105 protein-coding genes, 2 tRNA genes and 2 pseudogenes (1 of these 109 running past the window's edge) are annotated in these 114,095 nt (G+C 62.8%); 45 read left to right on the plus strand and 64 right to left on the minus strand.

The annotated features are described in order from the left end of the window. Positions 1–161: 161 nt before the first annotated feature. The 4 genes from VSR68_RS13060 to gatC all read right to left on the minus strand — a co-directional run bounded on the left by VSR68_RS13060 (position 162) and on the right by gatC (position 4,608). The gene (locus tag VSR68_RS13060; protein ID WP_342940259.1) at positions 162–998 is read right to left on the minus strand and encodes a PPK2 family polyphosphate kinase; all 837 of its coding nucleotides are present in this window, start codon (positions 996–998) and stop codon (positions 162–164) included. A 155-nt stretch (positions 999–1,153) separates the two neighbouring features. Next, on the minus strand, positions 1,154–2,647 hold the full coding sequence (gene gatB / locus VSR68_RS13065) for an Asp-tRNA(Asn)/Glu-tRNA(Gln) amidotransferase subunit GatB (RefSeq protein WP_342940260.1): 1,494 nt from the start codon (positions 2,645–2,647) through the stop codon (positions 1,154–1,156). Next, positions 2,644–4,152, minus strand: coding sequence for an Asp-tRNA(Asn)/Glu-tRNA(Gln) amidotransferase subunit GatA (gene gatA, locus VSR68_RS13070; protein ID WP_342940261.1), 1,509 nt, complete (start codon positions 4,150–4,152; stop codon positions 2,644–2,646). The genes gatB and gatA overlap by 4 nt, the downstream gene beginning before the upstream one ends. Positions 4,153–4,308: 156 nt before the next feature. Further along, on the minus strand, positions 4,309–4,608 hold the full coding sequence (gene gatC, locus VSR68_RS13075) for an Asp-tRNA(Asn)/Glu-tRNA(Gln) amidotransferase subunit GatC (RefSeq protein WP_087732226.1): 300 nt from the start codon (positions 4,606–4,608) through the stop codon (positions 4,309–4,311). A 377-nt stretch (positions 4,609–4,985) separates the two neighbouring features. Here gatC and VSR68_RS13080 point away from each other — a divergent pair, with 377 nt between their 5' ends. The 5 genes from VSR68_RS13080 (at position 4,986) to rodA (ending at position 11,563) form a co-directional block, all read left to right on the plus strand. Then, complete coding sequence (locus VSR68_RS13080; protein ID WP_004189550.1) at positions 4,986–6,029, plus strand: rod shape-determining protein; 1,044 nt, start codon at positions 4,986–4,988, stop codon at positions 6,027–6,029. A gap of 119 nt (positions 6,030–6,148) precedes the next feature. Continuing rightward, complete coding sequence (mreC, locus tag VSR68_RS13085; protein ID WP_342940262.1) at positions 6,149–7,243, plus strand: rod shape-determining protein MreC; 1,095 nt, start codon at positions 6,149–6,151, stop codon at positions 7,241–7,243. Next, entirely contained in the window at positions 7,240–7,752 is a 513-nt protein-coding gene (gene mreD / locus VSR68_RS13090; protein ID WP_152760463.1) for a rod shape-determining protein MreD, read from the plus strand. Before mreC ends, mreD begins: the two co-directional genes overlap by 4 nt. A gap of 200 nt (positions 7,753–7,952) precedes the next feature. Further along, the gene (gene mrdA, locus VSR68_RS13095; RefSeq protein ID WP_342940263.1) at positions 7,953–10,403 is read left to right on the plus strand and encodes a penicillin-binding protein 2; all 2,451 of its coding nucleotides are present in this window, start codon (positions 7,953–7,955) and stop codon (positions 10,401–10,403) included. Positions 10,404–10,414: 11 nt separating this feature from the next. Next, positions 10,415–11,563 (plus strand): rod shape-determining protein RodA, encoded by a 1,149-nt coding sequence (gene rodA, locus VSR68_RS13100; protein ID WP_342940264.1) that lies wholly within the window; start codon positions 10,415–10,417, stop codon positions 11,561–11,563. Positions 11,564–11,626: 63 nt separating this feature from the next. On the opposite strand, the gene VSR68_RS13105 is transcribed toward rodA, so the two are convergent. The 14 genes from VSR68_RS13105 to def form a co-directional block, all read right to left on the minus strand. Continuing rightward, entirely contained in the window at positions 11,627–12,346 is a 720-nt protein-coding gene (locus VSR68_RS13105; protein WP_342940265.1) for a tetratricopeptide repeat protein, read from the minus strand. Beyond that, positions 12,343–13,125: an HpcH/HpaI aldolase family protein gene (locus tag VSR68_RS13110; RefSeq protein WP_342940266.1), complete on the minus strand. Its 783-nt coding sequence runs from the start codon at positions 13,123–13,125 to the stop codon at positions 12,343–12,345. The genes VSR68_RS13105 and VSR68_RS13110 overlap by 4 nt, the downstream gene beginning before the upstream one ends. A 184-nt stretch (positions 13,126–13,309) precedes the next feature. Beyond that, positions 13,310–13,753, minus strand: a complete 444-nt coding sequence (gene queD, locus VSR68_RS13115; RefSeq protein WP_342940522.1) for a 6-carboxytetrahydropterin synthase QueD — start codon at positions 13,751–13,753, stop codon at positions 13,310–13,312. Between the two features lie 9 nt (positions 13,754–13,762). Beyond that, on the minus strand, positions 13,763–14,395 hold the full coding sequence (gene queE, locus VSR68_RS13120; RefSeq protein WP_087732233.1) for a 7-carboxy-7-deazaguanine synthase: 633 nt from the start codon (positions 14,393–14,395) through the stop codon (positions 13,763–13,765). A 48-nt stretch (positions 14,396–14,443) separates the two neighbouring features. Further along, entirely contained in the window at positions 14,444–15,175 is a 732-nt protein-coding gene (gene queC, locus VSR68_RS13125; RefSeq protein WP_342940267.1) for a 7-cyano-7-deazaguanine synthase QueC, read from the minus strand. A 354-nt stretch (positions 15,176–15,529) separates the two neighbouring features. Next, positions 15,530–15,605, minus strand: a tRNA-Phe gene (locus VSR68_RS13130). Positions 15,606–15,688: 83 nt separating this feature from the next. Beyond that, positions 15,689–16,378, minus strand: a complete 690-nt coding sequence (gene esaR / locus VSR68_RS13135; protein ID WP_342940268.1) for a response regulator transcription factor EsaR — start codon at positions 16,376–16,378, stop codon at positions 15,689–15,691. After that, positions 16,379–18,793: a PAS domain-containing sensor histidine kinase gene (locus tag VSR68_RS13140; RefSeq protein ID WP_342940269.1), complete on the minus strand. Its 2,415-nt coding sequence runs from the start codon at positions 18,791–18,793 to the stop codon at positions 16,379–16,381. Then, on the minus strand, positions 18,783–19,373 hold the full coding sequence (locus VSR68_RS13145) for a DUF4390 domain-containing protein (RefSeq protein WP_342940270.1): 591 nt from the start codon (positions 19,371–19,373) through the stop codon (positions 18,783–18,785). Before VSR68_RS13145 ends, VSR68_RS13140 begins: the two co-directional genes overlap by 11 nt. Continuing rightward, positions 19,370–20,791, minus strand: a complete 1,422-nt coding sequence (rsmB, locus tag VSR68_RS13150) for a 16S rRNA (cytosine(967)-C(5))-methyltransferase RsmB (protein ID WP_342940271.1) — start codon at positions 20,789–20,791, stop codon at positions 19,370–19,372. The genes VSR68_RS13145 and rsmB overlap by 4 nt, the downstream gene beginning before the upstream one ends. Before the next feature lie 241 nt (positions 20,792–21,032). Continuing rightward, complete coding sequence (gene htpX / locus VSR68_RS13155; protein WP_342940272.1) at positions 21,033–21,890, minus strand: zinc metalloprotease HtpX; 858 nt, start codon at positions 21,888–21,890, stop codon at positions 21,033–21,035. Positions 21,891–21,994: 104 nt separating this feature from the next. Continuing rightward, positions 21,995–22,636 carry a LysE family translocator gene (locus tag VSR68_RS13160; RefSeq protein ID WP_342940273.1) on the minus strand — a complete coding sequence of 214 codons (642 nt, stop codon included), beginning with the start codon at positions 22,634–22,636 and terminating at the stop codon, positions 21,995–21,997. A 101-nt stretch (positions 22,637–22,737) separates the two neighbouring features. Then, positions 22,738–23,721, minus strand: a complete 984-nt coding sequence (fmt, locus tag VSR68_RS13165) for a methionyl-tRNA formyltransferase (protein ID WP_342940274.1) — start codon at positions 23,719–23,721, stop codon at positions 22,738–22,740. Between the two features lie 4 nt (positions 23,722–23,725). Next, positions 23,726–24,229 carry a peptide deformylase gene (gene def, locus VSR68_RS13170; protein WP_342940275.1) on the minus strand — a complete coding sequence of 168 codons (504 nt, stop codon included), beginning with the start codon at positions 24,227–24,229 and terminating at the stop codon, positions 23,726–23,728. A gap of 95 nt (positions 24,230–24,324) precedes the next feature. Here def and VSR68_RS13175 point away from each other — a divergent pair, with 95 nt between their 5' ends. The 4 genes from VSR68_RS13175 to VSR68_RS13190 all read left to right on the plus strand — a co-directional run bounded on the left by VSR68_RS13175 (position 24,325) and on the right by VSR68_RS13190 (position 29,056). Then, complete coding sequence (locus VSR68_RS13175) at positions 24,325–24,495, plus strand: hypothetical protein (RefSeq protein WP_342940276.1); 171 nt, start codon at positions 24,325–24,327, stop codon at positions 24,493–24,495. Further along, positions 24,473–25,651, plus strand: a complete 1,179-nt coding sequence (gene dprA / locus VSR68_RS13180) for a DNA-processing protein DprA (RefSeq protein WP_342940277.1) — start codon at positions 24,473–24,475, stop codon at positions 25,649–25,651. The genes VSR68_RS13175 and dprA overlap by 23 nt, the downstream gene beginning before the upstream one ends. A gap of 52 nt (positions 25,652–25,703) precedes the next feature. Next, positions 25,704–26,081, plus strand: a complete 378-nt coding sequence (locus VSR68_RS13185; protein ID WP_342940278.1) for a thioredoxin family protein — start codon at positions 25,704–25,706, stop codon at positions 26,079–26,081. A 314-nt stretch (positions 26,082–26,395) separates the two neighbouring features. Then, complete coding sequence (locus VSR68_RS13190) at positions 26,396–29,056, plus strand: DNA topoisomerase III (protein ID WP_342940279.1); 2,661 nt, start codon at positions 26,396–26,398, stop codon at positions 29,054–29,056. Positions 29,057–29,204: 148 nt separating this feature from the next. Here the strand turns inward: VSR68_RS13190 and VSR68_RS13195 are convergent, their stop codons facing one another. After that, entirely contained in the window at positions 29,205–30,293 is a 1,089-nt protein-coding gene (locus tag VSR68_RS13195; RefSeq protein WP_342940280.1) for a LysR family transcriptional regulator, read from the minus strand. A gap of 46 nt (positions 30,294–30,339) precedes the next feature. Here VSR68_RS13195 and VSR68_RS13200 point away from each other — a divergent pair, with 46 nt between their 5' ends. Beyond that, the gene (locus VSR68_RS13200; protein ID WP_342940281.1) at positions 30,340–30,615 is read left to right on the plus strand and encodes a hypothetical protein; all 276 of its coding nucleotides are present in this window, start codon (positions 30,340–30,342) and stop codon (positions 30,613–30,615) included. Positions 30,616–30,627: 12 nt separating this feature from the next. Here VSR68_RS13200 and VSR68_RS13205 read toward each other — a convergent pair whose 3' ends face one another. Then, positions 30,628–32,484 carry a phosphoenolpyruvate carboxykinase (GTP) gene (locus VSR68_RS13205; RefSeq protein ID WP_342940282.1) on the minus strand — a complete coding sequence of 619 codons (1,857 nt, stop codon included), beginning with the start codon at positions 32,482–32,484 and terminating at the stop codon, positions 30,628–30,630. 349 nt (positions 32,485–32,833) lie between these two features. On the opposite strand from VSR68_RS13205, the gene VSR68_RS13210 reads away from it, so the two are divergent. Next, on the plus strand, positions 32,834–33,847 hold the full coding sequence (locus VSR68_RS13210; protein ID WP_342940283.1) for a D-2-hydroxyacid dehydrogenase family protein: 1,014 nt from the start codon (positions 32,834–32,836) through the stop codon (positions 33,845–33,847). 45 nt (positions 33,848–33,892) lie between these two features. On the opposite strand, the gene VSR68_RS13215 is transcribed toward VSR68_RS13210, so the two are convergent. Further along, complete coding sequence (locus VSR68_RS13215; protein ID WP_342940284.1) at positions 33,893–34,759, minus strand: patatin-like phospholipase family protein; 867 nt, start codon at positions 34,757–34,759, stop codon at positions 33,893–33,895. Between the two features lie 65 nt (positions 34,760–34,824). Beyond that, positions 34,825–35,229 (minus strand): PaaI family thioesterase, encoded by a 405-nt coding sequence (locus VSR68_RS13220; protein WP_342940523.1) that lies wholly within the window; start codon positions 35,227–35,229, stop codon positions 34,825–34,827. Between the two features lie 213 nt (positions 35,230–35,442). Here VSR68_RS13220 and VSR68_RS13225 point away from each other — a divergent pair. Next, positions 35,443–35,518: transfer RNA gene (locus VSR68_RS13225), tRNA-Lys, on the plus strand. Between the two features lie 99 nt (positions 35,519–35,617). On the opposite strand, the gene VSR68_RS13230 is transcribed toward VSR68_RS13225, so the two are convergent. From VSR68_RS13230 to VSR68_RS13275, 10 genes are all read right to left on the minus strand, one after another. Then, positions 35,618–35,887 (minus strand): DUF4148 domain-containing protein, encoded by a 270-nt coding sequence (locus tag VSR68_RS13230; RefSeq protein ID WP_342940285.1) that lies wholly within the window; start codon positions 35,885–35,887, stop codon positions 35,618–35,620. A 192-nt stretch (positions 35,888–36,079) separates the two neighbouring features. Beyond that, positions 36,080–36,913: an anti-sigma factor gene (locus VSR68_RS13235; protein WP_342940286.1), complete on the minus strand. Its 834-nt coding sequence runs from the start codon at positions 36,911–36,913 to the stop codon at positions 36,080–36,082. Next, positions 36,910–37,428 (minus strand): RNA polymerase sigma factor, encoded by a 519-nt coding sequence (locus tag VSR68_RS13240; RefSeq protein ID WP_342940287.1) that lies wholly within the window; start codon positions 37,426–37,428, stop codon positions 36,910–36,912. Before VSR68_RS13240 ends, VSR68_RS13235 begins: the two co-directional genes overlap by 4 nt. A 158-nt stretch (positions 37,429–37,586) precedes the next feature. Continuing rightward, positions 37,587–38,324 (minus strand): anti-sigma factor, encoded by a 738-nt coding sequence (locus tag VSR68_RS13245; protein ID WP_342940288.1) that lies wholly within the window; start codon positions 38,322–38,324, stop codon positions 37,587–37,589. Positions 38,325–38,496: 172 nt separating this feature from the next. Beyond that, complete coding sequence (locus VSR68_RS13250) at positions 38,497–39,288, minus strand: ABC transporter substrate-binding protein (RefSeq protein ID WP_342940289.1); 792 nt, start codon at positions 39,286–39,288, stop codon at positions 38,497–38,499. Positions 39,289–39,311: 23 nt separating this feature from the next. Then, entirely contained in the window at positions 39,312–40,154 is an 843-nt protein-coding gene (locus VSR68_RS13255) for a carbon-nitrogen hydrolase family protein (protein WP_342940290.1), read from the minus strand. A 20-nt stretch (positions 40,155–40,174) separates the two neighbouring features. Further along, positions 40,175–41,329, minus strand: coding sequence for a pyridoxal phosphate-dependent aminotransferase (locus tag VSR68_RS13260; RefSeq protein ID WP_342940291.1), 1,155 nt, complete (start codon positions 41,327–41,329; stop codon positions 40,175–40,177). Between the two features lie 324 nt (positions 41,330–41,653). After that, entirely contained in the window at positions 41,654–43,045 is a 1,392-nt protein-coding gene (gene dbpA, locus VSR68_RS13265) for an ATP-dependent RNA helicase DbpA (RefSeq protein WP_342940292.1), read from the minus strand. A gap of 15 nt (positions 43,046–43,060) precedes the next feature. Then, positions 43,061–43,246: a hypothetical protein gene (locus VSR68_RS13270; RefSeq protein ID WP_087732256.1), complete on the minus strand. Its 186-nt coding sequence runs from the start codon at positions 43,244–43,246 to the stop codon at positions 43,061–43,063. A 222-nt stretch (positions 43,247–43,468) separates the two neighbouring features. Next, complete coding sequence (locus VSR68_RS13275; RefSeq protein ID WP_342940293.1) at positions 43,469–44,485, minus strand: helix-turn-helix domain-containing protein; 1,017 nt, start codon at positions 44,483–44,485, stop codon at positions 43,469–43,471. 356 nt (positions 44,486–44,841) lie between these two features. Between VSR68_RS13275 and adh the strand changes: the two genes are divergently transcribed. Together adh and VSR68_RS13285 are read left to right on the plus strand one after the other, a co-directional pair. Next, entirely contained in the window at positions 44,842–46,362 is a 1,521-nt protein-coding gene (gene adh, locus VSR68_RS13280; RefSeq protein WP_342940294.1) for an aldehyde dehydrogenase, read from the plus strand. Between the two features lie 78 nt (positions 46,363–46,440). Beyond that, on the plus strand, positions 46,441–46,836 hold the full coding sequence (locus tag VSR68_RS13285) for a DUF779 domain-containing protein (protein WP_342940295.1): 396 nt from the start codon (positions 46,441–46,443) through the stop codon (positions 46,834–46,836). Between the two features lie 62 nt (positions 46,837–46,898). Here VSR68_RS13285 and eutC read toward each other — a convergent pair whose 3' ends face one another. The 3 genes from eutC to eat all read right to left on the minus strand — a co-directional run bounded on the left by eutC (position 46,899) and on the right by eat (position 50,568). Further along, on the minus strand, positions 46,899–47,690 hold the full coding sequence (eutC, locus tag VSR68_RS13290; RefSeq protein WP_342940296.1) for an ethanolamine ammonia-lyase subunit EutC: 792 nt from the start codon (positions 47,688–47,690) through the stop codon (positions 46,899–46,901). Continuing rightward, complete coding sequence (locus VSR68_RS13295; RefSeq protein WP_342940297.1) at positions 47,687–49,081, minus strand: ethanolamine ammonia-lyase subunit EutB; 1,395 nt, start codon at positions 49,079–49,081, stop codon at positions 47,687–47,689. The genes eutC and VSR68_RS13295 overlap by 4 nt, the downstream gene beginning before the upstream one ends. Positions 49,082–49,164: 83 nt before the next feature. Continuing rightward, complete coding sequence (gene eat, locus VSR68_RS13300) at positions 49,165–50,568, minus strand: ethanolamine permease (RefSeq protein WP_342940298.1); 1,404 nt, start codon at positions 50,566–50,568, stop codon at positions 49,165–49,167. Between the two features lie 401 nt (positions 50,569–50,969). Between eat and VSR68_RS13305 the strand changes: the two genes are divergently transcribed. Continuing rightward, positions 50,970–51,524, plus strand: a complete 555-nt coding sequence (locus VSR68_RS13305) for a GyrI-like domain-containing protein (protein WP_342940299.1) — start codon at positions 50,970–50,972, stop codon at positions 51,522–51,524. A gap of 386 nt (positions 51,525–51,910) precedes the next feature. Here the strand turns inward: VSR68_RS13305 and gyrB are convergent, their stop codons facing one another. The 3 genes from gyrB to dnaA form a co-directional block, all read right to left on the minus strand. Then, positions 51,911–54,382: a DNA topoisomerase (ATP-hydrolyzing) subunit B gene (gene gyrB, locus VSR68_RS13310; RefSeq protein ID WP_342940300.1), complete on the minus strand. Its 2,472-nt coding sequence runs from the start codon at positions 54,380–54,382 to the stop codon at positions 51,911–51,913. Positions 54,383–54,495: 113 nt separating this feature from the next. Beyond that, positions 54,496–55,599, minus strand: a complete 1,104-nt coding sequence (gene dnaN / locus VSR68_RS13315) for a DNA polymerase III subunit beta (protein WP_090873625.1) — start codon at positions 55,597–55,599, stop codon at positions 54,496–54,498. Between the two features lie 254 nt (positions 55,600–55,853). After that, positions 55,854–57,410 (minus strand): chromosomal replication initiator protein DnaA, encoded by a 1,557-nt coding sequence (gene dnaA, locus VSR68_RS13320; RefSeq protein ID WP_342940301.1) that lies wholly within the window; start codon positions 57,408–57,410, stop codon positions 55,854–55,856. A 385-nt stretch (positions 57,411–57,795) separates the two neighbouring features. On the opposite strand from dnaA, the gene rpmH reads away from it, so the two are divergent. From rpmH to yidC, 4 genes are all read left to right on the plus strand, one after another. Next, a complete protein-coding gene (gene rpmH, locus VSR68_RS13325; RefSeq protein WP_004198824.1) occupies positions 57,796–57,930 on the plus strand; it encodes a 50S ribosomal protein L34 in 135 nt (44 codons plus the stop codon). Between the two features lie 26 nt (positions 57,931–57,956). Next, on the plus strand, positions 57,957–58,469 hold the full coding sequence (gene rnpA / locus VSR68_RS13330) for a ribonuclease P protein component (RefSeq protein ID WP_428983501.1): 513 nt from the start codon (positions 57,957–57,959) through the stop codon (positions 58,467–58,469). 73 nt (positions 58,470–58,542) lie between these two features. Continuing rightward, positions 58,543–58,773 carry a membrane protein insertion efficiency factor YidD gene (yidD, locus tag VSR68_RS13335; protein ID WP_090873624.1) on the plus strand — a complete coding sequence of 77 codons (231 nt, stop codon included), beginning with the start codon at positions 58,543–58,545 and terminating at the stop codon, positions 58,771–58,773. Positions 58,774–58,803: 30 nt separating this feature from the next. Beyond that, a complete protein-coding gene (gene yidC, locus VSR68_RS13340) occupies positions 58,804–60,456 on the plus strand; it encodes a membrane protein insertase YidC (protein ID WP_342940303.1) in 1,653 nt (550 codons plus the stop codon). Between the two features lie 102 nt (positions 60,457–60,558). Here the strand turns inward: yidC and VSR68_RS13345 are convergent, their stop codons facing one another. Beyond that, positions 60,559–60,981, minus strand: coding sequence for a transcriptional regulator (locus tag VSR68_RS13345; protein WP_342940304.1), 423 nt, complete (start codon positions 60,979–60,981; stop codon positions 60,559–60,561). Positions 60,982–61,348: 367 nt separating this feature from the next. On the opposite strand from VSR68_RS13345, the gene mnmE reads away from it, so the two are divergent. Then, positions 61,349–62,749: a tRNA uridine-5-carboxymethylaminomethyl(34) synthesis GTPase MnmE gene (gene mnmE, locus VSR68_RS13350; protein ID WP_342940305.1), complete on the plus strand. Its 1,401-nt coding sequence runs from the start codon at positions 61,349–61,351 to the stop codon at positions 62,747–62,749. Positions 62,750–62,897: 148 nt separating this feature from the next. Continuing rightward, entirely contained in the window at positions 62,898–64,124 is a 1,227-nt protein-coding gene (locus VSR68_RS13355; RefSeq protein ID WP_342940306.1) for a tyrosine-type recombinase/integrase, read from the plus strand. 252 nt (positions 64,125–64,376) lie between these two features. On the opposite strand, the gene VSR68_RS13360 is transcribed toward VSR68_RS13355, so the two are convergent. The 4 genes from VSR68_RS13360 to VSR68_RS13375 form a co-directional block, all read right to left on the minus strand. Then, positions 64,377–64,670, minus strand: coding sequence for a hypothetical protein (locus VSR68_RS13360; protein WP_342940307.1), 294 nt, complete (start codon positions 64,668–64,670; stop codon positions 64,377–64,379). A gap of 312 nt (positions 64,671–64,982) precedes the next feature. Further along, positions 64,983–65,114, minus strand: a complete 132-nt coding sequence (locus VSR68_RS13365; RefSeq protein WP_342940308.1) for a hypothetical protein — start codon at positions 65,112–65,114, stop codon at positions 64,983–64,985. Positions 65,115–65,150: 36 nt separating this feature from the next. After that, positions 65,151–65,318, minus strand: coding sequence for a hypothetical protein (locus VSR68_RS13370; RefSeq protein WP_162849289.1), 168 nt, complete (start codon positions 65,316–65,318; stop codon positions 65,151–65,153). Between the two features lie 147 nt (positions 65,319–65,465). Further along, positions 65,466–66,092, minus strand: a complete 627-nt coding sequence (locus VSR68_RS13375) for a LysE family translocator (RefSeq protein WP_342940309.1) — start codon at positions 66,090–66,092, stop codon at positions 65,466–65,468. Between the two features lie 494 nt (positions 66,093–66,586). On the opposite strand from VSR68_RS13375, the gene sap1 reads away from it, so the two are divergent. Beyond that, positions 66,587–66,928, plus strand: coding sequence for a surface attachment protein Sap1 (gene sap1 / locus VSR68_RS13380; RefSeq protein ID WP_342935381.1), 342 nt, complete (start codon positions 66,587–66,589; stop codon positions 66,926–66,928). 533 nt (positions 66,929–67,461) lie between these two features. Further along, positions 67,462–68,040 (plus strand): YaeQ family protein, encoded by a 579-nt coding sequence (locus VSR68_RS13385; RefSeq protein ID WP_342940310.1) that lies wholly within the window; start codon positions 67,462–67,464, stop codon positions 68,038–68,040. A 42-nt stretch (positions 68,041–68,082) separates the two neighbouring features. On the opposite strand, the gene VSR68_RS13390 is transcribed toward VSR68_RS13385, so the two are convergent. Then, a complete protein-coding gene (locus VSR68_RS13390; RefSeq protein ID WP_342940311.1) occupies positions 68,083–68,496 on the minus strand; it encodes a VOC family protein in 414 nt (137 codons plus the stop codon). Between the two features lie 402 nt (positions 68,497–68,898). Between VSR68_RS13390 and ada the strand changes: the two genes are divergently transcribed. From ada to VSR68_RS13415, 5 genes are all read left to right on the plus strand, one after another. Further along, positions 68,899–70,047 carry a bifunctional DNA-binding transcriptional regulator/O6-methylguanine-DNA methyltransferase Ada gene (ada, locus tag VSR68_RS13395; RefSeq protein ID WP_342940312.1) on the plus strand — a complete coding sequence of 383 codons (1,149 nt, stop codon included), beginning with the start codon at positions 68,899–68,901 and terminating at the stop codon, positions 70,045–70,047. Then, the gene (locus tag VSR68_RS13400) at positions 70,044–70,991 is read left to right on the plus strand and encodes a DNA-3-methyladenine glycosylase (RefSeq protein ID WP_342940313.1); all 948 of its coding nucleotides are present in this window, start codon (positions 70,044–70,046) and stop codon (positions 70,989–70,991) included. The genes ada and VSR68_RS13400 overlap by 4 nt, the downstream gene beginning before the upstream one ends. Positions 70,992–71,276: 285 nt before the next feature. Next, the gene (gshA, locus tag VSR68_RS13405; protein WP_342940314.1) at positions 71,277–72,890 is read left to right on the plus strand and encodes a glutamate--cysteine ligase; all 1,614 of its coding nucleotides are present in this window, start codon (positions 71,277–71,279) and stop codon (positions 72,888–72,890) included. Between the two features lie 248 nt (positions 72,891–73,138). Then, positions 73,139–73,615, plus strand: a complete 477-nt coding sequence (locus tag VSR68_RS13410; protein ID WP_342940315.1) for a hypothetical protein — start codon at positions 73,139–73,141, stop codon at positions 73,613–73,615. A gap of 106 nt (positions 73,616–73,721) precedes the next feature. Continuing rightward, the gene (locus tag VSR68_RS13415) at positions 73,722–74,432 is read left to right on the plus strand and encodes an OmpA family protein (protein WP_342940316.1); all 711 of its coding nucleotides are present in this window, start codon (positions 73,722–73,724) and stop codon (positions 74,430–74,432) included. 57 nt (positions 74,433–74,489) lie between these two features. Here VSR68_RS13415 and VSR68_RS13420 read toward each other — a convergent pair whose 3' ends face one another. Continuing rightward, complete coding sequence (locus VSR68_RS13420; protein WP_342940317.1) at positions 74,490–76,133, minus strand: DHA2 family efflux MFS transporter permease subunit; 1,644 nt, start codon at positions 76,131–76,133, stop codon at positions 74,490–74,492. Positions 76,134–76,271: 138 nt separating this feature from the next. Next, positions 76,272–76,808, minus strand: a complete 537-nt coding sequence (locus VSR68_RS13425) for a MarR family transcriptional regulator (protein ID WP_342940318.1) — start codon at positions 76,806–76,808, stop codon at positions 76,272–76,274. A 292-nt stretch (positions 76,809–77,100) separates the two neighbouring features. Here VSR68_RS13425 and VSR68_RS13430 point away from each other — a divergent pair, with 292 nt between their 5' ends. Both VSR68_RS13430 and VSR68_RS13435 read left to right on the plus strand, forming a co-directional pair. Continuing rightward, positions 77,101–77,466: a hypothetical protein gene (locus VSR68_RS13430; protein WP_342940319.1), complete on the plus strand. Its 366-nt coding sequence runs from the start codon at positions 77,101–77,103 to the stop codon at positions 77,464–77,466. A gap of 294 nt (positions 77,467–77,760) precedes the next feature. Next, the gene (locus tag VSR68_RS13435; protein ID WP_342940320.1) at positions 77,761–79,377 is read left to right on the plus strand and encodes an efflux transporter outer membrane subunit; all 1,617 of its coding nucleotides are present in this window, start codon (positions 77,761–77,763) and stop codon (positions 79,375–79,377) included. A gap of 125 nt (positions 79,378–79,502) precedes the next feature. On the opposite strand, the gene VSR68_RS13440 is transcribed toward VSR68_RS13435, so the two are convergent. The 8 genes from VSR68_RS13440 to gspG are packed head-to-tail and all read right to left on the minus strand — an operon-like array spanning position 79,503 to position 85,561. Beyond that, entirely contained in the window at positions 79,503–80,282 is a 780-nt protein-coding gene (locus VSR68_RS13440; RefSeq protein WP_342940321.1) for a type II secretion system protein N, read from the minus strand. A 22-nt stretch (positions 80,283–80,304) separates the two neighbouring features. Continuing rightward, positions 80,305–80,808, minus strand: a complete 504-nt coding sequence (locus VSR68_RS13445) for a type II secretion system protein M (protein WP_342940322.1) — start codon at positions 80,806–80,808, stop codon at positions 80,305–80,307. Next, on the minus strand, positions 80,805–82,199 hold the full coding sequence (gene gspL, locus VSR68_RS13450) for a type II secretion system protein GspL (RefSeq protein WP_342940323.1): 1,395 nt from the start codon (positions 82,197–82,199) through the stop codon (positions 80,805–80,807). The genes VSR68_RS13445 and gspL overlap by 4 nt, the downstream gene beginning before the upstream one ends. A 28-nt stretch (positions 82,200–82,227) precedes the next feature. Beyond that, a complete protein-coding gene (gspK, locus tag VSR68_RS13455; RefSeq protein WP_342940324.1) occupies positions 82,228–83,343 on the minus strand; it encodes a type II secretion system minor pseudopilin GspK in 1,116 nt (371 codons plus the stop codon). 1 nt (position 83,344) lies between these two features. Then, the gene (locus tag VSR68_RS13460; protein WP_342940325.1) at positions 83,345–84,049 is read right to left on the minus strand and encodes a PulJ/GspJ family protein; all 705 of its coding nucleotides are present in this window, start codon (positions 84,047–84,049) and stop codon (positions 83,345–83,347) included. Then, complete coding sequence (gene gspI, locus VSR68_RS13465) at positions 84,027–84,449, minus strand: type II secretion system minor pseudopilin GspI (protein ID WP_342940326.1); 423 nt, start codon at positions 84,447–84,449, stop codon at positions 84,027–84,029. Before gspI ends, VSR68_RS13460 begins: the two co-directional genes overlap by 23 nt. Beyond that, positions 84,449–85,039 (minus strand): GspH/FimT family pseudopilin, encoded by a 591-nt coding sequence (locus tag VSR68_RS13470; RefSeq protein WP_428983502.1) that lies wholly within the window; start codon positions 85,037–85,039, stop codon positions 84,449–84,451. Before VSR68_RS13470 ends, gspI begins: the two co-directional genes overlap by 1 nt. A gap of 45 nt (positions 85,040–85,084) precedes the next feature. Beyond that, positions 85,085–85,561: a type II secretion system major pseudopilin GspG gene (gene gspG / locus VSR68_RS13475; protein ID WP_342940328.1), complete on the minus strand. Its 477-nt coding sequence runs from the start codon at positions 85,559–85,561 to the stop codon at positions 85,085–85,087. A 157-nt stretch (positions 85,562–85,718) separates the two neighbouring features. Here gspG and VSR68_RS13480 point away from each other — a divergent pair, with 157 nt between their 5' ends. After that, entirely contained in the window at positions 85,719–86,129 is a 411-nt protein-coding gene (locus VSR68_RS13480) for a type II secretion system protein N (protein ID WP_342940524.1), read from the plus strand. A 47-nt stretch (positions 86,130–86,176) separates the two neighbouring features. Here the strand turns inward: VSR68_RS13480 and gspF are convergent, their stop codons facing one another. From gspF to gspD, 3 genes are read right to left on the minus strand one after another with little or no spacing between them, the layout of a single operon-like run. Then, the gene (gspF, locus tag VSR68_RS13485; RefSeq protein WP_342940329.1) at positions 86,177–87,394 is read right to left on the minus strand and encodes a type II secretion system inner membrane protein GspF; all 1,218 of its coding nucleotides are present in this window, start codon (positions 87,392–87,394) and stop codon (positions 86,177–86,179) included. A gap of 4 nt (positions 87,395–87,398) precedes the next feature. Beyond that, positions 87,399–88,940: a type II secretion system ATPase GspE gene (gene gspE, locus VSR68_RS13490; protein ID WP_342940330.1), complete on the minus strand. Its 1,542-nt coding sequence runs from the start codon at positions 88,938–88,940 to the stop codon at positions 87,399–87,401. Further along, positions 88,937–91,429 (minus strand): type II secretion system secretin GspD, encoded by a 2,493-nt coding sequence (gene gspD, locus VSR68_RS13495; RefSeq protein WP_342940331.1) that lies wholly within the window; start codon positions 91,427–91,429, stop codon positions 88,937–88,939. Before gspD ends, gspE begins: the two co-directional genes overlap by 4 nt. 516 nt (positions 91,430–91,945) lie before the next feature. Here gspD and VSR68_RS13500 point away from each other — a divergent pair. Continuing rightward, positions 91,946–92,380 (plus strand): annotated as a pseudogene (locus tag VSR68_RS13500) (lytic transglycosylase domain-containing protein); the annotation flags it as partial. 187 nt (positions 92,381–92,567) lie between these two features. Then, positions 92,568–93,854, plus strand: coding sequence for a GTP-binding protein (locus VSR68_RS13505; RefSeq protein WP_342940332.1), 1,287 nt, complete (start codon positions 92,568–92,570; stop codon positions 93,852–93,854). 94 nt (positions 93,855–93,948) lie between these two features. On the opposite strand, the gene VSR68_RS13510 is transcribed toward VSR68_RS13505, so the two are convergent. Continuing rightward, positions 93,949–94,227 carry an HU family DNA-binding protein gene (locus tag VSR68_RS13510; RefSeq protein ID WP_007581741.1) on the minus strand — a complete coding sequence of 93 codons (279 nt, stop codon included), beginning with the start codon at positions 94,225–94,227 and terminating at the stop codon, positions 93,949–93,951. A gap of 490 nt (positions 94,228–94,717) precedes the next feature. On the opposite strand from VSR68_RS13510, the gene mnmC reads away from it, so the two are divergent. From mnmC to VSR68_RS13550, 8 genes and pseudogenes are all read left to right on the plus strand, one after another. Further along, positions 94,718–96,685 carry a bifunctional tRNA (5-methylaminomethyl-2-thiouridine)(34)-methyltransferase MnmD/FAD-dependent 5-carboxymethylaminomethyl-2-thiouridine(34) oxidoreductase MnmC gene (gene mnmC, locus VSR68_RS13515; RefSeq protein WP_342940333.1) on the plus strand — a complete coding sequence of 656 codons (1,968 nt, stop codon included), beginning with the start codon at positions 94,718–94,720 and terminating at the stop codon, positions 96,683–96,685. Between the two features lie 899 nt (positions 96,686–97,584). After that, positions 97,585–98,787, plus strand: coding sequence for a cation:proton antiporter (locus tag VSR68_RS13520; RefSeq protein ID WP_342940334.1), 1,203 nt, complete (start codon positions 97,585–97,587; stop codon positions 98,785–98,787). A gap of 171 nt (positions 98,788–98,958) precedes the next feature. After that, positions 98,959–100,074 (plus strand): YbdK family carboxylate-amine ligase, encoded by a 1,116-nt coding sequence (locus VSR68_RS13525; RefSeq protein WP_342940335.1) that lies wholly within the window; start codon positions 98,959–98,961, stop codon positions 100,072–100,074. Between the two features lie 672 nt (positions 100,075–100,746). After that, positions 100,747–101,391, plus strand: coding sequence for a MarR family winged helix-turn-helix transcriptional regulator (locus VSR68_RS13530; protein ID WP_342940336.1), 645 nt, complete (start codon positions 100,747–100,749; stop codon positions 101,389–101,391). Between the two features lie 133 nt (positions 101,392–101,524). Then, entirely contained in the window at positions 101,525–102,238 is a 714-nt protein-coding gene (locus tag VSR68_RS13535) for a glutamine amidotransferase (protein ID WP_342940337.1), read from the plus strand. 17 nt (positions 102,239–102,255) lie between these two features. After that, positions 102,256–102,971 (plus strand): annotated as a pseudogene (locus tag VSR68_RS13540) (MOSC domain-containing protein). A 118-nt stretch (positions 102,972–103,089) separates the two neighbouring features. After that, positions 103,090–104,202, plus strand: a complete 1,113-nt coding sequence (locus VSR68_RS13545) for an NADH:flavin oxidoreductase/NADH oxidase (protein ID WP_342940338.1) — start codon at positions 103,090–103,092, stop codon at positions 104,200–104,202. A gap of 264 nt (positions 104,203–104,466) precedes the next feature. After that, the gene (locus VSR68_RS13550; RefSeq protein WP_090870666.1) at positions 104,467–104,949 is read left to right on the plus strand and encodes an SET domain-containing protein; all 483 of its coding nucleotides are present in this window, start codon (positions 104,467–104,469) and stop codon (positions 104,947–104,949) included. A gap of 56 nt (positions 104,950–105,005) precedes the next feature. On the opposite strand, the gene VSR68_RS13555 is transcribed toward VSR68_RS13550, so the two are convergent. Together VSR68_RS13555 and VSR68_RS13560 are read right to left on the minus strand one after the other, a co-directional pair. Further along, positions 105,006–106,505 carry a sensor histidine kinase N-terminal domain-containing protein gene (locus VSR68_RS13555; RefSeq protein ID WP_342940339.1) on the minus strand — a complete coding sequence of 500 codons (1,500 nt, stop codon included), beginning with the start codon at positions 106,503–106,505 and terminating at the stop codon, positions 105,006–105,008. 251 nt (positions 106,506–106,756) lie between these two features. After that, on the minus strand, positions 106,757–107,443 hold the full coding sequence (locus tag VSR68_RS13560; RefSeq protein ID WP_007581727.1) for a response regulator transcription factor: 687 nt from the start codon (positions 107,441–107,443) through the stop codon (positions 106,757–106,759). Positions 107,444–107,559: 116 nt separating this feature from the next. On the opposite strand from VSR68_RS13560, the gene VSR68_RS13565 reads away from it, so the two are divergent. Further along, positions 107,560–107,790 (plus strand): DUF3717 domain-containing protein, encoded by a 231-nt coding sequence (locus VSR68_RS13565; RefSeq protein ID WP_342940340.1) that lies wholly within the window; start codon positions 107,560–107,562, stop codon positions 107,788–107,790. Positions 107,791–107,912: 122 nt separating this feature from the next. Here VSR68_RS13565 and VSR68_RS13570 read toward each other — a convergent pair whose 3' ends face one another. Continuing rightward, positions 107,913–108,212 (minus strand): 4a-hydroxytetrahydrobiopterin dehydratase, encoded by a 300-nt coding sequence (locus tag VSR68_RS13570; RefSeq protein ID WP_428983503.1) that lies wholly within the window; start codon positions 108,210–108,212, stop codon positions 107,913–107,915. 95 nt (positions 108,213–108,307) lie between these two features. Beyond that, positions 108,308–109,198 carry a phenylalanine 4-monooxygenase gene (gene phhA / locus VSR68_RS13575; protein WP_342940341.1) on the minus strand — a complete coding sequence of 297 codons (891 nt, stop codon included), beginning with the start codon at positions 109,196–109,198 and terminating at the stop codon, positions 108,308–108,310. A 144-nt stretch (positions 109,199–109,342) separates the two neighbouring features. Between phhA and VSR68_RS13580 the strand changes: the two genes are divergently transcribed. Next, a complete protein-coding gene (locus VSR68_RS13580; RefSeq protein ID WP_087738562.1) occupies positions 109,343–109,834 on the plus strand; it encodes an Lrp/AsnC family transcriptional regulator in 492 nt (163 codons plus the stop codon). 19 nt (positions 109,835–109,853) lie between these two features. On the opposite strand, the gene VSR68_RS13585 is transcribed toward VSR68_RS13580, so the two are convergent. Together VSR68_RS13585 and VSR68_RS13590 are read right to left on the minus strand one after the other, a co-directional pair. Next, complete coding sequence (locus tag VSR68_RS13585; protein ID WP_342940342.1) at positions 109,854–110,384, minus strand: class IV adenylate cyclase; 531 nt, start codon at positions 110,382–110,384, stop codon at positions 109,854–109,856. A 339-nt stretch (positions 110,385–110,723) separates the two neighbouring features. Next, on the minus strand, positions 110,724–111,623 hold the full coding sequence (locus VSR68_RS13590) for a LysR family transcriptional regulator (protein ID WP_342940343.1): 900 nt from the start codon (positions 111,621–111,623) through the stop codon (positions 110,724–110,726). 159 nt (positions 111,624–111,782) lie between these two features. Between VSR68_RS13590 and VSR68_RS13595 the strand changes: the two genes are divergently transcribed. After that, on the plus strand, positions 111,783–113,306 hold the full coding sequence (locus tag VSR68_RS13595; protein ID WP_342940344.1) for a CoA-acylating methylmalonate-semialdehyde dehydrogenase: 1,524 nt from the start codon (positions 111,783–111,785) through the stop codon (positions 113,304–113,306). Between the two features lie 149 nt (positions 113,307–113,455). Continuing rightward, positions 113,456–114,095 carry the 5' end (the start) of a choline dehydrogenase gene (locus VSR68_RS13600; protein ID WP_342940345.1) on the plus strand. 1,085 nt of this gene lie beyond the right edge of the window, so 640 of the gene's 1,725 nt are visible here — the first part of the coding sequence; its start codon is at positions 113,456–113,458; the stop codon falls past the right edge of the window.

The raw sequence follows: 114,095 nt of genomic DNA on the forward strand, positions 1-114,095 counted from the left end.
TGTTTCGCTACTTCCACTTTGGCACATCTGATGCCGTCGGCTGTGAGAACCCCCCTTCATCCTGGTTACTCCCCCAATCTGCACCTACTGTCAGCCCTTGCGGGGGGAGGCGTCCATTCCATTTCCTTCGTTATGTTTTCGTTTATTCGGCGACGTGACGATCATTCGACTATCACGCCTTTCAGCGATTCCTTGGCGGGCGGAAATTCGAGCTTCAGCGACTCGAACGTGCGCAGCAGCAGTTCGCCGACCATCACGTTGCGATGCGTCTTCGAGTCGGCGGGTATCACGTACCACGGCGCGTATTCCGTCGATGTCGCCGCGAGCGCTTCCTCGTACGCGACCTGATACTTGTCCCACAGCTTGCGCGCGTCGAGATCGGAGACATCGAATTTCCAGTGCTTCGTCGGATCGTCGATGCGCGCCTGCAAACGCTCGCGCTGTTCGTCCTTCGATATGTGCAGCATGCACTTGACGATCGTCGTGCCGTTTTCCACCAGCATCCGTTCGAAATCGCGAATGTGCCGGTAGCGGCGAATCCGTTCGTCCTTGTCCTGCGAGCCGAGAACATAAGGCACGAGCACGTCTTCGTAGTGGCTGCGATTGAAGATCGTCAGTTCGCCGGCTGCGGGCGCCTGCGAATGCACGCGCCACAGAAAGTCGTGCGCGAGTTCAATGGGCGTCGGCGCCTTGAACGGCACGATGCGCAAGCCGAGCGGATCGACTTCATGAAACACGGCGCGTATCGTGCCGTCCTTGCCGCTCGTGTCCATCCCTTGCAGCACGAGCAGCACGCGCTGAACGCGCTGCGCATGCAGACGCTCCTGCTGCGCGTCGAGCAGCGTGCCGATTTCGGCGAGACGCTCGCGGTCGGTCTCCTTCGATCCCGTTGAAAACGGCTTCGACGACGGATCGATGCCGGCAAGAGAAAATTTCGACTTGTTGCCGTCGTCGAAAAAGGGCACACGATATCCGTCGAGACCGTTCTTCTTTGCCATTGCTGTTTTCTCCTGTTTCTCCTTCGCGGCGACACGTCACGCCGATTGAAAAAGCAAACGGGCCGTTGCGCCACTTTCGATGCGACAACAGCCCGTCATGGCCCCGCGCGCGACACGCTGCGCGCAAGAGCCGATCCCGCTACCGATCCCACTACTCAGCTCAGTTTCTTCCTCAGCAACTCGTTGACCTGCTGCGGATTCGCCTTGCCCTTGGTCGCCTTCATCGCCTGACCGATCAGCGCGTTGAACGCTTTCTCCTTGCCCGCGCGGAATTCTTCAACCGACTTCTGGTTCGCGGCGAGCACCTCATCGATGATCGCTTCGAGCGCCCCCGTATCCGAAATCTGCTTGAGCCCCTTCGCTTCGATGATGCGGTCGGCGGCGGCTTCGTCGGTGGCCTTCTCTTCCCAGATCGAGAGGAAGATTTCCTTCGCGATCTTGTTCGAGATCGTGCCGTCGGCAATACGTTGCAGCACCAGCGCGAGTTGCGCGGCCGAAACGGGGCTGTCGGCGATGTCGAGGTCTTCGCGGTTCAGCTGAGCGGAAACTTCGCCCATGATCCAGTTGGCGACGCCTTTCGCTTGCATCACACCCGCATCCTTCACATCGCTGATGCGAGAAACGACCGTTTCGAAGTAGTTAGCCATCGCCTTGCTAGACGTCAGCACGCCTGCATCATAGGTCGTCAGACCATAGTCTCCGACGAAACGCTTCTGCATCGCCGCTGGCAGCTCCGGCAATTCGCCCTTCACCCGCTCGACCCACGACGTGTCGATCACGAGCGGCATCAGATCGGGATCGGGGAAATAGCGGTAGTCGTGCGCGTCTTCCTTGCTGCGCATCGAACGCGTTTCACGCTTGTCCGGATCGTACAGACGCGTTTCCTGCACCACCGTGCCGCCGTCTTCGATCAGCTCGATCTGACGGCGCACTTCGTACTGGATCGCTTCTTCGAGGAAGCGGAACGAGTTCAGGTTCTTGATCTCGGCGCGCGTGCCGAATTCCTTCTGGCCGAACGGACGCACCGACACATTCGCATCGCAGCGGAACGAGCCTTCCTGCATGTTGCCGTCGCAGATGCCGAGCCACACGACGAGACCATGCAACGCCTTCGCATATGCAACGGCTTCAGCGGCGCTGCGCATTTCCGGCTCGGTGACGATTTCGAGCAGCGGCGTGCCGGCGCGATTCAGGTCGATGCCCGTCATGCCCGCGAAGTCTTCGTGCAACGACTTGCCCGCGTCCTCTTCGAGGTGAGCACGCGTCAGGTTGACGGTCTTTTCGTAAGCCGGGACGCCCGCCTTTTCGTTCGCGGGCACCTGGATCGTGATCTGGCCGCCCTGCACGACGGGAATCTCGTACTGGCTGATCTGATAGCCCTTCGGCAGATCAGGGTAGAAGTAGTTCTTGCGCGCGAAGATGCTGCGCGGCGCGATCGTCGCGTCGATCGCGAGACCGAACTGGATCGCGCGCTCGACGGCGCCCTTGTTCATCACGGGCAGCACGCCCGGCAACGCCAGATCGACGGCGCAAGCCTGCGTGTTGGGCTCTGCGCCGAACTGCGTGGCCGCACCCGAGAAGATCTTCGAGACCGTCGACAGTTGCGCGTGCGTCTCGAGACCGATTACGACTTCCCATTGCGTTGTCATACCTGGACTCCTGCTGGCGCCTTGTGATGCCAGTCGGTGACGCGCTGGAACGCGTCCGCCACCTGGAGCATGCGTGCTTCGTTGAAATAGTTGCCGATGATCTGCAAGCCGACAGGACGCTGCGCATTCGCGCCCGCGCCGAAGCCGCACGGCACGCTCATGCCGGGCAGGCCAGCGAGGCTCACCGACAACGTGTAGATATCCGCGAGATACATCTGCACGGGATCGTCGCCCTTCGCGCCGATGTCCCACGCGACCGACGGCGCGACGGGCCCCATGATCACGTCACACTGCTTGAACGCTTCCTGGAAGTCCTGCGCGATGATGCGGCGGATTTTCTGCGCCTGCAGGTAGTACGCGTCGTAGTAGCCGTGCGACAGCACATACGTGCCGACCAGAATGCGGCGCTTCACTTCGGGACCGAAGCCTTCGGCGCGCGACTTCTTGTACATGTCGAGCAGATCGCGATACTCAGCCGCGCGATGGCCGTAACGCACGCCATCGAAACGCGACAGGTTCGACGACGCTTCCGCCGGCGCGATCACGTAGTAGACGGGAATCGACAGCTCCGTCTTCGGCAGCGACACTTCGACGAGCGTCGCGCCGAGCGCTTCGTATTGCTTCAATGCGGCGTCGATGGACGCGCGCACGTCTTCGGCGAGGCCCGCGCCGAAGTACTCCTTCGGCAAGCCGATGCGCAAGCCCGCGAGCGGCTTGCCGGCTGCATTGCCCGAATCGTTCGCGCCCGACCACGTCTGGCCGAGATAGCGCGTGTAGTCTTCGTGATCGTGCGTGAGGCTCGTCGAATCGCGCTCGTCGAAGCCCGCCATTGCGTTGAGCAGCAGCGCGCAGTCGGTGGCCGTCTGCGCCATCGGACCGCCCTGATCGAGCGACGAAGCAAACGCGATCATCCCGTAACGCGACACGCGTCCATAAGTGGGCTTGATGCCCGTGATGCCGGAGAACGAAGCGGGCTGACGGATCGAGCCGCCCGTATCCGTGCCCGTCGCGGCAGGCGCGAGGCGCGCGGCGACGGCCGCCGCCGATCCACCCGACGAGCCGCCCGGCACCGCCTTGCGGTCCCACGGGTTCTGCACCGGGCCGAAGTGCGAGTTCTCATTCGACGAGCCCATCGCGAACTCGTCCATATTGGTCTTGCCGACGCACACCATGCCCGCGCGCGCGAGTCGCTCGACGACGGTCGCATCGAACGGGCTCACGTAGTTTTCGAGCATCTTCGAGCCGGCCGTCGAACGCCAGTTGCGCGTGACGAACACGTCCTTGTGCGCGATGGGCAGGCCCGTCAGCGGACCGGCGTTGCCCGCCGCGAGCTGAGCGTCGGCGGCTTGCGCCTGCGCGAGCGTCTGCTGCTCGTCGACGTGAACGAATGCGTTCAGCGCACCATGGTCTGCGATCCGCTTCAGATACGTCTGCGCCAGTTCGACTGCGGAGCATTGCTTCGCGTCGAGCGCGGCACGCAGTTCGGTCAAGCTTTTCTCATGCATTGCGTTATTCCTGGAAAGCGCGACGGCGCGATGCGCCGCCGTGTTGGCATCCGGCCGCCCGCCGGCAGGCCGGGCCGAAAAATGCGGGACGTGTTGCGCGCGCAACGTCGCACGCGTGACACAGAATCCTGTGCTTAATCACGCCTGTCCGGGCGCTTACTCGATGACCTTCGGCACCAGATACAGGCCGTCCTGCACAGCAGGTGCCGGGCGCTGGTATTCATCGCGATTCACGCTTTCGGTGACGGCGTCGTTGCGCAGACGCAGCGCCACGTCTTCGATCTGCTCGATGGGGTGGGCGAGCGGCGCGATGCCCGTCGTGTCGACCGCCTGCATCTGCTCGACAAGACCAAAGAAATCGTTGAGCTGCGCGAGCGTGTGCTGAGCGTCGGCATCGGGCAATTCGAGCCGTGCGAGATGGGCGATGCGTTTCACATCGGTCAGGGTCAAGGCCATGCGATCACCGGAAAAGTGGCGGTCTGCCGCAACGATGAAAAACGATGCTGCGACAGCAGGTTAGGTCATTGGAGCAGGCCCTCGAAATTGGGGCCGGCGACGGCAAAAAGTGCCGTTCGTTTCCTTCAAATCAAGCAAAATTATAAGGTATCATTACGCGTTCGACCCAAACCCGGACCGACTTACCAAGGCCTTTCTGGCATTTTCAGAGATAGCTGAACGACAGATCTGCCGCCTTGCTATAGCCTCCGGTGCGTTTTCCTCGCAGTTTCATGCTTCCACGGCCGCAACGGCCGAACGTGAGGCTGCTAACTTTATTCCGCTGCCGCCCTATGCATACGATGCGAGGCCCGGCCCCCAGCGAGACAGGATTTTGAATGTTTGGTTTTTTGCGCAGCTATTTCTCCAACGATCTGGCCATTGACCTCGGCACTGCCAACACGCTCATCTATATGCGTGGCAAAGGTATCGTTCTCGACGAGCCGTCCGTCGTTTCGATTCGCCAGGAGGGCGGCCCGAATGGCAAGAAGACCATTCAGGCAGTCGGCAAGGAAGCAAAGCAGATGCTCGGCAAGGTGCCGGGCAACATCGAGGCGATCCGCCCGATGAAGGACGGCGTGATCGCCGACTTCACCGTGACGGAACAGATGATCAAGCAGTTCATCAAGACCGCGCACGAATCGCGCATGTTCTCGCCGTCGCCGCGCATCATCATCTGTGTGCCGTGCGGCTCGACGCAGGTCGAGCGCCGCGCAATCAAGGAAGCGGCACACGGCGCGGGCGCATCGCAGGTCTACCTGATCGAAGAGCCGATGGCGGCTGCAATCGGCGCGGGTCTGCCGGTGTCCGAAGCGACGGGCTCGATGGTCGTCGATATCGGCGGCGGCACGACGGAAGTCGGCGTGATCTCGCTGGGCGGCATCGTGTACAAGGGCTCGGTGCGCGTCGGCGGTGACAAGTTCGACGAAGCGATCGTCAACTACATCCGCCGCAACTACGGCATGCTGATCGGCGAACAGACGGCCGAAGCCATCAAGAAGGAAATCGGCTCCGCGTTCCCGGGCTCCGAAGTCAAGGAAATGGAAGTGAAGGGCCGCAACCTGTCGGAAGGCATTCCGCGCAGCTTCACCATTTCGAGCAACGAAATTCTCGAAGCATTGACCGATCCGCTGAACCAGATCGTGTCGTCGGTGAAGATCGCGCTGGAACAGACGCCGCCGGAACTGGGCGCCGACATCGCCGAACGCGGCATGATGCTGACGGGCGGTGGCGCGCTGCTGCGCGACCTCGACCGCCTGCTCGCTGAAGAGACTGGCCTGCCCGTGCTGGTCGCCGAAGATCCGCTGACGTGCGTCGTGCGCGGCTCGGGCATGGCGCTCGAACGCATGGACAAGCTCGGCAGTATCTTCTCGTACGAGTAAGCTTGTCAGTCTCCATGTCGGTAACACGCACTGAAAGGCTGGCTCTGCCAGCCTTTGTGCGTTGTGCGCGCAACCTGGCGCGCTGAAGTCTCACCCACTCGCTCACGCTCCCGGCGACCATGGAATACAGTCCGCCGCCCCTGTTCAAACAAGGCCCCTCGGCACTCGCACGACTGATTTTCTTCGTGCTGGTGGCGCTCGCCCTGCTCATTTCAGATGCGCGCTTCAATACGCTCGAGATCGTTCGCGGCGTGCTCGGCGCGGGCTTGTATCCGTTGCAGCGCGCAGCGCTCGTGCCACGCGACATCTTCATGGGCGCCGCCGATCTCGCCGTCACGAGCGCGACGCTGCGCAGCGAAAACGCGAAGCTGCGCACGCGCAATCTGCAGTTGTCGCAACAGGCCAACGAGGCCGCCCAGCTCGGCGCTGAAAATACGCATCTGCGCAATCTGTTGCAGCTGTCGCAGAAGATGACGACGCAATCGATTCCCGCCGAAATCCAGTACGACACGCGCGATCCGTTCACGCAGAAGGTCGTGATCGGCCGCGGCTCGCAACAAGGCATCAAGGGCGGCTCGCCCGTCGTCAACGAAGACGGCGTGATCGGCCAGGTGACGCGTGTGTTCCCGATGCAATCGGAAGTCACGCTGCTCACCGACAAGGATCAGGCCGTGCCCGTGCAGATCGTCCGCACCGGCTTGCGCAGCGTGATCTATGGCACGCCCAAGGGCGACGCGCTCGATCTGCGTTTCGTGCCGATCAGCGCCGACGTGCTCGCGGGCGATGAACTCGTGACGAGCGGTCTGGACGGCGTGTATCCGCCGGGGCTGCCCGTCGCGAAGGTCGTGCGCGTCGACAAGCAGGCGGACACCGCTTTCGCGCGTGTCATCTGCCAGCCGATCGCGCCCGTGCGCGGTGCTCGCGATCTGCTCGTCCTGCACTACGAAACCAACGTGCCCCCGCGCCCCGCCGACGAACCCGATCCTGCCGCCGTCGCGAAGGAAGCGAAAAAGAAAAACGCGAAAGCGCCGGAAAAAGGCAAGCCGGGCGAGAAAGACGCGAAGCCTGCGCCGGCCGCATCGGCGCCAGCAGCGGCGGCGGCTGCGGTGAAGCCCGCGTCGTCCGTCAAGCCCGCCGCCAAGGCCGCAACCGAGAAGAAGCCGGCCGCCGAAAAGAGCGCGAAGCCACAAGCCGCGCAAGGGGCCCAGCAATGAATCGCCCGCAGTACATCCTGCAGCCCGTCAATCCCTACTTCATCGCGTTCAGCCTAGCCGCCGCGTTCCTGCTGAACATGATGCCGTGGGGACGCCTGATCGGCATTCCCGATTTCGTCGCGCTTGTGCTGCTGTTCTGGAACGTGCATCAGCCGCGCAAAGTCGGCATGGGCATCGCGTTCATGCTCGGCCTGTTGATGGACGTCCACAACGCAAGCCTGCTCGGCGAACACGCGCTCGCGTACACGCTGCTCTCGTATGGCGCGATCACGATCCATCGCCGCGTGCTGTGGATGCCGATCGGCGTACAGATTTTCGCCGTGATGCCGCTGCTCGTCGTCGCTCAGTTGGTGCCCTTCGTGATCCGCCTGCTGACGGGCGCATCGTTTCCGGGCTGGGGCTATCTGATCGACGGTTTCGTCGAGGCCGCGCTCTGGCCCATCGCGAGCATTCTGCTGTTGATGCCGCAGCGCCGTCCCGCCGATCCGGACGACACGCGGCCCATCTGACCACGCGCCGCCGCCCGCTCGCTCATGAACCGCGCATCTGTTTTGCCGCCTTCACGATCGTCAGGCGGCGCGATGCGCGTCGCGGCAAGACGAAGCGGCGCCAAAGCCGGCCACGTATGGGGACGTGACCCGGGACGTGACCCGGCGCATGACCGTCGAACTGAATCAAACCGCATAACCGGCAGTCCCTGCCCAACCGCATGACCGAATTCAAGGACACCCAGCAGCAGCTCACGAAATTCCGCCTGCGCGTCGCGGCGGCGGGGCTGTTCGTGTTCGTCTGCTTCGGGCTGATCGCGTTTCGCTTCCTGTTCCTGCAGGTCTGGCACTACAGCAAGTACTCGCTGCAAGCCGACGAGAACCGCATCTCGGTCGCGCCGATCGTGCCGAACCGCGGCATCATCACGGATCGCAACGGCGTCGTGCTCGCGAGGAACTACTCGGCGTACACGCTCGAAATCACGCCGTCGAAGCTGAACGACTCGCTCGACAACGTGATCGACAATCTGTCGACCGTGGTCAACATCGATGCGCGCGATCGCCGGCGCTTCCGCAAGCTGCTGGAGGACTCGAAGAACTTCGAGAGCCTGCCGATCCGCACGCGCCTCACCGATGACGAAGTCGCGCGCTTCACCGCGCAGCGCTTCCGCTTTCCGGGCGTCGAAGTGCGCGCGCGGCTGTTCCGCCAATATCCGCTCGGACCGACGGCGGCGCACGTGATCGGCTACATCGGCCGCATTTCGCAGCGCGACCAGGACCGCATCGACGATGCCAGCGATCAGAACGACAGCGATCCCGATCACTACGATCCGCGCCTCGACGCGAACAACTACAAGGGCACCGACTACATCGGCAAGATCGGCGTCGAGCAGAGCTACGAAACGGAACTGCACGGCCTGACGGGTTTCGAGGAAGTCGAAGTGACGGCGGGCGGCCGGCCCGTGCGCACGCTGTCGCGCACACAGGCGACGCCGGGCAACAACCTCGTGCTCTCGCTCGATATCGGCTTGCAGCAGGTCGCCGAGCAGGCGTTCGCGGGACGCCGCGGCGCGCTCGTCGCGATCGAACCGTCGACGGGCGACGTGCTCGCGTTCGTGTCGGCGCCGAGCTTCGATCCGAATGCATTCGTCGACGGCATCGACCAGCAGACGTGGGACGAACTGAACAACTCGCCGGATCACCCGCTGCTCAACCGTCCGCTGCACGGCACCTATCCGCCCGGCTCGACGTACAAGCCGTTCATGGCGCTCGCCGCGCTGACGCTGCACAAGCGCACGCCGCAATGGGGCTTCCAGGACCCGGGCTCGTACACGTTCGGCGGCCACACGTTCCGCAACGACGTGCCGCAGGGTCAAGGCTGGATCGACATGAATCGCGCGATCATGGTGTCGAACGACACGTACTTCTACATGCTCGCGCACGATCTCGGCGTCAATGCGATCGCGAACTTCATGAAGCCGTGGGGCTTCGGCCAGATAACGGGCATCGACATTGTCGGCGAAGCGCGCGGCATCCTGCCTTCGACGGACTGGAAGCGCAAGGCGTACCGCAAGCCCGAGCAGCAGAAATGGTACGAAGGCGAGACGATCAGTCTCGGCATCGGCCAGGGCTACAACTCGTACACGATCCTGCAACTCGCGCACGCGACGGCGACCCTCGCAAACAACGCGACCGTCATGAAGCCGCACCTCGTGAAGGAAATCGAGAATCCGATCACCCGAGCGCTGCGCGCCACCGTGCCGAAGGACGACGGACGCATCGACGTGAAGCAGTCGGACATCGACGTCATCAAGCGCGGCATGGAAAACGTGACGATGAACCCGTCGGGCACCGCGTATCAGGTGTTCCGCAATGCGGCGTATCTGTCGGCGGGCAAGACGGGGACGGCGCAGGTGTTCTCGCTGCAAGGCCAGAAGTACCACGGTCACGCACTCGCTGAGAATCTGCGCGACCACGCGCTCTTCATCGCGTTCGCGCCCGCTGACAATCCTAAAATCGCGCTCGCGCTGATCGTCGAAAACGGCGGCTGGGGCGCGCAAGCGGCGGGCCCGATCGCGCGTCGCGTGCTCGACTATTACCTTGTCGACCGCGCGAAGCCGGGCGTCGAGGCTGCGGCCGTCACGGCGGCTGCATCGGCGACGGAAGAGACGTCGGCGCCCGTGATCGGCAGCGCGCCGGCCGCGCCCAACGGCGAGATTCAGCCCGTGTCGGTCGCGGCGGGCTTCACCGCACTGCCGCCGCCCGTGGGCGCTTCGACGCCGCATGCAGCGCCTGCCTCGGATGCGACGGGCGTGAATGCGACGGGCGTTGCGGCCTCAGGCGTTGCGGCCTCAGGCGCTGTGGCGGCTTCGGCGCCGGCCGCGTCGGCTCCGGGTTCGGCCGCTGCACCCGTGCCCGCTTCGAGCGTCAAATCCGCGAGATCAGCCAAGGCGCCACGCGGCGCGTCGACAACGGCCGCGCCATCGACGGCGGCGTCATCCGTCACGTCGGCGACCACGGCTGCGGCCCCCGTGAAGGCCTCCGACGCGCGCAAGTCACCACACAAACCCCGCCCGGCCAGCGAATCGCGGCCGGCCGCCGCTGCGCCATCGCGCAACGACGAATCGCAGGCCGCCCCGCGCGGTCCTGTGTCCGGCGGCATCGACGAGTAAGGGAGAAAGGCATGCAAATCGACAAGCGCGCCTGGCTCGATCGCATCAAGAACATGTTTGCGGGCTTCGATCGTCCGCTCGCACTGATCGTATTTCTGCTGCTGTGCGTCGGCATCGTGACGCTCTATAGCGCGAGCATCGACATGCCCGGGCGTGTCGAAGACCAGTTGCGCAACATCATCCTGACGTTCGTGCTGATGTGGGTGCTGGCCAACATCCCGCCGACGACGCTGATGCGCTTCGCCGTACCGATCTACACATTCGGGGTCGCGTTACTCGTCGCGGTCGCGATGTTCGGCCTGACGCGCAAGGGCGCGAAGCGCTGGATCAACGTCGGCGTGGTGATCCAGCCGTCGGAGATCCTGAAAATCGCGACGCCGCTGATGCTCGCGTGGTACTACCAGCGGCGTGAGGGCAATATCCGCTGGTGGGATTACATCGTCGGTATGCTGATTCTCGCCGTGCCCGTCGGCCTGATCGCGAAGCAGCCCGATCTCGGCACAGCGGTGCTCGTGTTCGCGTCGGGGCTCTTCGTCATCTACTTCGCGGGACTGAGCTTCAAGCTGATCGTGCCCGTGCTGGTCGCTGGCGTGATCGCCGTCGGCGCGATTGCGACTTTCCAGGACAAGATCTGTCAGCCCGAAGTGCAGTGGCCGCTGATGCACGATTATCAGAAGCACCGCATCTGCACGCTGCTCGATCCGACATCCGACCCACTGGGCAAGGGCTTCCACACGATTCAGGCCGTGATCGCGATCGGCTCGGGCGGGCCGCTCGGCAAGGGCTGGCTGAAGGGCACGCAAGCTCACCTCGAGTTCATTCCGGAGAAACACACCGACTTCATCTTCGCGGTGTTCGCCGAGGAATTCGGCCTGGCGGGCGGCGTGGTGCTGCTGACGCTCTACATGGCGTTGATCGCGCGCGGTCTGTTCATCGCGGCGAATGGCGCGACGCTATTCGGGCGATTACTGGCCGGCTCTCTCACGATGGCGTTCTTCACCTACGCGTTCGTGAACATCGGCATGGTGAGCGGGATTCTTCCCGTGGTGGGCGTGCCTTTGCCGTTTATGAGTTACGGCGGCACCGCGCTGACGACGCTCGGTTTTGCGATTGGTCTCATCATGAGCGTCGGGCGGCAGAAGCGTCTGATGCAAAGTTAATCCACGGGTCCTACGTCCTGGCCGCATAACAAAACGGCGCCTGAAATTGTCAGGCGCCGTTTTTTATTGAGGCTTCGCTTCGTGCGACTCGCGCAGTTGCGCGCTCAGTTGCTGATACTTAAGACGCGCCGCCGGATCGCCTTGCGCGGCGGCCGCCGCGTAATAGGCGCGCGCCACGTTCAGATTCTGCGGAACACCGTCGCCGCCGCGCTCGTAGAACGAGCCCGTCACGTACTGCGCAGTCATGTCGCCGCCCTCGGCGGCCTTCTTGTACCAGACGAACGCCTGCTGGTTATCGCGCGCGGTGCCGCGTCCGTCGAGAAACTGGTTCGCGAGCGCCAGTTCTGCCTGTATATGCCCTTGCTGCGCGGCCTTCAGAAACCATTGATGCGCCTCGACGGGATCGCGCGCGACGAACTCGCCGTCGTCGTACATCTTCCCGTACACGTATTGCGCATGCGACATGTTGGCGTCGGCGGCCTTGCGCAACCACTTCTTGCCTTCTTCGACATTGACGGGACCGCCTTCGCCGTTGAGCAGCATCATCGCGTAGTTGAATTCGGCGAGACGGCTGCCGCGCTGCGCGGCCTTGCGAAACTCGGCAAGCGCCGACGTAAAGTTGCCGGCGTTGTAATCGGCGACAGCCGTTTGCGTTTCGAGATCCGACGCGGGCGGCATCTTGCTCTGCGCATGCGCCGCCGCGCCCGCCGCCAATGCGGTCAATACGACAGCGCGAGCCGCGCAACCTGCTATGCGAGCCGCGCTCAACGACAACAGCTTCATGACCGAACCTCCTGCAATGCCTGTCGCGTGGTGCGCAACAGCCACATTACGTCGGCGGCGAGCGCGATGAAACGAAAGCCTTCCGACCGGTATTGCCGCGCACTCGCGACATCCATGGCAAAAATGCCCGTCGCGACGCGCGCCCGATGCGCAACATCCAGAATGTGCTTCATCGCGTCCTGCACTTCAGGGTGTTTCGAATCGCCGAGATGACCGAGACTCGCCGCGAGATCCGCCGGCCCGACGAACAGGCAATCGATGCCCGGCGTCGCCGCGATCCGTTCCAGATGTTCGAGCGCGCGCCTCGACTCGATCTGCACGATCGTGGCGATTTGCGCGTTCGCGTTCTGCAAATAGTCGCGTCGCATTCCGTATGCTGCTGCACGAACCGCGCCCGCCACGCCTCGCAGGCCTTCCGGTCCTTCCAGCGTTGCGTATTGGGTCAGCCGGACGGCTCGGGCCGCTTCCTCAGCCGTCTCGATGTTCGGAAACATCAGCGTGCGCGCGCCCGCATCCAACACGCGCTTGACGAGCCACGGCTCGACGGCGGGCAAGCGAACGACGGGTTCCGTCGGCAGATGCGCCGCCGCAATTGCGCGCAATTGTCCCGTCACGTCGATGCTGTCGTTCGGCGCGTGCTCCATATCGATCAGCAACCAGTCGAAACCGGCGTGCGCGAGCGCTTCGGCGGCGCTGTCGCTGCCGAGCGACAGCCACAGTCCGAACAGCGGGTCCGGCTCTTTCAGGCGCAGCTTGAGTGGATTCGTGAACGTGCTCATTGCGCGCCTCCGTCGCCGTCGAGCGCGGCCGTGGGCAGACTTGAGCGAAAGACTACGCGGCCCGAACGGCCGACGTGAAAGGTGTCGTAATTGTGGCGGGCGTGGCGCCCGCTGCACATAGCGTTGACCGGCATGTCTCGCTCCGTGTGATTATCGAAACGATCATACCTTGACAATAACCCGTTTAGTCGCGGACTACGTCGGCCCAGCAATTCGGCGTCTCGTACAGGCGCACCTTGTGCAGACGCAGATTGATGCCGTAGTGCGCGTCGTAGACGTTCGCGAGAATGTCGAACGCGACAGCCGCGAGATTTTCGACGGTCGGAATGCGGTCGAGCACGACCGTCTTGTGACCGGCCATCGAGTCGAGAAAACCGCGCACCTGCGTATCGCCTTCATAGACGAGGAACGCGTGGTCCCATTTGTCGACGAGATGCTCGTTCGCGAGCGCCTTCACGTCGGCGAAATCCATCACCATGCCGCGATCGGGTGCGCCTTCCGCTTCGACGAGATCGCCTTGCAGCGTGATTTCCAGCACGTAGCGATGCCCGTGCAGGTTACGGCACTGGCTGCGGTGATCGGGAATGCGGTGGCCCGCATCGAATTCGAGTTTTCGGGTTATCGTCAGCACGGCAAATCAGGGAATGTTCAGGTACTTGTGAGTCTGCATCGACAGGCGCCATTGCGGATGGCGCTTGCACCACTCGATCGCGAGCTTCGTGTTGATGTCGCGCGAGGGGCCGTCCATCGGCTGCACGAGGAAATAATCGAAGTCGAGCTTCGCGTAGTCGGCGAGGCGCTGGTTCTCCTGCGGCACCACCACTTTCAGTTCGTTGCCTTTGGTCTGCACGAGCGGCGCGTCGGCTTTTGGACTCACGCAGATCCAGTCGATCGTGTCGAGCACGGGCAGCGAACCATTCGTCTCGATGGCGATTTCGAAGCCGGCCGCGTGCAGCGCGTCAACGAACGGCTGGTCGATCTGCAACATCGGCTCGCCGCCCGTACACACGACGAAACGCTGATCTTCGCCTTCCGGCCACAACGAAGCGATCTTCGCGGCCAGCTCTTCGGGCGTGCGGAATTTTCCGCCGTTCTCGCCGTCGGTGCCGACGAAGTCGGTGTCGCAGAACTTGCACACTGCGTCGGCGCGATCTTCTTCACGGCCCGACCACAGGTTGCATCCGGCGAACCGGCAAAACACGGCCGGACGCCCCGCGTTTGCGCCTTCGCCCTGCAACGTGTAGAAAATTTCCTTGACCGCGTACGTCATGCTGCTTTCTGCCTGATGCTCCGTGAAGCCTGTTGATGTGTCTTTCGCTTAGGCCGGTTCCGTGACCTGCTCGCCGTTCAGATACGCTTCATACCCGCGCTTGCGCAAACGGCACGCCGGGCACTCGCCGCAGCCGAAACCCCATGCATGCAACTCCGAACGCTCGCCGAGGTAGCACGTGTGCGTTTCGATGCGGATCAGCTCGACCAGTGCGTCGCCGCCCAGCGTATGCGCGAGACGCCAGGTGTCGGCCTTGTCGATCCACATCAGCGGCGTCTCCAGCACGAAGCGGCTGTCCATGCCGAGATTCAGCGCGACTTGCAGCGCCTTCATCGTGTCGTCGCGGCAATCCGGGTAGCCGGAGAAATCCGTCTCGCACATGCCGCCGACCAGCACGCGCAACCCGCGACGATATGCAATCGCTGCCGCAATCGTCATGAACATCAGATTGCGGCCGGGCACGAACGTGTTCGGCAGGCCGTTCGACGCCGCATGAATCTCGATGTCACGCGTCATCGCCGTGTCGCTGATCGAGCCGAGCACCGACAGATCGATCATGTGATCGTCGCCGAGCCGCTCGCCCCACTCGGGGAACGTGCGCGCCACCGCGCTGCGGAAACCCTCGCGGCATTCGAGCTCGACCCGGTGCCGCTGCCCATAGTCGAAACCCAGCGTTTCGACCGTTTCGTACCGATCCAGCGCCCACGCGAGACACGTGGCCGAATCCTGGCCACCGGAAAACAGCACCAGCGCGCTACTCTTGGCGTCTTTGCGGGTCACTGCGAAACTCCGTGTATGTTGAATGCCGCGCACAAGCGGTGCCTGGCGGCCTTGCGGCGCGCGGGCCGCCACCGATGCCGGCTCAAGCAGTATAGGCTGCGGCTTTCACGCGCCAAGCTGCCGGGATTTATACCGCTAATTGTCCGCCAAGGAGTTTCACGCCGCACGATGCCTCGGACCTGAAACGAAAAAGGACTTGCGAAGAACACACGGCAAGTCCTTGATAAAACGTGATTTTATCACGCGGAGTCCAGCCCCGCTCGCGGCCGCCGCGCGATGTCCCGCGACGAATCGGCATATCGTCCGCACATAGGAAAAGCCCCAGGAATCTTGCGATTTCCTGGGGCCGAATCCTGGTGGCCTGGGGCGGAATCGAACCACCGACACGCGGATTTTCAATCCGCTGCTCTACCAACTGAGCTACCGGGCCAACGAAGAAGCGAGAGTATAGCAAGCGATTTTCTGTTTCTCAAGCCCTTCCCCAAAAAACTTCCCGCCGAAAGAGCTTTTCGCTTACTCGCCTTTGTTCTTGCCGAGATCGACGCCCAGCTGCTTGAGCTTGCGATACAGGTGCGTGCGTTCGAGCCCGGTCTTTTCCGCGACGCGCGTCATGCTGCCGTTCTCGCGCGCGAGGTGGTACTCGAAGTACGCGCGCTCGAATGCATCGCGCGCGTCACGCAGCGGAATATCGAACGAAATCGACGCCGTCTGCGCCGACAGCATGCCGCCGCCCAGGTTGTCCGCGGACATCATCGGCAGCGCCGCCGCCGATGCCACGGCCGACGCATTTGACGCCATCGCCGGCTTGGCCGCCATGCCGCCCGCAGCGGGCGCAGCGCTGCCGCGCGCAAGCCCCTGCTCGACGGCCTTCAGCAGCTTTTGCAGCGCGATCGGCTTTTCGAGGAAGTTGAGCGCGCCGATCTTCGTCGCCTCGACTGCGGTGTCGATGGTCGCGTGGCCCGACATCATGATGACGGGCATCGACAGAAGCGCTTGCGCGGCCCACTCCTTGAGCAGCGTTACGCCATCGGTATCGGGCATCCAGATGTCGAGCAGCACCAGATCGGGTGCCTGACGAAGCCGGTAGTCACGCGCCTCCTGCGCGTTTTCCGCGACGTCCACGACATGTCCTTCGTCGCTCAGGATCTCCGAGAGCAATTCCCGGATGCCCATTTCATCATCTACCACCAGGATGGTTGCCATTTACGCTGCCCTTGTCTGCACTGTTGCTTTTGTCTTTCCCTGCGGCGCGCTGCCGTGCGCCGCCTGCGGCCCGCTTCCAGGCGCCGCAGCATTGTTATCTGCGAGTTGAAGGAAGAGGATGGAAATTTGCGCGCCTTCGATTACATCGCCTGCTTTCAGACGATTGCGTATATCGATTCGTGCGCCGTGTTCATCGACGATCTTCTTGACCATGGCAAGTCCGAGACCTGTACCTTTGGCCTTGGTCGTCACATAAGGTTCGAACGCGCGCGTGAGGATGCGCGCGGGGAAGCCCGGACCGTTGTCCGACACGGTCAATCGCACCGCGACGCTCACTTTGCCGTCTGCATCGGGATCGCCATATTCTACTGTCCTCGTCTCGAGCAACACACGGGGGTGCTCGACATCGGCGACAGCATCCTGCGCGTTCTGCAGCAGGTTATGGATCACCTGACGCAATTGCGTCGCGTCTCCGCGTATAACGGGCAAGTCCGCCATTTCGACGACAATCGCGCTCTTGCCCTCTTCGATTCCGTACAACGTGAGCACTTCGCTCACGAGTTCGTTCAGTTGCAGATTCGCGAGCACGGCAGGCGGCGTGCGCGCATAGTCGCGGAAATCGTCGACCATCTGCTTCATCGCCGCAACCTGATTCACGATTGTAGTCGCGCCACGTTTCAATACTTCGGCATCCGACGGCGCAAGCTTGTCCGAAAGCTTCATCTGCAAGCGCTCGGCCGAAAGCTGGATCGGCGTCAGCGGATTCTTGATCTCATGCGCGAGACGCCGCGCGACTTCGCCCCATGCGATCGAACGCTGCGCGGAGATCACGTCGGAAATATCGTCGAACACGACGACATAGCCGGACGTCACTTCATCGTCGCTGTCGTTGCCCGCCGCCGATACGAGCCGCGCGCCGCGCGCAAGCAGCGTCAGCGGATCGGTTTCGCCCGGTATTTGCAGGGCCATCTGCTGCTGCCAGTGGCCCGTGTCGTCCTGATCGCCGCCCGCCGCTTCGAGATCGGCGAACGCCTTGCGCACCATCGCGCCGAATTCGCTCAACACGCCGATGCGATCGAGCGACGAGCCGAGCATCGACGCGAACGGCTGACGGAAGATGCGTTCCGCGCCGCGATTGACCGTCATCAAACGGAACTGGCGGTCGAACACGAACACGCCCGCCGTCAGGTTCGCAAGAATGCTTTCGAGGTACGCCTTCGAATGTTCGAGCGCGACGCGGTTGGCCTCGACGGCTGCGCGCGCTTCCGACAACTGGCGCGTCATAGCGTTGAACGACTGCGTGAGGAAGCCGAGTTCGTCGCGCGACTTGATTTCGCGCTTCGGCGTGTAGTCGCCTTCCGTCACTTCTTTCGTGCCCTGCGCGAGCAGGAACAGCGGCCGCGCAAGCTGATTGCCGAGCGCGAGCGCGAGCATCATCGCGATGAAGGTCGCGAGAAAGAGCGCGAGCGTCAGCGTGCCGATGTACATCTTGCGCAGGCCCGTGCGCCCGATCGCCTTCTCCTGGTACTCGCGATACGCGCGCTGCACGGCATCCGCATTGCGCGCCAATGTCTGCGAGACCGGCTGCGTGAGTTGCAGAAAACGCTCGGTGGGCTGGAGCAGCGACGCGTTGGTGTCGGGAATGCGCTGCACGATGCGCAGACGCAATGCGCCCTTTGCGCCGCGCGCTTTCGGATCGCCGTCCACTTCGCCTTCGATCGACGCGAAGCCGCGTCCGCGCGCCTGATCGATCATCATCGCCGTGGGCAGGTCGCTCGGCACGAGCGATGCATAGTTGCTCGTCGCCTGCGCGACGACGTGCATGTCCGGCGCCGCGCCCGACATGCTGCGCGTCGGCTCGACGATCGTCGCGTCTTGCACGCCGAACTGATCGCGAAGACGCAGCAGCGTGAGCGTCGTCCCCGCGGAATCGGCGCTCGCGAGTTGCTCGGCCATCAGACGGCCCTTGGTCTGCAAATCGGACAACGATGCGTCGAGCATCCCGCGCCCGAGATTCAGCCCGGACGTGAGCGCGGTTTCGACATTCACGTCGAACCACGACTCGATACTGCGCGACACGAACTGATACGACACGATGTAGATGATGCCGCCCGGCACCACGCCGACGAGAGCGAAGAAGAATGCGAGTTTCGCGAGCAGCCTCGTGCCGAATTTGCCCTTGCGTAATCGCGTGACGATGATCACCACGAGCACCGCGACGATCAGCATGAAGATCAGCGCAACCGCGACGTTGGCCGCGTAGAGCCAGCCGTAATAGCGGTCGAAGAACTCGGTGTTCGCGCTCGCCGCCGCGAGCAGCACGAGCAGCAAGACGGCCGTGACGGCCACCGTCGACACGAGCAACCGGACGACGACGCTGCTGACACTGGTGGCGCGGCGCACTTTATTTAGCACGTTCGGTCACCGTGAAGGTAAAACGCTTCCAGTCGGAAGCAAGATTCCAGTCGCGGTTGTTGACCGCGTCGATCTGGAACGGCTTGGGCATCAGTGCAATATCGAGCTGCATGCGCACCGATGCGTTGTACGTTTCTCCCGCATGAACCTGGCTGCGATCGATCACATGCCACGACGTGACATGCTTGATGACGGCCAGCGCCTCGTTGAGCGAGGCGAAGCCAAGTTGCAGGCCGCCCGTCGATACGCGGTACTCGCGCGTGAGCGGCTGGAACGATAGTCGAATGCTTTGCGATACGCTCACCGGCTGTTCATCGAACCAGTACCAGCGCGGCCGGCTCAGTTCGAAGTCCGTTGTGAAGTAAAGCGGTATGCCCTTGTTGACGGCATCTTCGAGATTGCTGTTCAGCTCGAACTCGAAGCGCGCGTCGAGGCTCCAGCCGCTGCCGTCGGATTGCAGGGACGCACGCTGCACGGCGATCGATTCGGCACGCGCCGGTCCGGCTGCCGTCAGGCAAAGGGCCAGCGCAATCCAGAGCGCGGCCACGAGCCGTAGCGGAAGAAAGCGTTTGATGATCACCGTTTCTGAAAGCGCGCGTAGAAGAATCCGTCGTGGTCTAAGCTCGAACCAGTGCTTTGTCCGGCGCGGGAACCAGCCGAAACATCGGCGGGCGCGCGGGCGACTGCTGGGAGCAGTTGCCCCGGCGCGTCCAATCGTACCGCATCCGCGTGTCGGTTTCCAAACCACTGGGCCTGCAACTCGCCTTCTTCGGGAAAGATCGAGCACGTAACGTGCAGCAATTCGCCGCCCTGTTTGACGAGCGGCCACAGCGCTTCGAGAATGCGGCGCTGTTCGTCGACGAGCGCCGGAATATCCGACGCGCGACGCAGCCAGCGAATGTCCGGATGACGACGCACGATGCCAGACGCGGAGCACGGCACGTCGGCGAGAATGCGATCGAATGGCTGATCGGCGGCGTCATGCCATTGCGCAGAATTGCCTGCGTCGCCGATGCGCACATGAGCGCCCAGCTTCAGACGCTGCAGGTTTTCGCCGATACGCCGCGCGCGCGTCGCATCGCTTTCGAGCGCGATCAGGTCGATGTTCGCGAGTTCGAGCAGATGACCCGTCTTGCCGCCGGGGGCCGCGCATGCATCGAGCACGCGCATGCCGTCGCGCGCGCCGAGCCATTGCGCCGCGAGCTGCGCGCCCGCGTCCTGCACGGAGACGACGCCTTCGTTGAAGCCCGGAATGCGCTCGACAGGCATCGGCGCGTCGAGACGCACGGCGTGATCGCCGATCTGCGTCGCCGGAATCTGATGCTCGCGCAACGTTTGCAGATACGCATCGACCGTCGCGTGGCGCGCGTTCACGCGCAGCGTCAGCGGACCCTGGCTGTTGCCCGCGGTAAGGATGTCTTGCCACGCATCGGGCCACGCTTTGCGAACGGCGTCGATCCACCAGACGGGGTAGTTCCATCGAGCGACTTCATCGTTCTGCACGTCGGCGAGCAGCGCTTCACGCTCACGCAAAAAATTGCGCAGCACCGCGTTGACCAGTCCCTTCGCGAACGCAAACTCGCGCCGCGCGCCGATCGTGTTCACGGCCTGATCGACGACCGTGAACGGCGCATAGGCAGCGTTGCTCTCTTCATCGACGAGCAGCGCGAGCGCGCAGACCAGCACGTGTCCGACATGCGGCGGCGGGGGTTTGCGCACGAGCTTCGCGACCAGCCCTTCGGCCGTGCCGAGCCGGCGCATCGTCCGGTACGCGAGGTCTTGCACGGCGCCACGCGACCCCGCCGCAACACCTTCCGGCAGCGACATGAAAATCGAATGCAGGGCTGCGGGCAGCGCTGCGCCCTGACGAACGGCGCCAACGGCTTGAGCCGCGCAATCGAGCGCGAAGCCCAGCGATTCGGGCGCGAGATGCAACGTCGACAGGCGGGTTGAACGCGATGGCGGCGAAATGGGACGCTGAGAAGGCTTTCGGGTCATGAACAGGCGGAAAACGGGCGCCGACGGAAAGTGTCGCGCAAACGCCACATTGTAGCGTGACGCCGACCGTGGACCGGCGCGCCGCCTTCGCGGTCTTTTTTGAAGCGCGTCTATTGTCGGTCGAGATCGAGCCTTTTCGGCGATGGCGCGGATTTCGAGCAAGAAAGAAAAAGGGGCGAGTCGGTCTCGCCCCTTTTTGCGCTGCCGTCGCGGGAACTTGGACAGCGCGATGCCGGCGTGCTTAGTCGAAGCGCCCCGTGCGGGCCATCTCCGTCAGACGTGCAATACGCTCCTCGGTGGACGGGTGCGTCGAGAACAGGTTCTGGATGCCGCCGCCCGACAGCGGGTTCATGATCATCATCTGCGCGGTGGCCGGATGCGCCTCGGCCGTCGGGAACGGGATGCCGTTCGCGTAGCGGTGGATCTTGTCCAGCGCCGACGCGAGCGCCTGCGGATCGCCCGAAATCTGCGCACCGCCACGGTCCGCTTCGAACTCGCGCGCACGCGAAATCGCCATCTGGATCAGCGCGCCCGCGATCGGCGCGAGAAGCGCCACGGCGATGCTCGCGATCGGATTGGCCGGACGGCCATTCTCGTCGCGGCCGCCGAAGAACATCGCGAAGTTCGCCAGCGCGGAAATCGCGCCTGCCATCGTCGCCGAAATGGTCGAGATCAGGATGTCGCGATGCTTCACGTGCGCGAGTTCGTGCGCCATCACGCCGCGCATTTCGCGCTCGGACAGCGCGCGCAGAATGCCCGTTGTCGCCGCCACGGCCGCGTGTTCGGGATTGCGGCCCGTCGCGAACGCGTTCGGCTGGTCTTCGTCGATCAGGTAGACGCGCGGCATCGGCAGATTGGCGCGCGTCGCAAGCTCACGAACCATCCGGTAGAACTGCGGCGCGCTCGTTTCGTCGACTTCCTGCGCGTTGTACATGCGCAGAACCATCTTGTCCGAAAACCAGTACGAAAAGAAATTCATCCCGAGCGCGATCAGCAGCGCGAGCATCATGCCGCGCTGGCCGCCGATCATGCCGCCAATCACGATAAAGAGGGCCGTAATCGCGGCCATCAGCATCGCGGTTTTCACCCAGTTGAACATATCCAGAACTCCTTGCCCGCCACGCGGTTCCCTATTGCTGCCGCCAATTCGCGGCGAATGCTTGTAAGCAAACTGTTAGATATGGACGAGCGGGAAAAATTCAATCACCGCGTTGCCGTGGCGAGCTTGATGCCGAGCCCCACGAATGCACTGCCGACGCCGCGGTCCAGCCACTTTTTGACGCCCGGCTTACCGGAGAACTTGCGCGTGACGCTGCCCGCAATCCACGCGACGAAACTGTTCCACACCATGCTCATCACGACGAAAACGACGCCGAGCGTGAGAAACGCAAAGGTCTTGTGATCGCTGCTCGCGGACACGAACTGCGGAAAGAACGACACGAAGAACAGCACGACTTTCGGGTTCAGCACGTTGGTCCAGAAGCCTTGCAGGAAAAGCTGACGCAGCGACTTCGGCGCGCCGGTTGCGCGCGCGATGCCAGTTGCTTCGGCAGCTTCAGGCTTCGTCAGGATGAGCCGCACGCCAAGGTAAATCAGGTAGATCGCGCCGACGAACTTGATGACTGTGAACGCGGTGGCGGACGCAGCCAGCAACGCTGTCAGCCCGAATGCGCAGGCGAGCGAGTGAACGCAGCAACCCGCCGAGATGCCCAGCGCCGACATCAGCCCCGCGCCGCGCCCTTGCGCGACGCTTCGGCCGACGATGTAAGCGGTGTCGGGACCGGGCGTGACGTTGAGCAGAAAAACGGCGGCGATGAAGAACTCGAAATGGGTGATGCCGAACATGGAAACCTCTTCAGGCAGGGTTGCATCGACGATTCTAACGCGCCGCGGGAAGTCGGCGTGACCTGGCCGAACGGCAGATTGCGCTCCCGATAATCCGTCGCTTATTGTGGCTGCGCGAGGTCGAAATGCTGGCCCTCGGCGAGCGTCGACCCGGCCAGGAAATCGCGGACGGCAAGGCGCTTGCCGCCCGGCTTTTGCAGTTGCGCGATGCGTAGCGCGCCCTCGCCGCACGCCACGACGATGCCTTCCGGCGACACATCGACGATCGTGCCGGGCCCGGCCTTGCGTGGCGCTTCGACCGCGCACGCCGACCAGATTTTCAGCACTGTGCCGTCGAGCGTCGCCGCGCCGCCGGGGAACGGATCGAACGCGCGCACCTGCCGCGCGAGTTCCGGCGCAGGAAGGCGCCAGTCCAGCGCCGCTTCGTGCTTGCCGATCTTCTCGGCATAGGTGGCGCCGTCGGCGGGCTGAGGCGTCGAATCGAGCTTGCCGTTGCGCTCCAGTTCGATCAGCGCATCGACGATCAGCTTTGCGCCCGCTTCGGCCAGACGGTCGTGGAGCGTCGCGGTCGTGTCGGTGTCGTGGATCGGCATGCGCGCTTCAGAAATCATCGCGCCCGTATCCAGGCCCGCGTCCATCTGCATCAGCGTGATGCCCGTTTGCGCGTCGCCGGCCTCGATCGCGCGGTGGATCGGCGCGGCGCCGCGCCAGCGCGGCAGCAACGAGGCGTGAATGTTGATGCAGCCATGGGGAGGAATATCGAGCACTTCCTGCGGCAGCAGCAGACCGTAGGCGGCCACCACCATCACGTCGTGCGGCGTGGCGCGCAACTGGTCGATCGCGACCGTGGCTTCGGCCGGAAATTTGCCGTTACGGCGCAACGAGGGCGGCTGCGCCACTTCGATGCCGTGCTCCTGCGCGTAGCGCTTGACCGGGCTCGCCTGCAATTTCATGCCGCGGCCCGCCGGACGGTCCGGCTGCGTGAGGACGAGCGGCACTGGAAAGCCGGCTTCGTGAATCGCCGCGAGCGCCGCTGCGGCGAATTCCGGCGTGCCGGCGAAGATGACGCGCAACGAATGGCTCATGACGTCACATCGCGTGCGCGAGCTTTTTCATCTTGCTCTTGATGCGCGTCTGCTTGAGCGGCGACAGATATTCGACGAACACGCGGCCCATCAGGTGATCCATTTCGTGCTGGATGCACACGGCGAGCAGCCCTTCGCAGTCGATCTCGAACGTTTCGCCCTTCTCGTTCAGCGCGCGCACGCGCACTTTTTCGGCGCGCTCGACGTTGTCATAGATACCCGGCACCGACAGGCAGCCTTCTTCGTTGATCTTCTTTTCGTCGCTCGACCAGAGGATTTCCGGATTGATGAACGCGCGCAGCTCGTTGTGCGTGTCCGACACGTCGATCACGATCACGCGCTCGTGCACGTCGACCTGAGTTGCCGCGAGACCCACGCCGGGCGCGGAGTACATCGTCTCGGCCATGTCAGCGACGAGCTTGCGGATACGGTCATCGACCTTTTCGACCGGCTTCGCGATCTTGTGCAGACGTTTGTCCGGGTAATTGAGGATGTTGAGTAAAGCCATGGTCCTGAAATTGATTGAGCGCCGACGCAGTTGAACACAGTCGCGCAATAGCCATTCGGCCAGGTTGTTCGCCGATCGCGACACGCAGAGGATAGATGGTGACCGAACCGAATCGATTCAATGCCCAAACGCATGTCGGCCGGCGCGCGAACGCGGCGCAGCAGTGGTTTCGGTTTATTTCGGATGATGAAAATTTTAGCATGGCGACCGCCACGCCGGTTGCCACGCGCGAGGACGCGAGCGATGCAGACACTTCCCTTCACTGATCACGAACTGTCCGCCTGGCTGCGGCTCGCGGTGGCGCCCGGACTGAAGCCGGCGGCGCTGCGCCAGATGCTGACCGCTTTCGGCCTTCCGGACGCTGTGCTCGCGCAACCGTTCGCCGCGCTTGCTCAAGCAACCGATGAAGGCTCCGCCCGCGCCGCCCTTGCGCCGCCCGCACCGGACTTTGCCGAGCAGTTCGATACGGTGCGCGCATGGCGCGAGCAGCCCGGCAACGCGCTCGTCACGCTCGACGATCCCGCCTACCCGCCCGCGCTCCTGACCATGCCCGATCCGCCGCCGCTGCTATATGTAAAGGGACGCATCGAGTTGCTGCATGCGCGCGGCGTCGCGGTCGTCGGCAGCCGAAGCGCGACGCCGCAGGGCCTCGAAGACGCCGCCCGCTTTGCGCGCACGCTGTCCGACGCGGGATTGGCGGTGGTGTCGGGGCTGGCCTTGGGCATAGACGGCGCGGCACATCGCGGCGCGCTTCAGGGCCGCGGCAGCACGATTGCCGTCATCGGGACGGGCGCCGATATCGTCTACCCGCCGTCGCATCAGGCTCTCGCGCAACAGATCGCCGAGCGCGGCGCAATTATCTCGGAATGGCCGCTCGGCACGCCCGCCCGCTCCGCGCACTTTCCGCAGCGCAACCGGCTGATTGCCGGGCTCGTGAGCGGCGTGCTGATCGTCGAGGCAGCCATGCGCTCGGGCTCACTGATCACGGCCCGGCTTGCCAACGAAATGGGCCGTGACGTATTCGCGATTCCCGGTTCGATCCACGCTCCGCTGGCGCGCGGCTGTCACCGGATGATCAAACAGGGAGCGAAGCTCGTCGAAACGCCCGAAGATGTGCTTGAAGAACTGGGATTGGCCATACCGCCTGCGCCGGCGCCCGTGCCAACGCGTCGCCTGCGGGCGCTCACGCAGATGCCGTCCGCCGACGAATCCGCGCGCGGCGAAGGCGACGTCGGATTGACTGCCGAGGCCAGGTGCCTGCTCGACGCGCTCGGCCATTCCCCCGCGACACTTGAAATTCTGGCCGAGCGCACCGAGATGGACGACACGTTGCTGCAAAGCACGCTGCTGCGTCTCGAACTGGCCGGCGAACTGTGTGCGCTGCCCGGCGGCCGATACGTTCGCGCTGCGCACAGTGCATAACGCGTCGTGCTACATTCGCGCGAAATAACCATGTAATGCCGAAGGAACAGCCATGCCCGCGTTCAACCTGGACACAGACTCGAAACGAATCGCCGAGCGCGTCAATGACCGCGAGACGCTTTTCGTTGCGTGCCTGTGCGCGGAATGGTGCGGCACCTGCCGGGAGTACCGTGCCGCGTTCGACGTGCTGGCGGACAAGCATCCCGACGTTTGCTTTGCGTGGATCGACATCGAAACGCACGCGGACCGTTTCGACGATCTTGATGTTGAGAATTTCCCGACAATTCTTATCGAAGACGGCACGACCACCCGCTTCTTCGGAACGGTCTTGCCGCAAGCGTCGATCGTCGAACGGATGCTCGTCGATCTGACGGCGCTGCCGGGCGTCAAAGGCGCGCCGAAAATGCGCCCCGCGTTGCTCGAAGCCTGATTCGTAGCCGAAACGCAACAAATCACGCCTGTTTGCGCCGCGCGCGGCGACGGCGCCCGCCGGATCGGCACGGCGATTGCGGAAATCACTGCCGAACGCGGCAAAAGTCGCACGACGTGCCCGTGAAAGGCGCACCTGACAACGCCCGTCACACGCTTGCCCAATCGATCTGCGCGCAATTATGATGACCCGCTTTTTTGGGCCAACCGATTGCCGCTGCTCTGGCGTGTGCTATAAAGCGGTCGTTAATGGGTGCCAAACCCGGGCGGGAAAACCCGAGGTACCAACCCGAATCCACCAATTTATTTTCAGTCATGTCCAAAGCACTGATCATCGCCGAAAAGCCATCCGTCGCGAACGACATCGCGCGGGCTTTGGGCGGTTTTACCAAGCATGACGAGTACTTCGAGAGCGACGATTTCGTCCTCTCGTCGGCTGTCGGCCATCTGCTCGAGATCGCCGCGCCGGAAGAATATGAAGTCAAGCGGGGAAAATGGAGTTTCGCCAATCTCCCCGTTATTCCGCCCCATTTCGACCTGAATCCGATTGCAAAAAGCGAATCCAGGCTGAAGGTGCTGAATAAGCTGATCAGGCGAAAAGACGTCGACCGACTGATTAACGCATGCGACGCGGGGCGCGAGGGCGAGCTGATTTTCCGCCTGATCGCGCAGCACGCAAAAGCGAAACAGCCGGTGCAGCGTCTTTGGCTGCAGTCGATGACGCCCGCCGCGATTCGCGAAGGCTTCGCGCAATTGCGCAGCGACGTCGAGATGCAACCGCTCGCCGACGCCGCGCGGTGCCGCTCGGAAGCTGACTGGCTCGTCGGCATCAACGGCACGCGCGCGATGACCGCCTTCAACAGCAAGGGCGGCGGCTTCTTCCTGACCACGGTCGGGCGCGTGCAGACGCCGACGCTGTCGATCGTCGTCGAGCGCGAAGAAAAGATTCGCCGCTTCGTGCCCCGCGACTACTGGGAAGTGAAGGCGGAATTCGTCTGCGGCGCGGGCTTCTACGAAGGCCGCTGGTTCGACCCGAAGTTCAAGAAAGACGAATTCGATCCGGAGAAGCGCGATTCGCGTCTCTGGAGCCTGCCGGCTGCGGAAACGATCGTCGCCGCGTGTCGCGGGCAGATCGGCAATGTGACGGAAGAATCGAAGCCGTCGACGCAGTTGTCGCCGGCGCTCTTCGACCTCACCAGTCTGCAGCGCGAGGCCAACGGCCGTTTCGGCTTCTCGGCGAAGAACACGCTCGGGCTCGCCCAGGCGCTGTACGAAAAGCACAAGGTGCTGACCTATCCGCGTACCGACGCGCGCGCGCTGCCGGAAGACTACCTGGACACGGTCAAGCACACGATGGAGATGCTCAAGGAGAGCAACAACTATCTGCCGCACGCGAAACAGGTGCTCGACAAAGGCTGGGTGAAGCCGAACAAGCGCATCTTCGACAACTCGAAGATCAGCGATCACTTCGCCATCATCCCGACGCTACAGGCGCCGAAAGCGTTGTCGGAACCCGAGCAGAAGCTGTACGACCTCGTCGTCAAGCGCTTCCTCGCCGTGTTCTTCCCGGCGGCCGAGTACCGCGTGACCACGCGCATCACGGAAGTCGTCGGCCATCATTTCAAGACCGAAGGCAAGGTGCTCGTCGAAGCGGGCTGGCTTCAGGTCTACGGCCGCGAATCGGGCGGCGAGGACGCGAACCTCGTCCCGGTGAAGAAGGACGAGAAGGTCAAGACGGACAAGATCGCCGCGCAGCAACTCGTCACGAAGCCGCCCGCACGCTACAACGAAGCGACGCTGCTCTCGGCGATGGAAGGCGCGGGCAAGCTCGTCGAAGACGACGAACTGCGCGAAGCGATGGCCGCGAAGGGACTTGGCACGCCGGCCACGCGCGCGGCGATCATCGAAGGCCTGCTCGGCGAAAAGTATCTGGTCCGCGAAGGCCGCGAGCTGATTCCGACCGCGAAGGCTTTCCAGCTGATGACGCTCCTGCGCGGCCTCAGCGTGAAGGAGCTGACCGCGCCCGAACTGACGGGCGAGTGGGAGTACAAGCTGTCGCAGATGGAGCGAGGCAAGCTGCCGCGCGACGCGTTCATGCAGGAGATTGCCCGCATGACGCAAACCATCGTCAAGCGCGCGAAGGAATACGATTCGGACACGATTCCCGGCGACTACGCGACGCTGCAAACGCCTTGCCCGAATTGCGGCGGACAGGTGAAGGAAAACTATCGCCGTTTCGCCTGCACGAAATGCGAGTTCTCGATCTCGAAGATTCCGGGCGGCCGGCAATTCGAAATCGAAGAAGTCGAGGAGTTGTTGCAGAAGAAGGAAATCGGGCCGCTGTCCGGTTTCCGCAGCAAGATGGGCCGGCCGTTTTCCGCGATTCTCAAGCTGTCTTTCGACGACGAAACGAAGAACTACAAGCTCGAGTTCGACTTCGGCCAGGATCAGGGCGGCGAAGACGGCGAAGCACCGGATTTTTCCGAGCAGGAGTCTGTCGGCGCGTGTCCGAAGTGCAGCGGCAAGGTCTTCGAGCACGGCATGAGCTACGTCTGCGAGAACTCGGTCGCGAATCCGAAAACGTGCGATTTCCGCTCGGGCAAGGTCATCCTGCAACAGGAAATCGCGCGTGAGCAGATGGCCAAGCTGCTGCAGGACGGACGCACCGATTTGCTGACGAATTTCAAATCGTCGCGCACGGGCCGCAATTTCAAGGCGTATCTCGTCAAGCAAAACGACGGCAAGATCGGCTTCGAGTTCGAAAAAAAGGAACCGAAGGAAGGCGCAGCCAAAACGGCGGCCGCGAAGTCCGCAGGCAAGGCAGCGCCTGTCGCCGCCGACGCCGATGCAGAGGCCGCGAACGAGGCACCCGTGAAGAAGGCCGCAGCAAAAACGGCCGCCGCCAAGAAAGCGCCTGCAAAGAAGGCCGCCACCAAGACGGCCACGAAGACCACGGCGCGCAAGACGGGCTCGTAAGGCTCGCGCGGTTCACGCCGCAACCGTCCGCGAAACAAAAACGCAGTCGGCCTTAACGGGCGACTGCGTTTTTTTTATCTTCCGCGACAACGTGCCGCGTTTTCGCGCGGCGGCATGCTCACTTCAACAAACCCGCACCCGCCCTGAGTCAGTGCGTAGACGAAACGACACTGCGCGAACGGTTCATCGTGCGCGTCGACGGCTTGGCGGGAATGTCGGCGTCCAGCAGGCTCGACAGCGGCTCGGCCCCATCGAACGCTTCGGGCGGCATCGACATCGCTGACTCCAGCATTGCCGGCGTCCGGTCCACGCCATCCTTGACCCATTGCTCGCCAAGCTGGCTGTTCGGCGTCTGGTTGAAGTGCTCGACGAGGTGATCGATGAACGTGCGGACCTTGGCCGGCAGGTGACGCCGGCTCGGATACGCGATGTTGATCTCGACCTGCGGCAGCCGATAGTCGCTCAACAGACGCACCAGCTTGCCGCGCGTCGTATCGCGGCCGATCAGGTAACTCGGCAGGATCGCGATGCCCATGCCGAGCAGCGCGAACTGACGCAGCATTTCCGTGTTGTTCGCGACGATCACGTTCGTCGGACGCACGCGCACTTCGCCGTCCGGGCCGGTGAACACGCGCTCGTCGCCCCAGTATTCGGACGGCAGCGACAGGCACGGATGCTCAAGCAACTGCTCCGGCCGCGTCGGCGTGCCGTGCTTCTCGAGATAAGCCGGTGTCGCACAGACGGTCATGCAACCGGTCGTCAGACGGCGCGTCACGATGCTCGCACTGCGCATGTGGCGCGCGATCACGACGCCCACATCGAAACCTTCTTCGACGAGATCGACCTGACGATCGACCAGCGTCACATCGGGAATCACCTTGGGATAGCGCTCGGCATACGTCTGGAGCACGGGCGCGAGGTTGTGCAGTCCGAACACGACGGGCGCGACGATGCGCAGCGTGCCGACGGGCTCGTGGTTGCGCGCGACGACCATCTGTTCGACGTCCTCTAGCTCGTCGAGGATCTGGCGGGCGCGTTCGAGATAAACCTGGCCGGATTCGGTCAGCGAAAGACTACGGGTGGTGCGGTTGAGCAGTCGGGTACCAAGACGGCCTTCGAGATCGGCAACGTGACGGGTCGCGACTGCGTTTGAAATATCCATCGCGCTAGCCGCGCGGGCGAAACTTCCGAGATCCGCCACCTTGACGAATACTCGCATCGACTGCAAATGATCCATGGACAACTCCTGCCGTATTACAGCTCCCTCGGAACAGGAAGCACACTTGGAATTTTCCTACGACCAGGGAAATCCTGCAGAAGTTGCCCAAAATTCCGGAAATTTTATAAAAATTCGAGTCAATATCTTCAGGGGCGGAATAGCAAGAGCTCGATTGTTCCTCTCTTCGAAACAATTTGCTGCGTTGCGTCGAAAACATCCAGAAAGCGTGAATAGCGAAAGCGCCCCGTCGGCGGCGCCAATCAGGTCGAAAAGCATCGTTGCGCGACCGCGCGAGGTCATGAAAAAGCCGCCCGAAGGCGGCCTGAACGTATGTCAGTGAGCACTCACATGGCTACGCGACGAACTTTTTCTCCAGCGCGCTTCGCGTATCTTGCAGTGCGGCAGGCAACCCCTGCTTCAGCTTGTCGAACAGTTCGGCGTGCAGTTCCAGTTCCTTGCGCCACGCCGAATCATCGACGGAAATCACCTTTTCGAACTGCTGGCGGGTGAAATCGAGTCCGCTCCAGTCGATGTCCTCGTAGCGCGGCGAAATACCGAACGCATGCTCCTCGCCCTGCGCCCTGCCCTCGATCCGACCCACCATCCAGCGCAATACGCGCATGTTCTCGCCGAAGCCGGGCCACACGAACTTGCCGTCGTCGCCCTTGCGGAACCAGTTGACGCAGAAAATCTTCGGCGCGCGCACGCTCATCTGCTCGAGTTTTGCGCCCGTTTTTAGCCAGTGGTCGAAGTAATCGCTCATGTTGTAGCCGCAGAACGGCAGCATCGCGAACGGATCGCGCCGCACGACGCCCTGCTGGCCAGCCGCCGCAGCCGTCGTTTCGGAGCCCATCGTCGCGGCCATGTAGACGCCTTCAACCCAGTCGCGCGCTTCCGTGACGAGCGGCACCGTCGTCGAGCGGCGTCCGCCGAAGACGAACGCGTCGATCGGCACGCCCTCCGGGTTCTCCCAATCGGCGTCGATCGAAGGACATTGCGAAGCGGACGCCGTGAAGCGCGCGTTCGGATGCGCGGCCTTGCGGCCCGTTTCCTTCGCGATTGCCGGCGTCCAGTCCTTGCCCTGCCAGTCGATCAGGTGCGCGGGCGGCTCGTCCGTCATGCCTTCCCACCAGACGTCGCCGTCGTCGGTCAGCGCGACGTTCGTGAAGATCACGTTTTCCTTCAACGTCGCCATCGCGTTGAAGTTCGTCTTCTCGCTCGTGCCCGGCGCGACGCCGAAGTAGCCGGCTTCCGGATTGATCGCGTAGAGACGCCCGTCCTTGCCCGGCTTGATCCACGCGATATCGTCGCCGATCGTCGTAATCTTCCAGCCGTTCATCCCTTCCGGCGGAATCAGCATCGCGAAATTGGTCTTGCCGCACGCCGACGGGAACGCGGCCGCGACGTGATGCTTCTTGCCGTCCGGCGACGTCACGCCGAGCACCAGCATGTGTTCGGCGAGCCAGCCCTGGTCGCGGCCCATCGTCGACGCGATGCGCAGAGCAAAGCACTTCTTGCCGAGCAGCGCGTTGCCGCCGTAGCCCGAGCCGTAGCTCCAGATTTCGCGGGCTTCCGGGAAATGCACGATGTACTTCGTGTCGTTGCAGGGCCACGGCACGTCCTTCTGGCCAGCCGCGAGAGGCGCGCCGACTGAATGAACGCACGGCACGAACTCGCCGTTCTCGCCGAGCACGTCGTACACCTTGCGGCCCATGCGCGTCATGATCCGCATGTTCGTGACGACGTACGGGCTGTCCGTCAGTTCCACGCCGATATGCGCGATCGGCGAGCCGAGCGGCCCCATCGAAAACGGCACGACATACATCGTGCGGCCGCGCATCGCGCCGTCGAACAGGCCGTCGAGCGTCGCGCGCATGTCGGCGGGCTCGATCCAGTTGTTGGTCGGACCGGCGTCCTCGCGGCGCTGCGAGCAGATGAACGTGCGGTCCTCGACGCGCGCGACGTCGGATGGATCGGAGCACGCGAGATAGGAATTCGGCCGTTTGGCCGGGTTGAGCTTGATGAGGGTGCCGGCTGCGACCATCTGCGCTGACAGGCGGTCGTATTCCTCTTGCGACCCGTCGCACCATACAATCCGCTCCGGCTTCGCCAGCGCCGCGATGCGCTGCACCCACTCGATCAGTTTTTTGTGTTTGACCCAGGCAGGCGCTTCGACGGTTGGTTGGCCTGCAAATGCGGGATGATTCATCGAGCTGTCTCCGTTTTGGTAGAAGAAGAAAAACGGTGCTAGCCCAGCGACGCTGCATGCGAGAGGCGGCAATCCGCGCACGAGATTTTTCTGCGCGCGATCTTGCAGGTCGTCAGGGCCTTTACAGGCTGTCACAGGCACGTGAAACCGTGTGTAAAGCGGCTTGCGTGGACATGCAACAAACTGTTAAAAACTGGGGAACTTGCCCTACCGTTGTGGCTCCGTCATAGCGGGTCCTTATACGGTACGGCATTCAATACAAGCATCATGTGGTCCAGGTCACATGATGGGACACCCAAACAGACACTCCGTTCCGCACCTGCGTGGTGCGCTGCAAAACACATACGCCATGAAGATTGCCATCCTTGACGATTATCAAGACGCCGTCCGCAAGCTCGACTGCTTTCAACTGCTCGCCGACCACGAGGTCAAGGTCTTCAACAATACCGTGCGCGGCCTGGGTCAGCTCGCCAGTCGCCTGTCAGAAGTCGACGCGCTGGTCCTGATTCGCGAACGTACCCGCATCAGCTCGCAGCTGCTCGACAAGCTTCCGCATCTGCGCATGATCAGCCAGACAGGGAAGGCAGGAAGCCATATCGACATGGCAGCCTGTACGGAACGCGGGATCGCCGTGCTCGAAGGCGTCGGGTCGCCTATCGCTCCCGCCGAACTGACGTGGGCCCTCATCATGGCCGCGCAGAGACGGATTCCGCAATACGTGGCAAACCTTAAACAAGGGGCATGGCAACAATCGGGCCTGAAAACGTCGGCGCTGCCGCCGAACTTCGGCTTGGGTCAGGTGTTGCGCGGACAGACGCTCGGCATCTGGGGCTACGGCAAGATCGGCCGGCTCGTCGCCGGATACGGCAAGGCGTTCGGCATGAACGTGCTGATCTGGGGCCGCGAGCATACGCGCGAAGCGGCAGTCGCCGATGGCTACACAGTCGCGGAAAGCCGTGAAGCGCTGTTCGAGCAGAGCGACGTGCTGTCGCTGCATTTGCGTCTGCACGACGACACGCGCGGCATCGTCAAACAGGACGATTTGTTGCGCATGAAACCGACCGCGCTCTTCGTCAACACGAGCCGCGCCGAGCTGCTGGAAGAAAACGCGCTGATCGGCGCGCTGTCGCACAACCGGCCGGGCATGGTCGCCATCGACGTCTACGAAAGCGAGCCGATCCTGCAAGGCTACAGCCTGCTGCGGATGGAAAACGTGATCTGTTCGCCGCACATTGGCTACGTCGAGAAGGAAAGCTACGAGCTGTACTTCGGCGCGGCGTTCGGGAACATTCTCGCGTTCGATCAGGGCGACACGTCGAGCGTCGCGAATCCGGAAGCACTGCAGGGCGGCCGCCGGAAGTAAGTTGCGCGCGGCCCCTTCGCGGGCCGCTGCACTGACGCGAACGATTTAGTCGTGAGCGGCTGCGTCGAGCAGTTCTGGAATCCGTTGTAGAAAATGCTCACCGTCGGTGCGGCCGAGATTGTAGGCGTGCTGCATCTGTGACGGACTCGTGTAGTCCCAGCTCGAAATCGGCACCTTGCACGACGGCTGGACATACAGCCGCTGCTGCGCGCCGTGTGGCACGACGAACATCCGCGGACGCGGATAAATGCGCGTCACCATCACCAGCACGTTGCCCGGCGTCGGATCGAGCGCGCCGACGGGCACGTTGTCGACCATTCCGCCATCCAGCACGGGCCGCCCGTTGCGGCGCAGGACGGGCGTGAACGGCGGCGTGCAAGACGACTGAAGAATCAGGTCCGCGAGTTCGTCGACGCTCGCGCAATCCTGGGCGCGCACGAATTCCGGCTGGAAGCCGAGCGACTGACCGAGCGTCGGATGCAAGGTCTTGCGGATGTATTTCTCGATGTTGTACGCGATCAGCCCGGCGGCGACCGCGCTGCGCGCGCCCAGCCAGCGCGGCACATGCGACACGCCGATGCGTATTTCAGGCGCCTTCGCCAGTTGGGAAAACTTCTCGCCGTAGATATCGAGCAGCGCCTGACGGTAGATCCGGTAGTGCGGAAATACCGACTCGCCGCGCAGCAGATTGCCCCAGTAGGCGTTCTTCGTGTTGTCGCGCAGCGCGTTTTCGTAATAGCGCATCACCCAGTCGGCGTCGCGCGTGTAGAGCATGCACGCGGTGGCCGCGCCCGCCGAAATGCCGGTGATCACGCGCGGTTTGATGTCCAGTTCCGGCTGGACGATGTCCCAAAAGCCTGCTTGCCACCAGCAGCGGTTGCCGCCGCCGGCGAATACGACCTGATCGAACATCCGTTGATTTCCTTCCGTTGCCGCACGTTGGCGCCGTCAGCGGGCGCTGTCGCAATCGAGCGGTTTCAGTCGAGCAGCGCGTAAGTCGTGGTGGCATGGACGGCCATTTTGCCGGCCTCGTCGAACAGCTCGACTTCGCCGAACACGAGATTGCGGCCCATCCGAAGCACGCGCGCCGTGATGACGACATCGCCCTTGCGGACGGCGCGCATGAAGCTGATGTTCAGCGAGACGGTCGTCATCGGCTTGAATCCGCCGAGCGCTGCGGAAATGGCGACGACCATCGCCGTATCGGCGGCCGCCATGAAGACCTGTCCGCAGATCACGCCGCCGCTGTGCCGGAGCTCGCCCGAAAACGGCAGCGTCAGCGTGGCGCTTTCGTCGTCCACTTTCAAGGGAGTCATCGACAACGCCCGCACCCACGGCGCGAGCACTCGATCGAGCAACGCCCGGACTTCGTTTTCGTCCATCATGATTTCCCGTTCGGGCCACGCGGAACGCCGCGTGGCATAGTGTCGCGACATGATACCGGGACGAACGCCCGTGCGCTTCGATGGTGCTGCCGGTGACTTTCGTGCCGTTCGTGCGCTCCCGGCAATTGCGAGACCGCGTATCCGCTTTTAAGAAATTTGCGAGATACGCTTGCCAAGCAAAAAAAACTCCTGCATAATTTCCCTTCTGTTGGGGCGTTAGCTCAGTTGGTAGAGCAGCGGACTCTTAATCCGTAGGTCGAGTGTTCGAGTCACTCACGCCCCACCAAGGAATCTGAAAGGCCGGTCTAGCGAAAGCTGACCGGCCTTTTGCTTTTGCAGCGGTTTTCAAGCGCTTTCCCAACCGTTCCTCTGAACGCCGACAAATTCAGTTCCCAGGTACCGCCGTATCCGAAGCCGCCTTCGCCATCCGGTTCGCGCTTTCGGCTTTCGCCATCGCCTGCTTCTTCAGATACTCGACCGTTCCTTGAAACGCCGGACTCACGTCCGGATACGAAGCGTCCGTGACGAAGTTCAGCCCGTTCTGCTGCGCCTCGATCAATTCCTGATACACCTGCGCGCGCGTCTTGCCTTGCGCGAAAACATTCGTCGAACCGAGGGCTGCGACGGATACGGTCAACATTGCGAGCATCTTCATTGCCAACTCCTTTGAAAAACGTGCGGTACGCACAGTGACAAACCACGCGTCACCGCGATCTATTCCCGTCGATCAAAGAGAATTGCCAACCATAGCGTCTTCGCTTCAATAATTACGGATCACTAACTAACGAAGCAAAACGAAAACGGCCGCATTCACCGATGCAGCCGTCAACGAAAAGCAGCTAAACGATCAACCCGGTGTCGCGCCCGTCAATTGCGCATAGACGTCGTGTGCGATCTGCAGCATCACCTTGCGATCGATGCCACCCGACACCGCATATCCGAAGTCGCCGTCGACCCAATAGAACACATTCACCGGCCCCTCCTGATACAGCTTGAACGCAGTCGTATTCGCACTCGCCTTGCGATGAGAAATGCAAAGCGTCACGCGCTCGCCTTCGGCGTTGTGATACATGAACTGCGCAACGGGGCCGTCGTCGCCTGGCAATATGCGGCCGCCGGCGAGCTGGAATCCGCTCCTGGTGAGCATCGGCGGATGCACATCGGTACCCAGCTTGTTCGCGAGGTACTGAACGAAATCTTCCTCGTGACCTTCGCCGATATCCGTCGGACGATCGACGGCAGGCATATACACAACGTGCGCCAACGCTGCCTTTTGCGCGAAGACTTCGGAGACATCGGCGCTCACTGGCCGCGTATTCGACGCCACCTGCGACGAACCCGCCGACGGCCCAAGCATGTTCTTGCCCATGTTCGTGCCGACGCCAATGCCGATGCCCAACACCAGCGCCGCAGCCATTCCTGCGAATTGCGGCCAGTTCGCCGCGCTCAGCCAGCGATGCTTCTCATGCACGCGCAGACGCGCAGGCACCGGCTCGTTCAGCACGCGGTCGTAGCGCTCATGGAACATGTTGTTCAGCGAGAAGTAATCGCTGACGCGCGCGGCCAGTGCGGGGTTAGTTTCGAGCGCGCGCTCCACTTCTTCACGGCGCTCATCGGACAGCGTGCCGTCCACATACGCGTGAATGTCTTCTTCGCTGATTGGAGTCTGCTGATCGCTCATCGCACCACCTTCAGTTTTGCGCTGGGCTGAGCGCCCGCCATCAACGCACGCAAACGCTCGCGCCCACGCGAAAGCCTCGACATCACCGTGCCGACGGGAATGTCGAGCGCAATCGCCACTTCGGCGTAACTCATCTCCTCGAGCCCGACGAGCAACACGACTTCACGCTGATCCGCAGGCAGCCGCTGCAACGCGTAATCGAGGTCGCGCACTTCGAGCGAGCGCGTCTGCTCGCCCGACACCGCGAATTCGCTTTCGACGATGCTCTCGTCATCGACGGAAACGTGCATTGCACGCGTCGACGACTTGCGCACCTGATTGATGAACACGTTGTGCATGATCGTGAAAAGCCACGCACGCAAGTCCGTTCCGGCCTGGAACATTTTCGTGCGCGTCAGCGCGCGTTCGAGCGTGTCCTGCACGAGATCGTCCGCGAGATCGCGATTGCTGATCAGCGCCCTCGCATAGCGGCGCAATCGCGGCACGTGATCCATCAACTCGTTACGGATGTCCATTTCCTCGACCCATCAGGTATCGCTCGGCACGCATTCCGCCGCGCGCGTCGCCTCTTGATGCAGAGAACACAATCAGTTGCATTTTATTCCGCGCGGTTTTCAATGGCCTTCACACGTGCACGCAAATCGACAAGCGGTGCGTTTAGCTCAGCGCATGGTTAGTGCGTCGTCAACGCATCGGCGGCACGCATCAGTCCGTGCGTCGTCGCGCGTCCGGCCAGCACATAGCGTTTGCCGTCGGCGGTCCACATCAGAATCCGCACGTCGCCGACGCGTTGCGCGGACCAATGCGGCTTGTCGCCTGCGAACGGCGCCGACGACGAAGCGAGGACGACGGCATCACCGTCCGCATTCCGGTAGTCCAGTATGTCGATACGGGCGAACGCGTTCGGACGACGCGTTCTCGCGTCGACGAGCCTCAGCCCCATCGGCGCAAGATCGGCGGCATGCGGGTCCTTGAGCACAGTCACGGTTGCACTCGCGTCTCGCTGACCGGAAGCGCGCATCAGCGCCATCACGGCCGTCGCATCGAGCATTTCGGTCGATACGCGCGACGCAAAAAACCACCCGCTCACCGACGACACGAGCAGCGCGATGCCGAGCAACGCCACGCCAATACGCCGCAGAAAGAAGGTGCGCGCGCTCGAACGGAAATCGACAGCCTGCGCACGCTCCGCGTGCCGCGCGCGAATGCGCTGCGCAAACGCGCCCTCAAAGACGTCGCGCATCTGCATGTTCAGATGCCGGTAAAACGCGATCCGCTCGGCCTCGCGCGGCCGTGAGCCCAGGTATTTGCGCACGCGCGCCGCCCGGTCCGGCGGCAGGTTGCCGTCGGCGAACGCCTGCATGTCCGCTTCGGTGAGCGGCGGGTCGGTCGGCGAATGAGTGCGGGACATGGCGGTTCAGTCGTACAAAATGAGGCTCCTGATGCGCTAACAGGACCATTGCGGACTTTATTCCAACCGCTTTCAACGATTCATTCGTCAGACGTTAGGCAAAAAGAAACGCGCCGCATGACCGAAGCCATGCGGCGCGTTGTACAAAAGCGCGGCACAAAAACGAAACAGCTTACTTCGCCGAAACGTCGATATTGCCGAAGTACTTCTGCGCGAGCGTCTTGACCGTACCGTCCGCCTGCACCTTCGCGATTGCCGCGTTCAACTGGTTGCGCAGCGCGGTGTCGCCTTTGCGGATGCCAAACGCGATGCCGCTGCCGAGAATCTTGTCGTCACGCACCGCCTGGCCGACGAACGCGAAGTCCTTGCCGTCGGGACGCGACAGAAAGCCCGTTTGCCCCGCGGGCGCTAGCACGAGCGTTGCATCGAGGCGGCCCGCGACGAGATCCGTGTAAACCTGGTTCTGGTCCTGATACGGCACGACCGTCACGCCGGCGCCTTCCCAGTGCGCCTTCGCATACGTCTCCTGAATCGACGCCTGCAACACGCCGACCCGCTTGCCCTTCAGCGATTCGGGCGTCGGCTGCAGGCCGCTGTCCTTGCGTGCGATCAGCTGCGTCGGCACGCGGTAGATCACGTTCGTGAAGTCGATGGCCTGGCGGCGCTTTTCCGTCGCGTTCATCGCCGAGTTGATCGCGTCAAATTTGCGGCCTTGCAGCGCAGGAATCAAACCGTCGAACGACGTTTCGACCCAGCTGCATTTCAGGTTGGCCGTCTTGCAGACCGCGTTGCCGATATCGATATCGAAGCCCTGCAATTCGCCATTCGAACCCTTCGATTCGAACGGAGGATATTGCGCTTCGAGCCCATAGCGCAGCGTCGTCGCATCGGCGGCCATCGCCGACGCCGTCGCAACCGATGCAAACGCGCACGCCAGCATCAGCAGATTCTTCAAAAGCTTCATCGTTGATCTCCTTCCCTTTATGTTCAATGCACGTCAGACGGCGTAGCGATGCGCCGATGCGTGAGCACCGGCAGACGGTTGCGCGCTTCATCGAGCGCGTTCTGGGTCAGCGTCGCGAGAGCGATGCCGGGTTCGTCGTCGTGACGCGCGAGCACTTCGCCCCACGGCCCGACGATCATACTGTGGCCAAAAGTCCGCCATCCGTTCGAGTGCGTGCCGCACTGACCGGACGCGAGCACGAAGGCCTGATTTTCGACGGCCCGCGCGCGCAACAGCAACTCCCAATGCGCGAGCCCCGTCGTGTGCGTGAAGGCAGCGGGCACGGCGATCACGTCGGCATTGGGTGCCGCGCGATACAGCTCGGGAAAGCGCAAGTCGTAGCACACCGACAGACGCAGCGCGCCGAACGGCCCAGACACAGAGCCGATGCTATCGCCGCCGACCATCGTATCGCCTTCCGCGTGCTGCTCGGCACCCTGGTTGAAGCTGAACAGATGAATCTTGTCGTAGCGTGCCGCGCACTGCCCCGACGGATCGAACACGAGCGACGTGTTGTACGCATGCGTGCCGACCTGCGGCCCCTGCGACGGCCGGATCGGCACCGTGCCGCCGATCAGCCACGTATTCGTCTCGCGCGCCAGTTCCGCCAACGTGTGTTGGATCGGGCCATCGCCGTATGCTTCGGCGAGCGCAACGCGCTGCATTTCGTCATCGCCGATCCAGCAGAAGTATTCAGGCAAGCAGACCAGCGTTGCGCCTTTGCGCGCCGCCTCGTGCACCCAACGGCGCGCTTCGCCGAGATTCTGCAGGACGTCAGAGCTGCTGCTCATCTGCACGACGGCTGCGTTGATCGATTCCTGCCTCATCGCTTGTTGCTCCCTCGTCCTCAAATCGAGCGCAGACGCCGCGCGCCTTCGATCAGCGTGTCGTCGTCCTTCGAAAAACTCAGGCGAATGAGGCCGCCATCCGTGCCGTCCGTATAGAACGCCGACAGCGGAATAGTCGCGACCTTCGCATCGCGGATCAGGCGCAGCACGAAGTCGCTGTCCTTTTCATCCGAGAAACCGCGAAAACGCGCGAGCATAAAGAAGCTGCCTTCGCTCGGTAACAGCTCGAAGCGTGAGTCGCGCAGTTCGCGCGTCAACAGATCGCGCTTGTGCTGATAGAACTCGGAGAACCCCAGATAGCTCTGCGGATTCGCAAGCGCTTCGACAAACGCGTATTGCATTGGCGTATCGGCGGAAAACACCATGAACTGATGGACCTTGCGAATCTCGTCCATCAGCGCGGCAGGCGCGAGGCAATAGCCGACGCGCCAGCCCGTCACGTGATACGACTTGCCGAACGAGGACACGATCACGCTGCGCTCCGCAAGCTCGCGATGACGCGCCATGCTGTGATGCTTCGCGCCATCGAACACGACGTGCTCATACACTTCGTCGGAGAGAATCACGATGTCCGTGTTGCGCGTGACGGCCTTCAGGCGCTCGATGTCAGCGTCGCTGAAGATCGTCGCCGTCGGATTGTGCGGCGTGTTGACGATGATCATCCGCGTCTTCGGCGTGATCGCGGCGGACACTTCGTCCCAGTTCACGCGGAAGTCGTTCGACGAGAGCTTGATCGCGATCGGCTTCGCGCCTTGCAGCCGCACGATGGGCGCGTAGCTGTCGAACGACGGCTCGAAGTAGATCACTTCATCGCCAGGATGCACGAGCGCGCTGATCGTCGAGTACAGCCCTTCGCTCGCGCTTGCGATCACGGTCACTTCCGTCGACGGATCGTAGTGGACGCCGTACAGCGTTTCCACCTTCGCGGAGAGCGCCGCGCGCAATGCGCCGATGCCCGCCATTGGCGCGTACTGGTTGTGACCCGCGCGCATCGCCTTGGTCACACCATCGACCAGCGCTTCGTCGGGCGCGAAATTCGGCGCGCCTTGCGACAGGTTCAGCGCATTGTGTTCTGCGGCCAGTTGACCGATGACCGTGAAGATCGTCGTGCCGACGTCCGGCAACTTCGAGCGTGCTTGCAAAGCGCTCTGCATGGGATTCCTCCTCCTCGCTGCAAATCGGCGGGCCATGCGTGATGCGTCGGTCCCGTCCAGTTTGAACGATTAGGCAACAACGCGCGCGCGAGAACAATCGAAAGTTTGTCATGCGCGGCATGCGTTTCGCTCATGCGGAGAATGCTGCGGCGCGATGCGCGAATGCACGCGAAGGCGCTTGCGCAAACGGAGTAAAGCGGAATGCGCACGACGGCAGGGTAATCCCGCAGGTATGAAAGGGTATGATGAGGCGTGATGCGAGGGCGGGTTTGCAGCAGCGTTGCAGAGAAGAGAGGCAGCGCGCGCCACGCGCTGCCGTCACGTTCATTCGTCCATCAGACGCACTTTCACTTTCTTGCCCTTGACCTTGCCTGCGCTCAGTTTGCGCAGCGCGTCACGGGCAATGCCGCGATCGACGGCGACGTAAGTCGAAAACTCCGTCACGTTGATCTTGCCGATCTGCGAACCGTTGAAGCCCGCTTCGCCCGTCAGCGCGCCGAGCACGTCGCCGGGGCGGATCTTTTCCTTGCGGCCGCCGAGTATCTGGAGCGTCTCCATCGGCGGCAACAGCGGCCCGTCGCTTGCGGGCTTCAGTTCGGAAAGCGGATGCCATTCGACGTCGCGCCCTTGCGCCTCTTCGATGCCGCCCACGCGCCCCATTTCGTTCATGCTCGCGAGGCTCAGCGCCCAGCCCTCCTGATCGGCGCGGCCCGTGCGGCCGATGCGATGCACGTGCACTTCCGGATCGGGCGTCACGTCGACATTGATCACCGCTTCGAGTTGCGCGATGTCGAGGCCGCGCGCGGCGACGTCGGTCGCAACGAGCACTGAGCAGCTGCGATTCGCGAACTGGATCAGTACCTGATCGCGCTCGCGCTGTTCGAGTTCGCCATGCAGCGCGAGCGCGTGAAAGCCCTGTGCGCGCAGCACGTCGAGCAGATCGCGGCACTGGTTCTTCGTGTTGCAGAACGCGATCGTGCTGACAGGCCGGTAGTGATTCAGCAGCAGACCGACGGCATGCAGACGCTCGTCCTCCGTCACTTCGTAGAAGCGCTGACGAATCTTGCTGTCGTCGTGACGCTCTTCGAGCTTCACTTCCTTCGGGTTGCGCAGAAACTGCTGGCTCAGTTTAGCGATGCCCTCGGGGTACGTCGCGGAGAACAGCAGGGTCTGCCGCTCCTTCGGACACTGGCGCGCGACCTTCGCGATGTCATCGAAGAAGCCCATGTCGAGCATGCGGTCCGCTTCGTCGAGCACGAGCGTGTTGAGCGCGTCGAGCGCGAGGCTGCCGCGCTCCAGATGATCCATGATGCGGCCCGGCGTGCCGACGATGATGTGCGCGCCGTGCTCGAGGCTCGCCGTCTGCGGACGCATCGGCGTGCCACCGCACAGCGTCAGCACCTTGATGTTTTCCTCGGCGCGCGCGAGACGGCGGATTTCCTGCGTGACCTGATCGGCAAGTTCGCGCGTCGGGCACAGCACCAGCGCCTGCACCGCGTAACGGCGCGCGTCGAGCCGCGCGAGCAACGCGAGCGAGAACGCCGCCGTCTTGCCGCTGCCCGTCTTCGCCTGCGCGATCAGGTCGTGGCCGGCGAGCGCGATCGGCAGGCTTGCGGTCTGGATCGGCGTCATCTCGACATAGCCGAGTTGCGTGAGATTCGCGAGCGCCGCCGGCGAGAGCGGCAGTTCGCTGAAGGGACGTGCCTTGTCTGTCATGTCGTTGTGCGGGCTTCAGTTATACGGGCGGCCTTCGATCTGCTCGTAGACGATCGTGCCGTCGTCGGCGTCGAAACGCTCGACATAGTTGCGGGCGCCGCACATCGGGCAGCGAAACAGCAGACCCTGCCCTTCGTTCTTGATGACGACGTCGGACTGTTCCCACTGCGCGCCGCAGCTCTGGTTGATGCAAGTAAACACGTTGATTCTCCAGCTTGATCGGTTGAGCGCGTTCCGTCGCATGCGAAGAACGCGAATGCACACAAGGCGCTGATCGATCGGTCCACGCAATGGAACGGATACAGCGCAGCCTGCTATGTCGTCGATGAGGATGATTGATCGGGCGGCGAAGGAAGTTCGCGCATTCCGTAATTTTAACGGATGCGCGCAGGCGAGCCCGGCAAGAACGCGCGAGATACGTTTTTAGTGAGTCAACCGCGCGTTCGCGGGCGCATGGACCGTTTTGAGCGTCTCTGAAGGAAGCAAGCCGAACAGCTTGCGATAGTCGGTCGCGAACTGGCTCAGATGCCAGAAGCCCCACTCGGCCGCAACGTCCTGCACCGTGCGCTCGCCGGGCGCGGCATCGCACAGATCGCGGCGCGCGCCATTCAGGCGGATCGCGCGCAGATAGCTCGCGGGCGCGAGACCCAGCACGTCCTGAAAGCAGTACTGCAACGTGCGGCGGCTGACGTGCAGATGCTCGCACAGCTCAGGCACGCTGACGGGACGCTCGCGATTCGCGAGCACATAGTCGCGCGCGGCAGAGACGATCCATTGTCTGCGCGGACGCGCGGGGATCGCGGGAAGCGCGGCGGGTTCCACGGACGCGCTCGCGCACAGATCGAACAGCGACGACAGCACCGACGCTTGCAGGTTGCAGCGGGCGCGTGTGGAAAGCGCGGCGCTTGCCGTATCGTCGAGTGCGCTGCGCAACAGCGCGCAGAATTGCGCCTTGTTTTTCGTGTCGATCGGAACGACGCCTGTGTGCGTGGCCTGATCGATCATGTCCGAGTGTTCGACGGCCGCTGCATGACGATGCAGCACGTCGCGGCATACGACCACGCCGAAGATCGCGTAGCCGCCCGGCGTCAAGAGTTCGAATTCGACGCCGCCGCGTTGGAACGCAAGCGCATCGTCGCCGATTGCATGCGAGTCGATGCGGCCCGTGTTCGCGGAATGGGCGGGAATGCCGAACCAGTACGCGTCCTCCGGCACTTCGCAGGTCTGGCGCAACGTCTGGCTCGTCGTCTCGCAGAACACGTGCATCGCGTCGAGATGCAGTCCCGTCAGCTTGCCGACGAAGCGCCCTGCCGTGAGCTGATCGTAAGTCTGCGTCCAGCCGCGAAGATTGCGCGCCTGTTCATCGGCGTCGTGCGCGACGCTCGTTTCGACGCGGCACATGGGCACGCGCGAGAACGGAGAGAAAAGATCGGTCGTCATATGGGCGTCGATGATGAACATGCACCTGCATGTGACATTGAACAAACAAGCGCACATCGACGCAAGTCCCATGCCGAAAGAACCTCCGCCAACTCTCCATTCCAAGGCACGCGCGCTGTTCATTCGATGAACACTCGCTCGTCGAACTGCTCATGGATGCAACGCCAGCGCTGAGCAATCTCGCGTGCATCGCGTGACGTGCATCGCGACAGTGCCGCGTGCACCGGCATCGGCTGCATGCGCGCGCTCGTTGGCACACTTCTGGCGATATGGACCCGCGGCAGCAGAAGACCGCTCAGCCGGGTGACATGCCCAAACGAATACATCGACTATCCGATCATGTGAGGAGCACGCAGATGAATCACGCAGAGATGAAGTTTCTGACCACCGAGTTTCCGTACAAGAAGCAGTATGAAAATTTCATCGGCGGGGAGTGGGTGAAGCCGGCGGGCGGCGAGTACTTCGACAACGTTTCGCCGATTACGGGTGAGCCGTTCACGTCGATTCCGCGTTCACGCGAAGCCGACATCGAACTCGCGCTGGACGCCGCGCATCGCGCGAAAACGGCTTGGGGCAAGACCTCGACCACGGAGCGCGCGAACATCCTCAACAAGATCGCCGATCGTCTGGAAGCGAACCTGCAACGCCTCGCCGTCGCCGAGACGATCGACAACGGCAAGCCGCTGCGCGAAACGATGGCCGCCGACATTCCCCTCGCGATCGATCACTTCCGCTATTTCGCCGGCGCGGTCCGCGCGCAGGAAGGCGGCATTTCGGAGATCGATCACGACACCGTCGCCTATCACTTTCATGAGCCGCTGGGCGTGGTCGGCCAGATCATTCCGTGGAATTTCCCGATCCTGATGGCGACCTGGAAACTCGCGCCCGCGCTCGCGGCAGGCAATTGCGTCGTGCTGAAACCGGCCGAGCAAACGCCTGCGTCGATACTCGTGCTGGTCGAACTGATTCAGGATCTGTTGCCTGCTGGCGTGCTGAACGTGGTCAACGGCTTCGGCCTCGAAGCGGGCAAGCCGCTCGCATCGAACAAGCGCATCGCAAAGATCGCGTTCACGGGCGAAACGACGACGGGCCGCCTGATCATGCAGTACGCGAGCCAGAACATCATCCCCGTTACGCTGGAACTTGGCGGCAAGAGCCCGAACATTTTCTTCGCCGACGTGCTCGACAAGGACGACAGCTTCTTCGACAAGGCACTCGAAGGCTTTGCGATGTTCGCGCTGAACCAGGGCGAAGTGTGCACGTGCCCGTCGCGAGTGCTGATCGAAGAATCGGTTTACGACCGCTTCATGGAGCGCGCGTTGAAGCGCGTCGCCGCCATTCAGCAGGGGCATCCGCTCGACGCGAAGACGATGATCGGCGCGCAGGCATCGAAGGAACAGCTCGAAAAGATCCTGTCGTATATCGATCTCGGCAAGCAGGAAGGCGCGCAATGCCTGATCGGCGGCGAGCAGAACAAGCTCGACGGTGAACTCGCGAAAGGCTACTACGTGAAGCCGACGGTATTCCGCGGTCACAACAAGATGCGCATCTTCCAGGAAGAGATCTTCGGGCCGGTTGTCTCCGTGACGACGTTCAAGAACGAAGAAGAAGCACTTGAGATCGCCAACGATACGCTCTATGGCCTCGGCGCAGGTGTCTGGACGCGCGATGGCTCACGCGCGTATCGCTTCGGCCGCGAGATTCAGGCGGGCCGCGTGTGGACCAACTGCTATCACGCGTACCCGGCGCACGCGGCGTTTGGCGGCTACAAGCAGTCGGGTATCGGGCGCGAGAATCACAAGATGATGCTCGACCATTACCAGCAAACGAAGAACTTGCTCGTCAGCTATAGCGACAAGCCGTTGGGCTTCTTCTGAGCGTCGTGCTCCTGTTGGGCGAATCGCTTGATGCGGTTCGCCCGCTTTTTCCGCGGATCAAATGAAAGAGGAAGCGCGATGAATGACGAAGGCGTTGCGCGTGTCGTGGCAACCGATGCGGCCATCAAACTGATTCAGCAGTTGAGCGCCGAGCACGGACCCGTCATTTTTCATCAGTCGGGCGGATGTTGCGACGGCAGCGCGCCGATGTGTTTTCCGTCGAACGAGTTCATGGTCGGCGCATCGGACGTATGGCTCGGCACGATTGGAGGCGTGCCGTTCTATATGAGCGAATCGCAATTCGAGTACTGGCAGCACACGCAGTTGATCATCGATGTCGTGCCGGGCAACGGCGGCATGTTTTCGCTGGAGCGGCCGACAGGGCTGCGATTCCTCACGCGCTCGCGCCTTTTCGATGATGACGAGAACGCGTGGCTCGACAAGCATCCCGTAAGCCGTGCCGATGCGCTCTGACGCCGCCTTGGCGAAGTTAACGCGGTATGCGCCCAGCCGTGGCATGACGGCTGGGCGCTTTGCTATTTTCTCGAAGCGTCCGCGATCAACGATGCGGCTTCGGACGTTTGAAGCAGCGCATCGCTATCGTCCTTCAGACCGACACCCGTCAGCCCCAAACGGCGCGCATGCGTCAACAGATAGTGCAGCTTGTGGGCGGCTGCTTCGTAGGCGAGCCCTTCCGGCCGCACGTTCGAAATGCAGTTGCGTTGCGCGTCGCTGCATCCGACTTTGGGCGCATACGTCAGATAGATGCCCAGGCTATCCGGCGAACTGAGCCCGGGCCGCTCGCCGATCAGCATCACGACGAGCTTCGTCTGCAACAACTCGCCGATCTCATCGCCCAACGCGACACGCGATTGACGCGCGACCACGACGGGGCCGATCTTCCAGTCCGCGAGGCGCTTCGTGATGGCCTGCAACAGAGGGATCGACTGCTTTGAAGCCGCAAATGCGGAGAGTCCATCGGCGATGACGAAAACCACTTCGGGCGGATCGTCGCTCGCGGCGTTGTTCAATAGATCGCGGCTCTCGCCCGAAAGACGCCGCCCCATATCCGGACGCCGCAAATAGTGCTCGCGATCCGGCGCGGCGCTATGCACGTCGAGCGACGTGAAGCCTTGGGCGCGCAACTGTTCGTGCAACGCGTCGGCATCGAGCGGATGGTGAACGGCGTCGCGCGCCTGCGCGTGCGAAAGATTGAACGCCAACAGCGGCGCAGTCGGCAGAGAATTGCCCGCGCGACCCAACGCGATGCGCGCGTTCGTGAAGGCACGCAGCGTCTGCCACGCATTCTTTTCGATCGAATCGCTCATGCGATGCCCATCCATTCGCTCGCGCCTTCGAGCAGCGGCTGACGCGCGGGCGCATTGAGCAACGCGCCACGTGCATCGGTGATCTGCATCGACTCCAGCCACTCTTCGAACTCGGGCGCGCGACGCAAACCCAGCACCTCACGCACATACAGCGCATCGTGAAACGACGTGCTCTGGTAATTGAGCATCACATCATCCGCGCCGGGAATGCCCATGATGAAGTTGATGCCCGCGACGCCGAGCAGCGTCAGCAGATTGTCCATATCGTCCTGATCGGCTTCCGCGTGATTCGTGTAGCAGATATCGCAGCCCATCGGCACGCCGAGCAGCTTGCCGCAGAAGTGATCTTCGAGACCGGCGCGCGTGATCTGCTTGCCGTCGTACAGATACTCGGGGCCGATAAAGCCCACGACCGTATTCGTCAGAAACGGATTGAACTGCCGCGCGACGGCATACGCGCGCACTTCGCATGTCTGCTGATCGACGCCATGATGCGCATTCGCCGACAGCGCGCTGCCCTGCCCCGTTTCGAAGTACATCACGTTGTCGCCGACGGTGCCGCGCTTGAGCGACAGCGCCGCTTCATACGCCTCCTGCAACAGCGCGAGCGAAATGCCGAAGCTCGCGTTCGCTTTCTCGGTGCCGGCTATCGACTGGAACGCGAGATCGACGGGCGCGCCTTTTTCAATTGCCGAAATCGTATTGGTCACGTGCGTAAGCACACACGATTGCGTCGGCACCTGATAGCGCGTGCGGAAATCGTCGATCATCACGAGCAGATTCGTGATCGCCGACAGACTGTCCGACGCCGGATTGATGCCGATCATCGCGTCGCCGCAACCGTACATCAGGCCATCGATCATCGATGCGGCGATGCCCTTCACGTCATCGGTCGGATGATTCGGTTGCAGACGCACCGACATGTGGCCCGGCAAGCCGACCGTATTGCGAAAGCGCGTGATGACAGGCCTTTTGCGCGCCGCGAGGATCAGATCCTGATTGCGCATCAGCTTCGACACGGCCGCGACCATTTCGGGCGTGAGGCCCTTCGTGATACGCGTGAGCGCGGCCGTATCCGTCGAAGTGGACAACAGCCAGTTGCGGAATTCGCCCACGGTCAGATGCGCAATCTCCGCGAACGCTTCGGCCGAATGCGTATCGATGACGAGGCGCGTGACTTCGTCGCTCTCGTATGGAATCAACGCTTCGTTGAGGAACGTGCGCAACGGCACGTCGGCGAGCGCCATCTTCGCGGCGACGCGTTCCTCCTCGCTCGCCGCCGCGACGCCGGCGAGCTGGTCGCCGGAACGCAGCGGGCTCGCCTTCGCCATCAGCGTCTTCAGATCGCCAAACCGATACGTGCGGCTGCCGATTGTCTCCGTGTAGCTCATATCGTGTACTCCGTCGCCGCGGCTACCGCGCGGCCTGTTGCGTGTACGTCAGTGTGTCTGTTGCATTCGGTGCTCGCACGCGTTCATTCTTCGAGAAGAACATCAGCCGGCGCGACTTCGCGTTGCTGGCGCGTCATCAGGAAGTAGCCGTAACCGAGCGCGACGAACGCAGCGAACACGAGCGCGACGAGCAGATTGAAGTAGATCATCGTCGCGAGCGAAATCACGGCGGCCACCAGCGCGAACGCCGGGAAATACGGAAACAGCGGCGCGCGGAACGGACGCTCCATGTCAGGCTCGGTGCGGCGCAGCTTGAACAGCGCGAGCATGCTGACGATGTACATCACGATAGCGCCAAACACCGACATCGTCACGATATTCGCGGTGAGCGTCTGCCCGCCGAACTGAATCAGCTCGTCGCTGTAGATCGCCGCGATGCCGATCACGCCGCCCGCGAGAATCGCGCGATGCGGAGTCTTGAAGCGCGGATGCACTTTCGACAGCCATTCGGGCAGGTAGCCCGCGCGCGCGAGCGCGAAGATCTGCCGCGAGTAGCCGAGAATGATGCCGTGAAACGACGCGACGAGGCCGAACAGGCCGAGCCACACGAGCATGTGCATCCAGCCGCTGTTCTCGCCGACGATGTATTTCATCGCTTGCGGCAGCGGGTCGTTGATGTTCGCGAGCTTCGTCCAGTCGCCCGCCGCGCCTGCGAACACCATCACGCCGATCGCGAGCACGACGAGCGTCAGAATGCCCGTCACGTAGGCGATGGGAATCGAGCGCTTCGGGTTCTTCGCTTCCTCGGCGGCCATCGCGACGCCTTCGATCGCAAGGAAGAACCAGATCGCGAACGGAATCGCGGCGAACATGCCATGGAACGCGCCCATGCTGAAAGTGCCGGAGCCGGCCCAGCCGCCCTTCGTGAAGTTCGCCCACTGGAAGCCCGGCGACACGACGCCCATGAACACCAGCAGTTCGAAAATCGCGAGCAGCGTCACGCACAGTTCGAACGCCGCCGCGATCTGCACGCCGACGATATTCAACGCCATGAACACGAGGTACGCGCCCATCGCCGCGTGCTTGGGTTCGAGGCTGGGAAACTGGACGTGCAGATACGCGCCGATCGCGAGCGCGATTGCGGGTGGCGCGAACACGAATTCGACGAGCGTCGCCGCGCCCGCTATGTAACCGCCCGTGGGTCCGAACGCGTGGCGCGCGTAGGCGAACGGGCCGCCCGCGTGCGGAATCGACGTCGTGAGTTCGGTGAAGCTGAAGATGAACGTCGTGTACATCGCGGCGATGAAAAGCGCGGTGATCACGAAGCCGAGCGTGCCCGCACTCGCCCAACCATAGCTCCAGCCGAAGTACTCGCCGGAGATCACGAGGCCGACGGCGATGCCCCAAAGCTGCCAGGTGCCGAGCGTCTGCTTCAACTCGTGATGCGTGACGACGCCTTTGTGCTGGGTTGTCGACTCTGCTTTCATCGGAGGCTCCCTTTTCGAAGTTGCCAGTTGATGGACCCGCGTCGTTGGCCTTCGCAGCGGGCCTGTTACCGGCGGCATCTGGCGATGGTAGGAAGCCATAAATCGAGGTGTTATCGAAAATCGGCAAAGATGAGGGCGTTGAGTGCGTGCGCGACTGAACCTGGTTAAGTCGTCGCTGAAAAACGCGGGCTGAATGACGCGTGGTCTTGGTCGGCACGCGGCCTGCACGAAGGATGCGGAAAATCGCTGCGTGCTGTCGTGAACTTTGCCGCTCCTTCTTCTACGATTGATTGCCAGAAGCGACCACGGTCATCGTGCGCGACATGCCGCGCGGTGGGGGCCTAGCAGTTTGCAGTCGTTCTCGCGGGCATCCAGCGCCGTCTTATGCACGCCGCCCATGCATGCCGCCCGCGCAGTATCGGAATGCCGGGACGCATCGCCTGTTCCGGCCGTCTCTTGCAGATTCAGGAGGTAATCAAATGACGATGAGAGATGTGGTGATTCGGGATATCGCGGGCTTCGATGTGTTGACCGTCGATCACGTCGGACCATATATGCAGATCGGCAAGGCGTTCGAAACGCTGATGGGCTGGCTGGCATCGCGTGGGCTGCTGTCCGGCGAGATGCGGATGATCGGGATCTTCTACGACGATCCGACCGCCGTCGCCGAAAACGAATTGCGGTCTAAAGCCGGCGTATGGCTGCCTCGGCCAGTCGATGTGTCGGGCGGCGGGCCTGTCAGCGTCACGTCGATTGCCGGCGGCAAGTACGCCGTGTTGCGGCACAAAGGGCCTTACGAGGATATGGCGGCGGCTTATCAGTGGCTCTATGGCGAGTGGCTGGTGAACTCGGAACACGAGGCCGCGGACGCGCCTGTGTTCGAAGAGTATTTGAACAATCCCAAAGAGACCGCGCCGGCAAATTTGCTGACGGATATCTGTCTGCCGCTGGTTTAGGAATGGTTCGTGCTCTGTTGCATCGCGTCTGAAGTCGGATGCGCCGAGCGGAGAGCGAAATGCCACGGTATCGGGATCTGAGCGGCCGATCGGGCGTGGTCGCCTACGAAACCCGTCCGGACGCTATCGTTGTGGGATTCACGGACGGCAAGGTCTATCTGTACGACTACGCGACCCCGGGTCGGCAAGACGTGGAGAAAATGAAGCGTCTTGCTGTCCGTGGCCGCGGGCTGTCGACATATATTTCGCAAGTGGTTCGCGGTCGGTATGCGAAAAGGTTGCGGTGAATTTGAAGCTCATAAAAAAACTCCAACCGTTGCCGGTTGGAGTTTTTAGAAGCCTACGGTAGATGTTGTGATGTTCGCGACCGCCGGCGGCCGACAAACTCAAACGTCAATATTCCCCGCCCGCAGCGCATTACTCTCGATAAACGCCCGACGCGGCTCCACTTCATCGCCCATCAGCGTCGTAAAGATCCCATCCGCCGCAATCGCGTCCTCGATCTGCACGCGCAACAGACGTCGCACGTTCGGATCCATCGTCGTTTCCCAGAGCTGTCCGGGATTCATCTCACCGAGTCCCTTATAGCGCTGCTTCGACACGTTCCGTTCTGCATCGGCGATCAGCCACTTCATCGCGCTCTTGAAGTCGCCCACGGCCATGCTGCGCTCGCCGCGCTTGATCACTGCGCCCTCGCCGATCAAGCCCTTGAACGTGTTCGCGGTATTGACCAGTTGCTGATAGTCGGCCGTCAGCTGGAATTCTTCGTCGATGACGCTGACCTTCACATTGCCATGATGACGGCGCTCGACGCGCAGCGAACGCAGTTCGCGCACCGGGTCGTACATTGCGATCACGTTGATCTCCGGCTTGAGCGGATCGTCGCGCAATTTGGCTTCGAGCGCGCGCGCCGATGCTTCCGTCGATTCCTCGCTCGACAGATCGATCGTCGCGCCATCCATCACGGCCTCGAGCGCAGCTTCGTCGTAGAGCTTGCTCAGACGATCTACGACAGCCTGCGCCAGCAGATAAGAACGAGCCAATTCGCCCAACGCATCGCCTGCAATCGGCGTCGCGCCTTCGGCCGCTATCAGCTCAGAACCATTCAGAGCCAAGCGCAGCATATGCGCGTTCAACTCCGCCGTGTCCTTAAGATAACGCTCGTCCTTGCCCGCCTTCACCTTGTACAGCGGCGGCTGCGCGATGTAGATGTACCCGCGCTCGATCATCTCCGGCATCTGACGATAGAAGAACGTCAGCAGCAGCGTGCGGATGTGCGCGCCGTCGACGTCAGCATCCGTCATGATGATGATGCGGTGGTAACGCAGCTTGTCGAGGTTGTAGTCGTCCTTGCCGATGCCGCAACCAAGCGCCGTAATCAGCGTAACGATCTGCTCGGACGACAGCAGCTTGTCGTAACGCGCCTTCTCGACGTTCAGCACCTTGCCGCGCAACGGCAGAATGGCTTGGAATTTTCTGTCGCGGCCCTGCTTTGCCGAACCGCCCGCCGAGTCACCCTCGACGATATAAATCTCAGACTTGGCAGGATCTTTCTCCTGGCAGTCTGCCAGCTTGCCCGGCAGACCGACGCCGTCCAGCACACCCTTGCGTCGCGTCATCTCGCGCGCCTTGCGTGCGGCGTCGCGAGCACGCGCCGCATCGACGATCTTGCCGCAGATGATCTTTGCGTCGATCGGCGTTTCCAGCAGGAATTCTTCGAGCGCCTTCGCGACCACTTCTTCCACAGGCGCGCGCACTTCGGACGAGACGAGCTTGTCCTTCGTCTGCGAACTGAACTTCGGCTCGGGCACCTTCACCGACAGCACGCACGACAGGCCTTCGCGCATGTCGTCGCCGGACGTCTCGACCTTCGCCTTCTTCGCGATTTCGTGATCGACGATGTACTTGTTGATCACGCGCGTCATCGCCGCGCGCAGGCCCGTCAGGTGCGTGCCGCCGTCGCGCTGCGGAATGTTGTTCGTGAAGCACAGCACGTTTTCGTTGTAGCTGTCGTTCCACTGCATCGCCACTTCGACGCCCACGCCGTCCTTCTCGCCGACGATGTGGAAAATAGTCGGATGCAACACGGTCTTCGTCTTGTTGATGAACTCGACGAAGCCCTTCACGCCGCCGACGAACGCGAAATCGTCTTCCTTGCCCGTGCGTTGATCCGTGAGACGAATCCGCACGCCGTTGTTCAGGAACGAGAGTTCGCGGATACGCTTCGCCAGAATGTCGTAGTGGTATTCGACGTTGCCGAAGATCTTCTCATCGGCCATGAAGTGCACTTCGGTGCCGCGGTTTTCCGTATCACCGACAACGGGAATCGGCGACAGACGGTCTCCGTCCACTTCTTCGATCACGCGGTTTTGCGGCACACCACGATGGAATTCCATGAAGTGCTTCTTGCCGTCGCGGCGCACGGTGAGGCGCAGCCACGACGACAGCGCGTTCACGCACGACACGCCCACGCCGTGCAGGCCGCCCGACACCTTGTAGCTGTTCTGGTCGAACTTGCCGCCCGCGTGCAGTTCGGTCATCACGATTTCGGCGGCACTGCGCTTCGGATCGTGCTTGTCGTCGCGCTTGATGCCCGTCGGGATGCCGCGGCCGTTATCGGTCACGGAAATCGAGTTGTCGGCGTGGATGATGACCTGAATGTCGTCGCAATGACCGGCGAGCGCTTCGTCGATCGAATTGTCGAGCACCTCGAACACGAGGTGATGCAGACCGGTCCCGTCCGACGTATCGCCGATGTACATACCCGGCCGCTTGCGCACGGCCTCCAGACCTTCGAGGATCTGAATGGACGAGGCGCCGTAGCTGTTATCGGGTTGCGAATTGTTCAGTTCAGTCATGGATTTCTTCCGGTTCTGCGTTACTGCTTCGTTGCTGCTCGAGGCTTTACAAAACACCATAAAAACACCAAAGGGGCGCTGCGCCCCTTGGTGTGTTCTTCGTGTTGGACGCGTCAGATGCGCATCGGCATCACCACGTATTTGAACTGGTCGTTCTCGGGAATCGTAATCAGCGCGCTCGAACTGGCGTCGCCGAGGCTCACTTCCAGCATGTCGACCTTCAGGTTCGCGAGCACGTCGAGCAGATACGTGACGTTGAAACCGATGTCGATGCTGTCGCCCTGATAGGCGATTTCGAGTTCTTCCTGCGCTTCTTCCTGGTCCGCGTTGGTGGACATGATCTTAAGTTGGCCCGGCTCGACGATGCAGCGCACGCCCTTGAACTTGTCCGAGGTCAGAATGGCCGCGCGTTGCAGCGAGCGCTGCAGCTCTTCGCGGCCGATCACGAACGTGTTCTTGTGCGACTTCGGAATCACGCGCTGGAAGTCCGGAAACTTGCCTTCGACCAGCTTCGACACCAGTTCGACGCCGCCGAACGTGAACTTCACCTGCGTCGGCGCGATGTCGATCTTGAGTACGTCGTCGATGTCTTCGAGCAGGCGTTGCAGTTCGAGAATCGTCTTACGCGGAATGATCACTTCCTGGCGCGCGAACGAGCCTTCGATCTTCATCGACGAAAAAGCGAGACGGTGACCGTCCGTCGCGACGGCCATCAGCTGATCGCCATCGACCACCAGCAGCATGCCGTTCAGGTAGTAACGGATGTCCTGCTGCGCCATCGCGAAGTGAACCATGCCGAGCAGTTGGCGGAACGTCTTTTGGGGAACCGCGAGGTTCGCGCCGAAGTCTTTAGCTTGAGCGACCGTAGGGAACTCGTCTGCGGCGAGCGTTTGCAGCGCGAAACGGCTCTTGCCGGACTGCACGGTCAGACGCTTGTCGTTCAAGGTGAGCGTGACCTGCCCGTCGGGCATCGCGCGCAGAATGTCGAGGAGCTTTCGCGCAGCCACCGTCGTGGCCACGGACTCGCCGCCGACGCCGAAATCGGCATGCGTGGTGATTTGCAGTTCGAGGTCGGTGGACAGGAACGAGACGTCCGGGCCGTTCTTGGTAATCAGCAAATTGGCGAGGATCGGCAACGTATGACGGCGTTCGACAATGCCGCTCACGGTTTGCAGCGGCCTGAGGAGGTTATCGCGTTCGGTCTTGACCAGTTGCATAGAGTTCCTTCGTTGATGTGTCGGCCTGCGCGCCTTGCCCGGCAATGTTGAAGCGCGCGGCCCCGGCCCCCCGCCGGCGCCGTACTGCGCCAGTCACGGCGTGAAATCCCGCCCGCTTTTGCCGGGCGGTTAAACCTGTATTGTGCCTGAAAATGGAAGCACTTCCCTAAATTGGGGGTGACTCGCGCAATAAACAGATCAAATTTTCCGACAGGTTCGACGCATCCTTCGGTCAGATCCGGCCCTCAACCCGTTCAGCCTTTCAGCGTCTGCTCCAGCACGTGCAACTCGTGGTTCAGCTGCGCGTCCTTGCCGCGTTCGTCGGCGATCTTGCGCACCGCGTGCAGCACCGTCGTATGATCGCGCCCGCCGAACAGCTCGCCGATTTCCGGCAGGCTCTTCTGCGTCAGCTCCTTCGCGAGATACATTGCGATCTGGCGCGGTCGCGCGATGTTGGCCGGCCGCTTCTTCGAATACATGTCGGCGACCTTGATGCTGTAGAAGTCGGCGACCGTCTTCTGGATGTTTTCCACCGAAATCTGCCGGTTCTGCACGGTCAGCAGGTCTTTCAGTGCTTCCTTGGTCAGCTCGATCGTGATCTCGCGGCCGTGGAACTTCGAGTACGCGAGAATCTTGCGCAGCGCGCCTTCCAGTTCGCGGACGTTCGAACGCAGATGCTTCGCGACGAAGAACGCGACGTCCTCGTTCAGACTCACGCCTTCCGACTGCGCCTTGCGCATCAGAATTGCGACGCGCATCTCAAGCTCCGGCGGCTCGATCGCGACAGTCAGGCCAGAGTCGAAGCGCGAGATCAGACGGTCGTCGATACCTGAGATTTCCTTCGGATACGTATCGCTGGTGATGATCACCTGCGCCTTGTTCGCAACGAGCGCTTCGAACGCGTAGAAAAACTCTTCCTGCGTGCGAGATTTGCCCGAGAAGAACTGAATATCGTCGATCAGCAGCAGGTCGAGCGAGTGGTAGTAGCGCTTGAAATCGTCGAACGCCTTGCGCTGGTACGCCTTCACCACGTCCGACACGTACTGCTCCGCGTGGATGTAGCGGATGCGCGCGCCGGGCTTGTCCATCAGCAACTGGTTGCCGATCGCGTGAATCAGGTGCGTCTTGCCGAGGCCCACGCCGCCGTAGAGAAACAGCGGGTTATAGGAGATGCCCGGGTTGTCGGCGACCTGGATCGCGGCGGCGCGGGCCAACTGGTTCGCCTTGCCGGTCACGAAGTTGTCGAAGGTGAGCACGGGGTTCAGCTTCGAGCGCTCGTACATCGAATCGCTTTCGCCGCTCGCCGCCGGCGCGGCCGCGCCCGGACGCCACGTGCGGCGCCCCGCTGCGGCCTCGTTGGCGTCGAGACTGGGCAGATCGAGGTCGGCGGCATCGTCGGTCAGCTGGGCTGCGTTCGTGGGCGCGCCGAGGCCGCCCATGCCGCCCGCGCGGGCCGACTGGGCCGCTTGCACGGCGCCGACAGCCGCATCGACGGCCGCGGCGGCGCTGTTCGCGCCGACCGTCGACGGCCGCGGCGGCGCGACAGGCGCCGCACGCACGCCAGCTTTCGGATCGAGGACGAACTGGACGTCGACGGGGGAATGCCAGAAATCGCGCGCAAGGTCGGTGATGCGCCCGGAAAACTGGCTCTTGACCCAATCCAGCTTGAAACGGTTCGGCGCGGCAATGCTCAGGGTATTTGCATTGGCGTCGAAGGCGACCGGGGCCAACGGTTTGATCCACGTCACGTACTGCTGGGGCGTCAATTCGCGCTCCAGCAATGCGGAACAGTGTTGCCAGAATTCGTTCATCAAGTTGCTATCGTTATGTTTGCGACGCTTTTCCGCCGGCGCTATGGTCGCGGGATACGCGACGAGGCCCGAAGCTGCCAGGCGGAAAAGCCCCAGACGCTTGTGCCACAAAGGTTTGCGGGGTCAAGCGGGCCGGGGCGGCGTGCAGGATTCTTGGGAAGTAAGGCGAGATTCTACCGCCAAAACGGCAGGCCAAGTGAGTTATCCACAGGGCCCGATCAAACAACGTAAAATGACGCCGCCTGTGGATCGTCTGCCTAAGCTATTGACGAGTCAGAGAAAACCGGCTTAAATAGCGGGTTCCGCGAAAACCAATTTTCGAACCTCCGGCCATTGCACTTTCAGCGATGCTCGCGCGGTTATTTCTCAAACAAGTGAGAGCAACATGAAACGTACTTACCAACCTTCCGTGACGCGCCGCAAGCGCACCCATGGCTTCCGCGTTCGCATGAAGACCGCTGGCGGCCGCAAGGTCATCAACGCACGCCGCGCGAAGGGCCGCAAACGCCTCGCCATCTAAGGCAGGCAGAAACGCGGTCAAGCCGAGTGCGCGCTGTGTCCGACACCCGCCACGCTGCGGGAACGGCAGACGCGCCGCATCAGAACGTCGTTCCGGTGCAGGCGTCCGCAGCCTTTCCCAAAGCCGCAAGGCTGCTGAAAACGGATGAATTTTCATCCGTTTTTCGTTTGCGCCCGTGGCGCCGCACTGCGCACTTCGTCGTGTACGCGCGGCCGACGGGCAACGAAGCGCGCCTCGGCCTCGTGATCGGCAAGAAGTACGCGCCGCGCGCGGTCACGCGTAATCTGGTGAAGCGTCTCGCGCGCGAAGCATTTCGCGTGCGCCGCGCGGAATTTGGCGGCTGGGACGTGCTGCTGCGTCTGCATACGAAATTCGACCGGAAGGCGATGCCCAGCGGATCGTCGCCGCCGTTGAAAGCGTTGTGCCACAGCGAAATCGATGTGCTGCTCGACAAGGTGGCACGCGAAATCGCCCGGCGCGAGGGGGCGGCAACCGGGTCGGCAACGCAACGGGCGGACACGCCGCCCACCACGCCATGACATCCGCACAGCCTCGAAGCGCCGCTGCCGTCCAGCGCTTCACAACGGGCGGTGCAGTCCCGCCGCACTGGTCATGCAAACGGTACTGATCGCGTTACTGCGTTTCTACAAGATTGCCGTGAGTCCCATGCTCGGCAATCGGTGCCGCTTTTATCCCTCCTGTTCGGATTACGCGCGCGAAGCAATCCAGTATCATGGCGCCGCGCGTGGTACTTACCTCGCCGCAAGGCGCCTGTGCCGCTGTCACCCGTTTTCGGCGGGCGGCATCGATCTTGTCCCGCCTCCAACTCCTAAGAAGCGCTGACGCGCTGTGCCATCGACACTGAGACAACGCATGGATATCAAACGCACCGTCCTATGGGTCATCTTCTTCATGTCAGCTGTCATGCTGTTCGACAACTGGCAGCGCGACCATGGACGCCAGTCGATGTTCTTCCCGAGCGCGACGCAGACCAAGACGGCGAGCACCGCCGCGCCGGGCTCGTCGACGACGGGAACCCAACCCGCTGAGCTGCCGCAGACGACCGCCGCAGCACCGGAATCGACGACATCCGCCGCGCAGCAGGCGCAACTGGTTTCGTTCACCACTGACGTTTACCGCGGCCAGATCGACACGCGTGGCGGCACGCTGTCGAAGCTCACGCTGTTCAAGCCGGGCGAAGGCAAGCAGCCGGCTCAGGTGATCACGCTGTTCGACCATACCGCCGATCACACGTATCTGGCGCGCACGGGCCTGCTCGGCGGCGACTTCCCGAACCACACCGATGTGTTCACGCCCGTTGCCGGTCAGCCGACCGACATGACGGGCAACACGCTGAAGCTGTCGTTCGAATCGCCGGTCAAGGGCGGCGTGAAGGTCGTGAAGACCTATACGTTCACGCGCGGCAGCTACGTGATCAACGTCGACACGAAGATCCAGAACGTCGGCTCGACGCCCGTCACGCCGACCGCCTACATGGAACTCGTGCGCGACAGCCAGCCCGTCGAGACGCCGCGCTTCTCGCACACGTTCATCGGACCTGCTGTGTACACGGAGCAGCATCACTTCCAGAAGCTGACCTTCGAAGACATCGACAAGCACAAGCAGGACTACGCGAACTCCGCCGACAACGGCTGGATTGCGATGGTGCAGCACTATTTCGCGTCGGCGTGGATTCCGCAGCAGGGCGTGAAGCGTGACATCTACGTCGAGAAGATCGATCCGTCGCTGTATCGCGTTGGCGTCAAGCAGCCGCTGCAGACCATCGCACCCGGACAGTCGCTTGACGTGTCCGCCCGCCTGTTCGCCGGTCCGGAAGAAGAGCGCATGCTCGAAGGCATCGCGCCGGGTCTCGAACTGGTGAAGGACTACGGCTGGGTGACGATCATCGCGAAGCCGCTCTTCTGGCTGCTCGAAAAGATCCACAGCTATGTCGGCAACTGGGGCTGGGCGATCGTCCTGTTGACGCTGCTGATCAAGGCCGTGTTCTTCCCGCTGTCGGCGGCAAGCTACAAGTCGATGGCGCGCATGAAGGAAATCACGCCGCGCATGCAGGCGCTGCGCGAGCGCTTCAAGGGCGATCCGCAGAAGATGAACGCGGCTCTGATGGAGCTGTACAAGACTGAGAAGGTGAATCCGTTCGGCGGCTGTCTGCCCGTCGTGATTCAGATTCCGGTGTTCATCTCGCTGTACTGGGTGCTGCTGTCGTCGGTGGAAATGCGCGGCGCGCCGTGGATCATGTGGATTCACGATCTGTCGCAACAAGATCCGTACTTCATCCTGCCGGTGCTGATGGCCGTCTCGATGTTCGTTCAGACGAAGCTCAACCCCACGCCACCCGACCCGGTCCAGGCCAAGATGATGATGTTCATGCCGATCGCGTTCTCGGTGATGTTCTTCTTCTTCCCGGCAGGTCTCGTGCTGTACTACGTCGTGAACAACGTGCTGTCGATTGCCCAGCAGTACTACATCACGCGCATGATGGGGCAGAAGAAAAAGGCTGCCTGATCAGAAGTTGGAATCGGACGTCGGACAGTCCGATCCCAAGCCCTCTGAAAAAAGAAAACCGCCCGGTTAGTGCCGGGCGGTTTTTTTATGTCTGGGTCTTTCTTATGAATTGTCGGCGTCGCCGTATAGCTGCGCGATCAATTCCTGTACAAGATAGCGATGATGCGGCGTCAGCGATTCGATCTTCGACGCCAGTTCGAGCGTCTCCGGCGAAAGCGGATATTTCTCGCCGCGAACCAGAGGCTTCGGAACAGTTTTTGTCGATCCGCTCGGCGAAGGCCCATAGTGCAGCCAATGAATATCCACTTCGAACCAATCGGCGAGCGTCCGAAGCTTGTCGTCGGTTGGAATCGTGCGGCCGCTCAGCCATTTGTGTACCGTCTGCGGCGAGACGGGCTGGTCGCCGTGATGGCGCAGATTGAAATGCAGCGCGAGATCGGTCCCGCCCTTGAGCTTTTCCGGGGCGCGTCTCATCGCGAACTTCAGTCGCTCGGCAAAGGCCGCTTTTTCTTCGAGGGTTGGCATCCACAAATTGTGCAGTCCGACGCCCCACAGGTAGACAACCGTACACGCTACATTTAGCGCGTCCTAGATTTGCCTATCTCGCAGCAGCACACGATCGGATTTGTCCCTTCGAAGATTTGTAGACCCGCAAATCCTTTATCCGTAAGGATGAGACTACATGAACGGTCGGAATTTTTCTATATCGGTGCTGACCATGGCTTATCTCATATGAGATAAGCTCACGCTCGCGGTATGAGCGAGCGCAGCGCATTGTCTGCGCGAGGCCGCCTTGAGCGCGCGTTACAATGCCAGGCGTTCGGCGCATCGTTCGCGCACGTTTTTCTGACCAATTTCTCCCGTTTCCTCCTGTTTTCTCCGGTTTTCCTCCATGCTCGCCACCGATTCCGATCCGATCGTCGCCATTGCTACAGCCCCCGGCCGAGGCGGGATAGGCGTCGTGCGGATTTCGTTTGGCCGCGCCGGAGAAGCGGCCGCTCAACCGATGATGCAGGCGCTGACGGGGCAAACGCTCGCGCCGCGTCATGCCAGCTATGTGCCGTTTCTCGACGACGGCGGCAACGCACTCGACCGCGGCATCGCGCTGTATTTCCCCGCGCCGCATTCGTACACGGGCGAGCACGTACTCGAGCTTCAGGGGCACGGCGGTCCCATCGTGCTTCAGCTGATCCTGCAGCGATGCATCGACGCGGGTCGCGCGTTCGGCCTGCGTCTCGCGGAGCCGGGCGAATTCACGCGGCGCGCGTTCCTCAATGACAAGCTCGATCTGGCGCAAGCCGAGGCCGTCGCGGATCTAATCGAGGCGAGCACGGAAGCGGCCGTGCGCTCGGCTGGGCGGTCGCTGGAAGGCGCGTTCTCGCGCGACATCCACGCGCTCGTCGAAGAGGTGATCACGCTGCGAATGCTCGTCGAGGCGACCCTCGATTTCCCCGAAGAGGAAATCGACTTTCTCGAAGCGGCAGATGCGCGCGGCAAGCTTGCGCGCATCCGCGATCGTCTCGCGCTCGTGCTGAGCGAAGCGCGACAAGGGGCGCTGCTGCGCGAAGGGTTGTCGGTCGTGCTGGCCGGGCAACCGAACGTCGGCAAATCGTCGCTGCTTAATGCGCTCGCCGGCGCCGAGCTGGCAATCGTCACGCCGATCGCGGGCACCACGCGTGACAAGGTTGCACAGACGATCCAGGTCGAGGGCATCCCGCTGCATGTGATCGACACGGCTGGGTTGCGCGAGACGGAAGACGAAGTGGAAAAGATCGGCATCGAGCGAACCTGGGGCGAGATCGAGCGCGCCGACGTCGTGCTGCATCTGCTCGACGCGCGCTCGGGCGTGACACCCGACGACGAATCGATCGCCGCGCGCTTTCCGTCAGGTGTGCCTGTCGTACGCGTGATCAACAAGACGGATCTCACGGACGTCGCGCCGGGCGTGGTTGGCCTGAACGGCATCGGTGATGTCGACTTGTGCGAGGTTCGGCTGTCGGCGAAGACGGGGAACGGCATCCACCTGCTGCGCGGCGAACTGTTGCGCATTGCGGGTTGGCAGGCTGGCGCGGAGAGTGTCTATCTGGCACGCGAACGGCATCTGATCGCGCTGCGAGCGGCGCAGGAACATCTAAGACTGGCCGCTGAACATGCCGATCAAAACTCGCAGGCGCTCGATCTTTTCGCAGAAGAACTGCGGCTGGCTCAGGAGCAGTTGAACTCGATCACCGGGGAATTCACATCGGATGACTTGCTTGGTGTGATTTTCAGCAGGTTCTGTATCGGGAAGTAGCCGGCAGGCGTGGTTATCCGGTTATTGCTGCATTACGGTTTTGCGCTGATAAGCTATCACCCGATGGATAAGCTTCTCGCATGCATTTTTGGGTACACAACGAGATAAACTGCGGTTCCGACGCGCCTTGTGTACCCAAATCGAACCGATGCCGAAACTCGCGACACCGCTCAGCGAATCCCAGATCCGTGCCTTGCAGTCACGCGACACACGCTACAGCGTGGCCGACGGCAAAGGGCTCATCCTCGAAGTCATGCCGACCGGGAAGAAGGTCTGGCGTTTCCGCTACACGCTGAACGGGCGTCGGCAACCGATGGTGACGATCGGCGACTACCAGTTGATGTCGCTGCGCGTCGCCCGGGCACGGGCGCAAAAGTACGCGGAGATGGTTGCGAAAGGTCTTTCGCCCGTCTCAATAGCGCGACAGGATCGAGGCGCGGAAAAGCGCGTCGACATACTGCGCGATGCCGCCGAGCTTTACGTGGCTTCGGAAATCGCCCGCAAGTCCGAAGAGTATCGGCGAACCACGCAGCGCGCGCTCGACAAGGACATCCTGCCCGCGATCGGGCACAAACCGATCGCGCAGGTCACGACCGAGGACATCCAGTCGATCTGCGACGCCATCAAGCGCCGGGGCGCGCCTCAGATGGCGCTGCACACACGCAACGTCGTCAAGCGGCTGTACGTGTTCCTGATCGCGCGGCATCTCGCCGACGCCAATCCTGCCGCGTCCATTGCGGCCCGGACGATCGCCAACCATGACGGCCGCACCCGAGTGCTTTCCGCTCACGAGATCGGCGTCCTGCTGCGCGCCATTTACACCTCGGACATCCGCCGGCCGCTGAAGCTAGCCCTGCATCTGCTCATACTGACAATGGCTGGCAAATCGGAGTTGATCGAAGCGACATGGCGCGAGATCGATCTCGACGCCGGTATCTGGACGATTCCCGCCGCGCGCGCCGGCAATGGTCGCGAACACCGGGTTTATCTCTCGGCGCAGGTGGTAACAATGCTTCGCGAGTTGCGCGAATCAAAGGCGAGCCGCACTTACGTCTTTCCTTCGACCCGCGGAGACGAGGACCGCCCGATCGCAAAGGGTACGTTGAATCAGGCGCTCAAGACGCTGGGAATGCAGGGCGAACATTTCGTGCTGCACGATTTTCGTCGCACCGCTGCGAGCCATCTTCGCGCCCTGGCGCAATCGACTGCGGACGAGAGCGACCGAGACCAATCAGTCGGCGTTTCACGGCACGAGCGTAATGACAGCGCTCCGAGTCCACACGAGATGCAACTGTGGGCGGATTTCGTGGAGGCACAGCTCGGCGACGGAACGCATGCTTCGTTGGGACGGCCTCGGGCTGTGGGCATCGAATAGCTTGTGCGGCGCTATTGGTACACGATACGCGCAGTCATATGTGGAAACCCTTGCTGACAAAGGGAGAGCGACAAGTCATGCGAGGTTCTAATCGATGCGGCTCTGTCAAAACATCGAGCAGCGTCAGCCGTAGCTTTAGGTACACAGAGAATTTGACAGACCGCCAAACGCCTTAATCTATCAAGCTTCTGGCGCGAAATGCGAGTTTTCGCAATCAAGCAACCAAAGGTCTCGCAGAATGATCGGCGCCCGTCATTCCTGAACGGCGACCGGCTCGGAACTCTGCTCCTCGCAGGTGTGCGCCGACTGATCGGCGACTGGCGTCGAATACGCGAGAATGCCGCGCCGTTGATAGTCGTCAAGCTGGAGTAGCAGGCTATCGAGAGCGCAAAGCTGGGCTTTCGTAACCGCAGGCGCGTCGAGCAGTGCGTGCAGACGCTTGCGCCAGTAGTCAGGAGAAAGGATGGGGCCGCCAAGATCGCCCAGCAGCGCCGGCCACATGACGCGCGAAATATGTGCAATTTCCTGATCGATCAGTCGGTTCATGTGTCCCCCGGCAAGGTCCGGACAAGGCCAAAATTACTTACATCTGATTATTTACTGTAGCCACATTTTAGCCAGTCACGCCCTACAAAAACAAATAGGGTTTGACGCGATGTCGAGCGCAAAAAGGGACATCGGATGAGCTCAAGCGTCCGCATGGGCGTCGACTGAGAATCGGGCGAACAGAACGATGTTTGGGCGTCGTTTCGACGACGCACCGAGTATGGAACGCCGGTCAGACCGCGCCGCGAATCGATAGCCGCTTAAGCAGCCACGAGCGAAGAAGGGGAAAATGCGCGCGCTGAGAAGAGAAGGCTACGTATCGTCATCATGCGGTTCCGGCGCGCGCGGCACCGAACCGCACAGGGAAGTCAGCACGACGCTGATCAGAATCAGCGCGAGCATGAACAACCAGTACTCCGTCCACGAAAAAGTGAAGGCCAGCACAGCAGCCTCCTTCCGCTCCCGTCGTCAGTGATCCGATTAATGGTGAAGCAGGCTGCGTATCGGATGCCGCCAGTCCATCCGTCTGTGGTGTTCTTCGTCGTGCAGCGCCTGGCGATGCTCCTGCCAAAGCTCGTCTGAAAACAGAAAGGCGGCGATGAGAAGCGGCACGATGAGAAACGCGCCCAGAATCAGATGCTCGATCACAGTGTCCTCCAGATCGATGGAACAGCGACGATTTCATTGTAGGCGTGTTGCGTGCCGCTGCGTGCGATCCACCGCGCACACCATGTGCGCGCTTCTGGCCGCGCAAAACGCGCGCCCGCTTCATCGCTTTCGCGCATCACGTTGCGCTCAGGCCGTCGCCTTTTTCCATGCGGCCGCCAGCAGTCCAGCGCCGATCAGCAGCGTTCCGCCCGTACAGTTGACGCCACGTTGCACGCGCGGGCTGCGAATCGCGCGCCGCGCCGCCGATGCGAGCAGCGCATACCCGAGCGCATTCAACGTCGCGATCGCAACGAAGGTGGCTTCGAAAATCGCGATCTGAGACCACGTGGCAACCTGCGTATCGATGAACTGCGGAACGAAGGCCACGAAGAACACGATGCTCTTTGGGTTGAGCGCCGTCACCGCGTATGCGTGCGCGAAGATGCGGCCCGTGCGCGTTTCTCCGACGGCAGAAGCATCGCCCGCCGAGACGGGTGCGCGCCATAGCTTGATGCCGAGGTAAATCAGATACGCCGCGCCAACCCATTTGAGCGCCGTGAACAGCGTCGCCGACGCAGCGAGTACAACGCCGAGTCCCAGCATCGACGCGGTCATCGACGTCAGATCGCCCAGTGCGACGCCCGCCGTCGTGACCAACGCGTAACGCCGGCCGTGGCCGAGCGCGTACGAAATTACAAGCAGCACGGTAGGCCCAGGAATCGCGACGAGGATCGCGGACGCGATGGCGAAGGGGAGCCAGTGAGCGAGTGTCATGAAAAGTCTCCTGTGAGGCGGTCGATTTATCCACGAACCTCGCGCCTGCGCAAGCCGCCATTTCGCATTTGCACGCACGTGCGTCCGAAGCGGGAACGCACTCAGGCATCCTTTTTATTCTGCATTCACTTCATTTTGACCGAGCATTTGATGAATTAGACGAATGACTTTGTGTGCAATGCGTCAAGACGCAAATGCGTTATCGCAAGTTGCATAAAAGCGTTTAAGCGTAAACGCGAATCTCACCGGCGAACGGTTATCCAGAGACGCTTTCAACTCGCGATCTCAATCTGCAATCCGCCGGACATTTGCCTCGCAGCGACATGGGTGCGGCGTTCAAACGGTCGCACGATCACTGCGACAATTCGCCGCTGTTGCGAGCGCACACAAGATGTGCTTGCCGTTCAATACAGTTCTCCTAGATTTTTAGTTGTGCGTCTTTTCCGGCAGTTAAACACCTAGCTAACCGAGCAGTAACCCGCACGGAGGTAACCATGAAAAAGCGAGTCGCCATTCTTTTCGCATTGACGGGTTTAGTCGCGGCAGCCAGTGCGCAGGCACAGGACGTCGTGATCAAGCCCCAACAAACGGTGCAATTCAAGGCGAATGCGTATGGGTGCCTGTCGAAAGATAAGCTCGACGCCGTCAATCAGCACGCACAGGCAGGCGAGCAGCAGAAAATGCAGGAGTTCTTCTCGGGTTATCAATGCATCTCGACGCCGGAGAATTCGGAATTCCGCGTCGTTCGCGTAGTCGGCCATGACGTCGAATTCGTGAATGCCGGCAATAGTGATACTCAGGGGCTTTGGACTAACGACCGCTTTATCAAGCAATAGGCTCTTAAAGTTGGATTTCACCCGACATTGGTTGTCGGGTGTGAGCAGACATCTGAACGAAAGAGCTTCTTTCGGGGTTTAACATGGCCAGACTCTCGTCTGGCCATTTGCATTTTCTCGCCGCTTTAAGCCGGCCATTAATTCTCCGCCAGTCCCGCACATTCGACGCAAAGCCGTCTGTTTCTTCGTTCCAGACCATCGCGAACGCCGCCTGGCGTGCCTCATCAGGCTGTCATGCCACCCCGGCATATTCGGTATCATCACGCTCCCACCTTGCGGTAGGACGCATTGCCCGCGCGACGGCCCGAAGACACGCCAGTTCGGCACACATGTTGCTGCTTTCCAAGTGAAGCGAAAGCAGCGCGGTTGACGCAACAACGGCCCACAGTTCGGCTCAGCGGCAACCGGCTATGTGTTCAACGGCGAGACGCGCGAACCGAGGCGTGACCGCTGCAAGGCAGGGAACGATCATGGCAAGGTACGCAGACTCTCTATTCACTATCCGGTCCGCTTTCGCTGGACCAGGTTGCAGCATGGCTCTGAAATCGACAATTTATAAAGCTGAACTCCAGATCGCCGACATGGACCGGCACTACTACGCCGACCATTCGCTGACGATCGCGCTTCACCCTTCGGAAACCAACGAGCGGATGATGGTCCGCGTGGCCGCGTTCGCGCTGTTCGCGCAGGAACGCCTCGAATTCTGCAAGGGCTTGTCGGATATCGACGAACCCGATCTGTGGGCCAAAGACCTGACGGGCGCAATCGACACCTGGATCGAAGTCGGTCAGCCGGACGAGCGCCGGATCGCCAAGGCCAGCAGCCGCGCAAACGAGGTGATCGTGATCGCCTACGGCGGCAAGACTTCCGACATCTGGTGGCAAGGGGTGCGCAACAAGGTCGAGCGTTTGCGGAACGTGACGGTGTGGTCGCTGGGCGAAAACGTCGCGCCCGAGCTTGCCGCGCTGGCCGAACGGACGATGCGCCTGCAATGCACCGTGCAGGACAACGCCGCGTGGCTCGGCAGTGAAACCGCCGATGCCGTGCCGGTCGAATGGACGGTTCTCAAAGCCAGCGCCGACGCACGCCCCGCCGCGCACGGCGGACGCTGAGCCAATTGGCCGCTCTGTGTACCTAAAAATCGCGTCTTCCGCTCATGCCGTCGCGTCCGGCGGCCCTTTGAGTTCGACCATGTTGCCCTCTGGGTCGAACAGATACAGCGACGGACCATAACCATCCGCACCGTAGCGCGTCGCCTGCTCGCCGATCCGAACACCCTGCTCGGTCAGCCAGGCCTTCAGCGCATCCGCGTCGAACGGCTCCACGCGCAGGCAGATGTGATCCATGTTTTTTCCCGCGCCGGGCACGCCGCTTTCCGGCCGATCGATCTTCCCGCCGACCTGCAACAGATCGATCAGCGAGCGTCCCGCCCGAAGCTGGATCAGGCCGAGATCGCGCTGTTCCTTCTCCAGCGCGCAGCCCAGCACCTCGCGGTAGAAGCGCGTCATCGCCTCCAGATTGGCGGCGCGGATCACGACGTGGTCAATATCGAGAATCTGGAATTTCATGGCACGGCGTCCCATTCGTGGAGTTCATGTTGAAGAACCCAGTTTAGAAGGAAACCCGTGCAAGGGCTGAGGCTAGAGGCGCTTCTTCCGGCCCGGCAGGGGACCGAAGTGCAAAAACTGCGGACGAAAAAAAGCCCGCTCGATTGGAGCGGGCTGAATCCATATCAGGAGGAGACATGGAGGAGACAGAAATCACTATACACGCCGGCTTGATGCGACGCAATAACTTTTTAAGGGAAAACCCCAACTTTTTTCATCGACGTGTTTTGTCCCGAAATTTGGGAATCCCAGGGCCAGCCGCAGTCGATCATGCGAGCCAAATGACAGAGCAAGAACCGGAGCGTAGTGTGTGAGCTTGCTCGCTAAAGTGGTAAGCATCGAAACCGTCCCTCGGGGCAAACGATGAACACAGCCTTCTCCAAAGCCGCTCCCGCCGCGTTCGCCACCGACGACGAACGCTGGGCAGCCGTTCTGAACCGCGACGTGTCCGCCGACGGCGCCTTCTTCTATGGCGTGCGGACGACGGGCGTATTCTGCCGTCCGTCGTGCGCATCGCGGCTGCCACGGCGGGACAACGTCGACTTTTTCGGCTCGACCGACGAAGCGCGCGCCGCCGGCTATCGCGAATGCAAGCGCTGTCAGCCGGGTGGCTTGCCGCGCGAGCTCGATATCGTCAATCGCGCGTGCGCCGCGCTCGACGCCGATCCGCAGCAGCGCCTCACGCTCGCGCAGTTGAGCGAGGCCGTGCACGTCAGCCCGTTTCACTTGCAGCGGCTCTTCAAGCGCGTGGTCGGCGTGTCGCCGCGCCAGTACCAGGCGGCGCAACGCGGCGCCGCGCTGCGCGACGCATTGCAGCGCGGCGCGGACGTCACGCGCGCGACCGTCGACGCAGGTTTCGGCTCGCCGTCGCGCATGTACGACACGGCGGCCGCCGAACTCGGCATGGCGCCTTCCGAGTATCGGCGCAAGGGTGCCGGACTGCGCGTCCACTACGCCAGCGCGCAGACTTCGCTTGGCCTCGTGCTGGTCGCGACGACCGACAAAGGCATCTGCAAGATCGCCTTTGGCGACGATGAAGCGCCGCTCGTGGACGGCCTGCGCAAGGAATTCGCGAGCGCGGAACTAATCGCAGACACCGCGCGGCTCGCGCCGTTCATCGAGCAGATCGATGCGTATTTGCGCGGCAAGCGTCAGCGCTTCGACCTCCCGCTCGACATCGCCGCGACCGCTTTCCAGCAGCGCGTGTGGGAAGCGCTACGACGCATCCCCTACGGCGAGACGCGCAGCTACTCGCAGATCGCCGAAGCAGTCGGCTCGCCGCGCGCTGTGCGGGCCGTCGCGAGCGCGTGCGCGTCGAATCCCGTCGCGCTCGCGATACCATGCCATCGCGTCGTGCAGAAAGGCGGCGCACTGGCGGGCTATCGTTGGGGCGTCGCGCGCAAGGCGATGCTGCTCGACGCGGAAGCGCACGGTGAAGCGAAAGCCGACGACGAAGCGAAAGCCGAACGCAAAGCCACCCAACCCATCGCCGACATGGATCACGCCGCTTGAGCACCACGCCGACCGCAACCGCAACGCTTGAACTGCCGTTCAAGGCTCCGTACGACTGGCCGCGCGTTCTGCGCTTTTTTGCGGGCCGCGCGACGCCCGGCGTCGAAGCAGTCGAAGAAGGCGTATGGCGCCGCGCGATCGACTGGAACGGCGACAGCGGCACGCTTGCCGTGCACAAGCATCCAAAGCGACGCTGCATCGTCGCCACGATCGACGGCGCGGCGAGCCGTCACGCGGACGCGCTCTCCGCGCCGATCGCGCGCATGTTCGACCTGCATGCCGATCCGAAAGCAATCGGCGCGAGCCTTGCCGCCGATCCCTGGCTCGCGCCGCTCGTCGATGCTGTGCCGGGTCTGCGCGTACCCGGCGCGTGGTCCGCGTTCGAGCTCGTCGTGCGGGCGATCGTCGGCCAGCAGGTCAGCGTGAAAGCCGCGACGACGATCATCGGACGAATCGTTCAGCGCGCCGGCGAACGCATCGAGGACCACCCGCACGAAACGACGGCATGGCGCTTCCCGACACCCGCCGCGCTCGCCGCCGTCGATCTTTCACAGATCGGCATGCCGGGCAAGCGCATCGAAGCGCTGCAGGGTTTTGCGCGCGCCGTCGCGTCGGGAGACGTGCCAGTCGACAGCATCGCCAGCGTCGATAACGTCGGCAACGCATCGGTCGATGTCGCACAGTTGCGCGCGTCGCTGCTCGCGCTGCCGGGCATCGGTCCGTGGACGGTCGAATACGTCGCGATGCGCGCGTGGCGTGACGCCGACGCGTGGCCCGCATGGGATCTCGTGCTGATGCAGGCGATCGCCGCGCGCGATCCGGCGCTCGTCCGCCCCAACCAGCAACGCGCGCGCACCGACGCATGGCGGCCGTGGCGCTCGTATGCGGCCATGCATCTGTGGAACGAAGTCGCCGATCGCGCGGGCGCGGCACGCGGCGGCTAGCGACCTTCCGCACACTTGCGCAGATACCATCGATCGACTTCGTGCCTCAGCTCGGCGTAGAGTGAAGGACGCGGACCGGACATCGCGGACAAGCGCGGTCACGAGTCGCGTGCGAGCGCCGTCATGTGCCGCGCGCAAGCGCGACTAGCCGCCCGAAACGGCCCCCAAGCAGCCGTTCTGGCGAGATGTTAAAGTGCCCGCTACCGAAAATTCCGCCGAACGTTGTCGACCGCGCCGAGCAGCACCGTGCGGCGCATGGCGGCCGACGATGTTCGACCCGCATCAATGCCAAACACGACACTCTCCCGCACGACCGACGCGGTGTTACACCGCCTGTCCGTGCTGACATCCGGCCCGCAGCGCGACGCGCTGACGACCGGTTTGCGCGGCATCGAAAAGGAAAGCCTGCGCGTGACGGTGGACGGCCATCTTGCGATGACGTCGCATCCACGCGCGCTCGGCTCGGCTCTCACGCATCCTTCGCTGACCACTGACTATTCGGAAGCGCTGCTCGAACTCATCACGCCAGCCGAGCATGACGCTTCGACCACGCTCGAGCGTCTGGACACGCTGCATCGCTTCGTGTATTCGGCAATCGGCGATGAACTGCTGTGGAACAACTCGATGCCGGGCCTGCTGCCCGAGGACGACGAGATTCCCATTGCGGACTACGGCACGTCGAACATCGGCAGGTTGAAGTACGTGTACCGCGTCGGCCTCGCGCTGCGCTACGGACGCACGATGCAGTGCATCGCGGGTGTCCACTACAACTATTCGTTGAACGAAGAAGTGTGGCGGCTCCTTCGCGCCGACCAGCAATCGACTGCGAACGCCGTCGACTTCCAGTCCGAGCGCTACCTCGCGCTGATCCGCAATTTCCGGCGCACGAGCTGGCTGCTGATGTATCTGTTCGGCGCGTCGCCGGCGCTCGACGCGCGCTTCCTGCGCGGCCGTCCGCACACGCTCGAAACTTTCGACGCCGACACGCTCTATCGTCCGTATGCGACGAGCCTGCGCATGAGCGACCTCGGCTATTCGAACACGACCGCGCAAGCCGCGCTGCACGCCGACTACGACACGTTGCAGGGCTATCTCGACGCGCTCGCGAAAGCCGTCAGCCAGCCGTATCCGCCGTATGAGGCAATCGGCACGCAACGCGACGGCGAATGGGTGCAGATCAACACCAACGTGCTGCAGATCGAAAACGAGTTCTACTCGACGATCCGCCCGAAGCGCGTCACGTATTCGGGTGAGCGTCCGCTGCACGCGCTCGCCGCGCGCGGCGTGCAGTACGTCGAAGTGCGCTGCATGGACATCGATCCGTTCGAGCCGACGGGCATCTCGCTCGAGACGGCGCGTTTTCTCGACGCCTATCTGCTCGTCTGCGCGCTCGACGACAGCGCGCCGCTTCCGCCGCCGGCCTACACGGAAGCGAATCAGAACTTCGGCCGCGTGACGATGGAAGGGCGCAAGCCCGGCCTCGAACTGATCCGCGATGGGCAACCCGTCAAGATGCTCGACTGGGCCAATGAACTGCTCGCGAAGATCGATCACGCAGCCGTCGCGCTCGACCGGATTCGCGGCGACGACGGCCACGCACGCTCGGTCGCCGTGCAACGCGCGAAGCTCGCGGACGCGTCGCTGACGCCATCTGCCCGCGTGCTGCGAATCATGCGCGACAAACAGCAAAGCTTTCTCGCATTCGGCCTCGCTCAAAGCGTCGCGCACGCGGAGCATTTCCGCGCGCGTCCGCTGGACCCGGCACAAGCGCAGGAATTCGCCGCGCTGGCCATCGAATCGCTGAGCCAGCAGCAAAAGCTGGAGCGCGAAGAAATCGGTTCGTTCGACGCGTTCGTCGCGGCGTACCGTGCTTACACGCTGAACCGCTTCAGCGTATAGCGCCAAAGACCGCGCGCGTTTGAGTCTGAGCCGCGCAGCAAAAAGGGCAGCCCCGTGCTGCCTTTTTTGTGGCTGCATCAAATCCCGTCTGGGCCGGAAATTGCTGTGTGTCGATGTTGCGCTGCCTCAATGCCGATCGGCTTGCGTGCAGCATGCTCACCTGATGAAACATGCCGCTGCGACTGCGGTCCAACTTTCATAACGCAGCGCTTTAGCGCTCGGCCATACAAATGGGAGGAAGTCCGGTTATGAGAAGAAATCTGATGGCCGTGCTCTGCGTGCTGGCCGCTGGCTGTTCGACGCAGGGGCAAGTCAATCCCGATGTGATGCAGATCGCGACCGCGCCGCTGACCTGTACGAGCAAAGCCCAATGCGACGCCTGGTGGCAGCGCGCGCACTCGTGGGTCACGACGCATTCTCGCTATGAGGTCGCGACCGCGACGGATTCGCTGATCCAGACGACGGGCCCCGAAGGTGGCAAGCGCGCGCTCGCCTTTGAGATCACGAAGACGCCGAACAACGACGGCACGTCGACGATCGGTTTCGCCGCGCATTGCGACAGTTCGCTCGGATGCAAGCCGAATCCTTGGGAAGCCGGCGCCGATTTCAAGCAGTTCGTGCGGGGAAGCTCGCCGAGTCTGGCGGCACCGTCGACGTCCGGTCAATCGGCCGGAACGAACGGGCAATCGACGTCGTCGCCAACAGGGGAGCCCGTCTCTCAGTAAGAACACTCAAGAGTCGCCAAAGCATCTTTAAGACTTCTCCGATTGGGAATTCGCCTCGCAACACGCATCGTCTCGCAGGCTTATTTTCATCATCGGGAAAGTCTTTATGTTTATTCGTACGTTGACGGCAGTTGCATGCGCTGTGGGTATCGCGGGCTGCACGTCGTATTCAGGCCCAACCCACAACACCGACATCGTCACGCTCGCCGACGGAACGCAAGCGTATCGTGTGCAGTGTCTCGGTCTGGCAGAAGGTATTCAGGCCTGCATGGACGAAGTCAAGCGTCTTTGCGGCGACAAGCAGGTCAAACGCATCGACCCCGCCGATCCCAAATCGACAGATTTCGTGTGGCTCAACGAGCGGCGCGAAATCACGTTCCAGTGCGAGACGCGCACCGTCGCGACGCCAGCGCCCGCCGTCATAGCAACGCCTGTCGCCGCGCCCGTCGTGGCGCCTGTCGTCGCGTCCGTGCGCAAGGTGACGTTGCAGTCCGACGCGAACTTCGCCGTCAACAGTGCCGTGTTGACGCCCGCAGCAACCGCGAAGCTCGACAACTTCATCGCGCAGAATGGCGATGTCGGTATCGAACGTCTGACGGTCGCCGGCTACACCGACTCCACCGGCTCGGCGAAACTGAATGAGCGTCTTTCGGCAGCGCGTGCCCGTTCGGTGCAGAAGTATCTGGCAGCGACTGGCATGCGTGCTTCCAGGTGGAACGTGCAAGGCTACGGCGCCGCATCGCCCGTCGCGCCGAATACGACCGCAGCCGGCCGCGCGAAGAACCGTCGAGTCGAAATTCAGATCGACGGCAAGTAATCCCCGCTATCGCGGCGAAGTATCGGGAGCGATCAAGCTTCCATTCCAGCGGCGGCGTCAATGTCCCATCGACGCCGCCGCGCCTTTTTGGGGCTTCGTCACCCACACCAGGCACGCGAGCACGATGAAACACGCAAACGAAATGCGGAAGAAATCGTTGGTCGCCATCATGTAGCCCTGCTGTGTGACGATCTCGTTCAGCTGCGCCGTCACAGCCTGCCCCTTAAGACCCAACGACGCCAACAGATCGCTATAAGACGTCGTATTCGCCGAATAGGCGCTCACCGATTCCGACAGCACCGCGTGGTGATAGATCGCGTCGTTTTCCCAATACGTCGTGCTGATTGCCGTACCGATTGCGCCGGACAAGGTCCGCAGAAAATTCGATAAACCTGAGGCGCTCGCCAGACGCTCATCCGTGATGCTGGACAGCGTGATCGTCGTCATCGGCACGAAGAAGCACGCGACGCCGATGCCCTGCACGAGGCGCGGCAGGATCACCTGATTGAACGGCGCATCGAGCGTGAACGTCGAGTTCCACAGCGACACGAACGCGAACACAACGAACGCGAAGCTCGCAACGATCCGCAGATTCAGCCGATGCATGTTGCGCCCGATCATCGGCGACAGCACGAGCGCCAGCAGACCGACAGGCGCCGTCGCGAGCCCGGCGAGGCCCGCCGTGTAGCCCATCACCGTCTGCAGCCACAGCGGAAAGATCACCACCGAGCCGAAGAACGCCATGAAGCCGAATGAGATGATCAGCGCGCCGAGTGCGAAATTGCGGTCCTTGAACAGCGTCAGGTCGACAACCGGCTCTTTCTCCGTCATCTCCCACACGAGCATGAAGGCAAGCGACGTCACCGCGATGATCGCGAGCGCGACGATGAACGTCGAGTTGAACCAGTCGCGGTCCTTGCCGAGGTCGAGCACCATCTGCAGACACGCGACACCGATTACGAGCAGACCGAGCCCGATGCCGTCGATGCGCTGTTTCGTCGTCGGCGTTTCGCGTCCGCGCAGCAGCAAAAACGCGCACGCCGCCGAAAACAGGCCGATCGGCAGATTGATGTAGAAGATCCACGGCCACGTGTAGTTGTCGGTTATCCAGCCGCCCATCACAGGGCCGAAAATCGGCGCGACGATCACCGTCATCGCCCACAAGCCGAGCGCGAGGCCGCGTTTTTCAAGCGGGTACGAGCGCATGAGAATCGTCTGCGACAAGGGCACCATCGGCCCGGACACGAGCCCCTGGATCAGACGAAACGCGATCAACGATTCGAAGTTCTGAGCGAAGCCACAGGCGGCGGACGCAAGCGTAAACAGCAGCACCGACAGCGTGAACAGCCGCACTTCGCCGACGCGCCGCGCAAGCCAGCCCGTCAGCGGCACGGCGATCGCCGACGCCACCGAATACGACGAAATGACCCACGTGCCTTCGCTGGTCGCAACGCCGAGGCTGCCGGAAATCGTCGGCACGGCGACGTTGGCGATCGACGTGTCGAGCACTTCCATGAACGTGCCCAACGCGAGGCCCACGGTGAGCAGCGCCAGCGTCCCGCCGGCAAGCGGGGCGGGGGCCGGTGCGGCAGGACTGCCAGACACGGACGCGCCGGGTGGCGCTGCGTCGGACGCGGGCGCGTCGGAAGATGCAGGCAATTCAGCCGTCGTATCGTCGGAAGCGGAAGCCGATGCGCTCATTCGCTATTCTCCCTGTCGGGGCGGAAGAACTTGCCGCGACATGCAAATGCGGCCCGCATATGGCCGCACTTTCATGTCCCGACATTCTCTGCCCAGACAGCTATATCTCCAAAACAAAGCCGCGCTTGGCGCGGCCGCTTACACGTCGTCGCTCGAAGCAGACGAGCCGTGCTCTTCTTCCTCGTGTTCGCCGCCAGCGCCACATCCGCCAGCGCCGCTTCCTGCATCGATGCCGTTGGCGATGAAACGGCTCAGCAAATCGATCAATGTCGCCAGATCCGCTTCGGAAAAACCGCGCAGTTGCTCATTGAGCACGGCTGCGCCGATCTCCGGCAATTGCGACGCGGCGTGAAGGCCCTGCGCCGTGAGTTCCAGCTTCACAATCCGCCGGTCCTTGTCGCTGCGCGAGCGCGCGATCAGACCTTTCTTTTCGAGGCGATCGAGCATCCGCGTCATCGACCCGCTGTCGTATGACATGGCCCGCGACAGCTCGAACGGCGTCGTCGCGCGGCCGCACGAAAGCAGCAGGATCACACCGATCTGCTGCGTCGTCAGCCCGAGGTGCGCGACCGCCCGATCGGTGCGGTCGACCAGCACATTCCGCGCTTTGGTCAGGTAATAACCGAGGCTCGACTCGAGATGAATCGACTCCGGCTGATACGGGCCGTCTGTCATGAGAATTCTGATGGAAACCGCAGGGCGGGTACGCACCGCATGGATTTCGGGAATTTTATCTGCTCAGGCAGTGAAGTCAAACGCGTTCGCGGCCGACAGGAAATGCCATCCCGAAAAACAACACAAGACCATGCTGCGAAGCACAGTATCTTGAAAATTAATTGCATGGTCAAATTAATTGCATGGTCAATATTATTACAGGCAACGAGTTACGCGATCCGCGTCATCGGAGACCATGTTCTGACCGCACTTGCGTGCGCCTTCCTTTGCTGGCGCACAGAGGATTCCCGCGATGCTGTACCTGAAAAACACCCTCGGCGGCTGGAGCCGCTCATTGACCGAGTCCGCGCTACAAACACTTCAAGGGGCCCACCGCTGGTGGAAATTGGCCCTGTATGCGGTGATCTTCGTTCTGCCGGGTGGGTCTCTTGGGGTATTGCTCTTCGCGTGGATCGAACGCCGGCGCTCGCGCAAGGCCAGAACGCAGGCCGTCAGGCCCGTCGCGCTGCTGGCGGCTCCGCTCAAGGCCCGTACCACGGGCAACCGTCAGACGATCGCGCCCGCCGCAACGATCTGCCAGGCGCGTCCGGATGCGCCGCCTTGCCGCGCCGCCGCAGGCAAGCAGGCGCGGCAGACGACGGCCGATTCGCGCGTCTAAAGGGTTCATTCGGGTTCATCCTGGTTCATCCGCTGTTCGTCGACCAAGGCCGCCGCGACAGGCGGCCTTCGTTTCGCCACGCCCCGGCGCACCGCCCCGTAACGGCGCGTAACCGTCGGCTCACCGTCGGTAACACACGTTAAGCGCGTGCCGCATTACTCTTCTGTTTTCGTCGCAGGCGCCGCGTAAGCTACCATTCGAGCCATCGCAGAGACGCGCCGGTTGTCGCGCGGGCGGCCGCTCAGCGACAGCGTCGGCGCGTCGCGCCATCCGAATCGACAGGAATTCATTTGCATGCAGTTTGATCGAACTTCGCGCGCCCGCGCCGCAGTCGGGAACGTCGCGCGGCCACGCGTGCTGAGCGTGGCTGTCGCCGCCGCGCTGATGGTCGCGCTTGCCGGCTGCGCCGTCGGTCCCGACTACAAACGGCCGTCCGTCGACGTTCCCGCTTCGTACAAGGAAGCCGCCGACGGCTGGAAAGTCGCGCAGCCCGCCGACCAGCAGGACCGTGGCACCTGGTGGAGCATCTACAACGATCCGCAACTGAACGCGCTCGAAGACAAGCTCAACGCGTCGAACCAGAGCATCGCGCAGTTCGCCGCCGCGTACCGGCAGGCGCGCGCGCTCGTCGGCGAAGCGCGCGCTGCGTATTTCCCCGTGATCAGCGCGTCGGGAGACGCCACGCGTTCACGCTCGCCGAGCCGCAACTTCAGCGGCTCCGTGACGGGCGGAGGCGGCGGCACGACTTCATCGCTCAGCAGCTCGGGCACGATCAGCAACAGCTACAACCTGTCGCTCGACGCGACCTGGGAACCGGACCTGTGGGGCAAGGTCAGCCGCACCGTCGCCGCGCAAAAGGCCGGCCAGCAAAGCGCGGCTGCCGATCTTGCGAACACGCGCCTTTCCGCGCAGGCCACGCTCGCGCAAACCTACTTCAATATCCGTTCGCTCGACGCACAGCAAAAGTTGCTCGATGACACGGTCGCTGCCTATCAACGCTCGCTCACGCTCACGCAGAACCGCTATGCGCAAGGCGTCGCCGCGCGCTCGGACGTGATTCAGGCGCAAACGCAGCTGCAATCGGCGCAAGCCTCGGCCATCGACAACGGCGTCGCGCGTGCACAGAACGAGCATGCGATCGCCGTGCTGGTCGGCGAACCGGCTTCGACCTTTTCGCTGCCGCCCGCGCCTCTCGACGCCGTGCCGCCCGCCGTGCCCGCGCAGTTGCCGTCCGCGCTGCTTGAACGGCGGCCGGATATCGCGTCGGCGGAACGCAAGGCCGCGGCGGCGAACGAGCAGATCGGCGTCGCGATTTCCGCGTTCTTCCCGACGCTGACGCTATCCGCGAGCGGCGGCTTCGAAAGCTCGGTGTTCTCGCAACTGCTGACGGCGCCGTCGCGCTTCTGGACGCTCGGCCCGCAACTGGCGGCGACGATTTTCGATGCGGGCCTGCGCAGCGCCCAGACGGAAGCGGCGCGCGCCGCGTATGACCAGGACGTCGCCACGTATCGGCTGACCGTGCTAACGGCATTCCAGGACGTCGAGGACAACCTCGCGTCGCTGCGCATCCTCGAACGGGAAATCACGGTGCAGCAGGCAGCCGTGCAGTCCGCGCAACAGGCGCTCGACATCGTCACCAATCAGTACAAGTCCGGCACCGTCGACTATCTGAACGTGCTGAGCGCGCAAACCATCGCGTTCACGGCCGAGCAGAAGCTCGCGAGTATTGGGGGCCAGCGGATGGTGTCGTCGGTGGGTCTCGTCAAGGCGCTGGGCGGCGGCTGGGATGCATCCCAGATGAACCGCGAGACGGGCGGCGTCGCGGCACCCGCGCCGGCATCGACGCCTGCTGCGCCCACCACACCTGTTACACCCGCCGCGCCTGTCGCAAAGGCAGCCGCTGCCGGTTGAACCCAAGGCTGAGCGTCACTTACGCACGACTCGAACGCAACGCAAACGCAAACGGCCGCCATGCGCAAAACATGGCGGCCGTTGTCTTTGTGATCGTCTGTGACCCGCTATGACCCGCGCGAAGGTTAGTGTGTGAAAGTCAGCGCAACCTGTCCGGGGCCCGTCGGGCGTCCCAGCACATTCAGCAATCCGGCGAGATTGTCGGCGGCATCGGGCGTCGCGCTCGCCTGGCCGTTGAACGACGTCGACGCCTCGCTGAGCGTGCCGTGACCCGTGAGCAGCAGCGGTCCCTTCGATGTCGTCAGATCGAGCGTGCCCGCCGCGCCTTGTGCCTGAAACACCACGCGATACGACCCGAGCGGCTTCACACGCGAGACGCGCGAGCTCATGTCGTTGAGCGTGACGATCAGCTGGCCGTAGGTCTGCCGGTTGAAGCTGCGCCAGTCGGTCCACGTGAGGCGCACGTCGCCTTGCAGATCGAGCGTGTTGAACGGCGCGCCGAGGCCCGCGAGCAGCGAGGCCGGCACGGCGATCGTGCCGCCCGAAAGCGTCGCGCTGCGCAGCGTCGCGTCGACGGTGACGGGGTCGGGCATCGCTTCGCTTTGCCGCATCTGCATGCGCACGCGGCCCATGAAAAGCGGCCAGAACGACGTATGCCATTCGATGCGCCCCGGCAGCAGCGTCGCCGCTTCGGCGCCGGGCCCGGCCGCGAGCATCAGCGAAGCCGAGCCATGCCACAGCGACCCGGATGGATCGATGAGATTCACGTGCCCTTGCGTGGCCTTCGAGAACTGCGGCGTGATCCACGCGGCAGGCGCCATCACGAGCAACACGACCAGATTCGCGATAAACGCGACGACGATCCAGGGCAGCGCGACGCGCAATCGCCGCATCCAGACATTCATGCGTGGTCCCGTGTCAGCGCCGTCATTTGATGGTCGCGGGTTGCAACGATGCCGTCAGGTCCACCTGGCCGTCCGCCTTCAGCCCCGTCACGTGCGCCTCGGACACCTGCACCTTGAACTGCCGGCGCGCGTCGTCGAGCCACTGCGTCCATGCCGGAAACGACGCGTTCTTCAACTGGATCTGCACCGCATTGCCGAGCACCTGCACCTGCGTCGGCGCGAGACCGTGATCGTTCAGCGAGGCAGTCAGCGCATCCTTGAGCGCGCCGCCGGTCGGCGCAGCGCCTTGGGCCGACGCCGACAGCGTGCGCGCCTCGTTCGCCTGCGCCATCATCTGCGAAAGCTGGCGCTGCAGGCCCGGAATCGATTCGCGCAACCGCGCACGGCCTTCCTGCGCGGGCGCCCACAGCACCGACCACACGATCACGACAGCCAGCACCGCGCTGCCCCACGTGAGGAGCGCCTTCTCGCGCACCGTGCGTGCTTCCCAGAAACCGGCCCACGCGTTCAAGAGTTCAGCTTTCATTGTCCGTTCCTGATGGTCCACTTGCCGGTGTTGCTATCGATCGCACCGTTCAGGCCATTGCGCGTCAGCCGCTGCTGGAAATCGGCATCGACTTTCACTTCGGGCTTGAACGTCACGTCAAGCCGCCGGTCGTGATACTCGAGCGCGGCAAGTCCGTTGACAGGCACGGGCCCGAGCGAGCGCGCGAGGCCGTCCGCGAGCGACAGGAAATCATCCGGTGACAGCTCGCCCGCCGCGACACGTAACTGCTGCAATTGGCGCGCCATCTGGTCCGGCGCGTCGAGCACGACCGTCGTCTTCGGGAACGTGTTGAGCAGCAGTTCCGCCATCTGCGCGTTGATCGCGTCGCGCTGGCGCGAGAGCATCAGCCACTGCACGTTCGCTCCGATGATCGCGACCAGCACGGTCCCCGCCAGCAGCCACAGCGGCAGGCGCAGACGGCGCAGCGTCGCGCGATCGAGCCGCCACGGCTGCACCGCGAACTCGAACTGGCAGAGATCGAAGCGGCACTGGATCGCGTTGCGCGCGAGTGTCTCGAACGACAGCGGCAGCGCGCCCGTGATGGGCGAGCCGCGTCCGGGCTGCGCGGTCGATGACAGGCGCGGCTCGCTGCCGGGCAGATCGACGAGCGTGTAAAGCGTGACCGGCGCGTTGCCGGCGAGCGCTGCGACCGTCGCATTCACGGCCGATTCAGGCACGGCGAGCCCTTCGCCCAGCGCACCGCGCGTGAGCGCGAGCTCGACGCGCGGCGGCGCCGCATCGACGATGGCTTCCTCGCCGAGCACGACGGCCGTCGACGACATCACGTTACCCAGCACCGCCGCGACGACGGGCGTGATGCCGTCGGCCGCCGGTTCTTCGCGCGGCGGCGGCGACTCCGCATCGGCGCCCGCCGCGACGGCCTGTTCCGCATGCACTTCCGGCGCGGGCGCAGCGGCCGTGGCCGCGGCGGGCTGTGGCAGACAGCGCGCGACGGGCACCGCCTTCACATTGCGATGGCCCGCCGCCATAAAGCCCTCGACGATAAAGCGGAACCAGCCGCGATCGACGATCGCGAGCACATGGCGATTGCCGTCGAGCGCCTGCGGGTCGAGCGCGATATGCGTGGTCTGCGGGTCCTGGATCAGCTGGTCCTCGACGACGTTCGGCAGCGCCTGACGCAGGCGCGGGCCCTTGAGCGGCGGGACCGTGGCGGCGAGCATCAGGCAGTCGCGCGCGCCGATCATCAGCACGGTCGACGACGCGCGCGGCAGCAGCCCCGGCGCCGAGCGGCCAGCGCGCTGGATGCGGCCCGACTTGTCGAGCAGCAGGAACGGCAGGTCGGGCAGTTGCCATTCCTGCGATGGCACCGCCGGATCACGCGGCGGCAAAAGAACGATCAGCGTGCTCAAAGGCCACTCTCTCGGGAAATTGCAATGTTCATAGCTGGTCTCGTCCCCATACGATACGCGTCGTGTGCGTGAGCGCGTCGCGGTAGATGAGGGTGGTGCGGTCGACCTCGGCGCGCTCGTGCTCGACGCGGCCGTGGACAAAGAAGTAACTGGTGTTCACATCCATCTGGTTCGGATCGAACACGAGCTGCTGGGCGCCCGTGCCGCGCACCGCAAGCTGCACATCGCCGACGTTGCGAAAGAACACGGTCTCGCGCCGCGCGACCAGAGCCTGCGCGCTCGACAGGCTCATCCCCGGCACGATGGCCGCGATCACTTCCGCGGGCGCCGTATTCATGTTGACGGCCGTCGCCGTCGGCAGCACGGTCACGAACGGGCGCAGCCGCGCGATCATCTCGGGCGTGAAGCCCGGCACGTCGAGCAGCGAATCGACGCCCGTCATCTGGATCGGCGCGACGGGCGCATTCTGGTCGGTATCTTCGAGGCCCGGCTGATCGGTATAGTTGCCGCCGCCGACAGCGCCGCCCTGAAGCGCCGTCTGCGGGCTCTGCTGCGAGGCGCCCGTCAGCGGATTGGTCGGCGTCTGGAACCGCGTCGCCGACATCCGCAGCCCGGCGCGCAACTGGAGCGCCGTGGTCTTCGCGAGCTGGCCGTTGATGCCGAGCAACTGCAACAGCCGCTGGAACGCCTCGACCTGCTGGATGTTCAGCGTGAGCGCGCCGGGCACGGCCGTCGACACTAAATTGCGCAGATTGAATTTGGCCTGCGCGTCCTCGATCGAGCCGGACACGTAAGTTGCCGCGCCTTCCTGCGCGCGCACCTCGCCGATCTGCCCGAGAAAGTCGGACAGGCGCGTGCGCGCGATCGGCACGCCCCACACGCCGCCGAGGTACGTGATGCCCGCCGACGTATCGCCTTCAGAGCGCAGAATGAGGCGCGTCCAGTCGAGCGCGCCACGCGACACCCACTGCGCCTGCGCGAGCAGCCGCTGGTTCTCGATGCGCCGGATCTGCACCTGCTGACGCCACAGCATGCCGGCGACGAGAATCGCCGACAGCGCGACCACCAGCAGCGCGCTGACGATGGCGACGCCGCGCTGGCTGCTGCGTTGACGAGAGGGCAAGACGACACGGCGAGCACGCATATCACTCCCCCACAAGAAAAACCCGGACGACAGGCCGCGCCAGCGAACTGGCCCCGACACTCACCTCGAGTCCCGTCACGGAACGGGGCAACGGCGCATTGCCCAGCTGCGGAACCTTGAGGTTATTGTCGTTCTCGGTGATCGCCGACTGCACGTCTTTCATCTGCATCGTCCAGCCGACCTTCGGCACATACAGCCTGGCCGTGATCGCGCCGACGCCGCCCATCAGCGGCACGGAACTCCAGCTTTCGTTCTCGCCTCCGCCCAAAGCACGGCGCACCTCGCCGATATTCGACAGCGGCGGCGACGCATAACGGATGACGCGTCCGCTGGTGATCCGGTAGCGCACGACCACGAGCCGCGGCGCCGTGCCCGGCGCGTGCATGTAGCGCACGATCTGCAGCGCATTGCCGTTCACGGCGACGGCCGGCTCGCCCGCTTCGTCGTCCGATGCGGCGTCGCGCGCATCGATGCGCATCTGGTCGAACAGCTGCGCGAACACGCGCTCGTCTTCCATCGCGTTGGTGATCGTCTGCCGTCCGCGGATGATCTGGTCGAGTCCACGCCACGACAGCACCGCGATCACCGCGAGAATCGCAATCGCGACGAGCAGCTCGATCAGCGTGAAGCCGCCCGCCGTCTTCGCGAGCAGCGGCGAACGGCGATCGCACGCGACGCCTGGCCTAGAGCGAACGGTTCGTTTCATTCCCGATCACCGTGACCAGCTGTGCGAGATTGCCGGGATGTCCGGGCGTCGTCACCGAAAGCTCGACGCGCCTGAATATCGGGTTCGGCGTCGCGCTCACATGTTCCGTGCAGATCAGCTGCAGGTTGCCCTGCGAGCAGTCGAAGCTCTGCGTGCCGACATCGGGCCACGTATGCGCCAGATGCAACTGCGCGAGCGCATTGTCCGCGCTCCAGCCGGCCAGCAGGCGCCGGTGCAGGTCCGCTTCGCCCGTCGCGAGACTGCCGACTGCGCGCAGCGATGCAGCGAGCGCCACCGCGATGATCGCCAGCGCGACCAGCACTTCGATCATCGTGAAGCCTTCGACCAAGGCGTTATTCACAGCGCCGCGCGAACGGCGCAGACGAAGCGCGCACATCATCAGCGCACCTCGTAACGGCCGTTGCCGGTGCCGACGATCGTCGCGCGGCCTACCGGGGAAATCAGCGTGACCTGCACGGGCGTATCGATGCTCTCGGTGCCGAACACGATGCGCTCCGAGTGCGTGTCGGAGCCCGGATAGTCGATCGCCACACCTGTCACGCCGCCTTCCCATTGGCGCGGCCCGAGCAGGTCGTCGTCGCGCAGCGGACGCCAGCCGTCGTTCGTGTGGATATCGAAACGAAAACCGCCTTCGACGGGCAGCCACGCAATCGGCCGCGCGCGCACCTGCGCTTCGTCGCCCGCCGATTCGAACAGCAGCGCCAGACGCTGCGCCTCTTCGTTCAAATCGGTGCGCGGATTGCGGGTCATCGTCAGCGCCGCGAGCGACACCAGCAGCCCCGCGATCACCAGCACCACGAGCATTTCGAGCAGCGTGAAACCGCGCTGCCGCCTATGCGAAATCGCGCGCGACGCATCGCCGCGAGCGATCACGCACGATGCTTCCGCGTGCGTGCCATCAGCGCATTCAGCGCGCGTGGTGGCCGCACGTGATGACGATGCGTGAAGCGTGCAGTCGGACGGTCGCATGGTGCCGGTAACGATCAATGTCAATATCAGGGATGCAAACGACGCCTACTGCCATGAGCCGACGTCGGCATCGTTGCCTTCGCCGCCCGGCTTGCCGTCCGCGCCGTAGCTGAACACGTCGATCTCGCCGTGCACGCCCGGATTCAGGTACTGATAGGTATTGCCCCACGGATCGTTCGGCAGACGCTCGAGATAGCCGCCGTCCTTCCAGTTGCTCGGGATCGGGTCCGTCGTCGGCTTTTCGATCAGCGCGCGCAGGCCCTGCTCCTGGGTCGGATAGCGGCCGTTGTCGAGCCGGTAGAGCTTGAGCGACTGCATGACGGTGCCGATATCCTGCTTCGCGGCCACGCGGCGCGCTTCGTCCGGACGGCTCATGATCTTCGGCACGATCAGCGCGGCCAGAATGCCGAGGATCGCAATCACGACCATGATCTCGATCAGCGTGAACCCGCGTTGACGACGCGCACGCAGGTTCGCATGCGTATTCGCGATCTCGTTGCGGCGACTGGTCCACATTTGCATAGCTTGCTACCTCATTGGAAAAATTATTGGTCGACCGGACGTCATGAAATACATCGAGAATGCAGTACCTTGCACGTCCGGCCGGTCATTTTAATGTCACGCCGCTGAACGCTTTCGACACGCCGCAAAATTCACGAGAGTCCGTACAATGACACGCATGAACGCACTCCAGATCCGCCTCATTTCGCTCGCACTGTTCGCGGTGTTCTGCGCGACGCTCACCTACTGGATCGTCACGCTCACGTCGCATGCGCCGCCCGTACCCGCGGCTGCCGTGCGCGCGCCTGTTTCGACGGAGCAGGCGGCGACGCTGTTCGGCGGCCAGCTCACGCGCACCGCGAATCAGGACATCCACCTGTCCGGCATTCTCGCGCTGGGCGAGGGCGCCGCCGCGATCGTCAGCACGGGCGGCGAGCCGCCGCATGCCGTGTCGCTCGGCGCCACGATCATGCAGGGCGCGAAGCTCGCCGAAGTGCGCGCGCGCTCGATCATCATCGATCGCAACGGCGCGCGCACCGAAGTGTTCCTGCCAGCGAACGCGCCCGGTCCGACCATTTACGTGCGCTGATTTCATTCTCTGCTGCGCGGATGCAATGCTGAGAATGACACCTGCTGTCACTGCACCAGGTTGTTCAACTCGATGATCGGCAGCATCACGGCCAGCACGATCACCAGCACCACGCCACCCATCGCCAGAATCAGCAGCGGCTCAAGCAGGCTCGTCAGGAACATCGTGCGGCGTTCGAGTTCGCGTGCTTCGCCTTCGGCGGCGCGGTCCAGCATCGTCGTGACATCGCCCGTCGCTTCGCCCGAGCGGATCAGGTGCACGAGCACGGGCGGAAACGTCTTCGTGTTGCCGAGCGCGCGCGACAGCGACGTGCCTTCGCGCACGCGCACGATCGCATCGTCGATGTTGCCGCGCATCGCACGGTTGCTGAGCGTTTCGCTCGCGGCCTGCAGCGCGCGCAGGATCGGCACGCCCGCTGCCGTCAGGATGCCGAGCGTGCTCGCGAAGCGCACCGTGTTATAGCCGCGCACGAGCTTGCCGAAGAGCGGAGCCGTCAGCGTCCAGCGGTCGAATGCGAGGCGCGGCGCCGGTTGCGCGAGTATCGAACGCACCACATAGACGATGACCACGACCGCGATCAGCACGGCCCACCACCAGTTCCGCACGAAGCTCGAGAGCGCCATCATCATGACGGTGAGAATCGGCAGCTGCTGCTTCGTGCTCGCGAACACGTTGACGACCTGCGGCACCACGTAGCTCAGCAGGAACGTGACGATGCCGAACGCGATGATCGTGACGATGGTCGGATAGGTGAACGCGAGGACGATCTTCTGCTTGAGCGCGTTGCGCTGCTCGATGTAATCGGCGAGGCGCGACAGCACGAGACCGAGCTTGCCCGTATGTTCACCGGCGGCGACGAGCGCGCGATAGATCTCGGGAAAATCCTTCGGATGCTGCGACAGCGCGTTGGCGAGCGAATGGCCGCCGAGCACTTCGGCGCGGATCGCCGCCATCAGTTCGCGGATGTAGTCGCGCTCCGACTGCTCGGTGAGCACGGCGAGCGCTTCGTCGAGCGGCAGGCCCGCGATCAGCAGGCTCGCGAGTTGCCGCGTGAGAATCGCCTGCTCGCGCTGCGAGAGCTTGCGCCCCAGCGACAGCCGCTGGCTGCGCTCGCCGCGCGTGCGCGTCGCGGCCGGCTCGACGACGAGCGGCGTGAGCCCTTGCGTGCGCAACTGCGTGCGCGCGCCGCGTGCGCTGTCGGCATCGAGCACGCCTTTTTGCGCCTTGCCTGCGGCGTCGATTGCTTCGAAGCGGAATGCGGGCATGGGCTCAGACTCCGCCCGTCACGCGTATCACTTCCTCGAGCGACGTCATGCCCGACGCCAGCCAGCGCTCGCCATCCTCGCGCAACGTGCGCATGCCTTGCTTGTGACCCGCGTCGGCGATTTCGGCGTCGGCGGCATTGCGGTGAATCAGCGTGCGAATCGACTCGTCGACGTTGAGCAGTTCATACACGCCGCGACGCCCCGCGTAGCCCGAATGCCCGCACTTGTCGCAGCCGACCGGGTGCCACACCTTGCGGCCGCCTTCTTCTTCGCGCTCTTCCTTGCACACGGGACACAGCCGCCGCACGAGACGCTGCGCGAGCACGCCGAGCAGCGACGACGCGAGCAGATACGGCTCGACGCCCATATCCGTCAAACGCGTCACGGCCGATGCGGCGTCGTTCGTGTGCAGCGTCGCGAGCACGAGGTGGCCCGTCAGCGACGCCTGCACCGCGATCTGCGCCGTTTCGAGGTCGCGGATTTCACCGATCATGATGATGTCCGGGTCCTGACGCAAAATCGAACGCAGCGCGCGGGCGAACGTCATGCCGATGCGCTCGTTCACCTGCGTCTGACCGATGCCGGACAGGTCGTATTCGATCGGGTCTTCGACGGTCATGATGTTCGTCGTCGCCGTTTCGAGCCGCGACATCGACGCGTAAAGCGTCGTCGTCTTGCCCGAACCCGTCGGACCCGTGACGAGCACGATGCCGTGCGGACGCGAAATCAGCTTGTCGAACTGCGCGAGCGTATCGGGCGCCATGCCAAGCGCTTCGAGATTCAGACGCTGCGCGTCTTTCTCCAGCAGACGCAGCACCGCGCGTTCGCCGTGACCCGTCGGCAGCGTTGAGACACGCACGTCGACTGGCCGTCCGCCGACGCGCAACGTAATGCGGCCGTCCTGCGGCAGACGCTTCTCGGCGATGTCGAGCTGCGCCATGATCTTGATCCGCGAAATCAGCGCGCCGTGCAGCGCCTTTTTCGGACGCACCACATCGCGCAGCGTCCCGTCGACGCGAAAACGCACCACCGATGCATTCTCGAACGGCTCGATGTGAATATCCGATGCCTGCTCGCGCGCGGCCTGCGTGAGCAGCGCGTTGATCATGCGGATGATCGGCGCGTCGTCTTCGGATTCCAGCAGGTCTTCCACTTCGGGAATGTCCTGCATCAAACGCGACAGATCGACTTCGCCTTCCACTTCGCCGACCACCTGCGCCGCGCTGCCGTCCTGGCGTGCGTACGCCTGATTGATCGCCTGCGCGAGTTCATCCGCATTCGTGCGCACGACCGATACCGCGCCGAAATTGCGCGCGACTTCGGCGAGCGCGGCCTGACTCGTGCGCTCGCTGATCCACACTTCGATCGTATCGGCGTGCTGATGCGCGACGAGAATCTGACCGCTCTTCGCGAAGCCGTACGGCACGAGCCGCGCGGCGAGCGGAGAGGGCGCTTCGCGCGCAGGTTGAGCGGATGTTTCCGGTGCTTCGCGTACGCCTTCCGTCGTAGCGGCGGCGTGCGGCCCGGAAAGCGGCGTCGTGCTCACGGTCTTGCTCCGGGTGAGGCCATCGTGCCCTGGTTTGCAGCACCTGGCGTGCCCGGCGATCCGTTCGTGCCATTGGCGCCGTTTGCGGTGTTCGTGCCGTTCACGCTGTTCGTGCCATTCATACTGTTTACACCATTCGCGCCGTTGGTGCTGTTCGCGCCATTTGCTCCGTTCACAGCGTTCGCACCGTTTGCGCCGTTCACACCATTCGTCCCATTCGCGCCATTAGGACCATACACATCGCTCGCGCCATTCGGCGCCGGCGGCCGGCGCGTCATGCTGTTGAAGTCAAACAGGTTCTGTGCCGGTACGCCGCCTTCATTCGGTCCTGGCGGCGCGGGCGGCAGCATCGGCACGTTCTTGTCGCGGATCAGGTTATTGTCCGTCTGATATCCGCCTTGCTGCGCGCGCAGATAGTCGTAACGGCTCAACGCAATCGACGAACTGGTCGCCTGATCGCGCACGATCACGGGCCGCAGGAACACCATCACATTGGTCTTCGTGCGCGTCTTGTTTTCCGAGCGGAACAGCTGGCCCAGCCACGGGATGTCGCCCAGCAGCGGCACCTTGCTGTTGCCGTTCGAGTAGTTGTCCTGCATCAGGCCGCCGAGCACGATGATCTCACCATCGTCGGACAGCACCGTCGACTGCACCGAACGCTTGATGATCGTCACGCCGCCCGGATTATTCGTCGACGTCGGATCGACGGACGAGTCTTCCGAATAGATTTGCAGCTTGATGATGCCGCCATCGGTGATCTGCGGCTTTACGTGCAGCACGATACCGACGTCCTGTCGGTCGAACGTGTTGAACGCGGTCACGGACGTCGCGGCGTTCGCGGTCGGCGTCGCGTACGAACCCGTCACGACAGGCACGTTCGAGCCGACGACGATCTTCGCTTCTTCGTTGTCGAGCGTGATCAGATTAGGCGTCGACAGAATGTTCGCGTCGCTCGACTGCGCCAGCGCCTGCAACAGGCCGCCCAGACCGAACACATTGCCGAAGCGGTGCAGCAGGCCGATGTTCACGCCGTTGTTCAGCAGGTTCGTGCCCGTCGTCGCGAGTGCCGCGGCGGGGTTGTTCGCGATGATCGCGCCCTGCGCGGTCAGGTTCACGATGCCCTGACTGCCGTTCGTATTGAAGTTTGAACTGCCGTAAAGACCGTTGTTGCCGCTGTTCGACAGCAGCGCGCCCTGCCACTGGATGCCGAGATTCGCGCTCGATGTCGCCGACAGCTCCACGATCAGCGCCTCGATGTACACCTGCGCGCGGCGCGAATCGAGCTGGTCGATCACGCTGCGCAGATTGCGGTAGACGGGGTCGGACGCGGTGATGATCAGCGAGTTCGTCGCTGAATCGGCCTGGATCATGCCGCCGGGCTGGTTCTCTTCGTTGCCGCCGCCGCCTTCCTTTTCGCCGAGGAACGCCGCGTTGTTGTTGCCCTGGCCGCCATAGCTGCTGCCGCCGCCGCCGCCGAGCGGATTGCTGCCCATCGACGAGGATGACGAGCCGCCGAGCGAGCCGCCCGGCAGCGGAGGCTGGCCCGACGCGCCCGTCGACGAGCTCGAGTTGCCCTGGTTGAACGTGTTCGCCGCGTTGCCGCCGCCCGACGACGTCGATTCGTTGCCGCCCTTGCCGAGCATGCCGCGCAGCGTCTTCGCGAGACGCACGGCATCCGCGTTGCGCAGCTGCACGACGTGGATGTTGCCAGGCTGGCCCGTTGCCGCATCGAGCTGCTTCGCCAGCGACTTCGCCGCCGCGAGGCGCGCCGCGTTCGACGCGCGCAGCATCAGCGAATTCGTGCGCGGATCGGCCTGCACGGAGACCTTCAGCGTCGCATCCGTATTGCCGATCGAGCCGGGGTCGAGCATCTTTGACATCTGCGTTGCGACGTCGATCGCGTTCGCATTCTTCAGCTGCACGACCTGCACCTGCTGGCCGGCCGCCGTATCGACGCCCGCGATGATCTGCGCGATGCGGCGCACGTTATCTGCATAGTCGGTGACGACGATCGTGTTGTTCGACGGATACGCCGCGACCGTGTTGTTCGGCGAGATGAGCGGACGCAGCACGGGCAGCAGGTTGTTCGCCGATTCGTTCTTCAGCTGGAACACCTGCGTGACAACCTGATCGCCGCGCGCCGCGGGCGTATTGCCGACGTAGGTCGGCACGCCCTGCAGTTTCGCGTCGGCTTCGGGCACCACCTTCAGCACGCCGTGATCCTGCACCAGCGAAAAGCCCTGCATCCGCAACGCGGACTGCAAGGTCTTCAACGCCTGGTCTTCGGGGACAGGATTCTCGGAGACGAGATTCAGCTGCCCTTTCACGCGCGGGTCGACGATGATCGTCTTGCCTGTCGCAGCGCCAATCGCCTTGGCCACCTGGTCGATGTCGGCGTTGACGAAATTGAGCGTCACCTGTGCGTGTGCAGTGTGCGCGGTGATCATGCCAGCGACCAGCAGCGCTGTCGCCACGCGACGCAATGCCATACGATTTCTTCTCATGGATAGGATTTCGAAGCCGGCGGTGTGATCCGCCGACGATCATGCACAGTGGACGACCGGCCGACACAAGGTCGTCCTCGGTCTGACACGACGTTCCCACAGCAGCGAATGCCGGGAATGCCTTGCTTCCCTGAACCGAAAACAATGAACAGTAACAGCTTTTCGTGTCGGAAATGTCACAAAAGCCGAAAGGCCAGTGCGATTCCTCTAACGATTCCGATCAGACTGTCGTCTGATTGCGTGCTTCGTTACGTTCTTGAAAGTTTATGACTCGAACCGTACGTTGTTACACACGGTTTCCCTTTGGCCGCGATTTACTGGCTTATGTCGGTTGGCCAACTTTGACTCGACATATCCAGCCGGTATGATACGGGCGGATTCAGTCGTTTGAGCATAACATGCTTAGCGGGATTTCCCGAATGCAGGCCCGCCGGATAAGGGTCTCGAGTCGTCTTTACCGTTTTTCCGTTCGCACACCGACATAGTTTGTCATCTTGACCGATGAAGCCGTCCTCACTCACCGTCGCCGTTGGGCTCGCAGCGCTGCTGGGCGCCGCGTCTGCGCGCGCGGACTGCTTTGACGAGGCCGCCAGCTATCAGAAGGTCAATCCGCTGATCCTGCGGGCCATCGCCTGGCAGGAATCGCATAACCGTCCGGCCGCCGTGCACAAGAACGCGAACGGCTCGACCGACTACGGCGTCATGCAGATCAACTCCGTGCATCTGCCGACGCTTGCGCAGTACGGCATCTCGCAGGGCACGTTGATGGAGCCGTGCAAGAACGTGTACATCGCCGCATGGCATCTGCGGCAGAAGATGAACAAGTACGGCAACACGTGGGCGGCCGTCGGTGCTTACCATTCCGAAACGCCATCGCTGCGCGACGAGTACGCAAGGCAAATCGTCGCGATACTTCGCAAGTGGAACCTGATGCCTCCCGTCAACGGTCGGGCACGCACGTCCGTCACCGCGGACAACGACACGCATCGGTCTCCCGCCAATTGATGCACAATGCGGCTTCGTGCTGCTGCCGGCTCGCGTCCAGTTCCGTCTGAGTCCGAGGCCCGCTGTTTGACGCCCGACCGGCGCATGCGTCTTTCACCTTCAAGTTTTTCGCACCACGATGAACCAGCCGCTTTTGCCCGTCACCGTGATTTCCGGTTTTCTGGGCGCCGGCAAGACCGCGCTCGTCGATCAGATTCTGTCCAACCGCAGCGGCCCGCGCGTCGCCGCGATCGTCAACGATCTTGCTGCCGTTCGTGTCGATATCGACGACGCAGCGCCCGCGTCTTCCACGGCATCGCGCATCGAACTGCCGAACGGCTGTGTCTGCGTGCAAGCCGGAGAAGATCTGCTCGAACAGATACTGGAACTCGCGTCGGCGGCTGATCGCTTCGATGCCGTCGTGATCGAAGCATCGGGTATCGACGACCCGATGGATCTCGTCGAGTCGATCATCGAGGACGAATCGCTGGCCGCGCGCGTGCGTGTCGATACCGCCGTGACGGTTGTCGATGCAGCGAATTTTCTGCGCGACTATGCGTCGACGGATGCGCTGTCCGAGCGCGGCATCGCAGCCCATGAATACGATGACCGAACGATCGTCGAGGTACTGATCGAACAGATCGAGTTCAGCGATGTGCTCGTGATCAACAAGGCCGATCTCGTTTCCGCCAACGATCTCGCACATCTGCAAGCGATCCTCGCCGCGCTCAATCCGCGTGCGGCGCAGATCGCGAGCAGCTACGGCAACGCGCCCACCGACGAAGTAATCGGAACGGGGCGCTTCGATTACGACGCGACGTCCAACGCGGCGGGCTGGCTCGCGTTGCTGCACGATCCGCTCAGCCATCAGGAAGCGGGCGAGGGCAAAGGCGTCGGGCACTTCGTCTATCGCGCGCGGCGGCCGTTTCATCCGCAGCGTCTATGGTCGCTGCTTCACGAGGAATGGAAAGGCGTGCTGCGCGGCAAGGGCTTCTTCTGGCTCGCGACGCGCAACGACATCGGCGGTTCGCTGTCGCAGGCGGGCGGCGCATGCCGTCCCGTGCCTGCCGGAACGTGGTGGGCCGCGCAGGATCGCAGCGAATGGCCCGAAGGGGACGACGAGTTGCTGGAAGAGATCGCGGCGGACTGGTATGGCGACGCCGACGACTTCACGATCGGCGACCGTCGCCAGGAGCTGGTGCTGATCGGCGTCGATATCGACCCGGCGAAGTGGCGTGCGAAGTTCGATGCGTGCCTGCTGACGGACGCCGAATATGCATTAGGCGCCGAAGGCTGGCGACGACTGCCGGACCCGTTCCCCGCGTGGGATCTCGATGACGACGATCACGATCACGAACATGATCACGACCACGATCATGCGCATCATCACCATCACGATGACGATGGCCATCACCATCATCATTGAACATGATCGAATGATCGACTGACGCCCGCCGTCGCAAAACGCGGACGAAAAAAAACCCGCCAGTGGCGGGTGTCAACAAATCAGGCGCTGATGCTTAGCGCTTGTTGACTGCGTCCTTGAACGCCTTGCCAGCCGTAAACTTGACGGTCTTTGCGGCCGGAATCTTGATGGTTTCGCCCGTCTTCGGGTTGCGGCCCGTACGTGCTGCGCGCTTGCCCGAACCGAAGCTGCCGAAGCCGATCAACTGGACTGCATCACCCTTCGCCACAGCCTTCTTGATGACTTCAAGCAGCGTGTCCAGCGTTTCGCCGGTTTGAGCCTTGCTGGCGCCCGTCTGACCTGCGACGGCGTCGATCAGTTCCTGTTTGTTCATTAAGGTTCCTTTCTGGTTTAGGTTGACACGAACAGCGCGAACGCGCCGATTATACGTGCGCGCGCCGCGCCGTCGAGCAGCGACGGCTCGGGAATACCCCGCACTCCCGCGGCACGCCAGGCACCGCGCAGAGCACCGTGCTGCCGCTTCCCTCGCGGCGCTTGCTATGATAGCGCAGCGCAAACCCAATCTGGATAAGGGTTTCGAAGAATTACACGCTGCAACGCCTTATACAGCATGGAAAGCAGCTTTTTTTACTTCGAGCGCATCGAATAGACGCTAATGGCAGCGCTCAAAGCCCCGTCAGCGTTGGTTTTTGCCAACGTTCGACCGGTCTGGAACGGCCGTCAGGCGGCGTCTGGACGGGCTTTGACGGGTGTTGGCCCAAGGTTGCAGCGTCGCGAACAGCGTTCAAGAGGACGTTCGCCGACACCCGGATTTATCCCGGATTCCTCCCGAATTCATTCTTCCGCACTGCATTTCGACGCGCATGACCGAGCCGCTCGTTCCCGCCATTCTTGCCTTTCGCGACAACGGCACACCGTATTCCCCGCGTTACGAAGACATCTATCACAGCGCGGTCGGCGCGCTTGAGCAGGCGGAATATGTCTTTCTCAAGGGCAACGATCTGCCCGGGCGCTGGCAAAAACGGCGGCTCTTTACCGTGCTGGAGACGGGTTTCGGCATCGGCATCAACTTTCTCGCGACGTGGGCCGCATGGCGCGCGGACCCGGACCGCTGCCAGCGGCTGCACTTCGTCTCGACGGAAAAGCATCCGTTTTCGGCAGCCGATCTGATCGCAGCAAGCGCGCCGGCTGTTGCAGATACATCGATTGCGCCGCTCGCCCGGCAGCTCGCCGATGCGTGGCCGACGCTCGTGCCCGGCGTCCATCGGCTCGAATTCGAAGACGGCCGCGTGACGCTCACGCTCGTCTTCGGCGATGCCGCGCAGACGCTGCACTCGCTCTGGCTGCGCGCCGATGCGTTCTATCTGGACGGCTTTTCGCCCGCCAGAAATCCCGAGTTATGGACGCCCGCGATCTTCAAGTCGCTCGCGCGCCTCGCCGGCGATCAGGCGACCTTCGCCACTTATACGAGCGCGGGCGAGGTCAAACGCGCGCTGCAACAAGCCGGCTTCGAGTATCGCAAGGTGGACGGATTCGGATGGAAGCGGGCGATGCTCGTCGGACGCTTTGCGCCGCGCTATCGCGTGCGGCGTCACGAGCCACCGCTGCCGCTTGCCGTCGATGAGCGGCATGCGATCGTCATCGGCACGGGGCTCGCGGGTTGCGCCGCAATCGAGCGTCTGACTGCGCGCGGCTGGCGCGTGACGTCGCTCGAACGGCATCCGGCCGTCGCCCGCGATGCATCGGGCAATCCCGCCGGCGTGTTTCATCCGATGATGTCGCGTGACGATAGCGTCGGCTCGCGCATCACACGCGCCGGTTTCCTCTATGCGTTGCGGCATTGGTCGTCGCTGGAAGAGCGCGGTCATCGTCCGATGCGCGGTCCCGAAGGACTTCTGCAAATCGCCGCCGACGAAGGCGAAGCCGTCGCGATGGCTCGAGCGTTCGCCGCGTTCGCGTATCCACAGGACTACGTGACACCCGTTTCCTCCGGCGATGCGCACCGCATCGCGAACGTGCGCGTGGCGCGAGGCGGCTGGTTGTTTCCTCATGGCGGCTGGATCTCGCCTGCGTCGCTGTGCGCGACGCAGTGCGACGCGTCGCAAGCGTTGCTCGACCGGCGCTTCGATGTCGAAGCGGCGCGCGTCGAACGCATGGGCAACGAGTGGGTCGTCTTCGGTGCCGACGGCGCTGCGATCGCCAGGGCCCCTGTCGTCATCTTTGCCAATGCGCATGAAGCAGCGCGCGTCGCCGGCTTGCGCCACGCGCCGACGCGCAGCGTGCGCGGCCAATTGACGCTGCTGCCCGAGAGCGCGGCAAAAGCGCTGCGCGTGCCCGTGATCGGCGAAGGATACGCGGTGCCTTTGCCCAACGGCGTCACGCTGACGGGCGCGAGCTACGACATCGACGATCCCGACACCGCCTTGCGCGCCGACGCGCACATCGAAAACATCGAGCGCATCGCGCGCCTGCTTCCCGATATGGGCGAAGCAATCGATATGGGAAAGCTGGCGTCGCTGGAAGGGCGCGTCGGGTTTCGATGCGTGGCGAGCGATCGCTTGCCGATGATCGGCGCGTTCGCCGACGAAGCGGCCGCCATTCGCGACGCCGACAGGCTGCGCGGCGCGTGGCCACTCGATCTGCCGCGCACGCCGGGACTCTACGGCGCGTTCGCGTTCGGCTCGCGCGGACTGATATGGGCGTCGCTCGGCGCCGAACTGATCGCGTCGCAGATCGAAGGCGAGCCCTGGCCGGTCGAGCGCGAACTCGCGGAAGCCCTCGACCCCGCGCGCTTTCTGCTGCGCGCGCTGCGTCAAGGAACCGCACGCTGATCTTTCGTTCCCGTCGAAAAGTTATCCACGGCACTCTGTGGATAACCGGGAGAATTGCACGCGAAACTCGTGTGGAATCGATGTGGACGTAAACGGGGTAACTCGAGCGCTCCTGAAAACACGTGAAAAGTTATCCGCTGAAGCCTATCCGGCGCGCACATCAAACGCATCCGGTTATGCGTTCGGCAAGACGCTGATTCGTTTCGGTAAACACGGCTTGTCCACAGAAATGCAGCGCCCTTGTTAACTTCTACTACGTATACATACAGGTAAACCTACAGATAAAACGCGTGCGGTGAATCGACGCGCGGCGGCATCGTTTCTTCTCTGTTTAAAAGTCCGCCCGGCTCGCTTCGCGAGCGAGCTTGCGTGCGCGAAGCCCAAAGCCAAAAAGCCTGGGCTGCTTGAACGCCCGAACGGGATGACGATCCAACGCAGAACTCCTCCTGGCGAACCCGCTCGGACCCGGCGCAGCAGGGCATTCAGCCGCGAACAGCGGGCTGTTGTCGGTCGCTTTTTCCTGTTGTCAGGTAATTAGCGTACGTTTTTACCGCTTTGACTGTCTGTTCGACGCTTTTCCGTCAATCGTAAAAAACCTATGGCACAATCGCCGTTCTTCCGCGTCGTGTTTTGCCTCCGCAACCGACGCGCCAATGGAACGGTTGCCGGACCACCAGAATCTGATTCAAAAGTCGACGGCGCTCTTTTCACTCACGTCGGGCCGCCCGTAGTCACGCGGCATCGGCGTGTTCGTTTCAGTTTTTCATCCGATCGTTGACAGCTCGCAACGCCGGTAGACGCGAACCGATCGCGGCAGCGGATACGGCTTGCGCTTCGCGTGCCGCCGGCGTTTGCCCGTTCGCGTTGCCAGCGGTTGTCGTAAAGGAGAAGCCACCACGATGAAGTCGGCGTTTTCATTCTTTCCTGCCTGGCCGCTCACGCCCGATGCCATTTTCTGGGCAGGCCTTGCATTGCTCGCCGCGGGGCTCGTCGGCGAGTTGTGCTACCGCGCGTGGCATCTGCCGCGCGTTTCCGGCTATGCCGTGATCGGACTGATCGCGGGCGCGGCGGGGTCCGGCGTGATCGATCCGGAGTCGTCGTCGGCCGCGCGTCCGTTGCTCGATGTCGCGCTCGGTCTTCTGCTGTTCGAACTCGGCAGCCGGCTGGACTTGCGCTGGATTCGCCGCAATACATGGCTCATCGTGTCGAGCGTCGCCGAATCGACGCTGACGTTCGTACTCGTGCTGCTCGTGCTGTTGTTCGTCAAAGTGCCGACGGTGACGGCGCTCGTGCTCGCGTCGATTGCGATGGCGACATCGCCCGCGATGGTGATCCAGCTGAAAACCGAGTTGCGCGCGGAAGGCCAGGTCACGCAGCGGCTGATGACGCTCACCGCGCTGAACAGCATGTATGCCGTGATCGTCGAAAAGCTCGCGTCGGGCTGGCTGCATCAGGAGGCCTACGGCAATCTGCTGGCGACGATTCTTCAGCCGCTTTATCTGCTGATCGGTTCGCTGATCCTCGCGTACCTGGTCGCGCGGACCATCACGTTCTTTTACAAGCGTGTGAATCTTCAGGACGAGCACTCGTTCGTCGCGCTGTTCGGCCTTGTGCTGCTGGCGATCGCGGTTGCGCATGTCTTCAAGCTGTCGACGATATTGAGCCTGCTCGCCGCGGGCATCATCGTGAAGAATCTCGAAGCGCGTCCGCAGCTTTGGCCGCAGCATTTCGGCACGGCCGGCTGGCTGTTGACGGTGATTCTGTTCGTGCTCACCTTGACGACCTTCGAATGGAAGGACATCGTGATGGGCGGTATCGCCGCCGTCGGACTGATCGTCGCGCGGCTGATCGCGAAGCTCGTCGGCGTGCTCGCGTTCGCCAGGCCGAGCGGTCTGAACATGAAGCAGGGCATGGCGCTCGGCCTGTCGCTGTCGCCGATGTCTGCGCTCGCCTATCTGCTCGTCGACGACACCTACCAGCTTTATCCGAATTTCGACCCGACGCTGCGCGCGATCGTCATGTGCGCGATCGTCGTATTGCAGCTCGTCGGGCCCTGGCTCGTGTACCGCTCGCTCGCGCTCGTCGGCGAGCGGCGCGAGTGAATACGCATCAGCGCGGATGAGCGCGGCACAATAAGCGCAGCACGAAGGTCTGCAAAAAGCGCGGCAAATCTTTCGCGCATCAGATGCGCCTAGCCGCGGCATCCGACAGTCAATCCGGCCGGACGCGTTCGACATCGTTCGCCGTCCGGCCGACATGAATCAGGAAACGCCATGTCACTCGAAGCCTTCGTCGATTCGAAACCGTTCACGTTCGGTGTCGAACTGGAGATGCAGGTCGTCAACACGCATGACTATGATCTGACCAAAGCGGGCACGGATCTCATGCGGCTCATCAAGGACGAAAAGATTCCCGGCAACATCACGCCGGAAATCACCGAAAGCATGATCGAGCTGTCAACGGGCATCTGCACGACGCACGAGCAGGCCGTCGCCGATTTGAGAGCGATTCGCGACGTGCTCGTCGCCGCGGCCGATCGCCTGAACGTCGGTCTGTGCGGCGGCGGCACGCACGCGTTCCAGCAATGGAGCGAACGGCAGATCGTCGATACGCCGCGCTTTCAATACCTTTCGGAACTCTACGGTTATCTTGCGAAACAGTTCACGGTGTTCGGCCAGCACGTGCACATCGGCTGCCCTGATGCGGATAGCGCGTTGTTCCTGCTGCATTCGATGTCGCGCTACATCCCGCATTTCATCGCGCTGTCGGCGTCGTCGCCGTTCGTGCAGGGCGTCGATACGGGCTTTCACTCGGCACGCCTGAATTCCGTGTTCGCGTTTCCGATGTCGGGCCGCGCGCCGTTCGTCCTCACGTGGGAGGGCTTCAAGGAATACTTTTCGAAGATGGTGCATACCGGCGTCGTCAACAGCATGAAGGACTTTTACTGGGACATCCGGCCCAAGCCCGGCTTCGGCACGATCGAAGTACGGGTGATGGACACGCCGCTCTCGGTGGATCGCGCGGCCGCTATCGCGTGCTACATCCAGACACTCGCGCGGCATCTGCTGCTCGACAAGCCGTTGACGCCAAAGGAAGACGACTACCTCGTCTACACGTTCAACCGCTTCGAGGCCTGCCGCTTCGGCCTCGCCGGCACCTGCATCGATCCGCAGACGGGCGAACGCCGCACCATTTCCGAAGACATCATCCACACGCTCGAACGCATCGCGCCTCACGCGGATGCACTGGCTTCGGGTAACGCGCTCGAGGAAATCGGCGCGATCGCGCGCGGTCAGGTGAACGATGCGACGTGGCTGCGCGACGTGGTCAAGCAGGAAAAATCGCTGCATGAGGCCGTGCGGCAGCAGTGCCTGCAATGGCGCGCGTGAGCCGGACGGGAGGATTCGATGCGGTATGCGCTTTTGGCGCTCCCGCTGCGCGGCAAATAGGCGAAGGAGCATCACGCCGACGAAACCCGCTTTTTTGCGGGTTTTTTTGTTTTTCGAATGCCGGTGACGGGTCCTTCAGGTATTTCCAATGTTTACGTATACAAACGTAGTAGTAGTTAACAAGCATTGCGTTTGCCTGTGGATAACCGAATAATTTCCTGAAAACTCAATAGACTGTGTAAACGATAACCGCGCGGATCCGTCGTGCATCGCGACCGGGAACCAGGGACAACGATCTGCCGGACCTTCGTCCACGCTCCTGTTATCAAGAATCGGCGCACAAGCCGTCCCGGTCTTATCCCGGGGTTATCCACAGATTGCATGGGATAACTTAGCTGTACGATTCGCCGCTCTCGAATAGAATGTCGTTTTTCGTCGTTGCTATCTGGTTTCGGGCAGGAAAGCGAAACAGTCGCAACGGAACACGGAGCGTTAGCAGCGCCTGTGCAAGCGGCCGAAACAGGCCTGCGTCACGGGTATTTTTGAGATAGTAGATATCGGCGAACCGGGTTGACCGGCGAATCGTCGTCCCCAACAGACTGTCGGCGTGCCGGCATCGCAGATCGGATGTCGACGCGCAACGGCATGCAGTCAACAAACGAACGAAAGACTATGAGCGAAGGCGTATACGGAGAGCAGGCAACCGGGCGGGTGACCCACAGCCTGTTGCGACTCAGCACGGCGATGCGGAGCCAGGCATGGGAGTGGGCGGAAGGCGCGGGTTTGACGCCGACTCAAGGCGAGATTCTCGTGCTGCTGATGCAGCGCAAGGGGCCGATGCGTCTCGGCGAAATCGCCCGTGAAACGGCGCTGACGGCCGCGACCACGAGCGATGCCGTGAGCACACTGGAAAGCAAGGGCCTCGTCGAAAAGCGCCGCGCCCTCGACGACGGACGCGCGCTCGCCGTGCGTTTGACGGCGCGCGGCCGCACCGCGGCCAAGCGAGCTGCGCAATGGCCCGACTTCCTCGCGAAGGCGGTCGGCACGCTGCGCGACGAAGAACAATCGACGTTCTATCGCACGCTGCTGAAGACCGTGCGCCAGCTCGAAGTGCAAGGCCATATCCCGCCGCACCGGATGTGCGTCACATGCACGCATTTCGAACCGAGCAAGAACCCGAAGAAAACGCCGCATCGCTGCATACTGCTCGATCTGTCGATGGCGGACACCGATCTGCGTCTGGACTGCTCGGTGCACGAAACGGCCGACGCCGCCACGCAGAAAAAGACCTGGAAGATCTTCGCGCAGCAAGCTTGAGTCGGCTAAACTGCGAAGCCGGCCGCCGATCGATCGGCGCCGGCTGAGCGCGCGTCGCCCATGCATCGGCAGGCGACGTGTCTTGCGCCGCGTCGTTCGGCGTGTTTAGTCAACCTGATGGTGGGATTTGCCGATGAATCACGAAGTTCTGGCCATACGCCACGTGCACTTCGAGGATCTGGGCAGTCTCGAACGGGTGCTCGGCGACCGGGGGCGCCCCGTCCGTTATCTCGACGTCGGTTTCGCGCGCATCGAGGCGCCGGACCCTGTGCTGCCGTCGCTGATGGTGATTCTCGGCGGCCCGATCAGCGCGTATGACGACGACCGTTACCCGACGCTCGGGCCGCTCGTCGCGATGATCGAAAAGCGCATCGCGGCCGGCTTGCCGACGCTCGGCATCTGTCTTGGCGCGCAACTGATCGCGCGCGTGCTCGGCTCGCGCGTCTATCCATCGGGCAACACCGAAATCGGCTGGACGCCGCTGACGCTCACCGACGCGGGCAAGCGTTCGCCGCTGCGCCATCTCGATGGGGCGCACACGTCGATGCTTCATTGGCACGGCGATACATTCGATCTTCCGCAAGGCGCGGTGCATCTCGCATCGACGCCTGCCTGCCAGAACCAGGCGTTCTCATGGGGCAAGCACGTGCTTGGCCTGCAATGCCATCCGGAAATCCGCACCGACCGATTCGAGCCGTGGCTGATTGGCAATGCGGGTGAAATTGCAGGGCATGGCCTCGACGTGCGCAAGCTGCGTGCCGATACGGCGATGCACGGCCCGACGCTGGAAGCCGCGGCGTGCACGATGTTCGGGGAATGGCTCGATCAGCTCGCAACGAAGTCCTGAATTTCCAATAGACCGCTGTGGATAACCGCGTTTTTACCGTCGATGCCGTGCTGACCGGCAAGATTGCGCCACTCGGCGAGCATGGCAAGACGAGCGCAATCGGCAAGACGCCCGTCGAAGGGCGCGTGTGGCTCGGCGAAACGGGACTCGAAGGCGACCAGCAAGCCGAACTCAAGCATCACGGCGGCCCCGAACAGGCGCTGCATCACTATGCGTTCGATCACTACGCGGCGTGGCGCGCGCAATGGCAGGCGGGCGAGTGCGGTCTCGCGCGGCTCGATGGCCCCGGCGCGTTCGGCGAAAACATCAGCACGTGCGGCATGACGGAAACGAACGTCTGCGTCGGCGACGTGTATAGGATCGGCGGCGCGATCGTGCAGGTGTCGCAGCCGCGACAGCCATGCTGGAAGCTGAACCTGCGTTTCGGCCGCGCGGACATGTCGCGCGCAGTGCAGGACACGCGCCGTACCGGCTGGTACTACCGCGTGCTCGAAGCCGGTGAGATGGCGCGGGCGATACGATCGAACGGCTTGCACGTCCTCATGCCGAGTGGACCGTCGAGCGTCTGTTGCGCGTGCTGTACGTCGATCGCGATGAGCTGCGCGCGCTCGAAGGCATGGCGAAGCTCGATACGCTCACGGCTTCGTGGCGGAAGATCGCGATCAGGCGCATCGCAAGCGGCCAGGTCGAATCGTGGACGAAGCGCCTCGATACACCCGCCGCTCAACGCTGATTCAATTCATTTGCCGCGCGGCTCCGGCATGACGGCGGCGAAGCAGCCTGCGTCTGCAGCAAATCGGACCGGGTGCTATCCTCGATCGCTCTTGAGTTTGAACGGGGCATCCCAAGCCATGAGCGCTCTCTTCACTCCGCTCACGCTGCGTAGCGTGACGCTGCCAAACCGGATCGTCGTGTCACCCATGTGTCAGTACTCGGCCGAACGCGGCGAAGCGACCGCGTGGCACATGATTCACCTCGGCCATCTCGCGTTGTCAGGGGCGGGCATGCTGTGCATCGAAGCGACGGCCGTCGAGCCCGATGGCCGCATCACACCCGCCGATCTCGGCCTGTGGGACGACGTGACGGAAGAAGCGCTGAAGCCCGTGCTCGCCGCGATTCGCAAGCATTCGAAAGTGCATGTGGCGATGCAGCTGTCGCATGCGGGCCGCAAGGCATCGAGTCACGTGCCGTGGGACGGCGGGCAACTGATTCCCGTCGCCGAAGGAGGCTGGCTGCCGCACGCGCCGTCGGCGCTCCCGCACAAGGCTGGCGAAGAGCCGCCGCTTGCGCTCGACAACCCAGGCCTCAATCGCATTCGTGAAGCGTTTGCAGCGACGGCGCGCCGTGCGGCGTGTCTCGGCATCGATGCGCTCGAAGTACACGCCGCGCACGGCTATCTGCTGCATCAGTTCCTATCGCCGCTCGCCAACCAGCGCACCGACGAATACGGCGGCTCGCGCGAAAACCGCATGCGTTTTCCACTCGAAATCTTCGACATCGTGCGTGCCGCGTTTCCCGCCGACAAGCCCGTCGGTGTGCGCGTGTCGGCGATCGATTGGGTCGAGGGCGGCATCACGATCGACGACACGATCGCGTTTGCGCACGAGTTGAAGAAGCGCGGTTGCGACTGGATCGACGTGTCGTCGGGTGGCGTGTCGCCGTTGCAGAAGATTCCGCTCGAGCCCGGCTATCAGGCGCCGTTCGCGAAAGCGGTGAGGGCGGCGACGGGCATGACGACGATCGCAGTCGGCCTCATCACGGACCCTGAGCATGCCGACGGCCTGATCGAACACGGCGATGCGGATCTCGTCGCGATGGCGCGCGCGATGCTCTACGATCCGCGCTGGCCGTGGCACGCGGCCGCAAAGCTCGGCGCGAGCGTCGATGCCCCGCCGCAATACTGGCGCTCGCAACCGCGCGATCAGAAGACGCTGTTCGGTGACATCTCGTTCGGTCAGCGCTGACCTGTTTGCGTTTCCGCGCGCAGGATTTTGCCGCGAACCGTTCGCCGCAATTGCGGATGTCTACGTTTGACGGTTGAACGAAGCCGCATCATCCGTGTACGATTTCGGTTGTGACGCTTCGTGCATCACATGTCGACGCGGCGCCAGCACGGCGCCGCGTTTGCTATCCGCGTCAGAAAACCAGCATGACGGACGCGGCACACAGCGCGGCGGCAGCGCCGAACAAGAGCTTGCTCACCCAACGTTCTACAAAGGATTGATTCAATGAGTTCACGCAGGATCGCTGTGCGTCAATCGGGCGTGCACGGCAAAGGCGTGTTTGCACTCGAACCGATCGCAGCCGGCGAGCGCCTGATCGAATACAAGGGCGAACGGATCTCGTGGAAGGAAGCGTTGCGGCGCCATCCTCACAATCCGGACGAACCGAATCACACGTTCTACTTCGCGCTCGACAACGGGGACGTGATCGACGGCAAGGTGAAGGGCAATAGCGCGCGCTGGATCAACCACTCGTGCGCGCCGAATTGCGAGGCGGAAGAAATCGACGGCCACGTGTATATCGACGCATTGCGCGATATCGGCGCCGGCGAAGAACTGTTCTACGACTACGGGCTCGTGATCGACGCGCGGCAGACGAAGAAGCTGAAGAAAGAATACGAATGCCGCTGCGGCGCGCGCAAATGCCGGGGCACGATGCTCGCCGAGCCGGACAAGAAAAGCGAGAAGAAGTCGAAGAAGAAAAAGTGAGTGGCGCGCTGCCGTGACGAAGGCAGCGCGTTCACGATCCCGTTATCGGACAGTCATCACGGATCGACCGGCGCATGCGCCGGTTTTTTTGTGTCGCGCACGGGCTCGCGGTCGGCCAGCACCGCACCCGTCGCAACGGGAAGGCGCACGATGAAGCGCGCGCCGCCTTCAGGCGTGTCTTCATAGTGGACGCTGCCACGATGCAGCACCATGATGTCGTGCACGATCGCCAGGCCGAGACCCGCGCCGCCATCGACACTCCCGTCGCTCTGCCCCTGGCCGTCGCCGCGGAAAAAGCGCTTGAAGAGATCCGGCTGCTGTTTCGGCGGCACACCGGGGCCGTTGTCCTCGACCGTGACTTCCGCCATCGCGACGCCATCCACCACGGTCTGCGAGACGGTCATCGTGATGCGTGCGCCGTCGAGCCGCGATGGCGGCACATACTTCAGCGCGTTATCGAGCAGATTCGCGATCACTTCGCGCAGCAGCACGGGATTGCCGCGCGCAACCAGCGGATGATCGTTCGACGGATCGTCGAGCCGTTGAAAACCGAGGTCGACATGCACGGCGAGCGCGCGCGGCACCCATTCGGCGCCCGTGTCGAAGGCGAGCGACGCGACATCGAGATTGACGAAACGCGCGGCCTGTTCGCCAGGCTCGGCGCGCGCCAGCGACAGCAGCTGGTTCGACAGACGTACCGCGCGATCGGCGGCCGCGCGCAGTTCCTTGACGGCCGCGAGCGTCTGCTGCGGATCGCGTGCGATGGCCGCCTGCTCCGCATGCAGCTTGATCGCGGTGAGCGGCGTGCGCAGCTGATGTGCGGCGTCCGCGATGAACTTGCGCTGCGCGTCGAGCGCGCTTTTCAGGCGGTCGAGCAGACCATTCAGCGCGCCCGTCAGCGGACGGATTTCGACGGGAACGAAAGTTTCGTCGACGGGTTCGAGCGACGTGTGTGTCTGCCGGTTCAGCGAATCGGCGAGGTCGGTGAGGGGATTGAGCTGCTGGTTCACGACGCGCCACACGATGACCCAGCCGGCGAGCAGCAGAAGCAGCAGCGGCATCATGATCGCGATCAGAAACTCGGCGGCGATGCGAAAGCGGTGACGCACAGGCTGTCCGACTTCGATGACGACAGGATTGCCCGTCGGCTGATCGACGCGTACTTGTGCGACGCGGACGGCCGTGCCCTCGTGCTGCGTTTCGAACACATACGCGTAGTGCATGCGCCTCACGTTCGTGCCTTGCAGCGGCAGCTTCGGATCGCCGGCGATTTCGGCATCGCCCGTGCTGATCCGGTACACCAGCTGTTCGACGGGATCGGAGAACATCGCCTGCGCGAGCGGTGGCACCGTGATCGGCGCATCGGGACCGGCGATCTGGATCTGCTTCGAAATGGCCGTCGCGAGATCGGCGAGCGAACGGTCGACGACGTGCTGCGTGTATTGCCACGCGAGCCAGTACGCGATGAGGCCGCTCATCAGCGCGAGCAGCGAAAGCGGAGCGGCGAGCCGGCGCAGCAGCTGGCGGCGCAGGCTATTCGCGGCGGGATAGGGCATGATCGAACCCGCGATAAAAGGCTGGTGCCGACGGACGATCGGCAGCGTCAGCACGCGTTTGAACGGCGGGTTTCAGCGGCGCACGCTCGACGGGTCGCGCGAGATGCATCACATGTGCAACGCGAGGCTCGCGCGATCCTGGCTGGCCGCTGCCGGGCTGAATGGCACAGGCGACCGCCGCGCATTGGGATGCGCTCGCGGTCGCCTGTCGGACAGCCCGGACGCCGTCAGACCAGACGGTCTGACGACAATTATGACGCCTGTCGGATTTCCTGGAGCAGATAGCCGAAGCCACGCACCGTGACGATCTCGACGCGGCAGTTCTCCAGTTTCTTGCGCACCCGGTGCACATAGACCTCGATGGCCGTATCGCCGAGATCGCCGCCGAAATGCGTCAGGTGATCCTGCAACTGCGCCTTGCTGACGACGCGGCCGTGGCGCAGCAGCAGCATTTCGAGCACGGCGAATTCGCGCGGCGACAGTTCGAGCGGCTTGTCGTCGTTGAAGATGCGGCGATCGACGCCCGACAGACGCACGCCGCCCAGCGACACTTCGGGACGCGGCATGTCGCCGTGCGGCCCGCTACGGCGCATCACGGCGCGAATGCGTGCTTCGAGTTCGGCGGGCTCGAACGGCTTCAGCATGTAGTCGTCGGCGCCGGAGTTGAGGCCTTGCACCCTGTCGTTCAGCTCATCGCGCGCGGTCAGCACGATCACGGGCGTATGACGGTTGCTCTGACGGAAGCGCGAGAGCAGCGTCATGCCGTCGATGCCGGGCAAGCCCAGATCGAGGATCACGAGTTCGTGGCGGTTTTGCGTGAGGGCCTGTTCGGCGAAGATGCCGTCGTGGACCATGTCGACGGTAAAGCCGGCTTGTTCGAGACTGCTTTGGATGCCGCGTGCGATTGGGCGGTCATCTTCGATCAGAAGGAGTCGCATGGATTTCGCTCAAGTACAATGGGTTAGGCATGAGGCACGCGGTTCGCCGGGGCGCCTGCTGCACAGAATGCCGTGCGACGTGCCGTTCGATACGGCCTTCGACAGATCAGCAAGCCATGTCCGATATTACGATCTACGAACTGGAAGCCGCGATCAATTTCTGGCGTACCCGCTCGCCTTCGAGCGGCGACGAACTCGTTCTGTGCAAGGAGGCAAGCGCGCTCTCCAAGCCGTATGCGCTGATGATTGTACAGCGTCAGACCACGCTGACGCAGGAAGGTTTGGACGAGAATGCGCGCGCCGCGTGGGATTCTTACGTGTCCATTAAAAACGGCCTAACGAAGTGAAGGTTTGGTCGCCTGATGACCTGCAAAAGGCTTTCACTTCGGGCTTTCATCTGTATTTTCGAGCGCGGTTTGCTTTCTTCGGATCAACCCTCCGCGCATCGTTTTCGCATTAATCCCCCGCGTTATTTCCGGCTTGCCACTTCGTCGATAAAACGCGCAAGGCGGATATCGCGCTCGGTGATTCCGTTCGCATCGTGCGTCGACAGCGTGATCTCGACATTGCTGTAGACGTTGAACCACTCAGGGTGATGGTCCATCTCCTGCGCCTTGATCGCGACGCGCGTCATGAAGCCGAATGCTTCGTTGAAGTCGGCGAACTTGAATTGCCGCGTGATCGCGTCGCGGCCTTCGACGTTCTGCCAGCCGTTCAGTTGCGCGACCTGTGTCGCGCGGTCATTGGAAGAAAGTTTCTGGATCGTCATCGTGTCACCTGTTGAGAGCGTGCGCGTCGGCGCAGCGCCTGCGCGCGGATTCGTTCTATTTTTTCACGGTTGAACGTGCGCTGCAGCGCGCTGCGTCAGACGTCGCCGTCCGTCGCCCAGCCTTCGCCCGTGCCGCGCGTGACGACGCGATCCGTCGCGCGTACTTCGCCTGCCGGAAGCGGCGCTGCGTCGGCGAGCCTTGCCAGCAGCGGCGCGAAGTCGGTGCGCGCGACGTCGAACAGCTGCGAGAAATCGTCGATGACGAAGTAGGTCTTCTGGAACGTGTCGATCCGGTATTGCGTCTGCATCACGCGCTCGAGGTCGAACGCGATGCGGTTCGGCGCGTCGCTTTGCTGGCTGTAGAGCGTTTCTCCCTTGCTCGACACGATCCCCGCGCCGTAGATTTGCACGCCGTTCGGGCTCGCTGCATCGCGGATCAGGCCGAACTCGACCGTGTACCAGTAGAGGCGCGCGAGCAGCGGCAACGCGTTCGCATCGCGCGCGGCGAGGGCCGCGCGGCCGTACGCGTGCATGTAGTCGGCGAAAACGGGGTTGATCAGCAGCGGCACATGGCCGAACAGATCGTGAAAGCAGTCAGGCTCCTGCAGATAGTCGAGCTGATCGGGGCGGCGCATCCACCAGGTGACGGGAAAGCGGCGGTTCGCCAGATGCTCGAAGAACACCTGATCCGGCACGAGGCCCGGCACGGCGACGATTCGCCAGCCGGTTGCGGGCATCAACTGCTCGTTGATCGCATCGAACGACGGCACGCTTTCCGGCGACAGATTCAGGCGCTCGACGCCTTCAAGGAACTCGTCGCAGACTCGCCCTTTGAGCAGCGCCGTCTGCCGCGTATAGAGCTGCTTCCATACCGCGTGATCGACCGCGCCATAGCGATGCATCGGCTGGTCGATGGTGAAGTCCGCGCGGGTTTCGAGGCCGGCGTCGAATTGCTCCTTGAGTTTCGCGGTGTTTGGGACGGACATGGCTTGCAGCACCTGCTTCGGTCGGGAAATTAGGCCGTGCAAGTGTAGAGCGGGCGGGACGCGGAAAGGGCGCAAGTTGGGCGCGATATGGCCATTAGATGCGATAATCGTGCATCGAATAGCTAAAGGATGCGGAGAAATCACATGGTAGAGCTCGATCACTTCGATCTGGCGCTTCTTGACGTGCTACAGCGCTTCGGGCGCGCGACGCACCAGCAACTCGGCGAGCAGGTGCCGCTGTCGCCGTCGCAGATCGGGCGGCGCTTGCAGCGGCTTGAGGCGATCGGCGTCGTCGACGGCTATCGCGTCGTGCTGCGGCCGGAAAAGCTCGGGCTCGGCGTGACGGCATTCACCAGCCTGAAGCTCAAGCATCACGGCGATTCGATCATCGAGCAGTTCCAGCAGCAGATCGACGTGCTGCCCGAGGTGCTGGAATGTCATGCCGTGGTCGGCGATGCAGACTATCTGCTGCGCATCGTGGCGCCGGATCTGAACGCGCTGTCGTCGTTCGTGATGAAGAAGCTGATGCGCGTGCCGGGCGTCGACAGCGTGCGCTCGAACATCGTGCTGACGACGTTCAAGCGCAACGGCCCACTGCCGCTCGGCCATCTGGCGCCGGGCGCGCCAGCCGCTTGACGGGCGGGCCTTTCGTGGGTCAGGCGGCCTTCAACGGCTCATCATTCAGCATATCCACATACGCGACCGCGACGAGATCCGATTCCGGCACGCCGAGCTTCGCGAACATCGCGTGCGCTTCGGCCTCGCCGCCTTCTTCGTCGTCATCCTGCGCGAGCACGACTTCGAGTTCGACGAAATCGCCGAGGCCGTCGACGCGATCCAGATGAATCCGCGTGCGTCCGACGATATAGACGTGGCGCTCCTTCGTGACGATGCCGCGCGTCGTGAGCGCGGTGGCGAGCAGCGAGTGCATCGCCTCCGGGTTCGTCACCGGACTGCGCGTGTAGTACGACGCTTTCGGGCCGTCGCGGTCGTCGCGCTGATAGAAGATCAGCTCGGCAGGCGTGCCGTCGTCGAACTGGCGCAGCTTCAGACGGCCGCGCGGCACGTCATAGAAGAAGTCCTGCTGGCGGAAAATCAGCGGAGCGTCAGGCGAAAGGGCTGCGGCGCGCTCGCGAAGCTGCTCGAATTGCTGGGCGCGGGCCTTGATTTCGATGTTGCGTGCCATGTGAAGCTCCTGTCGGAAGGTGAGAGTGAACGGCTTCTGACGACGGGACCGCCTGCCTCGATGAGCCGGGTGCGCCCGCCGATCGTCAGAGGCCCGTCAGGGCCAAAAGGGATCTGGATTTGAAGGCGTGATTTGAAGCGAATTCCAGGAACAGCGGGAAAACGGCAAAGCGTCAATCTAGCAAAAAGCTCATGACGATGTAGTTAAAGGCCACGGCGCCTGAAGGGTGCTCGATGGGTTCTCAATTGGTGCGCGAAGACGCTGAAAATGCCGCAGTGTCATGAGGTCGGCTGATATCGCGCGATGCGACGAGTCATGCGCCCCTCATGCGCTCGCTGCTCAGGTCGACCACTGCTGTTCGATCAGCTTCAACGCCGCGGCGATCGCCGGCTCGTCCTTCTGCGCGGCGAGCGTGATGAACGTCAGTTCGGTCGGCACCGTCACGCCTTCGACGATCGTCAGCGCATGCGCGTGCGCTTCGGCGAGCGCCGTCGAATCGCGCGCGAGCGTGAGCCCGACGCCCGATTTGACGAGATCGAGCATCGACGGTTCCTGGTCCACTTCGGCGACTTTGATCGGCTTGACGCCCGCCTCGGCGAAGCGGCGCGTGAGCAGCCGGTTGTGCGCGGACGCAGGCGGCGTCCAGATCCACGGCAGCGCGGCGAGCGCGCGCCAGTCGCGCGCGCCTTTCACGCGATCCTTCCAGCCGGCGGGCGCTAGCACGCGATACTGAAAGTGCGTCAGCGTGAGGGCATGGAAGATCGCGCCGTCGCGCGCTTCATCGTCGGCGGGCTGGCCGATGTAATAGCCGACGTCGAGTTCGCCCGCTCGCACCTGATCGCGCACCCAGCCCGACATCCCGTGCCGCAACTGCGTTTCGATATGCGGCCACGTTTCGACGAGCTGCTTCAGAAAGCCGCCGAGCCGCAGAAACGCCGGGTCGAGAATCGTGCCGATACGCAGCCGCCCGCGCACTTCCTGGCGCAGCGTGGCCGCCGCGCGTTCGACGTCGCCGGCGGCCGCGAGCGCGCGCTCCGCGTGCGGCAGCAGCGCCTGTCCATCGCGCGTGAGCGCCAGCCCATGCGACGTGCGCGTGAAAAGCGTCACGCCGAGCGCGGCCTGCAGATTCTTGATCTGCAGGCTGACGGCCGGTTGGGTCAGATGCAATTGCGCCGCGGCGCGCGTCAGATTGCCTTGTCGCGCGACCGTTGCGAATGCTCGCAGCAAGGTCAGGTCCATCCACTGATATTAACGCGCCTTATATCGCAGTTGAGCATTACTCATTGGATTCGGGGGGCGTTTGCCGATTACGCTTGGATGATGACGTGAGGGGCCGCAGGCATTGCGCCGCAGCATCGACCATCCAAAAGCACAACCTTCCGCAAACCAGGAGACACCATGAGCGAGACCGATCAGACCCGGGCGCAAGCGCGCGCGTTGACGCATATGATCAACGGGCATCCCGTCGATGGCACGAGCCAGCGCTTCGGCGACGTGTTCAATCCGGCGACGGGCGATGTGACGTCGCGCGTGCCGCTCGCGAGCGTCGCCGAAGTGGATGCGGCCGTCGCCGCCGCCAAATCCGCGTTTCCCGCATGGAGCGAAACGGCGCCGATCAAACGCGCACGCGTGCTGTTCAAGTTCAAGGAATTGCTCGACCGTCACCACGACGAGCTCGCGGAACTGATTACGCGCGAGCACGGCAAGGTGTTCTCCGATGCGAAGGGCGAAGTGATGCGCGGCATCGAGATCGTCGAGTTCGCGTGCGGCATTCCAAATCTGCTAAAGACCGATTTCACCGATCAGATCGGCGGCGGCATCGACAACTGGAATCTGCGTCAGCCGCTGGGTGTCGTCGCGGGCATCACGCCGTTCAATTTCCCGATGATGGTGCCGTGCTGGATGTTCCCCGTCGCCATCGCGTGCGGCAATACATTCGTGCTGAAGCCGTCGGAACGCGATCCTTCTGCATCGAACCGTCTTGCCGAACTGCTGAAGGAAGCAGGCTTGCCGGACGGCGTATTCAACGTCGTGCATGGCGACAAGGTGGCCGTCGATGCGCTGCTTGCTCATCCCGATGTGAGCGCGCTGTCGTTCGTCGGCTCGACGCCGATCGCGGAATACATCTACACGGAAGGCACGAAGCACGGCAAGCGTGTGCAGGCGCTGGGCGGCGCAAAGAATCACCTCGTCGTGATGCCGGATGCCGATCTCGATCAGGCTGTCGATGCGCTGATCGGCGCGGCCTATGGTTCGGCCGGCGAGCGCTGCATGGCGATTTCGGTGGCCGTCGCAGTCGGTCATATCGCAGACGAACTGATCGGGAAGCTCACGCCGCGCGTGAAGTCGCTGAAGATCATGAACGGCATGGAAGCCGAAGCTGAGATGGGTCCGCTCGTCACGGCCGCGCATCGTCAGAAAGTGTCGGGTTATATCGATGCCGGTATCGACGCAGGCGCGACACTCGTCGTCGATGGACGCGGTCATCAGGTGCCCGGTCACGAGAAGGGCTTCTTCCTCGGCGGCACGCTGTTCGACAACGTGAAGACCGACATGAAGATCTATCGCGAAGAGATCTTTGGTCCGGTGCTGTGCGTCGTGCGTGTGCCCGATTTCGCTTCGGCCGTCGAGCTGATCAACAAGAACGAGTTCGCGAACGGCGTGTCGTGCTTCACGTCGGATGGCGGCGTCGCGCGTGCGTTTTCGCGGCAGATTCAGATCGGCATGGTCGGCATCAATGTGCCGATTCCCGTGCCGATGGCGTGGCACTCGTTCGGCGGCTGGAAGAAGTCGCTGTTCGGCGATCACCATGCGTATGGCGAAGAAGGCGTGCGCTTCTATACGCGCTACAAGAGCGTGATGCAGCGCTGGCCGGACAGCATCGCGAAGGGCGCTGAGTTCACGATGCCAGTCGCGAAGTAAGGCGGCCTCAGTGCAATAGCAGCGCAAAGGCATTGTCCTCGTTCGAGGGCAATGCCGCACGACACAGTAGAAAAAGAAAGCCGCAGACACACCGAACGCCCAAACCGCAACGAGATGCCATGCAACGTGGCCATGCGAAGGAGACAAGGGTGAGCACGACAGCAGAATCGCGCGCAACGAGCGCAACGAGTGCAAGAAAACTCGAAGGCGAGTTCGACTACATCATCATCGGCGCGGGCACGGCGGGCTGCGTGCTAGCCAATCGCCTGAGCGAAGATCCCGACGTCACGGTGCTGCTGCTCGAAGCAGGCGGCAAGGACGATTACCACTGGATTCATGTGCCCGTCGGCTACCTCTATTGCATCGGCAATCCGCGCACTGACTGGCTCTATAAAACGCGCGCGGAACCCGGGCTCAACGGACGCGCGTTGTCGTATCCGCGTGGCCGCGTATTGGGCGGCTGCTCGTCGATCAACGGCATGATCTACATGCGCGGCCAGCGCGAAGACTACGACGAGTGGGCGCGTGTGACGAACGATGCGTCGTGGTCGTGGGATGCCGTGCTGCCCGTCTTCAAGCGCAGCGAAGATCACCACGGCGGCGCGAACGAATTTCACGGAGCGGGCGGTCAATGGCGCGTCGAAAAGCAGCGCCTCAAATGGAAGATTCTTGAGAAGTTCGCCGAAGCCGCGCAGGAAACGGGTATTCCCGCCACCGACGATTTCAATCGCGGCGACAACACGGGCGTCGGCTACTTCGATGTGAACCAGAAGCGGGGCATTCGCTGGA

It is taken from the genome of Paraburkholderia phymatum (assembly GCF_038900715.1).
GTDB classification, from domain to species: Bacteria; Pseudomonadota; Gammaproteobacteria; order Burkholderiales; family Burkholderiaceae; genus Paraburkholderia; species Paraburkholderia phymatum_A.

What these genes read in the sequence shown, in the direction of transcription:
- VSR68_RS13255 (WP_342940290.1), bottom strand. Translation starts at nt 40,154, where the DNA reads ATGAGGCAGGAATCGATCAACGCAGCCGTCGTGCAGATGAGCAGCAGC.
- gatC (WP_087732226.1), bottom strand. Translation starts at nt 4,608, where the DNA reads ATGGCCTTGACCCTGACCGATGTGAAACGCATCGCCCATCTCGCACGG.
- VSR68_RS13385 (WP_342940310.1), top strand. Translation starts at nt 67,462, where the DNA reads ATGGCTCTGAAATCGACAATTTATAAAGCTGAACTCCAGATCGCCGAC.
- VSR68_RS13415 (WP_342940316.1), top strand. Translation starts at nt 73,722, where the DNA reads ATGTTTATTCGTACGTTGACGGCAGTTGCATGCGCTGTGGGTATCGCG.
- mreD (WP_152760463.1), top strand. Translation starts at nt 7,240, where the DNA reads ATGAATCGCCCGCAGTACATCCTGCAGCCCGTCAATCCCTACTTCATC.
- VSR68_RS13360 (WP_342940307.1), bottom strand. Translation starts at nt 64,670, where the DNA reads ATGAACCGACTGATCGATCAGGAAATTGCACATATTTCGCGCGTCATG.
- VSR68_RS13580 (WP_087738562.1), top strand. Translation starts at nt 109,343, where the DNA reads ATGGTAGAGCTCGATCACTTCGATCTGGCGCTTCTTGACGTGCTACAG.
- VSR68_RS13595 (WP_342940344.1), top strand. Translation starts at nt 111,783, where the DNA reads ATGAGCGAGACCGATCAGACCCGGGCGCAAGCGCGCGCGTTGACGCAT.
- eat (WP_342940298.1), bottom strand. Translation starts at nt 50,568, where the DNA reads ATGAAAGCAGAGTCGACAACCCAGCACAAAGGCGTCGTCACGCATCAC.
- VSR68_RS13460 (WP_342940325.1), bottom strand. Translation starts at nt 84,049, where the DNA reads ATGAAACGAACCGTTCGCTCTAGGCCAGGCGTCGCGTGCGATCGCCGT.
- VSR68_RS13250 (WP_342940289.1), bottom strand. Translation starts at nt 39,288, where the DNA reads ATGAAGCTTTTGAAGAATCTGCTGATGCTGGCGTGCGCGTTTGCATCG.
- VSR68_RS13565 (WP_342940340.1), top strand. Translation starts at nt 107,560, where the DNA reads ATGTCCGATATTACGATCTACGAACTGGAAGCCGCGATCAATTTCTGG.
- rodA (WP_342940264.1), top strand. Translation starts at nt 10,415, where the DNA reads ATGCAAATCGACAAGCGCGCCTGGCTCGATCGCATCAAGAACATGTTT.
- VSR68_RS13445 (WP_342940322.1), bottom strand. Translation starts at nt 80,808, where the DNA reads ATGAAAGCTGAACTCTTGAACGCGTGGGCCGGTTTCTGGGAAGCACGC.
- ada (WP_342940312.1), top strand. Translation starts at nt 68,899, where the DNA reads ATGAACACAGCCTTCTCCAAAGCCGCTCCCGCCGCGTTCGCCACCGAC.
- VSR68_RS13080 (WP_004189550.1), top strand. Translation starts at nt 4,986, where the DNA reads ATGTTTGGTTTTTTGCGCAGCTATTTCTCCAACGATCTGGCCATTGAC.
- VSR68_RS13470 (WP_428983502.1), bottom strand. Translation starts at nt 85,039, where the DNA reads ATGCGACCGTCCGACTGCACGCTTCACGCATCGTCATCACGTGCGGCC.
- queE (WP_087732233.1), bottom strand. Translation starts at nt 14,395, where the DNA reads ATGACGTACGCGGTCAAGGAAATTTTCTACACGTTGCAGGGCGAAGGC.
- VSR68_RS13205 (WP_342940282.1), bottom strand. Translation starts at nt 32,484, where the DNA reads ATGAATCATCCCGCATTTGCAGGCCAACCAACCGTCGAAGCGCCTGCC.
- mnmE (WP_342940305.1), top strand. Translation starts at nt 61,349, where the DNA reads ATGCTCGCCACCGATTCCGATCCGATCGTCGCCATTGCTACAGCCCCC.
- VSR68_RS13190 (WP_342940279.1), top strand. Translation starts at nt 26,396, where the DNA reads ATGTCCAAAGCACTGATCATCGCCGAAAAGCCATCCGTCGCGAACGAC.
- dnaA (WP_342940301.1), bottom strand. Translation starts at nt 57,410, where the DNA reads ATGAACGAATTCTGGCAACACTGTTCCGCATTGCTGGAGCGCGAATTG.
- gyrB (WP_342940300.1), bottom strand. Translation starts at nt 54,382, where the DNA reads ATGACTGAACTGAACAATTCGCAACCCGATAACAGCTACGGCGCCTCG.
- VSR68_RS13235 (WP_342940286.1), bottom strand. Translation starts at nt 36,913, where the DNA reads ATGAGCGATCAGCAGACTCCAATCAGCGAAGAAGACATTCACGCGTAT.
- htpX (WP_342940272.1), bottom strand. Translation starts at nt 21,890, where the DNA reads ATGTTCAACTGGGTGAAAACCGCGATGCTGATGGCCGCGATTACGGCC.
- rsmB (WP_342940271.1), bottom strand. Translation starts at nt 20,791, where the DNA reads ATGACCCGAAAGCCTTCTCAGCGTCCCATTTCGCCGCCATCGCGTTCA.
- gatA (WP_342940261.1), bottom strand. Translation starts at nt 4,152, where the DNA reads ATGCATGAGAAAAGCTTGACCGAACTGCGTGCCGCGCTCGACGCGAAG.
- VSR68_RS13210 (WP_342940283.1), top strand. Translation starts at nt 32,834, where the DNA reads ATGAAGATTGCCATCCTTGACGATTATCAAGACGCCGTCCGCAAGCTC.
- VSR68_RS13505 (WP_342940332.1), top strand. Translation starts at nt 92,568, where the DNA reads ATGAACCAGCCGCTTTTGCCCGTCACCGTGATTTCCGGTTTTCTGGGC.
- VSR68_RS13105 (WP_342940265.1), bottom strand. Translation starts at nt 12,346, where the DNA reads ATGAAGCTGTTGTCGTTGAGCGCGGCTCGCATAGCAGGTTGCGCGGCT.
- VSR68_RS13425 (WP_342940318.1), bottom strand. Translation starts at nt 76,808, where the DNA reads ATGACAGACGGCCCGTATCAGCCGGAGTCGATTCATCTCGAGTCGAGC.
- VSR68_RS13355 (WP_342940306.1), top strand. Translation starts at nt 62,898, where the DNA reads ATGCCGAAACTCGCGACACCGCTCAGCGAATCCCAGATCCGTGCCTTG.
- VSR68_RS13550 (WP_090870666.1), top strand. Translation starts at nt 104,467, where the DNA reads ATGAGTTCACGCAGGATCGCTGTGCGTCAATCGGGCGTGCACGGCAAA.
- gspG (WP_342940328.1), bottom strand. Translation starts at nt 85,561, where the DNA reads ATGCAAATGTGGACCAGTCGCCGCAACGAGATCGCGAATACGCATGCG.
- VSR68_RS13305 (WP_342940299.1), top strand. Translation starts at nt 50,970, where the DNA reads ATGCCGCCCGCGCAGTATCGGAATGCCGGGACGCATCGCCTGTTCCGG.
- VSR68_RS13410 (WP_342940315.1), top strand. Translation starts at nt 73,139, where the DNA reads ATGAGAAGAAATCTGATGGCCGTGCTCTGCGTGCTGGCCGCTGGCTGT.
- VSR68_RS13230 (WP_342940285.1), bottom strand. Translation starts at nt 35,887, where the DNA reads ATGAAGATGCTCGCAATGTTGACCGTATCCGTCGCAGCCCTCGGTTCG.
- gatB (WP_342940260.1), bottom strand. Translation starts at nt 2,647, where the DNA reads ATGACAACGCAATGGGAAGTCGTAATCGGTCTCGAGACGCACGCGCAA.
- VSR68_RS13285 (WP_342940295.1), top strand. Translation starts at nt 46,441, where the DNA reads ATGAATGACGAAGGCGTTGCGCGTGTCGTGGCAACCGATGCGGCCATC.
- VSR68_RS13195 (WP_342940280.1), bottom strand. Translation starts at nt 30,293, where the DNA reads ATGGATCATTTGCAGTCGATGCGAGTATTCGTCAAGGTGGCGGATCTC.
- sap1 (WP_342935381.1), top strand. Translation starts at nt 66,587, where the DNA reads ATGAAAAAGCGAGTCGCCATTCTTTTCGCATTGACGGGTTTAGTCGCG.
- VSR68_RS13185 (WP_342940278.1), top strand. Translation starts at nt 25,704, where the DNA reads ATGCCCGCGTTCAACCTGGACACAGACTCGAAACGAATCGCCGAGCGC.
- VSR68_RS13430 (WP_342940319.1), top strand. Translation starts at nt 77,101, where the DNA reads ATGCTGTACCTGAAAAACACCCTCGGCGGCTGGAGCCGCTCATTGACC.
- VSR68_RS13160 (WP_342940273.1), bottom strand. Translation starts at nt 22,636, where the DNA reads ATGTTCGGCATCACCCATTTCGAGTTCTTCATCGCCGCCGTTTTTCTG.
- VSR68_RS13110 (WP_342940266.1), bottom strand. Translation starts at nt 13,125, where the DNA reads ATGAGCACGTTCACGAATCCACTCAAGCTGCGCCTGAAAGAGCCGGAC.
- VSR68_RS13215 (WP_342940284.1), bottom strand. Translation starts at nt 34,759, where the DNA reads ATGTTCGATCAGGTCGTATTCGCCGGCGGCGGCAACCGCTGCTGGTGG.
- dnaN (WP_090873625.1), bottom strand. Translation starts at nt 55,599, where the DNA reads ATGCAACTGGTCAAGACCGAACGCGATAACCTCCTCAGGCCGCTGCAA.
- dbpA (WP_342940292.1), bottom strand. Translation starts at nt 43,045, where the DNA reads ATGACAGACAAGGCACGTCCCTTCAGCGAACTGCCGCTCTCGCCGGCG.
- VSR68_RS13060 (WP_342940259.1), bottom strand. Translation starts at nt 998, where the DNA reads ATGGCAAAGAAGAACGGTCTCGACGGATATCGTGTGCCCTTTTTCGAC.
- VSR68_RS13390 (WP_342940311.1), bottom strand. Translation starts at nt 68,496, where the DNA reads ATGAAATTCCAGATTCTCGATATTGACCACGTCGTGATCCGCGCCGCC.
- mrdA (WP_342940263.1), top strand. Translation starts at nt 7,953, where the DNA reads ATGACCGAATTCAAGGACACCCAGCAGCAGCTCACGAAATTCCGCCTG.
- VSR68_RS13375 (WP_342940309.1), bottom strand. Translation starts at nt 66,092, where the DNA reads ATGACACTCGCTCACTGGCTCCCCTTCGCCATCGCGTCCGCGATCCTC.
- VSR68_RS13560 (WP_007581727.1), bottom strand. Translation starts at nt 107,443, where the DNA reads ATGCGACTCCTTCTGATCGAAGATGACCGCCCAATCGCACGCGGCATC.
- gspD (WP_342940331.1), bottom strand. Translation starts at nt 91,429, where the DNA reads ATGGCATTGCGTCGCGTGGCGACAGCGCTGCTGGTCGCTGGCATGATC.
- yidD (WP_090873624.1), top strand. Translation starts at nt 58,543, where the DNA reads ATGCAAACGGTACTGATCGCGTTACTGCGTTTCTACAAGATTGCCGTG.
- eutC (WP_342940296.1), bottom strand. Translation starts at nt 47,690, where the DNA reads ATGAGCGATTCGATCGAAAAGAATGCGTGGCAGACGCTGCGTGCCTTC.
- gspK (WP_342940324.1), bottom strand. Translation starts at nt 83,343, where the DNA reads ATGCGTGCTCGCCGTGTCGTCTTGCCCTCTCGTCAACGCAGCAGCCAG.
- VSR68_RS13585 (WP_342940342.1), bottom strand. Translation starts at nt 110,384, where the DNA reads ATGGCACGCAACATCGAAATCAAGGCCCGCGCCCAGCAATTCGAGCAG.
- VSR68_RS13525 (WP_342940335.1), top strand. Translation starts at nt 98,959, where the DNA reads ATGTCACTCGAAGCCTTCGTCGATTCGAAACCGTTCACGTTCGGTGTC.
- def (WP_342940275.1), bottom strand. Translation starts at nt 24,229, where the DNA reads ATGGCTTTACTCAACATCCTCAATTACCCGGACAAACGTCTGCACAAG.
- yidC (WP_342940303.1), top strand. Translation starts at nt 58,804, where the DNA reads ATGGATATCAAACGCACCGTCCTATGGGTCATCTTCTTCATGTCAGCT.
- phhA (WP_342940341.1), bottom strand. Translation starts at nt 109,198, where the DNA reads ATGTCCGTCCCAAACACCGCGAAACTCAAGGAGCAATTCGACGCCGGC.
- VSR68_RS13175 (WP_342940276.1), top strand. Translation starts at nt 24,325, where the DNA reads ATGGTGACCGAACCGAATCGATTCAATGCCCAAACGCATGTCGGCCGG.
- VSR68_RS13590 (WP_342940343.1), bottom strand. Translation starts at nt 111,623, where the DNA reads ATGGACCTGACCTTGCTGCGAGCATTCGCAACGGTCGCGCGACAAGGC.
- VSR68_RS13245 (WP_342940288.1), bottom strand. Translation starts at nt 38,324, where the DNA reads ATGTCCCGCACTCATTCGCCGACCGACCCGCCGCTCACCGAAGCGGAC.
- VSR68_RS13420 (WP_342940317.1), bottom strand. Translation starts at nt 76,133, where the DNA reads ATGAGCGCATCGGCTTCCGCTTCCGACGATACGACGGCTGAATTGCCT.
- fmt (WP_342940274.1), bottom strand. Translation starts at nt 23,721, where the DNA reads ATGAGCCATTCGTTGCGCGTCATCTTCGCCGGCACGCCGGAATTCGCC.
- VSR68_RS13570 (WP_428983503.1), bottom strand. Translation starts at nt 108,212, where the DNA reads ATGACGATCCAGAAACTTTCTTCCAATGACCGCGCGACACAGGTCGCG.
- VSR68_RS13530 (WP_342940336.1), top strand. Translation starts at nt 100,747, where the DNA reads ATGAGCGAAGGCGTATACGGAGAGCAGGCAACCGGGCGGGTGACCCAC.
- VSR68_RS13440 (WP_342940321.1), bottom strand. Translation starts at nt 80,282, where the DNA reads ATGAATGTCTGGATGCGGCGATTGCGCGTCGCGCTGCCCTGGATCGTC.
- VSR68_RS13275 (WP_342940293.1), bottom strand. Translation starts at nt 44,485, where the DNA reads ATGACGACCGATCTTTTCTCTCCGTTCTCGCGCGTGCCCATGTGCCGC.
- gshA (WP_342940314.1), top strand. Translation starts at nt 71,277, where the DNA reads ATGCCAAACACGACACTCTCCCGCACGACCGACGCGGTGTTACACCGC.
- mreC (WP_342940262.1), top strand. Translation starts at nt 6,149, where the DNA reads ATGGAATACAGTCCGCCGCCCCTGTTCAAACAAGGCCCCTCGGCACTC.
- VSR68_RS13260 (WP_342940291.1), bottom strand. Translation starts at nt 41,329, where the DNA reads ATGCAGAGCGCTTTGCAAGCACGCTCGAAGTTGCCGGACGTCGGCACG.
- VSR68_RS13240 (WP_342940287.1), bottom strand. Translation starts at nt 37,428, where the DNA reads ATGGACATCCGTAACGAGTTGATGGATCACGTGCCGCGATTGCGCCGC.
- VSR68_RS13555 (WP_342940339.1), bottom strand. Translation starts at nt 106,505, where the DNA reads ATGCCCTATCCCGCCGCGAATAGCCTGCGCCGCCAGCTGCTGCGCCGG.
- gspI (WP_342940326.1), bottom strand. Translation starts at nt 84,449, where the DNA reads ATGATGTGCGCGCTTCGTCTGCGCCGTTCGCGCGGCGCTGTGAATAAC.
- VSR68_RS13535 (WP_342940337.1), top strand. Translation starts at nt 101,525, where the DNA reads ATGAATCACGAAGTTCTGGCCATACGCCACGTGCACTTCGAGGATCTG.
- VSR68_RS13295 (WP_342940297.1), bottom strand. Translation starts at nt 49,081, where the DNA reads ATGAGCTACACGGAGACAATCGGCAGCCGCACGTATCGGTTTGGCGAT.
- rpmH (WP_004198824.1), top strand. Translation starts at nt 57,796, where the DNA reads ATGAAACGTACTTACCAACCTTCCGTGACGCGCCGCAAGCGCACCCAT.
- VSR68_RS13510 (WP_007581741.1), bottom strand. Translation starts at nt 94,227, where the DNA reads ATGAACAAACAGGAACTGATCGACGCCGTCGCAGGTCAGACGGGCGCC.
- mnmC (WP_342940333.1), top strand. Translation starts at nt 94,718, where the DNA reads ATGACCGAGCCGCTCGTTCCCGCCATTCTTGCCTTTCGCGACAACGGC.
- esaR (WP_342940268.1), bottom strand. Translation starts at nt 16,378, where the DNA reads ATGGCAACCATCCTGGTGGTAGATGATGAAATGGGCATCCGGGAATTG.
- dprA (WP_342940277.1), top strand. Translation starts at nt 24,473, where the DNA reads ATGCAGACACTTCCCTTCACTGATCACGAACTGTCCGCCTGGCTGCGG.
- gspF (WP_342940329.1), bottom strand. Translation starts at nt 87,394, where the DNA reads ATGCCCGCATTCCGCTTCGAAGCAATCGACGCCGCAGGCAAGGCGCAA.
- adh (WP_342940294.1), top strand. Translation starts at nt 44,842, where the DNA reads ATGAATCACGCAGAGATGAAGTTTCTGACCACCGAGTTTCCGTACAAG.
- VSR68_RS13520 (WP_342940334.1), top strand. Translation starts at nt 97,585, where the DNA reads ATGAAGTCGGCGTTTTCATTCTTTCCTGCCTGGCCGCTCACGCCCGAT.
- VSR68_RS13480 (WP_342940524.1), top strand. Translation starts at nt 85,719, where the DNA reads ATGAACGCACTCCAGATCCGCCTCATTTCGCTCGCACTGTTCGCGGTG.
- VSR68_RS13435 (WP_342940320.1), top strand. Translation starts at nt 77,761, where the DNA reads ATGCAGTTTGATCGAACTTCGCGCGCCCGCGCCGCAGTCGGGAACGTC.
- VSR68_RS13220 (WP_342940523.1), bottom strand. Translation starts at nt 35,229, where the DNA reads ATGGACGAAAACGAAGTCCGGGCGTTGCTCGATCGAGTGCTCGCGCCG.
- VSR68_RS13545 (WP_342940338.1), top strand. Translation starts at nt 103,090, where the DNA reads ATGAGCGCTCTCTTCACTCCGCTCACGCTGCGTAGCGTGACGCTGCCA.
- VSR68_RS13345 (WP_342940304.1), bottom strand. Translation starts at nt 60,981, where the DNA reads ATGCCAACCCTCGAAGAAAAAGCGGCCTTTGCCGAGCGACTGAAGTTC.